This window comes from Halomonas sp. E14, assembly GCF_052568415.1.
In genome coordinates, this window is the sequence record NZ_CP199423.1 from 3,482,663 (window position 1) to 3,595,323 (window position 112,661).

The window sequence follows — 112,661 nt, forward strand, 5'->3', positions numbered from 1 at the left end:
ACTGGCCGGCTCGGCCTTTGCCACTACCGTAGCAGCCAACGAGGTCAACCTCTACTCGGCACGCCACTACGATGTCGACGAGCAGCTCTACCAGGCCTTCACCGAGCGGACCGGAATCAAGATCAACCTGCTGGAAGGCGACTCCGATCAGCTGATCGAGCGCATCCAGCGCGAGGGCGTGGCCAGCCCCGCCGACGTGATGATCACCGTCGACGCTGGCCGCCTGTGGCGCGCCGAGCAGGAAGGCATCTTCCAGGGCGTCGAATCCGAGGTGCTCGCCGAGCGCCTGCCGGAATCCATGCGACACCCGGAAGGCAAGTGGTTCGGCTTCAGCCAGCGCGTGCGGGCGATCTTCTACAACCCGGAGAACGTCGACCCCAGCGAGATCAGCACGTACGAGGATCTGACCGATCCGCGCTGGCAGGGCGAGGTGTGCATTCGCTCGTCGAACAACATCTACAACCAGTCGCTGATGGCCGCCATGATCGAGCACCACGGCGTGGAAGGCGCCGAGGAGTGGGCCAAGGGCATCGTCAACAACCTGGCACGCCAGCCCGAGGGCGGCGACACCGACCAGATTCGCGCCGTCGCCGCCGGCGAGTGCGACCTGGCCGTGGCCAACCACTACTACTACGTACGCCTGATCAATTCCGATAACGAGGCCGACCGCGAGGTCGCGGCCAAGGTCGGCATCCTGTTCCCCAACCAGGATGACCGCGGCATCCACGTCAACGTCGGCGGCGCCGGCGTCGTCGCCACGGCACCGAACCGCGAGAATGCGATCCGCTTCCTCGAGTTCCTGGCCTCCGACGAGGCGCAGGAGATCTTCGCTGCCGGCAACTACGAGTACCCGGTGGTCAGCGGCGTGAACATGGACGAGACGCTCAAGTCCTGGGGCGAACTGAAGATGGACGAGCTCAACATCAGCATCCTGGGCGAGAACAACCCGGAGGCGGTACGCGTCTCCGACCGCGCCGGCTGGCGCTAAGCCTTAGCCGGCAAGCCTGAAACGAAAACGCCACCGCAGCCGCGGTGGCGTTTTTTATTGAACTAGCATGGGGAAGGAGAGAGCAGCGTCACAAGCGGAAGGGCTAGTGGGCTTCGTCCCAGTTCACTCCACTCTCGGCCTCGACGATCAGCGGCACGCTGAGTTCGGCGGCAGCCTGCATGCGCGCCTTCACTTCACCGATAAACTCATCGACCTGCCCCTCCGCCACCTCGAACACCAGCTCGTCGTGGACCTGCATGACCATGCAGGCATCGAAGGCGCTCTCCTGCAGCCAGCCGTCGACCTCGATCATGGCACGCTTGATGATGTCCGCCGCGGTACCCTGCATCGGCGCGTTGATCGCGGTGCGCTCGGCGCCCTGGCGCCGGGCGCGGTTTTGCGAGCGGATCTCCGGCAGGTAGAGACGCCGACCGAACACGGTTTCGACGAAGCCGTCCTCGGCGGCCTGGGCGCGAATGCGGTCCATGTAGCGGGCCACGCCGGGGTAGCGGTCGAAGTAGCGGTCGATATAGGTCTGTGCCTGGTTGCGCTCAATGTGCAGCTGCTTGCCCAGGCCCCAGGCGCTCATGCCGTAGATCAGCCCGAAGTTGATCGCCTTGGCGCTGCGCCGCTGCTCGCCCGAGACCCTCTCCAGCGCCACGCCAAACACTTCTGCGGCGGTGGCGGTGTGGATGTCGCGCCCTTCGGCGAAGGCGGTGAGCAGCCCCGCGTCCTCGGACAGATGCGCCATGATGCGCAGCTCGATCTGCGAGTAGTCGGCGGCGACGATGCGGTAGCCGGGCCGGGCGATGAAGGCCTGGCGAATTCTGCGCCCCTCCTCGGTGCGGATGGGAATATTCTGCAGGTTGGGGTCGCTCGACGACAGTCGCCCGGTGGCGGTGACCGCCTGGTGATAGCTGGTGTGCAGCCGGCCGGTGCGCCTGTTGACCAGCCGCGGCAATTTGTCGGTATAGGTCGACTTGAGCTTGGCCAGGCCGCGATGCGCCATGATCACCTTGGGCAGCGGGTAGTCCAGCGCCAGTTCCTCGAGCACCGCCTCGGCGGTGGAGGGCGCTCCCTTGGGCGTCTTCTTGAGCACCGGGATCTTCTGCTCCTCGAACAGGATCTCGCCGAGCTGCTTGGGTGAGCCGAGGTTGAACTCGCGCCCGGCCAGCTCGAAAGCGCGACTCTCCAGCTCGCGGATACGCTCGGCCAGCTCGCGGCTCTGGGCATGCAGGCGCTCCGGGTCGATCGCCACGCCGGTACGCTCGATGCGCGACAACACCGGGATCAGCGGCCGCTCGAGGGTGTCCAGCACCTCGGCCAGGCGCCCCTCTGCCTCGATGCGCGGGCGCAGCGCACAGTGCAGCCGCAGGGTCACGTCGACGTCCTCGCAGGCGTAGGGCACGGCCTGTTCGAAGGCGATCTGGTTGAAGGTGAGCTGGCCCGCCCCCTTGCCGGCGATCTCCTCGAAGCTCACCGTCTTGTGCCCGAGGTACTTCAGCGCCAGTGAATCCATATCGTGGCGGGTGGCAGTGGAGTTGAGCACGTAGGATTCGAGCATGGTGTCGGTCAGCGGCCCGCGCACCTGGATGTCATAGTTGGCCAGCACCGAGATGTCGTACTTGAGGTTCTGGCCGATCTTGCCGCGGCAGGGGTCCTCCAGCAGCGGCTTTAGGGCGGCGAGCACCGCAGCTCGGTCGAGCTGGTCGGGCACGTCGAGATAGTCGTGGGCCAGCGGCACGTAGGCCGCCTCGCCAGGCGCGAGCGCCAGCCCCACGCCGACGATCTCGGCGTCCATGTAGTTGAGGCTGTTGGTCTCGAGGTCGAAGCAGAAGGCCTCGCATTTACCTAGCCGCGCCAGCCACTCGTCGAGTTCGGCCTGGGTCAGTATCAGGTGGTTGTGGCACAGCGGCACGCCGGCCGGCACATCGTCGCCCGCAGCCTGCGAGACCATCGGCGGGCTATCGGCCGATGCGCCGGGGGCCGTACCGCCGGCCACGTCGTCGACGCCTTCGTCACGCCCTTCGAGCAGCTCCGACAGCCAGGCCTTGAATTCGAGCTCGGCATAGAGCCGCTTGAGCGCCTCGCGGTCGGGGTGGGCAATGTCGAGGTCGTCGAGTCCCACCGGCAGCTCACAGTCGGTCTTGATCGTCGCCAGCTGGTAGGAGAGATAGGCCATCTCGCGATGCTCCTCCAGCTTCTTGGGCAGCGTCTTGGCACCGCGAAAGTCGAGCGTCTTGACTCGCTCCAGGTCGGCGTAGATGGCATCGAGCCCACCGCCGATGCCTTGCAGCAGGCCCAGCGCGGTCTTCTCGCCCACCCCCGGCACCCCGGGGATGTTGTCGACCTTGTCGCCCATCAGCGCCAGGAAGTCGATGATCAGCGCCGGTGGCAGGCCGAACTTCGCCTCGACCCCGGCCACGTCTAGAGTCTCGTCCTTCATGGTGTTGACCAGGGTGATGTGCGCATTCACCAGTTGCGCCATGTCCTTGTCGCCGGTGGAGATCACCGCGTCGCGGCCGGCCTCGGTGGCAAGCCGTGCCAGGGTACCGATCACGTCGTCGGCCTCCACGCCCTCGACGCACAGCAGCGGCAGGCCCAGCGCACGCACGCAGGCGTAAAGCGGCTCCACCTGGCTGCGCAGGTCGTCTGGCATCGGCGGACGCTGCGCCTTGTACTGCTCGAAAAGCTCATCCCGGAAGGTCTTGCCCTTGGCGTCGAAAACCACCGCCATGGGGCTGTCGGGGTAGTCCTTGATCAGCCGCTTGAGCATGTTGAGCACGCCCTTGATCGCACCGGTGGGCTGGCCGCTGGAAGTGGTCAGCGGCGGCAGGGCATGGAAGGCGCGGTAGAGATAGGACGAACCGTCGACGAGAACGATAGGCGTGTCGGCCATGTATCGGGCATCCGTTGGGTCTGTGCAAGAAAATGTGATCCTGATCAGCCATGATACGCATTGCGCATCGCAAATGCCGCCATCGATGGGATCGTGCTGTCCAACGGCATACACTGGGAGGCATTGGCCCGGCGGGCTGATGAAACTCTCGCGGACGAACGCTTCGTGAGGGGATCAGGCCAGCGCCTGCCGGTGTCACGATCGCCGCATGGTCTTCGGAGGCCAACATGAACGCCTATCCTCGCATTCTGGCTGTCACCCTGCTTGCCCTCGGGCTTGGCCTGGCATCGACCGCACCCGCCCTGGCCCAGAGCTCGACCGATATCACGCCCGATATCACCATTCGCCAGGAGCAGGACCGCACCATCCGCGAATACCGGGTCAACGGCCAGCTCTACGCCATCGAGATACGCCCAAGCCAAGGGCCCGGCTATTTCCTCGTCGACCACGACGGTGACGGCAATTTCGTGCGTCAGGAGGGTGATCGAGTGGCGGTGCCGCACTGGGTGCTGATCCGCTGGTGAGCCCCGGCACCGTCTGGCGGTTCCAGGTACGTCGAAACATGTCCACGGGCGTGCATCGATGAGCCAAGTCGCTACAATAGGCGGCTTGGCAACCTGGGCGAGAGACACATGGCCGTATTCACCCCGTTGAGCGACGCACAGGTCGCGGAGTTTCTCAGGCGTTTCGATGTCGGCAGCCTGGTGTCCCTGCAGGGGGTCGCCGGCGGCACCGAGAACAGCACCTTCTTCATCACCACTGACCGGCGCGAGCTGGTGCTGACCCTATTCGAGCAGGGCGAGCACGAGGAGCTGCCGTTCTTCGTCGAACTGCTCGACTATCTCGACGAGCACCGCCTGCCGGTGCCGGGGCCGGTGCATGACCGGGAAGGCGTCGCCCTGCACAGCCTGGCTGGCAAGCCCTCACTGCTGTTCCCGCGCCTGCCCGGCAAGCACCCCATGGCGCCCAGCCTGGCGCAGTGCCGCATCCTGGGAGACACCCTCGGCCGCCTGCACCTGGTCTCGCAGCACTTCCCCGGACATCGCCCCAATCCGCGTGACCTGAACTGGCTGACGGCCATGCATCACAAGGTGCTGGGCTACCTCTCGCCCGAGGACCAGGCCCTGATGAAGGACGAGGTGGAGCTCTACCAGGAGGTGTTCGGCAGCGCCCCCGAGCTGCCCCAGGGCGCGCTACACGGCGACCTGTTCCGCGACAACACCCTGTTCGAGGATGACCGCCTGGGCGGCATCATCGACTTCTATAACGGCTGCACCGGCGACCTGCTGTTCGACCTGGCCATCGTGATCAACGACTGGGCCTCCGGCCCCGACGGCCGCCTCGACCCCGCGCGACACGACACGCTGCTGAGCGCCTACCAGGCACGCCGGCCGCTGACCAGCGCCGAGCGCGAGGCATGGCCGACGATGCTGCGCATGACCGCCCTGCGCTACTGGCTGTCGCGGCTGCTGGTGGTCTACGTGGACCCGCCGGCCCACGACCTGACCCCCCACGACCCGGCGCAGTTCCATACCATCCTCACGGCACGCCTGCACCACGGCGCCCTGCCCCTGCCCGAAGCGAGTCACACATGAGCCTAACCACGGGAACGACCAATGGTCCTGCCCAGCGTGCGCGCCGCACCTGGAACATCGACCAGTGGGGGAGCGGATACTTCGACGTCGATGACAGTGGCCATGCCCTGGTTCGCCCCCTTGGCAGCGAAGCCGAAGGGCCGGCCCTGCCGCTCGCCCCGCTGGTGGACCAGCTGCGCGAAGCCGGCCTGCGCCTGCCGGTACTGGTACGCTTCAGCGACATCCTCCATGACCGCGTCGAGCAGCTGTGCGACGCCTTCGATCTGGCCATGCGCGAAGAAGAGTACGAGGGTGGCTATACCGCCGTGTACCCGATCAAGGTCAACCAGCAGCGCCGCGTGGTCGAGGAGATCCTCGCCACCCGCGAGCGCGGCCACGGCCGGGTCGGCCTCGAAGCCGGCAGCAAACCGGAGCTGCTCGCCGTGCTGGCACTCTCCGGCGACGGCCCCTCGTTGATCGTCTGCAACGGCTACAAGGACCGCGAGTACATCCGCCTGGCGCTGATGGGCGAGAAGCTCGGCCATCGCGTCTACCTGGTGGTGGAAAAGTTCTCTGAGCTGCCGCTGATCCTCGAGGAGGCCGAGAATCTCGGCGTCACCCCGCGTATCGGCCTGCGTGCCCGCCTGGCCTCGGTGGGCATGGGCAAGTGGCAGGACACCGGCGGCGAGAAGTCCAAGTTCGGTCTCACCGCCAGCCAGATGCTCGCCGTGGTGGAGCGCCTGCGCGAGGCCGGTTCGCTGGCCAGCCTGCAGCTGGTGCATTTCCACCTGGGCTCGCAGATCGCCAACATCCGCGACATCCAGTTCGGCCTGCGTGAATGCGCCCGCTTCTACCAGAGCCTGCTGAGCCTGGGCGCGCCCATCGATACCGTTGACGTCGGCGGCGGCCTGGGCATCGACTACGAAGGCACTCGCTCGCGCAGCTTCTGCTCGATCAACTATTCCATGCGCGAGTATGCGCGCAACGTGGTCAGCGCTTTCGCCCAGGCCTGCAGCGAGGCAGAGATCCCCCACCCGCATTTGATCAGCGAGTCAGGGCGAGCCCTGACCGCCCACCATGCGGTGCTGATCGCCAACGTGATCGGCGAGGAGCGGGTCAACGACGAGGCGCCTGCACGCCAGGCCGAGGACGACCCCCAGCTCGACGAGCTATGGCGGGTTCATGACCTGGTGCAGGGAGAAGTGGAGCCGCGCGAGCTGGTCGAGGCCTGGCACGACCTGCTGCAGGCAGTCAGCGAACTGCACGACCGCTTCATCATGGGGCTGGCCGACATCACCGTGCGCGCCGAGGCCGAGGGCGTCTACTTCGCCGCCTGCGCGCGCCTGCGCGAACGGCTCGACAGCCGCAATCGGGCCCACCGGGAGATCATCGACGAGCTGGCGGAAAAGCTCGCCGACAAGCTGTTCGTCAACTTCTCGCTGTTCCAGTCGGTGCCCGATGTCTGGGGCATCGACCAGATATTCCCCGTACTGCCGCTGACGGGCCTGCACCGCGAGCCGACTCGCCGCGGCGTGATCCAGGACATCACCTGCGACAGCGATGGCCGCATCGACGGCTACGTCGACGGCCAGGGCGTGGAGACCACCCTGCCCCTGCCGGAGTGGCACGAGGACGAGGAGCGCCTGCTGGGCTTCTTCCTGGTCGGCGCCTACCAGGAGATACTCGGCGACCTGCACAATCTGTTCGGCGATACCGATTCAGTGGACGCCGCCCTGGGGGAAGACGGCCAGTGGGTGCTGAGCCACGCCCAGCAGGGCGACCGGGTGGCCGACGTGCTGGCCTATGTCAACTTCGACGCCAAGGTACTGCGCGACCGGCTCGCCGGCCAGCTGGCCGACAGCGGCCTGCCGGCCGAAGAGCAGGCGCATTTCCTCGACGACCTTTCGGCCGGGCTGCAGGGCTACACCTACCTGGAATGAGGCGAGCCCCAAGATGAGAAACGCCCCTTCGGCCTGGCCGAAGGGGCGTTTTCTGTCTGGACCAGCCGGCGACTCACCCAAGCCTGAGAGAAACGCGCCTGGGCCTCACTCGCTGACCTGGCCGGTCACTTCCAGCCCGCCGGTCAGGGTCAGGCGCAGCTTGGCGCCACGAGGCAGCTCGCCCACGCCCTGCGGCGTGCCGGTCAGGATCACATCGCCCGGCTCGAGGGTAAAGTGCTGGCTCATCTCCGACACCAGCATGGGAATAGGGAACAGCATGTCGGAACCCTCCCCGTGCTGGCGCAGCTCCCCGTCGATCTCCAGCTCGAAGCTCAGCGCATTCCAGTTGGGGACGCGACTCAGCGGGAGAAAGTCCGATAGCGGGCAGGCCCCGTCGAACGCCTTGGCGATTTCCCAGGGATGCCCTTTCTCCTTCAGGCGGGTCTGCACGTCGCGCAGGGTGAGATCCAGCGCCAGGCCGATGCCGACGATGGCGCGCTCGGCTTCGTCCGTGGTGGCGTGGGTCAGCGTTGCGCCGATCAGCAGCGCCAGCTCCGCCTCGTAATGCACTTCGCCCCGCGAGAAAGGGGCCTCCAGGGGCTCATCGAAGCGCACCGCGCTGGTGGCCGGCTTGATGAACAGCAGCGGCTCGCTGGGCACCGGATTATCCAGCTCCTTGGCATGATCGGCATAGTTGCGGCCAATGCACACGATCTTGCCGAGCGAATGGGGAAACGCCTGGCCATCGGTGAAACGGGGAACAAAGCGCATGGCGGATCTTCTCCTTCTCGTTATGCGTGCCGCTTTCCAACGACAAGCCTCACAGTCTACCGCACCATGCGCCCTGTTCCACCTCTTCCGCCCACCTGCGGCAGCCGACCGCTCGGCAGGCAACGGGCACATGGTGCCGCCTAGGCCAGGCAGCGCTGTAGGCGGCCTTCACGCTCATAACCTGAATGCCCTCTCACTTTGTCGAGGGAGGCGACATAAATTGTATACAATAAAAGTCGATTTCCTGTACATTCTTGCTTTACCCTAGCCCTTAGAGCAAGCCGCCTACGACAACGGCGCTTCGGCTGCCAGCCACACTGGGAGCACGGAGGCACGCAAAGGGCGAGGAAAGAGCACGACAAGACCGATCTAATCGTAAGAGGTAGCAGTACGGACGGAACAAACTAACAACGACATTGAGAACACAAGTAATTCAAAGAACAACTCGAAGGATGCGTCATGCTGCTGGGTCTGACTCTGCTCTACGTGGGAGCCGTGCTTTTTGTGAATGGCATATGGCTTTGCAACAGGATCGCCAACAAGGAAGTCGCCGTGCTGAACTTTCTGGTGGGCTTTCTCAGCTTTTTAATCGCCTGCTACCTCGTCTTCCATGACCCCCAGGATGCTCGCGCCATCAGCACCGGCGCCTTCACCTTCCTGTTTGCCTTCACCTACCTGTGGGTCGGCACCAACCAATTCCTCGACGCCGATGGCAGCGGCCTGGGGTGGTTCTGTCTATTTGTCAGCATCACGGCGCTGGCTGTCGGTCTCTCCACGCTCGATGGCCTGGGGGCGAATTTCGGGTTGTGGAACCTGTTCAACTGGCTCGCCTGGGCGGCGCTCTGGTTTAGCTTTTTTATTCTGCTGGCTCTCAAGAAGGATGTGCAGAAAAGGGTGGGGGGCTATACGCTATTTTGCGCCATCTTCACCGGCTGGATTCCCGGGCTACTGATTCTGAATGGCTATATCGCCATGTAATGATACCCAGAGGCCAGCCTACCAACGTGCCAATTGCCTGGGCTGATACTGCTCATGCACCAATCTTCGCCCACCGCTCCGACGCCAAGCGTCGGAGCCCAGACAACAGAATGGTGACGGTGGGCAACCAGCAAGCACAAAAAAACCGCCTGATAGGCGGTTTCTTGTTCTGCAATTCGGCGCTGATCCCGTTGGTGCCGGCACCAGGAGTCGAACCCGGGACCTACTGATTACAAGTCAGTTGCTCTACCAACTGAGCTATGCCGGCTCGGGACCGATCCAGGGAAACTGCAGATCGGATAGGGTTGGCGTGGCTGGGGTACCAGGATTCGAACCTGGGAATGCCGATACCAAAAACCGGTGCCTTACCACTTGGCGATACCCCAGCAGTGTGGTGGCCAGAGACGGAATCGAACCGCCGACACGGGGATTTTCAATCCCCTGCTCTACCAACTGAGCTATCTGGCCGCTGCCAACGGTGCGTATTTAACTAAATGCGCTCGCTTGCGTCAACCCCTTCTTTTCATGAAGTTGGCGCGCCGCGCTCAAGGTCACGAACCTAGGGGTTCGGCGGTACATAGCCCTGCGCCTGATCGGTTTCCTGGTTATCGAAAAAGCGCTCCATCTGCTCGTTGAGATAGGCCCGCGCCTCGGGCTCGAGCAGATTCAGGTGCTTTTCATTGATCAGGCGCGTCTGCAGCGCCTGCCACTCTTCCCAGGCCTGCTTCGACACGCTGGCCTGGATGTCCTGCCCCTTCTTGCCGGGCAGCGGCGGGAAGGGCAGAGCCTCCAGCTCTTGCTGGTACTTGCGGCAGAACACGGTCTGGCCCATATCGATCTCCTTTATGGTCATTGGTTGGACGTCAGGGCCCCTTCGGCGCCTCCAGGATGAATGGCGTGAGCGAGGCGAGCAGCGACTTTACGGGCGCCGCCAGGCCGATACGCCCCGGGTTGCCTGGATCGTACCAGCAACGCGCCTCCCCCACCGCATCGAGTCTCTCGACGTAGACAGGTTGCGGCGTGATCTCTAGGTGAAAGTGGCTGAAGACATGGCCGAAGGCGGGCCAGGCCGGCGCAAGCCGCGCCCCCGGCGCATGGGCATCGAGCCAATGGCGCAGGGCCTCGAGGTCGTCGAACTGGGGCAGCCCCCATAGCCCGCCCCAAAGCCCATGAGAAGGGCGCCGCTCGAGCAGTACGCGGCCCTGGGCATCCTGCAGCACCAGCATCAGGGTAGTGCGCATCGGCAGCACCCTTTTCGGCTTCGATTCAGGGAAGCGGCGCTCCTCGCCCCGGCCGTGGGCCACGCAGACGCGCTCGAACGGGCAGCGCTCGCATTCGGGCGTGCCGCGCCGACACAGCGTCGCACCGAAGTCCATCATGGCCTGGGTGTAGTCGGCCACGCGACGCTCGGGGGTATAGTGCTCGGCCAGCGCCCACAGTTGGCGCTCTACCGCCGGTCGGCCCGGCCAGCCCGCCACGGCGTGCAGCCGGGCCAGGCTGCGCTTGACGTTGCCATCCAGGATCACGGCTCGCCGCCCGGTACTCTGGGCGATGATCGCCCCGGCGGTGGAGCGTCCGATGCCCGGCAGCTCGGCCAGGGCCTCGACGCTGGCCACCGGCAGCTCGCCATGGTGCTCCTGCTGCACCTGCTGCGCTGCCTTGTGCAGATTGCGGCCACGCGCATAGTAGCCAAGGCCGGTCCAGAGATGCAGCACGTCATCCAGTTCGGCGGCAGCAAGGCTGGCGAGGTCGGGGAAACGCACCATGAAACGTTCGAAATAGGGAATGACGGTGGCCACCTGGGTCTGCTGCAGCATGATTTCCGACACCCACACGCGGTAGGGGGTGCGCTCACGCTGCCACGGCAGGTCGTGGCGGCCGCAGGCATCGAACCAGGCCAGCAGCCGGTGCTGAAACTCATCGGGAGGCAAGACCGGCTCGATGCCGGACTTCACGTTGGCTTGCTTGTTCGACGACATGGCGTACCACCGAAAGGCATGGGCGCGCCGACGCAAGGCGCCGGTGTCCCATCAAAAAAAGCGCCGACTGGAGGAGCCGGCGCAGGGACTGACTTACTAGGTAGTCAATTGAACAGACCGCGCAGGGTGTCGCGAAGTTCCCGGCTCAGGTCCTCGCCCAGGCGTTCCTCGAGACGCTCCAGCGGACGCTCGAGGCGGCGCTCGATCTCGTCACCAGTGCGCTGGGAAACCTCCTCACGCAGCAGCTCGGCCAGCGTGGCCTGGAAGGCTTCGCGATCGAAGCGGCACCATTCGCCGCTGTCGCCGGTGTAGTCGCCGCTACAGCGCATCGGCAGCGGGATGCGTTCGAGCCGTGGATTGACCGGACAGGCCGCATCGGCGCCGTCGACGAAGCGCGCGGCGGCGCGCAGGTCGAAGCGCTCGGTCACCAGGTCGAGTTCACCGGCACCGCGCAGCGCAATGCCGGGAAGGGTGACCAGAATATCCTCGCTGCGCGCCACCCCTTCAGTGATCTGCAGGCTCGCTTCGGCCCGTTCGAAGCGGGTGTCGGCGCTCCACTCACGCGTCGTTTCCTGGCCGTCGAGCAGCGCGGCCAGCGTGCAGAGCTCCTGGGAGAGATTGACCTCAAGGATGGCCCCCTCGTCGATGCGCCCGGCCAGCTGGCCGGCCAGGCTGCGCTTGAGCGCCGGCAAGGTGTTGTGGCGCGCTTCGAGCTGGCCCTCGAGGCTCAGGCGGCCGCGCAGCGGGGCCGGGCCTTCGTCGTCGGCCAGCGCCTGCAGCAGCGGCTCCAGGCGCACCCGCGACAGCCGCGGGGCCAGCTGCCAGTGAATGGGATCGCGCGTCAGGTCGAGCGCGCCGCTCGCGCCCAGCTCACCCCCGTAGAAATTCGCGGTGAAACGCTCCAGGCGTTGGCGGCCGTCGCTACCGGCCAGGGCGATCGCCACCTGGGTGAAGTCGAGTCCGCTCATGCGCAGGCGCTCGACCTCCAGCGCGCCCTCCAGGGCAAGGGCGGTCAGCCACTCTTCCGGCACCAGGGTGGCCTCCTCTTCCGCGTGGGCGATGCCGATACCTAGCCGCTGGCGCGATGCGCTCTGCCCGGCAGAGGTCGGAGGCGGCAGGTAGTCGTCCAGATTGAGCCTGTCGCCATGCAGGTCGAAGCTGAGCGCCTGCCCGCCGAAGCCATAGGCCATGCGACCGGTAAAGGTACTGCCGTCCAACACTAGCGTGAGCCCGGGCAGTTCGGCGCGCGCCAGGTCGCCGCGTACCGGGCTGGTCAGGGCCACATCGGTCAGCGCCCGCGCCGACGCCGTGGGCGGCAAGTTGCCGGTGCGTGTCAGCCAGGCCCGTAGCGAAAAGGGCGCCAGACTCAGCTGCCCCCCGTAGCTCGGCGCTCCGTCAAGCCCCGCCAGGTTGAGATTGCCGCTGAGCCTCAGGTCGTCGGGGCCGGTCAGCTGCAGATCGCGCAACTGGGCAGAGGCCTCGCCAAGGTCGCCTTCAAGCTGGAAGGTCAGCGCCAGCGGCAGCGGCCTCGGGCCCAACGCGGGATGCTGCAGATTGGCCTCCAGGCGCCCTTCCTGCAGCTGCAGGCGCTGCTGTGAGAGGTCAAGCAGCAGCTGCTGGCCGCTCAGGTCGGCCTGCTGCCGACCGTCGATGCCTTCGAGCGTGGTCGCGGTATTGAGCCGCACCCCTTCGATCACGTAGCGGCGCTCGGCCAGCGCCAGACGCACTCGCCCTTCCAGGGCAATCTCACTGGCCAGGCCAGGCGGGCGCTCCAGCTCGCGCCAGTCCAGCGCACCGTAGGAGGAGAGCCGGAAGGCGCTCTTGACCGGGAAGGCGCGCTCGGGATTGACGTTGGTGCCAGAGAGGTTGAGGTTTTCGAGCATCCACTCGCGCTCGGCCTCGTGGTCGCGTAAGCGCACCGCGCCGTTGCGCACCTGCACGCTGGCGATATTGAGCGCCACCACCAGGTTGCTGCCTTCGAGGCTGGGGCCGGCAGTGGCGGGCGCCAGCGCCGATTCCGCGCCCTCGCGCCGCTCGTCGAGGCGCTCCAGCAGCGTCTCCCAGTTGCCTTGGCCGTGCTCATCGCGCACCAGCCGCAGCTGCATGCCATCGAGGGTCAGCCCTTCGATGGCGACCTCCCCCCTCAGTAGCGGGGCAAATGCCAGGCTGACCTCGGCGCGCTCGAAGGCGAGGAAGGGGGGTGAGTCGAGCGCCTGTTCCTGCAGCCGCGCCTCGGCGCGCTCGACGCTCACGCCCAGGCGCGGGTAGAACGACCACGAGAGAGGTCCATCCAGCGTCAGCTCGAGGCCGCTGTGTTCGCGCACTACCTCGATGAGCCGCGGCTTGAAGTCCTCGGGGTCGAGAAAGGTCGTGACATAGACCACCGCGGCCACCACCGCCACGCCGAGAACTCCAATGGCTGCAAGCAGCGTTTGCAACAGTCGCTTCATGTGTACCGCCTCCTTACAGCGGTGGTCTTAGCTCGAAATAGTCGTCGGCGGCATGCAGCCGGTAGCCCAGCCGAGAGAGCAGCAGCTGGTCGGCCAGCGGGAGCTCGGCGACGCTGACGCGCAGCGTGCGCCCCTCTTCACGCGCGGCATCGCCGATCAGGGCCAGCAGCCGTGAGCCAACCCCCCGACGCCGCGTGGCCTTGCGTATGCAGAAGTGCGACAGCCACCAGGCCTGGTCGTCGGTGGCGATGGCCACCGCGCCGATCAGGCGATCGTTGAAGTGGGCGCAGCCGAAGCGGCGGCCGGCCTGGAGCCAGGTTTCGATGAAGGCGCCCGCCGGCAGGGGCAGGCGCTCGGCAGGGGCATCGTCGTAGATGCGCTTGAGGTCATGTTGCACCTGCGATTCGCAGGCCCAGCGGGAATGATCGACGAACTGAAGCGTTACCGGCATGGCGGCCTCCCCGGGCAGCGGCCGGGGCCGCCGTAGACGTGGGCGCATTGTAGCGGATGGGGGGGGCGATTCTCTATAATGGTCGGCCCATGACGGCAGGCCCAGCGCCTAGCCCGCCCGGCAGCTAGCCCGGGGTCATACCCAGCGACGCGCGCACGCGCAGAGAGAGTCCGACATGTCCGAGCGAATCGCCACGGTTACCCGTGATACCCAAGAAACCCGGATCACGGTCACAGTGAACCTCGACGGCGAAGGCCGCCTCAACTGCGAAACCGGCGTTCCCTTTCTCGATCACATGCTCGACCAGGTGGCACGCCACGGCCTGATCGACCTGGACATCAAGGCGGTGGGCGACCTGCACATCGACGATCACCACACGGTGGAAGATCTCGGCATCACCCTCGGCCAGGCCTTCGACCAGGCGATAGGCGACAAGCGCGGCATTCGCCGCTACGGCCACGCCTACGTGCCGCTGGACGAGGCGCTGTCCCGCGTGGTGGTCGACTTCTCCGGCCGCCCGGGCCTGTTCATGGACGCCGACTTCACCCGCGCCACCATCGGCCGCCTCGACACCCAGTTGTTCTGGGAGTTCTTCCAGGGCTTCGTCAACCATGCGCGGGTTACGCTGCACATCGACAACCTGAAGGGCTTCAACGCCCACCATCAGGCCGAGACCATCTTCAAGGCCTTCGGCCGCGCCCTGCGCATGGCCGTGGAGGCCGACCCGCGCATGGCCGGCCAGATGCCATCGACCAAGGGCTGCCTGTAACCGATACCAGAGGAGTTTCCATGACCATCGCCGTCATCGACTATGGAATGGGTAATCTGCACTCGGTTGCCAAGGCCTTGGAGCACGTGACCCACGAGAAGGTGATCATCACCCGCGACGCCCGCTGCATCCTCGGTGCCACTCGCCTGGTGCTGCCCGGCCAGGGCGCCATCCGCGACTGCATGGGCGAACTCGAGCGCACCGAGCTGCGCGGCCTGGTGCAGGAACTGCTGGCCAACCAGAGCAAGCCACTGCTGGGCATCTGCGTGGGGCAGCAGATGCTGCTCGACCACAGCGAAGAGAGCGGCGGCGTGCCCTGCCTTGGCTTCCTGACCGGCACCGTGAAGCGCTTCCCGCTCGACATGGTCGACGAGCAGGGCCAGCGCCTGAAGGTGCCGCACATGGGCTGGAACATCGTTCGCCAGCACCACGACCATCCGCTGTGGGCCGGCATCGACCAGGATGAGCACTTTTACTTCGTGCACAGCTACTACGTGACGGCGGAGAACGATGCCTGCGTTTTCGGCACCACGCGCTATGGCCGCATTGAGGCCCACGTGGCCGTAGGCTACGACGCTACCTTCGCGGTGCAGTTCCACCCCGAGAAGAGCTCCCGCTCCGGCCTCAAGCTGCTGGAAAACTTCGTCGAGTGGGCGCCCTGAACCCTGGCCACGCGTCGCCCGCAGAAGCCAAGATGACAACCCGGTGCCGCAAGTGCACCCGAGAGGACACGACATGCTGGTAATTCCCGCCATCGATCTGAAGGACGGCAAGTGCGTCCGCCTCAAGCAGGGCCGAATGGACGACGCCACCACTTACGGCGACGACCCGGTGGCCATGGCGGCTCGCTGGGTCGAGGCCGGCGCACGCCGGCTGCACCTGGTCGACCTCAACGGCGCCTTCGAAGGCAAGCCGATCAACGGCGAGGCGGTGACCGCCATCGCCCGGCGCTGGCCCGAACTGCCCATCCAGATCGGCGGCGGCATCCGCAGCGCGGAAACCATCGAGCACTACCTGGCCGCCGGGGTCTCCTACGTGATCATCGGTACCAAGGCGGTCAAGGAGCCGGCGTTCGTCGGTGAGATGTGCCGCGCCTTCCCCGGCCACGTGATCGTCGGCCTGGACGCCCGCGACGGCTTTGTCGCCACCGACGGCTGGGCCGAGGTCTCCCAGGTCAAGGCGGTGGATCTGGCCAAGCGCTTCGCCGACGACGGCGTCTCCAGCATCGTGTACACCGATATCGCCCGCGACGGCATGATGAACGGGGTCAACGTCGAGGCCACCGCCGAGCTGGCCCGCGAAGGGGGCCTGCCGGTGATCGCCTCCGGCGGGGTCACCAACCTCGACGACCTGCGCGCGCTGGTGGCCGCAGGCGAGCCCGGCATCCTCGGCGCCATCACCGGGCGCGCCATCTACGAAGGCAGCCTGGACGTCGCCGAAGGGCAGCGGCTGTGCGACGAACTCACCGACAACCGGGCGGGAGGCTGACATGGGCCTGGCCAAACGCATCATTCCCTGTCTCGACGTCGACGCTGGCCGCGTGGTCAAGGGCGTCAACTTCATCGGCATCCGCGACGCCGGCGACCCGGTGGAGATCGCCCAGCGTTACAACCAGCAGGGCGCCGACGAGATCACCTTCCTCGACATCACGGCCAGCCACGAGGACCGTGACACCACGGTAGAGATGGTCGAGCGTATTGCCGGCGAGGTGTTCATTCCGCTGACGGTGGGCGGCGGCATTCGCAGCTGCGACGACATCCGCACCATGCTCAACGCCGGCGCCGACAAGGTCTCGATCAACACCGCGGCGGTGACCAACCCCGAGTTCGTGCGCGAGGCCGCCGAGCGCTTCGGCAGCCAGTGCATCGTGGTGGCCATCGACGCCAAGCGGGTCTCAGCCGAAGGCGAAACGCCGCGCTGGGAGATATTTACCCACGGCGGGCGCCGCCCCACCGGGCTGGATGCCGTGGAGTGGGCGAAGAAAATGGTCGAATACGGCGCCGGCGAGCTGCTGCTGACCAGCATGGACCGCGACGGCACCAAGGCCGGCTTCGACCTCGGTGTGACCCGGGCGATTAGCGATGCGGTGACAGTGCCGGTGATCGCCTCAGGCGGCGTCGGCACCCTCGATCACCTGGTCGACGGTGTGATCAAGGGCGGCGCCGACGCAGTGCTGGCCGCCAGCATCTTCCACTTCGGCGAGTACACCATCCCCGAGGCCAAGCGCTACATGGCCGAGCGCGGCATCGAGATGCGTCTTTGACAACTCCAGCAGGCCGCCAAGTAGCGACAGCAAGGCAGGCGGTCCGCCAGCTCATCCTGGCCTCGCTGTCCGCCACCCTGGCGGTGCCCGCAGCCCAGGCCCAGCCGTCCGGGCAGGCCTCGCCGTCAATCTGGCCACCCGTGCTGGAAGTCGAGCACGTGCTGCTGCAAACCAGCCTCTACACGCGCCACTTCAACCCCCAGCCCGACCACAACAACACCCAGGAGCTGATCAGCCTCGAACTGCACAACCCCCAGCGCTGGCTGGTCGGCGGCGCCCGCTTCCTCAACTCCTTCGACCAGGAAACGGTCTACCTCTACGCCGGGCGCGAGTTTCCCTTCTGGCAGCCTGGTGACAACGTCACCGTGCGCGCCAAGCTCACCGCCGGCCTGCTGCACGGCTACCGCGGCGAGTACCAGGACAATATTCCGTTTAACCGCTACGGCACTGCCCCGGCGGCCTTGCCCAGCGTGGGTGTGCAGTGGGGGCGCTTCGAGACCGACCTAATCGTGTTCGGCACCGCCGGGGCGATGATAATAGGCGGCTTCCGCTTCTAGGCTAGGCTGTACGAAGGAAGCCTGGCGAAACGGGCGTGGGCGCCCGCTTCGCCCCCATCACTCCAGCGCCAGGCCGAGATTGCTCACGCCATCGTTGCGCCCCAGCCGGCGCAGCGCCTTGAGCGAGTCCCGGTCGAGCGGACCTTCCGCCGCTTCCAGCACCGCATCCTGAAAGTCGTTCTCGTCGGCCATGAGTGGGTGCTCACGTACCAGCTTGGCCAGCTTGCCGGCATCCTCCTCGCCTTCGGTCAGCTCGACGAAGGCGCGCACGCCTCCCTTGGAGATGCGGCTGACCTCGAGCACAGCCTCGGGGGACTCACCCCGCAGCGTATCGAACAGCGAGGACATCGCCACGACCACCTCCACCGCGCGCCGGGCACCGAAGCTGTCGTCGTCCTCCGGCGGTTCGAGCTCGGCCAGCTTTTCCGCCTGACGCTCGAAGTCGATACGCGCCTCGCGTACGGCGAGCTGCTCCCACACCAGATCGAGCATCACACGCAGGCCGGCCGGATTGCCGGTCCCCGTCATCTGGGCATAGAGCGAATAGTTGGGCAGCATCCGCTCGCACAGCGCCGCCATGAAGGCCTGTTGCTGACGCGACGAGAGTGCCTGCAGTCGCTCATGGAAGCCCCCTTTTGGCTGGCTCATGGATTCTCCTCGTGTTTCGACGGTCAGAAGAAAGGATCAGGAAGCGGATGGCTCATGGCCACATGGCTTCGGGCGGCACGCGTCCCCGGCTATCAAAGAGCACGCCCTCGGCCTCCAGCCGCTCGCGCTGCTTGATGGCACCGGGATGCTCGGCCACCCGGCGCGATGCGGTAATCACGCGGAACCACGGCAGCCCGTGGTCGTCGGGCAGCTCACGCAGCGCCCGGGCGACGAGCCGCGGCGTGCCGCCCTCGGTCATGGCGGCAATGCGCCCGTAGGTGGTCACCCGCCCTGGCGGTATAGCCGCCATGATGGTCAGTATCTGTTCCCGCAGCGCCGGTTTCATGTACGCTCCGCTCCCCTGCTTCGTGTCACCTTTCAATGGCGAGGATTCCATGCACCTGCATCTGCTTCAACACAGCCCGGACCACGGGCCGGAACGGATTGCCGACTGGCTGTCCAGCATGGGGCACAGCCATACCGTGTTTCATCTCTACGCCGGCGAGGCGCCGCCAAGCCTTGGCGACGGCGATGCGCTGATCGTGCTCGACGGCCCCATGGCACTCGACGACGACGCGCACCACCCCTGGCTCAAGCCTGAGCGCAAGCTGATCGCCAAGGCGCTGGACGGCCGCAAACCGCTGCTCGGGATCGGCCTTGGCGCCCGAATGATCGCCACCGAACTCGGCGCCACGGTGGGTCGCGGCACCTACGCCGAGGTGGGCTGGCATGAGGTGACCCTGGCGCCCGACAGTCCGTTCGACCTGCCCGAGCAGTTCACCGCCTTCATGTGGCACCGCCATGTCTTCGCCCTGCCCGACGATGCCCTACCCCTGGGCGGCAGCCCCGGCAGCCCGGTACAGGGCTTCGCCTGGGACGCCGGCCGGGCGCTGGGGCTGCTGTGCCACCTCGAGGTCACGCGCGCCGGGGTTTCCCGGCTGCTCGAACACCAGGCGCGCCCCGAGGGCAGCGAGGCCAGCCCCCATGCGCAGCCCAACGAGAGCATCCTGGCCGACAGCCGGCGGTTCGACCGCCTGGCCCCGCTGCTCGACCGCCTGCTCAGCCAGTGGATCCGCAGCGCCCCGGCGTAAGGCATCTCACGCCGGCTGCGGCTGCGTATCGAGCTGCCGCGAGCGCTCCTGCGACCAGGCTTTCGCCGCCGCCAGGCAGCTGTCCCAGTCGCCGACGTGCAGGAAGCGCCCCGGATCGCGCCGCTCAAGCTGGTAGCGATACATGGGGTCGTAGTATTCGGTGAGCAACGGGGCCAGCCAGGCCTCGTGCGCCTGCCGATTGCCGCGCTCGTGCTCACGGAAGGCAAGCTGCTGAAGGCGCTGCAGCCTGGCCAGGCGGGCATGGCCCAGGCGTTTCTTCAGCCGTGCCAGCGCGCCCGCAAGCTGCTTGCGCATCAGCGCCCAGCCCAGCCACTCGCCGAACTGCTGGCGATAGATCGCCCACAGATCGTCGATGTAGTCCTTGTGGATCTGGGCCAGGCGCCAGTCGAGCGGCATTTCCACCCGCACCCTGGGCGCCTGCTCCATGCTCCGCCAGAAGGCCAGCGGCACGTTGGCCGTGCCGATATGGCGCGACTCGTCCTCCACCACCAGCGGACCTGACAGTGCCAGCAGACGCAGCCCCATGGAGTGCTCGAAGTCGATCTGACTGGGCGCCGGCAAGGGGTGACGACCGAAGGCCGAACCCTTGTGGCGGGCGCAGCCCTCCAGGTCGAGCCCGTTGGCCAGCTGCTGCACCAGCGCGGTCTTGGCGCAGCCGGTGAGACCACCCACCACCAGCAGGGGCTGCTCGGATGCCGTCTCGATGCGCTGGCATAGCGCATGGCGCATGGCCTTCCAGCCGCCGCGGATGCGTGGCCGCTCCACACCGGTCTCGGCCAGCCACTGCTGGGCGATCTGCGAGCGCAGCCCGCCGCGAAAGCAGTAGAGGATCGCGTCGGGATTCTCCACGACCGCCTGCCGCCAGGCGGCGATGCGCTGCTGGCGAATGCTGCCGCTGACCAGGCGCTGGCCGAGCGCAATGGCGGCCTGCTGACCGTGCTGCTTGTAGGCGGTGCCCACCAGGCGGCGCTCGTCGTCGTCCATCAAGGGTAGGTTGATCGCCCCGGGAAGCCCCCCCTGGGCAAATTCCACCGGGGCCCGCACATCGATCAGCGCGCGCCCCTGCTGCAGCAACGTCAGCTCGGGTTCTACCTGCGGCAATGTCACCCCAGCACCTCGATCAGCGCAGGGCCGCTGGCCTTGACGATCTCGCCGAACGGCACCAGCTCGATGCCATGGGCACGGCCGATGCGCTCGACGTCATCTTCCCATGAGGGGTGCACGGACAGCAGCAGCCCCCCCGAGGTCTGCGGGTCGCACAGCCACTGCCAGTGCGGCTCGTCCATCGGCTTGAGCGCATCGCCGAGGGCCTGGCGGTTGCGCTGCGTTCCGCCGGGCACCGCACCACGGCGCCGATAGGCTTCGGCCTCGGCCAGCCGCGGCAGGCGGCGAAAGTCGATGCGCGCCGCCACGCCGCTGGCCTGGCAAACTTCGGCCAGGTGGCCGGCCAGGCCAAAGCCGGTCACGTCGGTCATGGCATGCACGCCCTCTACCCTGGCCAGCTCCACCCCGATCTGGTTGGAGGCCAGCATGGTCTCGCGGGCCAGGTTCTGGTGACCCGACTCCAGCAGCCCCTGCTTTTCAGCGGTGGTCAGCATGCCCACCCCCAGCGGCTTGGTCAGGAACAGCAGGTCGCCTACCTGGGCGCCCTTGTTGAGCTTGAGGTGCTTGAGGTCGACGAGGCCGTTGACGGCCAGGCCGAAGATAGGCTCCGGCGCGTCGATGGAGTGGCCGCCGGCCAGCGCCAGGCCCAGCTCGCGGCACACCGCCTGGGCGCCGGCCACTACGTCACTGGCGATTTCCGGGCCCAGCTTGTCCAGCGGCCAGCCGAGGATGCCGAGCGCGAGCACCGGCGTTCCGCCCATGGCGTAGATGTCGCTGATGGCGTTGGTGGCGGCGATCCGGCCGAAATCGAAGGGATCGTCGACAATCGGCATGAAGAAATCTGTCGTGGCGATCATGCCGCGACCATCGCCCAGGTCATAGACCGCCGCGTCTTCACGCCCCTCATTGCCGACGATCAGCCGGGCGTGGGTGGCGCCGGGCCCAGCCTTGGCCAGGATGCCATCCAGCACATCGGGAGCGATCTTGCAGCCGCAGCCTGCGCCGTGGCTATATTGGGTCAGGCGGATCGCGCTCATCACAGTCTCCTTGGGTTGCATTTCTTGGCAGTCTAGAACAGCGCGGTTACAGCGACTTACAGCGCCTCGATGGCATCGGCCAGCTTGTCAACTGCGACGACCTCCATGCCGCCGGGGGCATGCTTCGGCGCATTGGCCCGCGGCACGATGGCCCGGGTGAAGCCATGCTTGGCCGCCTCGACGATCCGCTCCTGCCCGCTGGGAACCGGGCGAATCTCGCCGGAAAGGCCCACCTCGCCGAAGGCCACCAGCTCGCGCGGCAAAGGCCGATTCTGCAGGCTCGACACCACCGCCAGCAGCACCGCGAGGTCGGCGCTGGTCTCCAGCACCTTGACGCCGCCCACCACGTTAAGAAAGACGTCCTGATCGCCGGTGAACAGGCCCCCATGGCGGTGCAGCACCGCCAGCAGCATGGCCAAGCGGTTCTGGTCGAGGCCCACGGCGACGCGCCGCGGGTTGCCCAGCGCCGACTCGTCGAGCAGCGCCTGCACCTCCACCAGCAACGGCCGCGTGCCCTCCCACACCACCATCACCAGGCTGCCTGGCGCCTGCTCCTCTCCGCGCGAGAGGAAGATGGCGCTGGGGTTCTTCACCTCCTTCAGGCCGTGCTCGAGCATCGCGAACACGCCCAGCTCATTGACCGCGCCGAAGCGGTTCTTCTGCCCGCGAAGGGTACGGAAGCGGGAATCGGCGCCGCCTTCGAGCAGTAGCGAAGCGTCGATCATGTGCTCCAGCACCTTGGGGCCGGCCAGGGTGCCGTCCTTGGTCACATGGCCGACCAGCAGCAGTACCGTATTGCTCTGCTTGGCAAAGCGGGTCAGGGCCGCCGCGGACTCCCGCACTTGGGCCACGCCGCCGGGCGCCGAGGCGATGTCCTCCAGATGCATGGTCTGGATCGAGTCGATCACCAGGATCTCCGGGCGCTCGCGCTCAGCCACGGCAAGAATCGTCTCGACGCTCGTCTCGGCCAGCATCTTCAGCCCCTGCGCCGGGAGCTGCAGGCGGTGCGCCCGCATCGCCACCTGGGAGAGCGACTCCTCGCCGGTGACGTAGAGCACCTTGCGCGCCTGCGCCAGCTTGCAGGCGGTCTGCAGCAGCAGGGTGGACTTGCCCGCTCCCGGGTGCCCACCCAGCAGCACCGCCGAGCCAGGGACCAGGCCGCCGCCCAGCACTCGGTCGAACTCGCCGAACGTGGATGAGAGGCGCGGCACTTCGGTGAGGTCGATGTTGGCCAGGTCCACCACCTCGCGCGACAGGGCCCCGGCATAGCCCCCACGCGCCACGGACGCCGTGGCGGTGCCGGTACCCGGGCGGGGCGCACTCAGTCGAACCTCGCTCAGCGTGTTCCATTCCAGGCAGCTCGAGCACTGCCCCTGCCACTTGCGATACTCCGCCCCGCACTCAGTGCAGACGAACGCGCTCTTAGCCTTGGCCATGCCGGCCCCTCTCCTGCCGCAGAAGGCTCATTCTATCAGGTCCGTTGACGCCCAGACGCAAGAAGGCGGCCTGCTGGCCGCCTTCTTGCGCACCGCAGCGCCGTTACTGGCGCCGCAGCTGCAGGGACTCGTTGTTCTGGAAGCGACGCCGCTGGGGGTCGATCAGCTCCAGGGTGCGCTCGTCGACGCGCAGGAAGTAGTAGACCTGGCCCTCACCGTCCGGCGTGAGTTCGTACACCGTGGCATCCGGGTCGACCGCGGTACCGCTCAGCACTTCCCAGTTACCGGCGTAGTTCTCGTCGGGCGGATCCTGGGGATGCTCGCGATAGCTGGCACGCAGGGTGAAGGTACGCTCTTCCAGTGCACTCTGCTCCGTACCGAGCATCCGCACATCGAGGTCGATACCGGCACAGTTGCGGCAGGGCAGCGTGCCCTGATAGACCGCTTCGCGATCATCCGCCATCGGGGCGGCGCCGTCATCCATCGGGCCAGCCGCACAACCGGCCAGCAGGGCCAGCATGGCCGAACCCGCCAGCAGTGTCCTCATACGCATTAGCTCACTCCTAACCTTGGGGTTTACGCAGAAATATTTGGCCGCTTGTGTCACAGCATAAACCCTTACGGCTCATGCAGACAGCCTCTGTGCTCCTGAGGTTCCCTCAGTTCAGCCGGCGCCAGGATAGACGTGGAGGAATACCAGAGCCAGCACGATCGGCATCACTACCAGGCTGCCCAGGTTGCCTATCAGCACCAGGGAAGCCACCTTGTGCGGCTCCTGGCGGTACTGCTCCGCCACCAGGTAATTGAGCACCGCCGGCGGCAGCGCGGCAAAGACCCATAGTGCCGCTGCCTGCAGTCCGGTGAGCCCGAGCAGCCAGATCAACGGGGCGGCCAGCAGCAAGCCCGAAAGCGGGCACAGCAGGGCACCGAGCAGGCCGGTCTTCCAGTCGCTGAAGTCGATCTCGAGCATTCGCACGCCGAGGGCAAACAGCAGCAGCGGGATGCAGACCCCGCCGAGCATATGCAACGCTTCCAGCAGCCAGCCGGGCAAGGGCACTCCCGCCAGGTTGACCCCAAGACCCGCCAGGCTCGCCAGTACGATTGGCATGCGCAGCAGCCGCCAAAGTGGCGTTTGCGGGCTCAGCATGTAGAGCCCCACCGAGAAGTGCAGCAGCATTTCGACGATGAACAGCACGATCGCCGCCGGTAGCGCAGCTTCACCGAACGCCAGCAGCAGCAAGGGGATGCCCATGTTGCCAGAGTTGTTGAACATCATGGGCGGCAGGAAGGTCTTCGGCTCCAGTCGCAGCCACTTCACCAGCGGCCACAGCAGTAGCCCTGACCCCAGCACTACCACGCCGCCCGCCGCAGCCAGGCCGACATACTCTTCGAGCGGCGCCTGGCCATCGGCCAGCACGGCAAACACCAGCATCGGCACGAACAGCTCCATGTTGAGCGTGTTGATGCTGCGTATGTCCGGCGTGCGAAAACGGCCATAAAGCGTACCGCAGCCGGCGATGAGAAATACCGGCAGCAGGGTGGCGATGATCTGGGCGGTCATGTCGGGCACCGAGGTCCATGCGAAAGCGCTTAGGCTAGCACGCTATCGGCTTGCGCGGTCAGTCCGCAGCAGTCAACATGGCCTGACGTTCTGCCTTGCGAGAAACGAGACACCATGAGCCAGTTCTGGAGCCCGGCGGTGCGCGGGCTGACCCCTTATGTTCCAGGGGAGCAACCGCGCGAGAAGCTGATCAAGCTGAACACCAACGAGAACCCCTACCCTCCGGCGCCTGGCGTCGAAGCCAGGCTGCGTGAGTTCCCGGCCGATCATCTGCGGCGCTATCCCGACCCGCAGTCGCTCGCCCTGCGCACAGCGCTTGCCCATGAGCATGGCGTGGAGGTGGAGCAGGTCTTCGTTGGCAATGGTTCCGACGAGGTGCTGGCACTGGCGTTCCAGGCCTTCTTCTGCCACGGCCGCCCGCTCGAGATGCCCGAGATCACCTACAGCTTCTATCCGGTCTACTGCCGGCTGTATGGCATCGAACAGCGCAGCCTGGCGCTCGACGCGCAGTGGCGCGTCGATCTCGACGCCTTCAGCAGCGACAGCAGCGGGACGATCTTCGCCAACCCCAACGCCCCGACCGGCCACGGCCATGGGCGCCAGGCCATCGCCACGCTGCTCGATCGCCTCGGCGGGCAGGTAGTGCTGGTCGACGAAGCCTACGTCGACTTCGGTGGCGAGAGCGCCGTGCCCTTGATTGGTCGCTATCCGAACCTGCTGGTCACCGGGACCTTCTCCAAGTCCCGCAGCCTGGCAGGCCTTCGCCTTGGCTATGCGATCGGGTCACGCGAATTGATCGAAGGGCTCGAGCGGGTCAAGGACTCCTTCAATTCCTACCCCATCGACAGCCTGGCCAGCGCCCTGGGCATAGCCGCCCTCGAGGATAAAGCGCACTTCGATGCCTGTCGCGAGCGCGTCATGACCACACGCGAGCGTACCGTCCGCCGCCTCAGCGAGCTCGGCTTCGAGGTGCTGCCCTCCCAGGCCAACTTCGTGCTGGCGCGTCACGCCCAGCACGATGCCGCGCAGCTGTTCGTCGGCCTGCGCGAGCGTGGCATCCTGGTACGCCATTTCAATACGTCGGCACTGCGCGACTTCCTGCGCATCTCGATCGGTACCGACGACGAGATGGACAGCCTCATCGAAGCCTTCGAGCTGCTGTGTCGTTGAACCATTCCGCGGGCGCCGTCGACGCCTGCAGTAAGCGCACAAAAAAAACCCCGAGCACGTTCGTGCTCGGGGTTTTTTTTGTGTCTTGCCCATGGCCGGCCGGCGGCGGGCCCGCCTAGGCCACTTTCGTCGGCGCCCGCCTGGCACGAGCTCGGCGAGCAGTACCTCGGCCCATCCCGCCCCACTCCTGCCGGCTTTCATCGCCTGCCGTTTCCTGCCGCCCAAACGACGAAACCCCGACCAATTGGCCGGGGTTTCTGAAAAGATGCCTGACGATGACCTACTCTCACATGGGGAGACCCCACACTACCATCGGCGCTGAGCGGTTTCACTGCTGAGTTCGGCATGGGATCAGGTGGTTCCCACTCGCTATGGTCGTCAGGCGAAAACGGTTGGAATCATGCTGACGCGATCGTCTCGTCGTATCCGTCAATGTGCGCGATGCGCAGACCCCTTGGGGTTATATGGTCAAGCCTCACGGGCCATTAGTATCGGTTAGCTCAACGCCTTGCAGCGCTTCCACACCCGACCTATCAACCAGCTGGTCTCGCTGGGCCCTTCAGGAGGCTCAAGGCCTCGGGGAGATCTCATCTTGAAGGGGGCTTCCCGCTTAGATGCTTTCAGCGGTTATCCCGTCCGCACGTAGCTACCCGGCAATGCCACTGGCGTGACAACCGGAACACCAGAGGTGCGTCCACTCCGGTCCTCTCGTACTAGGAGCAGCTCTTCTCAAATCTCCAACGCCCACGGCAGATAGGGACCGAACTGTCTCACGACGTTCTAAACCCAGCTCGCGTACCACTTTAAATGGCGAACAGCCATACCCTTGGGACCGACTTCAGCCCCAGGATGTGATGAGCCGACATCGAGGTGCCAAACACCGCCGTCGATGTGAACTCTTGGGCGGTATCAGCCTGTTATCCCCGGAGTACCTTTTATCCGTTGAGCGATGGCCCTTCCATACAGAACCACCGGATCACTAGAACCTACTTTCGTATCTGCTCGACGTGTCTGTCTCGCAGTTAAGCACCCTTATGCTCTTGCACTCAACGCACGATTTCCGACCGTGCTGAGGGTACCTTCGTGCTCCTCCGTTACGCTTTGGGAGGAGACCGCCCCAGTCAAACTACCCACCACACACTGTCCTCGATCCGGATCACGGACCTGAGTTAGAACGCCAATGATGCCAGGCTGGTATTTCAAGGTTGGCTCCACCCGAACTGGCGTCCGGGTTTCCTAGCCTCCCAGCTATCCTACACAAGCAACATCAGCGTCCAGTGTGAAGCTATAGTAAAGGTTCACGGGGTCTTTCCGTCTAGCCGCGGGTACACAGCATCTTCACTGCGATTTCAATTTCACTGAGTCTCGGGTGGAGACAGCGTGGCCATCATTACGCCATTCGTGCAGGTCGGAACTTACCCGACAAGGAATTTCGCTACCTTAGGACCGTTATAGTTACGGCCGCCGTTTACCGGGGCTTCGATCAAGAGCTTCGCCCGAGGGCTAACACCATCACTTAACCTTCCGGCACCGGGCAGGCGTCACACCCTATACGTCCGCTTGCGCGTTTGCAGAGTGCTGTGTTTTTAATAAACAGTTGCAGCCACCTGGTATCTTCGACCGCTTCGTGCTCCGGCCGCGAGGGCCTTCACACTAGTGCGGCGTGCCTTCTCCCGAAGTTACGGCACCATTTTGCCTAGTTCCTTCACCCGAGTTCTCTCAAGCGCCTTGGTATTCTCTACCTGACCACCTGTGTCGGTTTGGGGTACGGTCCCATAGAGTCTGAAGCTTAGAGGCTTTTCCTGGAAGCGTGGCATCGATGACTTCGGCACCGTAGTGCCTTCGTCTCACCTCTCGGCCTTGGGATCCCGGATTTGCCTAAGATCCCAGCCTACTGGCTTTCACCAGGACAACCAACGCCTGGCCCACCTAGCCTTCTTCGTCCCCCCATCGCAACTCTATGAGGTACGGGAATATTAACCCGTTTCCCATCGACTACGCCTTTCGGCCTCGCCTTAGGGGCCGACTCACTCTGCTCCGATTAGCGTCGAACAGAAACCCTTGGTCTTCCGGCGGGGGAGTTTTTCACTCCCCTTGTCGTTACTCATGTCAGCATTCGCACTCGTGATACCTCCAGCAGACTTCTCAATCCACCTTCATCGGCTTACACGACGCTCCTCTACCGCTCATCCAGAGGATGAACCCGTAGCTTCGGTACCTGGTTTAGCCCCGTTACATCTTCCGCGCAGGCCGACTCGACTAGTGAGCTATTACGCTTTCTTTAAAGGATGGCTGCTTCTAAGCCAACCTCCTAGCTGTCTGAGCCTTCCCACATCGTTTCCCACTTAACCAGGATTTCGGGACCTTAGCTGACGGTCTGGGTTGTTTCCCTTTTCACGACGGACGTTAGCACCCGCCGTGTGTCTCCCACGCTGCACTCACCGGTATTCGGAGTTTGCCTCGGGTTGGTAAGTCGGGATGACCCCCTAGCCGAAACAGTGCTCTACCCCCGGCGGTGATACGTGAGGCGCTACCTAAATAGCTTTCGAGGAGAACCAGCTATCTCCGAGCTTGATTAGCCTTTCACTCCGATCCACAAGTCATCCAAATCTTTTTCAACAGATCCTGGTTCGGTCCTCCAGTTGATGTTACTCAACCTTCAACCTGCTCATGGATAGATCGCCCGGTTTCGGGTCTATTTCCAGCGACTGGTCGCCCAGTTAAGACTCGGTTTCCCTACGCCTCCCCTATACGGTTAAGCTCGCCACTGAAAATAAGTCGCTGACCCATTATACAAAAGGTACGCGGTCACATGACTAGCATGCTCCCACTGCTTGTACGCATACGGTTTCAGGATCTATTTCACTCCCCTCTCCGGGGTTCTTTTCGCCTTTCCCTCACGGTACTGGTTCACTATCGGTCAGCCAGGAGTATTTAGCCTTGGAGGATGGTCCCCCCATATTCAGTCAAGGTTTCACGTGCCCCGACCTACTCGATTTCACGACACTCAGATTTCGGCTACGGGACTATCACCCGCTATGGTCAGGCTTCCCAGCCTGTTCGCCTATCAGTTGTGCCGCTTAAGGGCTAGTCCCCGTTCGCTCGCCGCTACTAGGGGAATCTCGGTTGATTTCTTTTCCTCGGGGTACTTAGATGTTTCAGTTCCCCCGGTTCGCCTCCCAACACCTATGGATTCAGTGTGGGATACCCAGCTTGTGCTGGGTGGGTTTCCCCATTCGGAAATGCCCGGGTCACAGGTTGTTTGCCACCTCACCGAGCCTTATCGCAGGCTACCGCGTCCTTCATCGCCTCTGGCTGCCAAGGCATCCACCGTATGCGCTTAATCGCTTGACCATATAACCCGAAGGGGTCTGGTCTGCGATCACGTACGACATTGCCGGATACGCTTGAGACGTATCTTCGTTTCCTTTCCTGTCGGAAAGGAACTGTCAGCATGATTCACATTGTTAAAGAGCAGACTGTCAATCGACAGTCATAAACCGCTCATCGCGTGCTGCGAGGATGGCTTATGACTGCGGATCCGATCAGGTAAGACTGTGGATACGATGGAGCGTAATGGTGGAGCCAAGCGGGATCGAACCGCTGACCTCCTGCGTGCAAGGCAGGCGCTCTCCCAGCTGAGCTATGGCCCCACTGATCACCGCGTTCTCATTGGCGGTGAATTTCGTCGGAGTCAAGGCGCTTTGGGCCGACGCATAGCTCGCTATGCGAGGCTCAAAGCAACGCCGTATCACGCAAATTTGGTGGGTCTGGGCAGATTTGAAACAAACCCGGCGACCTCACCCTTCTCTTTACAGAACTTCCGGGGGTGCGCTCTCACCAACTGTGCGACAGACCCGGCCGAAGCTCGAGAATGGTGGGTCTGGGCAGATTTGAACTGCCGACCTCACCCTTATCAGGGGTGCGCTCTAACCAACTGAGCTACAGACCCGGCTAACCACTGGGTCGGCGACCCAAACAGTCTTTGCTCTGGCCGATCAGGTAATTCATTGTGAGCACTTGCCGCGAGGCGTGATATGTCGTTTAAGGAGGTGATCCAGCCGCAGGTTCCCCTACGGCTACCTTGTTACGACTTCACCCCAGTCATGAACCACACCGTGGTGATCGCCCTCCCGAAGGTTAGGCTAACCACTTCTGGTGCAGTCCACTCCCATGGTGTGACGGGCGGTGTGTACAAGGCCCGGGAACGTATTCACCGTGACATTCTGATTCACGATTACTAGCGATTCCGACTTCACGGAGTCGAGTTGCAGACTCCGATCCGGACTGAGATCAGCTTTCTGGGATTGGCTTGCTCTCGCGAGTTCGCAACCCTTTGTACTGACCATTGTAGCACGTGTGTAGCCCTACCCGTAAGGGCCATGATGACTTGACGTCGTCCCCACCTTCCTCCGGTTTGTCACCGGCAGTCTCCTTAGAGTTCCCGACTTTACTCGCTGGCAAATAAGGACAAGGGTTGCGCTCGTTACGGGACTTAACCCAACATTTCACAACACGAGCTGACGACAGCCATGCAGCACCTGTCTCTGCGTTCCCGAAGGCACCCCTTCGTCTCCGAAGGGTTCGCAGGATGTCAAGGGTAGGTAAGGTTCTTCGCGTTGCATCGAATTAAACCACATGCTCCACCGCTTGTGCGGGCCCCCGTCAATTCATTTGAGTTTTAACCTTGCGGCCGTACTCCCCAGGCGGTCGACTTATCGCGTTAACTGCGCCACAAAGTCCGCGAAGGACCCAACGGCTAGTCGACATCGTTTACGGCGTGGACTACCAGGGTATCTAATCCTGTTTGCTACCCACGCTTTCGCACCTCAGTGTCAGTGTCAGTCCAGAAGGCCGCCTTCGCCACTGGTATTCCTCCCGATCTCTACGCATTTCACCGCTACACCGGGAATTCTACCTTCCTCTCCTGCACTCTAGCCTGACAGTTCCGGATGCCGTTCCCAGGTTGAGCCCGGGGCTTTCACAACCGGCTTATCAAGCCACCTACGCGCGCTTTACGCCCAGTAATTCCGATTAACGCTCGCACCCTCCGTATTACCGCGGCTGCTGGCACGGAGTTAGCCGGTGCTTCTTCTGTGGGTGATGTCCTTCCTCGCGGATATTAGCCGCGAGGCTTTCTTCCCCACTGAAAGTGCTTTACAACCCGAAGGCCTTCTTCACACACGCGGCATGGCTGGATCAGGCTTGCGCCCATTGTCCAATATTCCCCACTGCTGCCTCCCGTAGGAGTTCGGGCCGTGTCTCAGTCCCGATGTGGCTGATCATCCTCTCAGACCAGCTACGGATCGTCGCCTTGGTGAGCCTTTACCTCACCAACTAGCTAATCCGACATAGGCTCATCCGATAGCGCAAGGTCCGAAGAGCCCCTGCTTTCTCCCGTAGGACGTATGCGGTATTAGCCTGGGTTTCCCCAGGTTATCCCCCACTACCGGGCAGATTCCTATGCATTACTCACCCGTCCGCCGCTCGCCACCAGGAAGCAAGCTTCCCGTGCTGCCGCTCGACTTGCATGTGTTAGGCCTGCCGCCAGCGTTCAATCTGAGCCATGATCAAACTCTTCAGTTTAAGATCATATAGTCCTTACCCTTCCAAGGAAGGAGGCGGACCAAACTTGGCTCAAGGTCAAAGCTTCTCAAAAGACCCGAAGGTCTCGACGAGTCGCTTGCCTTGAAATGGTGTGACTTCTCACCACCTCATCGACAAGCGCCCACATGAATTACCTGATCGATTGTTAAAGAGCGGCTCCTTTTCTCTTCAAGCCTCAGCCTGAAGCGCGGAGCGTCTCGCTTGCTGTCGCGGCCGTGGATCGTGTCGATCCCGGACCCCGTCAGCGCCCTGCGAGGAAGGCGTATTCTACTCAATCGGCCCGCGCTGTCAAGCGCTCTTCGATGCCCGCCGCAGCGTCTTTCGCATCGAAGGCCAGCCGGAGCCGGCAACCGCAAGCCCGCTTGCGGACCTGCTGTCGAGTGGGGCGCATTCTACCGAATCCGCCGTGGGCGTCAAGTGAGAATTTTGCGAAGCGAGCCGGAAAATTCAAATCAGGACAACCACTTACCACCCTCTTCACCGCTGATGACGTTGCCCGTCACCGGCAGCGGATGCGTACTTTACGGCTTTCCCCCGACCCCCGCAAGGGGCGGCGGTAAAAATATTTCAGCCGCGTGACCGAGCGGGTGACGATACGCAGCGAACGAGCTATCCACAGCCGCTTGCAGGCGAACGGCTGTGGATGGTTTGCCCCCGGGGCGAAGACGACGACGCCCGCACGAGGCGGGCGTCGGTAGAGCAACTGACTTGACATCGGTTGGTCTGAGAGCCGGTGGAATGACTCAGCGTAGCGTCACCCGGGCATAGCGCTTCTTGCCGGCCTGGATCACGTAGCTCTTGCCGGTATCGAGCATGGCATCCTTGGCGACGACCTCGCCTTCGACCTTGACCCGGCCGTTGCCCAGCATGTCCTTGGCCTGGGCGCTGTTGTTGGCCAGACCCGCCCGGTTGAGCACCGCGGCGATGGGCGCCTGGGCGCTGCCCTCGAAGTCGACCTCCACCTCGGGCAGGTCTTCGGGCAGCTCGCCTTCGGCCAGGCGGTTGCCGGCCGACTTGTGGGCATTGGCCGCAGCCTCTTCGCCGTGGTAGCGGCCGATCAGTTCGCGGGCGAGGATCATCTTGATGTCGCGCGGGTTGGCACCGGCCTCGACGTCGCGCTTGAGCGCTTCGATCTCTTCGTTCGACTTCAACGAGAGCAGCCCGAAGTAGCGCCACATCAGGCTGTCGGGCATGGAGACGAGCTTGTTGAACATCGAGCCCGGCGCCTCGTCGACACCGACGTAGTTGCCCAGCGACTTCGACATCTTCTGCACGCCGTCGAGCCCTTCGAGCAGCGGCATGGTGATGACCACCTGCGGCTCCATGCCGAAGTGCTTCTGAATCTCGCGCCCCATCAGCAGGTTGAACTTCTGGTCGGTGCCGCCCATCTCGACATCGGCTTCGAGCGCCACGGAGTCGTAGCCCTGCACCAGCGGGTAGAGGAACTCATGGATGGAGATCGGCTGACCCGACTTGTAGCGCTTGTCGAAGTCGTCGCGCTCTAGCATGCGCGCCACGGTGCTCTGAGCGGCCAGCTCGATCATCTTGGCCGCGGTGAGCTCGCCGAACCACTCGGAGTTGAAGCGCACCTCGGTCTTGTCGGGATCGAGGATCTTGAACACCTGCTCCTTGTAGGTCTGGGCGTTGGCACGGACCTCTTCCTCGGTGAGCGGCTTGCGGGTGACATTCTTCCCGGTGGGATCGCCGATGCGCCCGGTGAAGTCGCCGATCAGGAAGATGATCTGGTGGCCGAGATCCTGAAACTGGCGCATCTTGGTCAGCAGCACGCTATGGCCGAGGTGCAGGTCGGGAGCGGTGGGATCGAAGCCTGCCTTGATGCGCAGCTTGCGGCCGGACTCGAGCTTCTTGATCAGCTCGTCCTCCAGCAGGATCTCCTGGGTGCCTCGTTTCAGCAGCGCCAGCGCGCTTGCGACCTCGCTCATCTCTCCCACTCCAAAAACGTTGATCGCCCGTGCGGGCAGGGTCCATCGAATGGGGCACGATGGTAGCATGACTTGAGGCCCGCTGGGGCTACCGTACTAAGGAGAGAGTAGATGGCACGGTTCGTGGGATTGATGTCCGGCACCAGCCTGGACGGCATCGATGCCGCCCTGGTCGAGATCGACGCTGCGGGGAGGGCGCGCCTGCTCGCCAGCCACGCCGAGCCGATGCCCGAAGCGCTGCGTGAGCTCCTGCTGAGGCTATGCCAAGCCGAGCGGATCGCCTTCGCCGAGCTGGCCGGCGCCGAGGCGGCGTTCTGCCGGCTCCAGGCCAACGCCGTTCGGCGGCTGCTGGTGGAAAACGACATCACCACCGACCAGATCATCGCCATCGGCAGTCATGGCCAGACCATCGAGCACGCGCCCTGGGGCCACGCCGAAGGGCCGGCCTATACCCTGCAGCTCGACAACCCCAGCCTGCTGGCCGAGCTGACCGGCTGCACGGTGGTGGCGGACTTCCGTCGCCGCGACCTCGCCGCCGGCGGTCAGGCGGCGCCGCTGGCGCCGGCCTTTCACGAGGCGCTGTTCCGGCGTGCGGGGCAGTGGCAGCTGGTGCTCAACCTGGGCGGTTTCGCCAACCTGACCCTGCTGCCACCCGCGGAAAGCGAGGCCGAGGTGATCGGCTTCGATACCGGCCCGGCCAACGCGCTGCTGGATGCCTGGCACGCCCGCCATCGCGGCGGCCGCTACGACCCCGACGGCGCCTGGGCGGCATCGGGGCGCGTGGACGAGATTCTGCTGGAGCGCCTGCTCGCCGAGCCCTTCTTCCATCGCCCGCCGCCGCGCAGCACCGGGCGCGAGGTGTTCCACCTCGACTGGCTTGAAGGCCATCTTACGGGGAAGGAAGAGCCCCAGGACGTGCAGGCGACGCTGGCCGAGCTGACCGCGACCAGCGTAGCCCTGGGCATCGAGATGGCACGCGAGCTGGCCGGCGCGCCTCCGGCCTCAGCGCTGATCCCGTGTGGCGGCGGCGCCCACAACGGTGATCTGCTCGGTCGCCTGGCTCGCCATCTGCCGGAAACCGCGCTGGTTCCCAGCAGCGACTGGGGTTGGCCGGCCGACTGGCTGGAAGCCGGCGCCTTCGCCTGGCTCGCCTGGCGCCGCCTCGAGGGGCTGGCAGGCAACCTGCCCAGCGTCACCGGCGCTCAGGGGCCACGCGTACTTGGCGGTGTCTATGCTCCCTAGCCAGCAACATGGGTAGACGCAATCAGCGGAGTGAGAGCACTTGCTAGAAGTCGTCCTCATCGCGCAGCGTCAGCCGTTGCGCCGAATCCCGAGCCTTGGCCACAACGTCACTCTTTTCATCGCCGTACTTGATCATCATGCGCAGCTCATTGGCCGAATCAGCGTGCACCATGGCAATTTCCTCGCTGATTTTGCCTGCCTTGAAGAGTTCGAACAGCGCCTGGTCGAAGGTCTGCATGCCCAGGTCGCGCGAACGGGCCATGACATTCTTGATTTCACTCACATCGCCCTTACGGATCAGGTCGGCGATCAAGGGGGTTTTCAGCAGAATTTCGATGGCCGGGCAGCGCCCGCCGTCGCGAGTGGGCAGCAGCTGCTGGGCGACGACGGCATGAAGGTTGAGCGACAGGTCCAACCAGATCTGCTCGTGGCGCTCATGGGGGAAGAAGTGAATGATGCGGTCCAGCGCCTGGTTGGCGTTGTTGGCGTGCAGCGTGGCCAAGCACAGGTGGCCCGTTTCGGCGAAGGTCAGGGCATGCTCCATGGTTTCCCGCGTGCGCACCTCACCGATCAGGATGACGTCGGGCGCCTGGCGCAGGGTATTCTTCAGCGCCACTTCGAAGGACTCGGTATCGATGCCGACCTCACGCTGGTTGATGATTGCCTTCTTGTGGGGGTGCACGTACTCGATGGGATCCTCGACGCTGATGATGTGACCGCCCACGGTCTCGTTGCGCTGCTGGATCATCGACGCCAGCGTAGTGGACTTGCCGGTGCCGGTACCGCCCACCACGAAGACCAGGCCTCGCTTGAGGTTGGCCAGCTCACCCAGTTGGGGCGGCAGCGAGAGCTCCTCGAGGTGCGGAATATCGTAGGCGATGCGGCGTATGACCATGGCCCACTGGTTGCGCTGCTGGAAGGCACTGACGCGAAACCGCCCGAGCCCGGTAATGCTGAGCGCAAAATTGGCTTCACGCTCCTGCTCGAAGCGCTCGCGCAGGCCATCCGGAATGGCCCCCTGAACCAGCTCGCGCACCTGCTCCACCGTCAGCCGCTGCTCACCTAGCGCCGTCAGCTTGCCCGCCAGCTTCAGGGTGGGGGGCGCCTGTACCGAAATCAGCAGGTCCGATGCTTCCTGCTGTGCCATGATGGTCAGCAGTTGCTGCAGCCATTCTTGTGCCGTCATATTCGTGTTCCCCGCCTCGCTTGCCTAGCGCCCATCACTGCGTCAGCACACCCTTGGCCCTGGCCTGGGCCTCTTCACGCGTGACGATGTTGTCGGTGATCAACTTGTTCAAGGCCGCATCCAGCGTCTGCATGCCCAAGCTGCCACCGGTCTGGATGGCCGAGTAGATTTGCGCCACCTTGTCCTCGCGAATCAGGTTGCGCACCGCGGCGTTGGCGATGAGGATCTCGTGCGCCGCCACTCGCCCGCCGCTGCGGCGCTTGAGCAGGGTTTGGGAAATGACGCCCTGCAGCGACTCCGACAGCATCGAGCGCACCATGGCTTTTTCCTCGCCGGGGAAGACGTCGATGATACGGTCGATGGTCTTGGCCGCCGAGGTGGTGTGCAGGGTGCCAAGCACCAGGTGGCCGGTCTCCGCCGCGGTGAGCGCCAGCCGAATCGTTTCCAGATCGCGTAGTTCGCCTACCAGGATGACATCGGGGTCTTCACGCAGGGCGCTGCGCAGCGCCTGGGCAAAACCGTGGGTGTCGCGATGCACCTCGCGCTGGTTGACCAGGCTGCGCTTGCTGCGGTGAATGAACTCCACCGGATCCTCGATGGTGAGGATGTGGTCGTAGCGGTGATCGTTGATGTAGTCGATCATCGCGGCCAGGGTGGTGCTCTTGCCCGAGCCGGTCGGCCCGGTGACCAACACCAGGCCTCGCGGCAGCAGCGCCAGGCGACGGAAGACCTCGCCAAGACCGAGATCATCCATGGTCAGCACTTCGCTGGGAATGGTACGGAAGACCGCACCGGCACCGCGTGCCTGGTTGAAGGCGTTGACACGGAAGCGCGCCACGCCCGGCACTTCGAAGGAAAAGTCCGTTTCAAAAAACTCTTCGTAGTCACGCCGCTGACGATCGCCCATGATGTCGTAGATCAGCTTGCGGACTTCCCGATCTTCCATGGCAGGCACGTTGAGCCGCCGGATATCGCCATCCACCCGGATCATGGGCGGCAGGCCGGCCGACAGGTGCAGGTCGGAGGCGTTCTGCTTTGCCGAGAACGCCAGCAGTTCGGTAATATCCATGCAACTCCCTGCTCGCGATGATGGTTTGTTCCAGTATGCCAGAGCTTTTGACATTACGAACTTTATGTAACTGAGATGACGGATACCATGCTTTGCGAGTCACTGGCCAGCGCCCGACAGCGCCTGGCCGATGCCGCCGCCCGCGCCGGCCGGCCCGCCGAATCGGTGCGCCTGCTTGCGGTCAGCAAAACCAAGCCGGCGGAGCGGATTCGCGAGGCCTGGCAGCTAGGGCAGCGGGAGTTCGGCGAAAACTACGTCCAGGAAGCGCTGGACAAGCAGGCGGCGCTGGTCGACCTGCCCGATATCGTCTGGCATTTCATCGGGCCGCTACAATCCAACAAGACCCGCGCGGTCGCCGAGCATTTCGCCTGGGTGCACAGCGTAGATCGCGAGAAGGTGGCGCGCCGGCTGAACGACCAGCGTCCCGCGGGGCTCGGGCCGCTCAACGTCTGCCTGCAGGTCAACGTCAGCGACGAGGCGACCAAGTCCGGGGTTCACCTCGCCGACCTGGCAACGCTGGCACAGGCCGTGCAGGCGCTGCCGCGGCTGCGCCTGCGCGGGCTGATGGCGATTCCCGCACCCGCCGAGGGGCTTGCGGCCCAGCGTGAACCGCTGGCCCGCCTGCGCCAGGCATTCGAGGAGCTGCAAGCCCGCTACCCCAAGGCGCCGCTGGATACGCTGTCAATGGGCATGAGCGACGATCTGGAAGCCGCCGTTCTGGAAGGCGCCACGCTGGTTCGTCTGGGCAGCGCCATCTTTGGCAGCCGAGACACTCCGACCCGATAGACCCTCGCGCACGACGTCAGCCCAGTGTGCCGCACAACACAAAAGGAAAGGATCGCAATGGCCAGCAGAGTCACCTTTATCGGCGCCGGCAACATGGCCAGCGCCATCATCGGCGGGTTGATCGACACCGGCTATCCCGCCACCGCCATTACTGCCACGTCACCCAGTGATGCCTTCTTGGCACCGATCCATGAGCGCTACGGCATTCGCACCAATACCGACAATGCCGCGGCGGTGCGTGGTGCCGACGTGGTCGTGCTGGCCGTGAAGCCGCAGGTGATGCGTGAGGTCTGCGAAGGGCTGCGTGACACCCTGCAGCGGCAGCGGCCGCTGATCATCTCGGTGGCCGCCGGTATCGATGCCGCCACGCTGGAAGCATGGCTGGGCGAAGGGCTACCGCTGGTGCGCTGCATGCCCAACACGCCGTCGCTGGTAGGTGCCGGGGCCGCCGGGCTGTATGCCACCGAAGCCGTCGATGATCATCAGCGCACGCTGGCTGCCACCCTGCTCGAAGCGGTGGGCATCGTCGAGTGGGTTAGCGAAGAGGCCCAGTTGGATGCGGTCACTGCGGTATCCGGCAGCGGCCCGGCCTACTTCTTCCTGATGTTCGAAGCCATGGAAGAGGCGGGCGTGAAGCTCGGGCTGCCCGCCGATACTGCACGCCGCCTGGCGCTGCAGACCGCTCTGGGTGCGGCGCGCATGGCGCAGCAGAGTGAATATCCGCCGGAGCAACTCAAGCGCAACGTGATGTCGCCGGGCGGCACCACCGAACGCGCCATCGAAGCGCTGGAGCAGGCCGGCCTGCGCCGGTCCGTGCTCGACGCCATGGATGCCTGCGCCGCTCGCGCCCGAGAAATGGCCGAGGAGCTCGGCAAGCGTTAGCCTTTCCGGTCGCGCCCATTTGACGCGACCCACTCGACGATTGATAGGAGGAGCCCTCATGGGCCAACTGGGAAATGCCGGCCTGTTGCTGGTCAACACCCTGATCAACATCTACCTGTTTCTGATGATGCTGCGCTTCCTGCTGCAGGCGTCACAGGCCGACTACTACAATCCCATCAGCCAGTCGGTGGTGAAGATCACCCAGCCGGTGGTGCGTCCCTTCCAGGGCTTCCTCGGCCCGGTGCTGGGTCGCTTCGATCTGGCCACCCTGGCCGCCGCCTTTGTGCTCAAGCTGGTCAGCATCGTGGTAATCCTGCAGATCGCCGGCATCGGCATGCCGCCGGTCACGCAGGTGGTGCTCGGCGCCGTGGCGGCCATCGCCAATGCCATCCTCAAGATCTACTTCTTCGCTCTGATCGTGATGATCATTCTCAGCTGGGTAGCCCCCAACGCCAGCCACCCCGGTGCGCTGCTGGTGATGCAGCTGGTGGAACCGATCATGGCGCCGGTTCGTCGCGTCATCCCGCCGCTGGGCATGATCGACCTGTCACCGATCGTGGTGTTCATCGCCATCAGTATGATCGACGGCATCGTGGTAGGCGCGCTGACCCAGGCCGCAGGTATCGCCGGCGCCCTGGTCGGACTCTGAATCGACGCCGCCCAAGGCAGCCTTACAACGACTGGACTCCTGACGACACATGCCCGAGTTTCCCTGCGACTCCGTCGGACTGGTGACGCCGCAAACAGCGCACTTCGACGACCCTCTGGAGCTGGCCTGCGGCAAGACGCTGCCGGCCTACGATCTCGTCTACGAGACCTACGGCACCCTCAATGCCGAGCGCACCAACGCGGTGCTGGTCTGTCATGCCCTGTCCGGCCATCACCACGCCGCGGGCTACCATGACCCGGACGAACGCAAGCCAGGCTGGTGGGACGCCCATATCGGACCGGGCAAGTCGATCGACACCCAGCGCTTCTTCGTGGTGTCGCTGAACAACCTGGGCGGCTGCCACGGCAGCACCGGCCCGACCAGCGAGAACCCGGCCACCGGGCGCCTGTGGGGGCCCGACTTCCCCATGGTCACCGTGAGCGACTGGGTGAACAGCCAGGCCCGCCTGGCCGACCGACTCGGCATCCAGCGCTTCGCCGCGGTGATCGGCGGCAGCCTCGGCGGCATGCAGGTGTTGCAGTGGACCCTCGCCTATCCCGAGCGGGTCGCCAACGCCGCCATTATCGCCGCCACGCCCAAGCTCTCGGCGCAGAACATCGCCTTCAACGAGGTGGCGCGCCAGGCGATACGCTCCGACCCCGATTTCCACGAAGGCTGGTACACCGAGCACGGCACGGCACCGCGCCGCGGTCTGAAGCTGGCCCGCATGGTGGGTCATATCACTTACCTGTCGGAAGACGCCATGGGCAGCAAGTTCGGCCGCGACCTGCGCAGCGAGGAGTTCAACTTCGGCTACGACGTGGAGTTCCAGGTCGAGTCGTATCTGCGCTATCAGGGCGACACCTTCTCCACTGCCTTCGACGCCAACACCTACCTGCTGATGACCAAGGCGCTGGACTACTTCGACCCGGCGGCGGCCCACGGTGGCGAGCTCGCCGCCGCCGTGGGCCCCTCGCAGTGCCCGTTCCTGGTGGTCAGCTTCACCACCGACTGGCGCTTCCCGCCTTCGCGATCGCGGGAGCTGGTGAACGCCCTGATCCGTGCCGGCAAGCCGGTGAGCTACGCCAATATCGATTCGCCCCACGGTCACGATGCCTTCCTGCTGCCTGAGCCACGCTACCAGGCGATATTCTCGGCCTTTATGGCCCGCGCGGCCCGTGAGCTCGGCCTGGAGACCCCCGCATGATGCGCGCCGACCTGAAAGTGATTCATCGCTGGGTACCCGAGGGCGCCCATATCCTCGACCTGGCGTGCGGGGACGGCACGCTGCTGGAGGTGCTGGCACGCGACAAGGGCGTCACCGGCTACGGCCTGGAGATTGACCCGGCAGGCATCACCGCCTGTGTCGCCAAGGGGGTCTGCGTGATCGAGCAGAACCTGGACGAGGGCCTGGTCAACTTCGAGGACGACGCCTACGACCTGGTGATCATGACCCAGGCGCTGCAGGCGCTGCGCCGGCCCGACCGCATGCTTGACGAGATGCTGCGGGTCGCCAAGGAGTGCATCATCACCTTCCCCAACTTCGCCTACTGGCGACATCGGGTGCACCTCGGCATTCGCGGCTACATGCCGGTCTCCAAGTCGCTGCCCCATGCCTGGTACGACACCCCCAACATCCACCTGTCGACCTTCAACGACTTCGAGCACCTGTGCCATGAAAAAGGCCTGGTGATCACCGACCGGGCCGTCGGCGTCGGCGACGCCGCGGGAGGCTGGACCACGCGGCACTGGCCCAACCTGTTCGGCGAAACAGCGATCTTTCGCGTCAGCCGCAAGCCGGGCCAAGACCGCAGCCTGTCACGCTAACCGACGCCAACGGGAGACTTGCCCATGCCACGCCACACTGCAACACGCCGCCTGAAGCACGCCCTTGCCACGCTGAGCCTGGCCCTGCTGGCTGTATCCGGTCCGCTCAAGGCGCAGCAATTCGAACAGATCGGCGACTACCAGATCCACTACAGTGCCGTCAGTACCCAGTTCATCCCCCAGTCGGTGGCCGATGCCCACGGCATCCAGCGCAGCCCGGCCATGGCCCTGGTCAATGTCAGCGTGCTCCAGGCGGAAGCCGACGGCGCCCTGCGCCCCGTCAATGCACCGGTCAGCGGCAGCGTCGGTGTGGTGCGCGGCGGCAGCCAGACCCCGCTGGCATTCCGCACCCTGCGGGATGGCGACACCCAGTCGCAGGTCGCGGTATTCCGCATCCAGGAGGACGAGCCGATGCACTTCGACCTCCAGGTCAGCTACGACCGCAACCGGGAGCCAGCGGACCTGCGCTTCATCCAGCGCTTCTATATCGAGCGCTGAACCGCATGCCGATGCGGATTGCCCGGCTGAGCCAGCTGGAGACCCAGCCGTCGCTGGGCGTGACCCTGCCCGACGGCAGGCGCCTCTTTCTCGTCTCCGTGCACGGCGTAGTCAGCGCCTTCGTCAATCGCTGCCCGCATCAGCAGGTGCCGCTGAACTGGGACGATGCCAGCTTTCTCGAGGCCGGCGGTGAGCTGATCCAGTGCGGCGTGCACGGCGCGCTGTTCCTGCCGGAGACGGGGGAATGCGTGTTCGGCCCCTGCCAGGGGCGCTTTCTCGAGCCGCTGCCGATCTCAGTCGATGCCGAGGGCAACATTCACTTGGCGAGTGAGTGACACCGGAAGTTGACCACCCAGCGCCACCGACACCGGCCGTGAATCGTGCCAGCCGAACTCGCAGCCGTAGGCCAGCACTTCCACTCCCCGCGCTGCCACGGCCTCGAGCGTGGCGGCGTAGGCCGGGTCGAGGTGTGCTGCCGGCGCCACGTCGCGAATGCCGGCGTGGGCGATGCAGAACAGCAGCACCGCACGCTGCCCCTGCTCGGCCAAGGCCGCCAGCGCCAGCAGGTGCTTGCGCCCGCGCTCGCTCACCGCGTCGGGAAAGTAACCGTGCCCATCGCGCTCCTTGAGCGTGACCTGCTTGACCTCGACGAAGGCACAGCCGCGCTCGGGATCGTCGAGGCGAAAGTCGAGCCGCGCCCCCTCTACCTTAGCCTCGCGCCGGAACTGGGCATAACCGGCAAGCGCAGCAATTCGCCCCCCTTCCAGCGCCTCTTCGACGATGCGGTTGGCCCGCCCGGTATGCACCGAGGCCAGCGCCACGCCGCCAGCGGGCTGGGGCAACTCGATCAGCTCCCAGGTCCAGGCCAGCTTGCGCGCCGGATTGTCGCTTGGCGCCAGCCACACCCGACAGCCCGGCACGTTCACCGCGCGCATCGAGCCGGTATTGGGACAGTGCGCTACCACCTCACGGCCGTCGTCGAGGCGAACGTCCGCGAGGAAGCGCTTGTAGCGGCGCAGCAGCACGCCGGGAACGAGAAGGGGATACTCCATGGCGTCGCTACTGCCGCGCCAGGAAGCGCTCGAGCCGGTTCACGGCCTCTTCCAGGCGCACCGTGCCGGTGGTGAATGCAATGCGTACGTGGTACTCGCCGCCGGTGACGGCAAAATCGACCCCGGGCGTGATGGCCACGTTCTCCTCTTCCAGCAGGCGCTGGCAAAAGGCCTGGCTGTCGCGGCTATAGCGGGAGATGTCGAGCCATAGGTAGAAGGCGCCCTGGGGCGGCAGCGACGGCGCCAAGCCCAGCCGGGCCAGACCCGCCAGCAGCGTATCGCGGCGGCGGCCGAGCTCGACGCGGCGACTTTCGAGAATCTCCCGACAGTCGGGTGTGAAGGCAGCCAGGGCCGCATGCTGGGCGGGCGTCGAGGCGGCCAGGAACACGTTCTGGGCCAGGCGGGTCAGCGGCTCCACGGCAGCGGCCGGCGCCAGCAACCAGCCCAGCCGCCATCCAGTCATGCCGAAATACTTCGAGAAGCTATTGACCACGAAGGCGTCCGGCGTCAGCGCGGCCACCGACAGCGGCGCGAGGTCGTAGCAGAGCCCCTGGTAGATCTCGTCCACCAACAGGTGGCCACCACGTACGGCCACGGCGTCGGCCAGCGCGTGCAGCCGCTCGGCGTCGAGCATGTGCCCGGTAGGGTTGGACGGCGTGGCCAGCATTGCCAGGCGCGTCGCCGCCTGCCAATGACGCGCCAGCAGCGGGGCATCGAGCTGCCAGCCGCTGTCGGGCCCCACCGGCACCGTGTCGACCTGCGCCCCCGCCAGCGCCATGAAGTGGCGGTTGCAAGGGTAATTGGGGTCGGCCATCAGCACCCGGTCGCCGGGGCCGACCAGCAGTTGGCTGGCAAGCAGCAGCGCCCCGGAGGCCCCGGGCGTGACCAGGATGCGCGCCGGGTCGACGTCGGCGCCGAAGTGGTCGGCATAATGGCCGGCGATGGCCTCGCGCAGGGCCGGCAGCCCGGCCGCCGGCGTATAGCGGGTCTGCCCCGCTGCCAGGGCGTCTCGCCCGGCGACCGCCACCGGCTCGGGCGTAGGGAAGTCAGGCTCGCCCACTTCCAGGTGGATCACATCATGTCCGGCCGCCTCGCGCGCCTGGGCAATTTCCAGCAAGCTCATCACACGAAAGGGGGCGACGCGCTCGACGCGAGAGTTCCACGACATGTCTGGCTCCTGGACACGATATGAGGAGATGGCAGGGGAAGTTTTTCCCGCCCTTGCGGTCCAACCATGATACTACGCTTTCCCTCGGCGGGCGTTCCGCCCCCAGGCCCGGGGTATTGCAAAGGCGCCGTTTTTTCGATAAACAAGCATGCCTTTGACGTAGGATACTTACACCGCACTGCGGGGTATTGATCAGCAGTCACACTAGCAATGAGGCAGTGCCATGCCAGTAGCAGACCAAAAAACGGAAGCGCCCAAAAAATTCATCCCGTACGAGTCCGCGCCGGGTGAAGAGTACATGAATGAACAGCAGCTTGAGCACTTCCGACAGATCCTGCTGGGCTGGAAACAGGAGCTCATGGAAGAAGTGGATCGCACGGTGCGCCATCTGCAGGAAGAGGCGAACAACTACGCCGACCCCGCCGATCGTGCCACCCAGGAAGAAGGCTTCAGCCTGGAGCTGAGAACCCGCGACCGCGAGCGCAAACTGCTCAAGAAGATCAACGAGACCCTCGAGAAGATCGACGAAGAGGACTACGGCTACTGCGAGGCCTGCGGCGTCGAGATCGGCATTCGCCGCCTGGAAGCGCGCCCCACAGCGACCCTCTGCGTGGACTGCAAGACCCTAGCCGAACTCAAGGAAAAGCAGCTTGGCGGCTGAGCTGGCGTGATGTGGCTCACTCCTCCAGGCGACGGGCACCTCAGGGTGCCCGTTTGCGTGTCGGTGCCCCACGGCACGAGGATCCCATGAGCTACCGCGGCCGCTTCGCCCCTACCCCGTCGGGCGCCCTGCACTTCGGCTCGCTGGTGGCCGCCCTGGCCAGCTTTCTCGATGCCCGCCACGTCGGCGGCGAGTGGCTGCTGCGCATCGAAGATATCGACCCACCGCGCTGTCCGCCCGGGGCGGCCGACACCATCCTTCGCCAGCTTGAGGCCTTCGGCCTGCAATGGGACGGCCCGGTTTACTGGCAGCACGACCGCGGCAACGCCTATGCCGACGCCCTTGCCCGCCTGGAGAGCCTGGGGCTGGCCTACCCCTGCAGCTGCTCACGCAAGCAGTGGCGTGACCACGCCGTCTATCCCGGCTGGTGTCGCGACGGCGTGCGCGAGCCCGGCAGGCCAGTCGCCTGGCGGCTGCGCAGCGACCTCGGTCTGCGCCCGGTCCGCTGGTCCGACCGCCTGTTCGGCATGCAGTGCCTCGACCCCGCCGCGCTCGGCGACGTGGTACTCAAGCGCAAGGACGGCCTCTGGGCCTACCAGCTCGCGGTGGTGGTGGACGACGCCGAACAGGGCATCAGCGACATCGTGCGCGGCGCCGACCTGCTCGACAACACGCCCTGGCAGCGCCAGCTACAGCACGCGCTGGGCCTGCCGACGCCGCGCTACCTGCACCTGCCGCTGGTCCTCGGCCCCGATGGGCAGAAGCTTTCCAAGCAGAACCTGGCGCCGCCGCTGCCGCTCGATGAGCCGGCGGTGCGTGCACTGCTGCATCGTGCTCTACTCACCCTTGGCCAGGCGCCGCCCCCATCGCTCGCCACGGCACCGGTGGCCGAGCAGCTGCGCTGGGCCATCGCCCACTGGCGGGTGGCCGGTATTCCCCACCGGCATGACGTCGCCCCCCTCCGGGAACCCCCTCCCGGCAAGCAATGAGAGGAGCCGGCCGTGTACGTCTACCGCATCATGCTGTTCCTGGTCTTCGGCGGCTATTTGCTCTCGCCGCTGCTGATGAGCGGCTGGTCGAGCCCCGGCGTGGCCTGGTACCGGCCCTTCGTGATCTGGGGCGTGCTGATCGCTCTCACGCTGTGGCTGGAGCAGAAGAGGAAGCTCGATGAACGCTAGCCTGGCCAGCGTATTCGCGCTCGGCGCCAGCTACCTGCTGCTGATGTTCCTCTGCGCCCTGGCGGTGGAGCGCGGCTGGCTGAGCCGACGGGTCACCCGCCATCCCGTGGTCTACACCCTGGCGCTCGGCGTCTATGCCAGCGCCTGGGCGATCTACGGTAGCCTGGAGCTCGCCTCCACCTCGGGCTACGGCTATCTCGCCTACTACCTGGGCGTGGCGGGGGCGTTTCTGCTGGCGCCGGTCCTGCTGGTGCCGATACAGCGCATGACCCGCACCCACCAGCTCGCCTCGCTGGCCGACCTGTTCGCCTTCCGTTTCCGTTCGCGCTGGGTGGGCACGCTGATCACAATGATCAGCCTGCTAGCCGTCATGCCACTGCTGGCGCTGCAGGTCCAGACCCTGGGCGACGCCATCTACCTGATGACCGGCGCCGCCTCACCCGCTCTGCTGGCACTGGCCTTTGCTGCGCTGATCGCGCTGTTCGCCACCATCTTCGGTACCCGCAACCACGCCCCGGCGCGCCACGACACCCTGCTGGCCGTGATCGCCCTCACCTCGGTGGTCAAGCTGGCGGCCATGCTCGCGCTGGGAGCGGTGGCGCTGTTCGTGGTGTTCGACGGCCCGGCCGACCTGCAGCTGTGGCTCGACGGCCCCGGCCAGGCCCACCAGGCCGGCATGATCCAGCCCGACCCGGCACACTGGCGCACCTTGCTGCTGCTGTTCTTCGCCGCCGCGCTGCTGATGCCGCATATCTTCCACATCACCTTTGCCGAGACGCTGTCGCGCCACACTCTGCTGCAGGCGAGCTGGTCGCTGCCGCTGTTTCTGCTGCTCATGGCCCTGCCGGTGCCGCTGATCCTGTGGGCCGGCCAGCGCCTGGGCAGCGATGCCGCCATGGGCTCTGCCTACCTGGCCTTCGGCCTGTCCGAAACCTTCGCCGTCCAGGCACTGGCGCTGATCGCCGGGCTGGCCGCCTCGAGCGGCACCATGGTGATGATCGCCCTGGCCCTGTCAGGCATGATCCTCAACCACGTGCTGCTGATCGCCCACCCACCCGAGGCCCAGCCCAACCTCTACCGCTGGCTGCGCTGGCTGCGCCGCATCCTGATCGTCACGGTGATCCTCGGCGGCTGGCTTTTCTACCGCACCGTGGGCGTTCACCACGACCTGACCACGCTGGGTCTGGCCGCCTTCGTTGGCATGGCCCAGTGCCTGCCCGGGCTGTTGGCCCTGCTCTATTGGCCCGGCGCCAACCGCAAGGGCATGGTCTCGGGGCTGGTGGTGGGCGTGCTGATCTGGCTGGCCGGGCTGTGGCTGCCGCTGCTCACGGGCCTGCCGGCCTGGATATTGATTCCCCCCGGCATGGAGCTGCTGGCCGGCGAGCCGGACTGGTACGTGGTGACGCTGGTCGCGCTGGCCTGCAACACCCTGACCCTGATCGTGGTCTCGCTGGCCACCCATACCTCCGAGGGCGAGCGGGCCGCCGCCGAAGCCTGCTCCGTTGATGCCGTGATTCGTCCCAAGCGCCTGCCGCTGGTGGCGACCACCTGCGAGGAGTTCAAGCAGCCGCTGGCCCGCGCGCTGGGCGACCAGGTCGCCGAGCGCGAGGTGGAGCGCGCGCTGACCGATCTCGGCCTGTCGCCGCTGGACGGACGGCCCTATGCCCTGCGGCGGCTGCGCGACCGCATCCAGGCCAACCTCTCCGGCCTGATGGGCCCTTCGGTGGCCCAGGACATTGTCGACCGCTACTTGCCTTACCGCCACAGCGGCCAGGTGCCCACCGATGATATCCATTTTGTCGAAAGCCGCCTGGAAGCCTATCGCTCCAGGCTCACGGGCCTGGCCCGCGAGCTCGACGGCCTGCGCCGCTACCATCGGCGCATCCTCACGCGGCTGCCGGTCGGGCTATGCGCCTTCGGCGTCGACGACGAGGTGCTGATGTGGAACGACGCCCTGGCGGAACTTTCCGGCATCGAAGGCGCCAGCGTGGTGGGGGCTCGGCGCGACGGCTTGCCCGCCCCCTGGGGCGAGCTGCTCGGGCGGCTGCTCACCGAGCCGTCGGACCACCTCTACAAGCAGGCCGTGGAACTCAAGCGCGGCACCCGCTACCTCACCTTGCACCGCGCCGAGCTCGAGGCCGACGAGGACATCCGCGGCGGCACCGTGATCCTGATCGAGGACCACAGCGAAATGAAATGGCTGGAAGACGAGCTGGTGCATGCCGCCCGCCTCGCCTCCATCGGCCAGCTTGCCGCCGGTGTGGCCCATGAAATCGGCAACCCCGTCACCGGGATCTCGTCGCTGGCCCAGAACCTGCGCTACGACACCGACGACCCCACGCTGCTGGCCACCGCCCAGCAGATCCAGCAGCTCACCGACCGCATCTCGCGCATCGTCGGCTCCCTGGTGGGCTTTGCTCACGGCGGGCGGCACATCGGCGGCACCCAGCTTGCCGCCGTGGCGATCTCGACCATCGTCGACGAGGCGCTGCACTTGATCCGCCTGGTGCGCTCGGGCGAGGATGTCCGCTACCGCAACCTCTGTGCAGCCGAGCTGCAGGTCATCGGCGACGCCCAGCGGCTGCAGCAGGTGATGGTCAACCTGCTGAGCAACGCACGCGACGCCAGCGAGGCCGGCGGAGAGATCATCGTCGACGCCGAGCCGGACGGCACTATGCTCAAGGTAACGGTCACCGACGAGGGACACGGCCTCGACGCCAGGGTCCGCGAGCATCTCTTCGAACCCTTCACGACGACCAAACCCCCGGGCGAAGGCACCGGGCTCGGGTTGCCCCTCGTCTACAGCATCGTGGCGGAACACCACGGCAGGATCGAGATCGAGTCGCCGCCGCAAGGACGTGAACGCGGCACCCGCATCTGCCTGTGGCTGCCAACTGAACCAGAGCAGGGTGAAAAGAGTGATGAGTCGGATCTTGATCGTTGAGGACGAAGCCATTATCCGCACTGCGCTGCGCCGATTGCTGGAGCGTCATGACTACCAAGTCAGCGAAGCCGGGTCGGTCAACGAGGCGTTGGTTCTCGAGCCGCGCGGCTTCGACCTGGTAATCAGCGACTTGCGCCTGCCCGGCGAGCCCGGCACCGACCTGATCGGCCACGCCTCGCCGGCACCCGTGCTGATCATGACCAGCTATGCCAGCATGCGCTCGGCGGTGGATGCCCTGAAGCTCGGGGCGGTGGATTACGTGGCCAAGCCCTTCGACCACGACGAGCTGCTCGAGACCGTCTCCCGGGTGCTCCACCAGCACCGCCAGCACGCGCCCTCGCCGCCGGACATCACCGACGCCGGCGGCTCGCGCCAGCAGATGATCGGCGACTGTCCGGCCATGCAGGTGGTCTATACCCGCATCCGCAAGACCGCGCCAGCCGACGTCACGGTGCTGATCCAAGGCGAGTCCGGCACCGGCAAGGAGCTGGTGGCGCGCGCCATCCATCAGCAGAGCAAGCGGGCCGGCGCACCGCTGATCTGCGTGAACTGTGCGGCGATCCCCGAGACCCTGATCGAATCGGAGCTGTTCGGCCACGAGAAGGGCGCCTTCACCGGCGCCAGCGCCGCGCGCACCGGCCTGGTGGAAGCGGCCGATGGCGGCACCCTGTTCCTCGACGAGATCGGCGAACTGCCGCTGGATGCCCAGGCGCGGCTGCTGCGCGTGCTGCAGGAGGGCGAGATTCGCCGCATCGGCTCAGTGGAGACGCGTCATGTGGACGTGCGCCTGATCGCCGCCACCCACCGCGACCTGCGCGCACTGTCCAAATCAGGCGAGTTCCGCCTCGACCTCTACTATCGCCTCAACGTGATGCAGATCGACCTGCCGCCGCTGCGCGACCGCGAGGACGATATTCTGCTGATCGCCGATGTTCTGCTGGAGAAGGCCTGCCAGCGCCATCAGCGCGAGGGACTGCGGCTCTCGCGCGCTGCACGCCGGGAAATCCGCGACTATCCCTGGCCCGGCAACGTGCGCGAACTGGAGAACGCCCTCGAGCGTGGCGTCATCCTTGCTGAAGGCAACCTGATCCACCCCGACGACCTCGGCCTCCGGCCGGGTATCCCCATGAAGCCGCGCCCCGCCCCCGAACCGGTATCACGGCCCGAGGAGCGGCTCGAGAGCGACGGCGGCGAAGACGAGGACCTGTCGCTCGAAGATTATTTCCAGCACTTCGTGCTCGAGCATCAGGACCAGATGAGCGAGACCGAACTCGCCCAGAAGCTGGGAATCAGCCGCAAGTGTCTGTGGGAACGGCGCCAGCGCCTGGGCATTCCGCGCAAGAAGCAGGCTCGCCGCAGCAGCCTGGGCTAAGTGCACCTCGCCGCCTACGACTAAGGTTACAGACTGCTTCGCCCTCCTTATTTCGGCGCCTCCGGGCTCGCAAACCGGGCAAATTGCACCAGGTGTTACCATCCCACCCAGAAACCGCCCGCAAATGGCGCAGCACGGGTAACACCCCGCCGACCCGCAAACGAAGCCTTCTCTCACACAAGATTCAACTTGCTGATAATTCAGAACAAAACGCAACGCTGGCATGTGCCGTGCAATATATATGGCAAGAAAAACAACATCCGGCTGCCACCCACGTCAACAACAAGAACAAGGCGCAGGCGAGGCAGAGCCCGCACGAACAATAACAACACGGGCTGTGAGTTAGACGCGGTCAGGGGCAACAAGAACAATTCGCCCCCGGAAAGGACCGCCCTTCGACTCGAACCAACAACGACAAGAGACGAGCGAAGCACCGGATCCATCAGGACGCGACGCGCCAACCCCGGCCTCCAACAAGAACAATGGCCGCAAGAGCGCACCTTCGGCAACAACGACAAACCGAAGGCAGGCATACCTCACCGATGCCGTCGTGTTGGATTATTGTTTTGAATACGAGGCGGTCGCGAACCAGGAACGTCAACAAACACAACAACACCGTTTGCCTGTGTACTCTTGGTGACTGTGGTGCGTATTCAAGGCGATGCGCCATCACGAAGAAGAAACAGCCGCATGGACGCAGCACCTCAAATGCCTGTAGAGGAGGACCGAAAGGCCTCCTCTTTTGCTGTCTGCCCGCTCCTGGCGGCGCACGCCGCTTTGCAAGGTGTCGGCGCTCGGCTACACTGTTCAACTTTCGCACACTGCGAGTCGATATCGCCGCATGTTCAAAGGATTTACCCGCTTTCTACAGGGCCCGGGCGAACGCCTCCGGTCACTCTTCGGTCCCGAGGAGGCCTCCGGACCAGCCGCTGGCCCCCGCATCATACCCCGCAGCGAGCATCCCGTTTCCCGGCAGCACTTCAGTGAAGCTGCGCTGAAGGTACTCTATCGCTTGCATAATGCCGGCTACGAGGCCTATCTGGTCGGCGGCTGCATACGCGACTCGCTGCTCGGCAAGATGCCCAAGGACTTCGACGTGGCCACCGACGCCACGCCGGAACAGGTGCGCGAACTGTTTCGCAATTCGCGCATCATCGGCCGCCGCTTTCGCATCGTGCACGTACGCTTCGGCCGCGAGGTGATCGAGGTCACCACCTTCCGCGGCACTCACGGCGACGACCACGGCGACCATATCGCCCAGCAATCGGAGCACGGCCTGCTGCTGCGCGATAACGTCTGGGGCAACATCCAGGAAGACGCCATTCGCCGCGACTTCACCGTCAATGCGATCTACTACAGCATTGCGGACTTCTCCATCCACGACTTCGCCGATGGCATGCGTGACATCGCCTCCCGCACCCTGCGGCTGATCGGTGACCCGGCCCTGCGCTATCGCGAGGATCCGGTGCGCATGCTGCGAGCCGTGCGCTTCGCGGCCAAGCTCGACTTCCATATCGCTCCCGAGACCGAACGGCCTATTGCCGAACTGGCACCGCTGCTGCTGCAGATACCTCCGGCACGACTGTTCGATGAGCTGCTCAAGCTGTTCATGGCCGGGCATGGGGAGAACACCTTCCGACTGCTGCGCCAATACGGCCTGTTCGCCATGCTCTTTCCCGAAACCGATGAGGCCATGGCCGAGCTGGCGTGGATCGAGCCGCTCATCGAGCAGGCCCTGGCCAGCACCGACCAGCGCATCCACGAGGAGCGCCCGGTCACCCCAGCGTTTCTCATTGCCGCCCTGCTGTGGGGTCCGGTGCAGCGTCGCCAGACCGCGCTGGAGGCCAACGGCATGCCGCCCATCCCGGCACTTCAGCTGGCTTCCCAGCAGGTGCTGTCGCGGCAGCTGCAGCATATCTCGATACCCAAGCGCTTCAGCCTGCCGGTACGCGATATCTGGGACCTGCAGCAGCGCCTGCCCCAGCGTCGCGGCAAGCGTGCGCTGCAGACCCGAGAACATCCCCGCTTTCGTGCCGCCTACGACTTCCTGCTGCTGCGCGAAGCGGCCGGCGAGATCGCGCCGGGGCTCGGCGACTGGTGGACGGCCTATCAGGAAGGCGACGAACACGAGCAGCGTCGCCTGCTGGAAAAGGCGGGCACCGATGCCGGCCCCGCCGGGAACAGTGCTCGGCGCCGCCGCCCGCGCAAGCGCCGCCGTCGTAGTTCGCCAGGCCCATCATGATCGCCCCGGTTGAGGCGTTCATCGGGCTTGGCAGCAATCTCGACGACCCGATCCGCCAGGTACGCCGTGCCGCCGAGGCGCTCGGCAAGCTGCCCTTGACCGAGCGCCTCGGCGTGTCGCGGCTCTACGCCAGCCGCCCGGTCGGCCCCCAGGACCAGCCGGACTTCATCAACGCCGTCGCCCTCCTGCGCACGCGCCTTTCGCCGCTGGCCCTCCTCGATCAGCTGCAGGCGCTGGAACAGCGCCATCGTCGCGTTCGCCAGCGCCACTGGGGGCCCCGCACGCTGGACCTCGACCTGCTACTGTACGGAAAACAGCGCATCGACGTGGCGCGCCTGCGCGTGCCACATCCCGAGCTGTGCCGTCGCGCCTTCGTGCTGATTCCCCTGGCCGAGCTGGCCGCCGAGCTGACTCTGCCGGATGGCCAGGCCGTCGCTGCGCTTGCGCGGCATGTCGGTGCGGAAGGTGACGTTAAAGTGTTACCGGACAACTCATGACACGGCATTAGGTGTTACCGGTCGACACGACACTCCTGTTCTGGTAACAATCACGCGCAGCACGGCGTCATCGGCCCCAGGCCTGGCGCCCCGAAACACAGCGAGAGCACGCCATGAAAACCGTCACGCTAAGCACGCTGCAGGCCTTCAAGCGCGCAGGTGAAACCTTCAGCTGCCTGACCGCCTACGACGCCTCCTTTGCCCGCACCGCCACCGAGGCCGGTATCGAGGTGCTGCTGGTCGGCGACTCCCTCGGCATGGTGCTGCAGGGCCATGCCAGCACGCTGCCGGTGACCCTCGACGACATCTGCTACCACACCCGCTGCGTGGCACGCGCCAAGGGTAGCAGCCTGCTGATGGTGGACCTGCCGTTCATGAGCAACGCTACCACTGAACGCATGCTGCAGGACGCCGGCGAGCTGATGCGCGCCGGCGCCGAACTGGTCAAGGTGGAAGGCGAGGCCTGGATGGCCGAAGGCGTCAGGGAGCTGACCCGGCGCGGCGTGCCGGTGTGCGCCCACCTGGGCCTGACCCCACAGACCGTCTACCAGCTCGGCGGCTACAAGGTGCAGGGCCGCGATGCCGATCGCGCCGCCCAGATCCTCGCCGATGCCCGCACCCTGGTCGACGCAGGCGCCTCGGTAATCCTGCTCGAGTGCGTGCCGGCAAGCCTGGGGCGCGAGATCACCGAAGCGCTCGACGTGCCGGTGATTGGCATCGGCGCCGGCCCCAACACCGACGGCCAGATTCTGGTCATGCACGACGTGCTCGGCGTGACCCACGGGCGCACACCGCGCTTCGTCAAGAACTTCATGGCGGAGGCGGGCGACATCGCCGGCGCCTTCCGCCAGTACCACGAAGACGTCAAGGCCCGGCGCTTCCCCGCCGAAGCGCACTGCTTCTGACGCCGGATGCTGCGAGGAACAGCGAGATGCGTACCCTGCGTGACATAGCCGCCCTGCGCGATGCGCTTGGCGAATTCCGCCACCGCGGCCAGCGCATCGGGCTGGTGCCGACCATGGGCAACCTGCACGAAGGCCACCTGGCGCTGGTGGAGACCGCCCGGCAGCACGCCGACGTGGTGGTGGCCACCATCTTCGTCAACCCGCTGCAGTTCGGCGCCGGCGAGGATCTCGACGCCTATCCGCGCACGCTCGCCGAGGACCAGGCGAAACTGGAGGCAAGCGGCTGCGACCTGCTGTTCGCGCCCAGCGTCGCCACCCTCTATCCGCACGGCCTGGAGCAGCTCACCCAGGTTCGCGTGCCCGTCGTCAGCGAAGGCCTGTGCGGCGGCTCGCGGCCAGGCCATTTCGACGGCGTGGCCACGGTGGTAAGCATTCTTTTCCACCTAGTGCAGCCCGACGTGGCCTGCTTCGGCGAGAAGGATTACCAGCAGCTGGCGGTCATTCGCAAGCTGGTGGCCGACCTGCACATTCCCGTCGAGGTCGTCGGCGTGCCGATCGTGCGCGCCAATGACGGCCTGGCGCTGTCATCGCGCAACGGCTATCTCTCCCCCGCCGAGCGCGCCACCGCACCGGAGCTGCACCGCGCGCTGAGCCAGCTGCGCGACGCCTTGCAGGCCGGCCAGCCGGCACCAGCCGCTCTGCACACGGCCCGCACCCACTTGGAAAGCGCCGGGTTCGGGCTCGACTATCTGGAGCTTCGGGCCGCCGACCTGGGCCCGCTTGCCGCCGACACCCGCGACGCCGTGCTGCTGGTCGCCGCCCGCCTGGGCACGACCCGCCTGATCGACAACCTGACCCTGACCCTGCCGCGCTAACGCGCCAGGCCAGCCACCCCGGAGAAACCAGCGCCTCATGTTCACCATCATGCTCAAGGCCAAGCTGCACATGGCCCGTGTCACCCATGCGGTTCTCAACTACGAGGGCTCCTGCGCCATCGACGGCGAACTGCTGGACATGGCCGGCATTCGCGAGAACGAGCAGATTCAGATCTACAACGTGGAAAACGGCCAGCGCTTCACCACCTATGCGATTCGCGGCGAAGAGGGCTCACGGCTCATCTCGATCAACGGCGCCGCCGCCCACCTGGCCGGCCCCGGCGATCGCGTGATCATCTGCAGCTACGCCCACTACAGCGAGGCCGAGTTGGATAACCATCAGCCAAGCCTCGTCTATCTGCAGGAAGGCAACGTCGTCAGCCACACCAGCAACGCCATTCCCGTCCAGTTCGCCTGACCGCCCACTGAGCGGCTGCGACGCCTGGCGCAGCCGCTTCCCCTAAAAGGGCATTGCCGCAGCGCACAAACGTCGCCTATGCTGGATCGGTTAACGTCAGTGAACGATTCAGGAGAATTCCCCATGAAAGAAGTGGTGATCGTTGCGGCTCGCCGTACTGCCATTGGCGCCTTTGGTGGATCGCTTGCCGGCATTCCCGCCAGCGACCTCGGCGCACTGGTGATCAAGGACATCCTGGCTTCCACCGGCGTGCCCGCCGATCAGGTCGACGAAGTGCTGCTCGGCCAGGTGCTGACCGCCGGTGTGGGCCAGAACCCGGCACGCCAGGCCGCCATCAAGGCCGGCCTGCCTCATTCCGTTCCCGCCATGACCATCAACAAGGTCTGCGGCTCCGGCCTCAAGGCGCTACACCTGGCGACCCAGGCGATCCGCTGTGGCGACGCCGAGCTGATCCTTGCCGGCGGGCAGGAAAACATGTCGGCTTCGCCCCACGTGCTACCCAACTCGCGCAACGGTCAGCGCATGGGTGACTGGAAGGCGGTCGATACCATGGTGCATGACGGCCTGTGGGACGCCTTCAACAACTATCACATGGGCATCACCGCCGAGAACTTGGCCGAGAAATACGGCATCACTCGCGAGGCCATGGACGAGTTCGCCGCCGCCTCCCAGCAGAAGGCAGCCGCCGCCATCAAGGAAGGCCGCTTCAAGAGCCAGATCGTCCCGGTGGAAATTCCCCAGCGTAAGGGTGACCCGCTGGTCTTCGATACCGACGAGAACCCTCGCGAAGTCTCCGCCGACAAGCTGGCCGGCATGAAGCCCGCCTTCAAGAAGGATGGCACCATCACCGCCGGCAACGCCTCCTCGATCAATGATGGCGCCGCCGTGGTGATGCTGTGCTCGGCCGACAAGGCCCGTGAACTTGGCCTCGAGCCGCTGGCGCGCATCGCCGCCTACTCCAACGCTGGCGTCGACCCGGCGATCATGGGCATCGGCCCGGCCCCGGCCACCCGCCGCTGCCTGGAGAAGGCCGGCTGGAGCCTGGACGACCTCGATCTGGTCGAAGCCAACGAGGCCTTCGCCGCCCAGGCGCTGTCGGTCAACAAGGAGCTCGGCTGGGATACCTCCAAGGTCAACGTCAACGGCGGCGCCATTGCCCTTGGCCACCCCATCGGTGCCTCCGGCTGCCGCGTGCTGATCACCCTTCTGCACGAGATGATCGCCCGCGACGCCAAGAAGGGCCTGGCCACGCTGTGTATCGGCGGCGGCCAAGGCGTTGCCCTGGCAATCGAGAGGTAACGCCGCGGCGCCAGTGTGACAGCACTAAAAAACCGCCCCCATGGCCTGGCCATGGGGGCGGTTCGCGTTACGGCGTCGAGTGCGGCTTACAGCGCGACTTCGGCCTCGGCGGCTTCGAACGCAGCCTTCTCTTCCGCGGTGATCTCCTTGATGGTGAGCTTCACGCGGTTGCGGTTGTCGATGTCGAGCACCTTGACCACCACCTCGTCACCCTCGTTGAGGAAGTCACGCACGTCGTTGACCCGCTCAGGCACGATCTGCGAGATGTGCACCAGGCCGTCGGTGCCCGGCATGATGTTGACAAAGGCGCCGAAGTCGGCGATCCGCACCACCTTGCCCTTGTAGAGCTTGCCGATCTCAGCTTCGGCGGTGATCGATAGAACGATATCGATGGCCTTCTTGGCCGCCGCCTTGTCCTCGGCGTAGATACGCACGGTGCCGTCGTCGTCGAGATCAATGGAAGCGCCGGTGTCCTCGCAGATCTTGCGGATGGTGGCGCCACCCTTGCCGATGACGTCGCGGATCTTCTCCGGATCGATCTTGATGGTGGCCATGGAGGGTGCGTTCTCGGAGACCTCGGCGCGACTCTGGCCGATCACCGCGTTCATCTGCTCGAGGATGTGCAGGCGGGCCTCGTAGGCCTGCTGCAGGGCGATCTCCATGATCTCCTCGTTGATGCCCTCGATCTTGATGTCCATCTGCAGCGCAGTGACACCGGCGGCGCTGCCGGCCACCTTGAAGTCCATATCTCCCAGGTGGTCCTCGTCGCCAAGGATGTCGGTGAGCACGGCGAAGCCGCTGTCATCCTTCACCAGACCCATGGCAATGCCCGCCACCGGCGCCTTCATCGGCACGCCGGCGTCCATCAGCGCCAGCGACGCGCCGCACACCGAGGCCATGGAGCTGGAGCCGTTGGACTCGGTGATCTCAGAGACCACGCGAATGGTGTAGGGGAAGTCGGCGTCGTCGGGCAGCATCGCCTGCACGCCGCGGCGCGCCAGGCGGCCGTGGCCGATCTCGCGGCGCTTGGGGCCACCCATGAAGCCGGCTTCACCCACGCTGTAGGGGGGGAAGTTGTAATGCAGCAGGAAGCGATCCTTGCGCTCGCCTTCCAGCGACTCGATCAGCTGAGCATCGCGCAGGGTGCCCAGGGTGGCGATGACGATCGCCTGGGTCTCGCCACGGGTGAAGATCGCCGAGCCGTGGGTCTTGGGCAGGCTGCCCACCTCGATGGCCAGCGGCCGCACGGTCTTGTGGTCGCGGCCGTCGATGCGCGGCTCGCCCTTGACCACGCGTGAGCGCACCACGCGCTTCTCGAGACCGGCGAAGGCGCTCTTGACCTCCTCGGCGTCGAACTGGCCCTCCTCTTCGCCGGCGAGCTGTTCCACCGCCTGCTGCTTGAGGGCCGCCAGAGCGTCCTGACGCGCCATCTTGTCGATGATGCGATAGGCTTCGCCGACCTTGGCCTCGAAGGCGCTGGCCACGGCCTGCTTGAGCGCGGTGTTCTCTGCCGGCGGCTGCCAGTCCCACTTGGGCTTGCCGGCCTCGGCGACCAGCTCGTTGATCGCGCGAATGGCCTTCTGCATCTCCTCGTGGCCGAACAGCACCGCGCCGAGCATCTCGTCCTCGAGCAGCTCATCGGCCTCGGACTCGACCATCAGCACGGCCTTCTCGGTACCGGCGACCACCATGTCCAGCTCGGAGCTGGTGAGCTCTTCCACGGTGGGATTGAGGAAGTAGCCCTTCTCCTCGCTGAAGCCGACGCGGGCAGCACCGATCGGGCCGTTGAACGGCACGCCGGAGATGGCCAGCGCCGCGGAGGTGCCAAGCAGCGCCGCGATATCGGGGTCATGGTTGCGGTCGGTGGAGAGCACGGTACAGACGACCTGCACCTCGTTCATGAAACCCTTGGGGAACAGCGGGCGGATCGGACGGTCGATCAGCCGCGAGGTGAGGGTTTCCTTCTCCGTGGGGCGCCCTTCACGCTTGAAGAAGCCGCCGGGAATCTTGCCTACCGCGTAGGTCTTTTCCTGATAGTGGACGGAGAGCGGGAAGAAGTCCTGCCCCGGCTTGGCGTCCTTGCGGGCGACGACGGTGCACAGCACCACGGTCTCGTCCATGGTAACCATGACGGCACCAGTGGCCTGACGAGCGATGCGCCCGGTTTCCAGGGTGACGGTGCTGCGACCGTATTGAAATGTTTTCTTGACCGGATTCACGGCGACTTCCTTCAACTTGTCTCTACTCATGTATGGGTCGTTTTGACTCGGCGATCATTTTAGGGGTTGACGCGCAGGAGAGCCACCGATACCGCGGTTTTCTCCAAAGGCGCCGGCATGGAGCGAGCGCGGTGGAGCATCGGCGCAGACGCACTGAATCGTCTGCCGGGCGCTGTGGGGCGTTGCCGGCACACGGCCTCCCTGCCACCACCTGGCGCGCCGAGCTATGAGTCGCCAAGAACCGTGCAGATAGCAAAACGGGCAGCCCATGGGCTGCCCGTTGCGTTTCCAGCTTCGCGCGTCGATCAGCGGCGCAGGCCGAGACGCTGGATCAGTGCCTGATAGCGTTCGAAGTCCTTGCGCTTCAGGTAGTCGAGCAGCTTGCGGCGCTGGTTGACCATGCGGATCAGGCCACGGCGAGAGTGGTGATCCTGCTTGTTGCTCTTGAAGTGGTCCTGCAGGCCATCAATGTTGGCGCTCAGCAGGGCCACCTGCACTTCGGGGGAACCGGTGTCGTTGTCGCCACGGCCGAATTCCTTGACGATCTCGGCCTTCTTTTCAGCGGTCAGTGCCATCTGTCTCTCCAGTAAGCAATATGCCTGAATGGTGAATGAGTGAGACCACGCATATTTGCAGTCTCGACGTTGCTCCCTAGGAAACCTAACGACGCTTGAGTCGTACGCTTCCTCAAACCGCTGCGCTACTCAGCAGCCGTTTCGGTGCCACTTCCTGTGGCCCGATCACCACGCCAAGGCCCAGGAAGGCCTCGGCGCAGTAGAGTCTTGTCATCTCGCCGACCTCGACGCCCGGGCTTTCGACCTCGGCCGACTGGCCGTGCACGAGGCGCTGCATGGCGACCTCGCTCACATCGAGTCTCGGCAGATGCACCACCAGCACGTCGACCGACAGTAGCGTCGCTTCACGCTCCTCCTGTCCGGCCAAGGCTTCGAGCGCCTCCAGGGGCAGCATGCCCTCGCTGCCGAAGGGGCCGGTGGCCAGCCGCCGCAGGGCGGTAATATGCGCCCCGCAGCCCAGCGTACGACCGATATCCTCGGCGAGGGTACGAATGTATGTGCCCTTGCTGACACGCACCTCGAGGTCAAAGGCATCACCCTCGAAGGCGAGCAGCCGCGCATCATACACCGTCACACGTCGCGCTGCACGCTCCACCGTACGGCCCTCACGGGCCAGTTCGTAGAGCTTGCGCCCTTGGTGCTTGAGCGCCGAGTACATCGGCGGCACCTGCTCGATCTCGCCGCGAAAGCGCTCGAGCACCGCCTCGACATCCGCCGCGGTCAGCGGCGGCACCGCGCAGCGCTCCACCACCTCGCCCTCGGCGTCACCGGTATCGGTCACCGCACCGAGCTGGACCCGGGTGCGGTAGACCTTATCGGCCTCGAGCAGGTGCGCCGAGAACTTGGTCGCCTCGCCCAGGCACACCGGGAGCAACCCGGTCGCCATCGGGTCCAGCGTGCCGGTATGACCCGCCTTCTGCGCCTGCAGCAGACGCCGCACGCGCTGCAGGGCGTGATTGCTCGAAGCCCCCTTGGGCTTGTCAAGCAGCAGCACCCCGTCGACCGGCAGGCCGCGACGACGACGCGCCATCAGCCGCGCTCTCCTTCGTTGCTATCGTCCGTGCCCTGCTCATCGTCGTGACGCGCACGGTCGCTGGAGACGGCTTCGTCGATCAGCGAAGAGAGCCGCTGGCCGCGCACCACGCTCTCGTCGTAGTGGAAGCGCAGCTCCGGCACGTGGCGCAGCTTGATGCGCCGGGCGATCTGGCTACGCAGGAAGCCCGCCGCCTGCTTGAGGACCTTGAGGTTCTCCTTCACGCGCTCTGGGCTGTCCTCGCCCAGCAGGGTCACGTAGACGTCGGCATAGCCGAGGTCACGGCTGACCGTGACCCCGCTGACGGTGACCATGCCCAGGCGCGGGTCCTTGACCTCGCGCTGGATCAGCACGGCCAGCTCCTTCTGCAGCTGGTCGCCGACCCGGTCGGTACGCTTGAACTCTCGCATGCTCCACTCCCGCTGCGATTACAGCGTCCGTTCGACCTTGACCTGGTCGAAGACCTCGATCTTGTCGCCAACTTGGACGTCATTGTAGTTCTTGACGCCGATGCCGCACTCCATGCCGTTGCGCACTTCCTGGACGTCGTCCTTGAAGCGGCGCAGCGATTCGAGCTCGCCTTCGTAGATGACGACGTTGTCGCGCAGCACGCGGATCTTCTTGTTGCGGAAGACCGCCCCCTCGACCACCATGCAGCCGGCCACGGCGCCGATCTTGGGCGCGCGGAAGACGTCGCGAACCTCGGCCACGCCGACGATCTCTTCCTTCCACTCCGGTGCCAGCATGCCGCTCATGGCCTGCTTGACCTCGTCGATCAGCTGGTAGATGACGCTGTAGTAGCGCAGGTCCAGACCTTCACGCTCGATGATCTCGCGAGCAGCGGCATCGGCACGCACGTTGAAGCCGACTACGATGGCCTCGGAGGCCAGCGCCAGGTTGGCGTCGGTACCGGTGATGCCGCCGACGCCGGAGGAAACCACGGCCACCTGGACTTCATCGGTGGAGAGCTCCTCCAGGGCACCCTTGATCGCTTCCAGCGAGCCCTGCACGTCAGCCTTGAGCACGATGTTGACCTTGGCCACCTCGTCCTGGCCCATCTGGCTGAACATGTTCTCCAGCTTGGCCTTCTGCTGACGCGCCAGGCGCACCTCGCGGTACTTGCCCTGACGGAAGTTGGCGACCTCGCGGGCCTTCTTCTCGTCGGCCACGACCATGAAATCGTCGCCGGCGTCCGGGGTACCGTCGAGGCCCTGGATCTCCACCGGCATGGCGGGGCCGGCCGTGTCGACCTGCTGGCCAAGCTCGTTGGTCAGCGCACGCACGCGGCCGTAATGCAGGCCGGCCAGCACGATGTCGCCCTTCTTCAGGGTGCCGTTCTGCACCAGTACAGTGGCCACCGGGCCGCGACCCTTGTCGAGGCGCGACTCGACCACCACGCCCTTGCCCGGCGCCTCCGGCACCGCCTTGAGCTCGAGCACCTCGGAAACCAGCTGGATCGCTTCCAGCAGATCCTCGATGCCTTCGCCGCTCTTGGCCGAGACGTGAACGAACTGCGTGTCGCCGCCCCACTCCTCAGAGATGACGCCGTACTGGGACAGCTCGTTCTTGACCCGATCCGGGTCGGCCGCCGGCTTGTCGATCTTGTTCACCGCCACCACGATGGGCACCTCGGCCGCCTTGGCGTGCTCGATGGCCTCGATGGTCTGGGGCATGACGCCGTCGTCGGCTGCCACCACCAGGATGACCACGTCGGTCGCCTTGGCACCGCGGGCACGCATGGCGGTGAACGCCGCATGGCCGGGGGTGTCGAGGAAGGTCACGCCGCCGTGCTCGTCCTCGACGTGGTAGGCACCGATGTGCTGGGTGATGCCGCCAGCTTCACCGGTGGCCACTTTGGCCTTGCGGATGTAGTCGAGCAGCGAGGTCTTGCCGTGGTCGACGTGGCCCATCACGGTCACGACCGGCGAACGGGTGATCTCCTCGCCCTCGTAGGAGATGCCTTCGAGCATTTCGGTCTCGAGGGCGTCATCCTTGATCAGCTTGGGCTTGTGACCCATTTCCTCGACCACGATGGCCGCAGTGTCCTGATCGATGGTCTGGTTGATGGTCACCGCCGCGCCCATGGTGAACATGGCCTTGATGACCTCGTTCGCCTTGATCGACATCTTGTCGGCCAGCTCGGCGACGCTGATCGATTCAGGGATCGAGACTTCGCGCACGATCGGCTGCGTCGGCTTCTGGAAGCCGTGCTTGCCGCCGCCGCCCTGGCTGGAGCCACGGCGTCCACCGCGACGCTCGGCGCGCTTGACCTTCTTGCCACCACCACGGCGACGCTCCTCGCGGTCGCCACGATCATCGTCATCGCGCTCATGGCGCCCTTTCTTGGCCGACGCCTTCTTGGGCGGCGCGGTACGGCGATCGGTGCGACCTTCCTTCGGCGGCGCCGGCGGCTCGGGCTCGGCCGTCGTTTCTTCAGTTACTTCGACCAGCTCCGGCACAGCCACCACCGGCTCCGCTGCCACCTTCTCGACCTTGGCTGCCTCTTCACGGGCCGCTTCGTCGCGTGCGGCCTGCTCGGCACGCACCTTGGCCTGCTCGGCCTGCTCGGCCTCGCGCCTGGCCTGGGAGTCGGCCATATCGCCCACCAGTTGGCGCGGGCCGGACTCTTCCACTGGCTCGGCCTTGGGCGCTTCTTCCTCACGCTTGACGTAGGTGCGCTTCTTGCGCACCTGCACTTCGATGGTCTTGCCGCGCTCGCCGGTCTTGATCCGGCTCTTGGTCTTGCGCGTCAGGGTGATGCGGTTGCGCGCGCCGGCCCCGCCGCTGCCGTGGCTCTTGGTGAGATAGTCGAGCAGCTTGCGCTTGTCCTCCTCGGACACGGCGTCGGTCTCGGACTTGTGCTCCAGTCCGGCTTCTTTCATCTGTTCCAGCAGGCGAGGCACGTCGCGCCCTACCTTTGCTGCAAAATCCTTAACGGTCATCTCTGACATGTTGACCCTCCTCAGCCGTGACCCGTTTACTGTTCGCTATCGAACCAGGGCGCACGGGCAGTCATGATCAATGCCGCGGCGCGCTCCTCGTCCATGCCCTCGATGTCCATCAGGTCGTCGATGGACTGCTCGGCGAGGTCCTCCATGGTGACGATGCCTCGGCTCGCCAGGATGAAGGCCAGGTGACGCTCCATGCCCTCCATCTCGAGCAGGTCGTCGGCCGGCTGCGCGCCGTCCAGCTCCTCCTCGGAGGCAATGGCCATAGTCAACAGCTCATCCTTGGCGCGAGCCCGCAGCTCTTCCACCAGCTCCTCGTCGAGCTCCTCGATCTCGAGAATTTCCTCGAGGGGCACGTAGGCGATCTCTTCCAGCGTGGTGAAGCCTTCTTCCACCAGCAGCCGGGCGAGGTCGTCCTCGATCTCCAGATGCTGAATGAAGTGCTCGACCAGGCTGTCGATCTCTTTCTCTCGCTTGTCTTCGGCCTCGCTCTCGGTCATGACGTTGATGCGCCAGCCGGTCAGCTCCGAGGCCAGGCGCACGTTCTGGCCACTGCGGCCGATGGCCTGGGCCAGGTTGTCCTCAGCTACCGCCACGTCCATGGCATGCGCGTCTTCGTCGACCAGGATCGAGCCGACATCGGCCGGTGCCATGGCATTGATCACCAGCTGGGCCGGGTTGTCGTCCCACAGAATGATGTCGACCCGCTCGTTCTGCAGCTCGCTCGACACCGCCTGCACGCGCGAGCCGCGCATGCCGACGCAGGCACCCACCGGGTCGATGCGCCGGTCGTTGGTCTTGACCGCGATCTTGGCCCGCGAGCCGGGATCACGCGCCGCGCCCTTGATCTCGATGAGCTGCTCGGCGATTTCCGGCACTTCGATCTTGAACAGTTCGATGATCAGCTCGGGACAGGTACGCGACAGGATCAGCTGGGCGCCACGCGCCTCGGCGTCGACCTTGGTCAGCAGCGCTCGCACCCGATCGTTCATGCGGTAGCGCTCGCCGGGGATCATTTCGCTGCGCGGCAGGAACGCCTCGGCGTTTTCGCCCAGATCGATGATCAGGCCTTCCCTGGTGGTCTTCTTGACAATGCCGGCCACCAGCTCGCCCTGACGCTCGGCATACTGACGAACCACCTCGGCACGCTCGGCCTCACGCACCTTCTGCACGATGACCTGCTTGGCGGTCTGGGCGGCGATGCGGCCGAAGGCGGCATTTTCGATCCGCTCTTCCACCACGTCACCAAGCGCAAGGGGCGGGTCGCGCCGCTCGGCGTAGGAGAGCTTGATCTCGGCGTCGGGGCTCTCGAACTCGTCATCCTCCACCACTTCCCAGCGGCGATAGGTCTCGTAGTCTCCGGTCTGGCGATCGATGTGCACCCGCACGCTGACCTCGCGGCCCTCGAAGCGCTTGCGCGAGGCGCTGGCCAACGCCGCCTCGACAGCCTCGAAAATCACCTGCCGGGGAACGCCCTTTTCGTTTGAGATCGCATCCACGACCATCAATATTTCTTTACTCATGCCTTTGCCTCGCCAGAAAACCTGTCCTTATGCGCCGACCACGCCGGTCAATCTTCGAACCGGGGAACCACCCGCGCCTGGTCGATGCTCTCGATGGGAAAGCAATATTCTTCGCCGTCGAGCTGCAGCAGCACCTCGTCCTGCTCGATGCCAGCCAGCAGCCCCTGAAACTTGCGCCGACCGTCGAAAGGCACACGCAGCTTGAGCGACACCTGGTGCCCCGCGAAACGCGCGAACTGATCAAGGGTATACAGCGGGCGGTCCATGCCGGGGGATGACACCTCCAGGCGATACTCGCCCGGGATGGGATCCTCCACGTCCAGCACGGCACTGACCTGGCGACTCACATCGGCGCAGTGGTCCACGCTTATTCCATCGGCATGGTCAATGTAGATCACCAGGTTCGAGTGTTTTCCCTGGGGGCGATAGTCGATGCCCCAGAGCTCGAAGCCCATGGCGGTGACCACTGGTTCGATCAGCGCATAAAGCGCAGCGTCCTTGAGTGCCACAGAGAAAGCTCCTACAGCCGTTGCATCAGGCACCTGGCCGGGAGAAAGCAGGAAAGCAAGGTGGCTGATTGGCGTTGCCCGGATAGCGCTACCGGCGACGCCGGCAGTATGCTGCTAACAAAAAGCCCCTTCTCAGGAAGGGGCCTTTCACAAGAAACCTGTGTTACCACTTGGACCCGTCGCTTCAACGAAGCGCTTGGTCGAAGATGGTAGCGGGGACCGGATTTGAACCGATGACCTTCGGGTTATGAGCCCGACGAGCTACCAGACTGCTCCACCCCGCAACATTCCAAGTTGGCCATTGTAGGCCGTCCCTATCACCCGGGTCAACACCCAAGATGAGGAAACGCCTACCGTTTCTGCCAATCTTGCGTCTGATGATCTGCGACAGACATTGTCGCAACGTTTCAGATGGTGCCGAAGGCGGGACTTGAACCCGCACGACCGTAAGGTCACTACCCCCTCAAGATAGCGTGTCTACCAATTCCACCACTTCGGCTTGCACTGCATGCTGAAACGCGACTCAGTCGCTGCTTTCTTCCAGCACTGGCGCAGCATTATCCACACCGCGGGCGTCTTCGTCAAGCGTCGGGAGCCCATGCTGCTGCTCGATCAGGCGCGCATCGGGAATGCCCGCTTCCGGCGCCTGGCCGGCTTCGCTGGCGAAGTAGGCCAGGGTCAGCGAGGTGGCGAAGAAAGCCGCCGCCAGAATGGCCGTGGTGCGTGACAGAAAGCCACCGGTACCGCGCGAGCCGAATACGGTCTGGGAGGCGCCACCGCCGAAGGCGGCCCCCGCCTCGGCGCCCTTGCCCTGCTGCAGCAGGACGAGAACCACCAGCGCGATGGCGATCGCCACGTGGATCATGAGAATGGCAACTTGCATGAGTTCAACCTGCTGACTGACAAATGGCTAGGAAATCGCCGACCTTGAGCGAGGCACCGCCCACCAGGCCGCCGTCGATGTCCGGCTGAGCCAGCAGCTCAGCCGCGTTGTTCGCATTCATGCTGCCGCCGTAGAGCAGGCGCATGTCCGCTGCCAGCTCACGGTCGAAGCTGGCCTGGTACTCACGTATCCAGGCCATGACCTGCTGAGCCTGCTCGGGCGTTGCCGTCCGCCCCGTACCGATGGCCCACACCGGTTCATAGGCAATCACCACGCGCGGCCGCTGCTCCGGCTCCAGGCGCGCCATGACATAGCCCACCTGGCGCAACACCACTTCCTTGGTCTTGCCGGCATCCCGCTCTTCCAGGGTTTCGCCCACGCACAGGATCGGCGTGATGTCGGCGCTCAGTGCCGCCAGCAGCCGATCATGCACGGCCGCGTCATCCTCGCGATAGAGCTGGCGCCGCTCGGAATGTCCGACCAGGGCGTACTCGACGCCAAATTCCTTGAGCATGCGACCGCTCACCTCGCCGGTACGCGCCCCCGAGTGCAGCGGATTCAGCGTCTGCGCCCCCAGCCGAAGCGGGGTGTCGGCGAAGGCCCGCCGCGCCGCGTCCAGGTAGGGGAAGGGCGGCAGGATGACGACGTCGAGCGCCTGCGGGAGAGCGGTTTCGGCAAAGCTGCGACCGAAATCCTCGACCAGCGAGGCCGAGCCGTTCATCTTCCAGTTTCCGGCGATCAGCGGCGTTCGCATGCGGGATCCTCTTTCCAAGTGGAGCGAAATGGTATAGGAGGTGCCGTGTCAAGACAACCGTCGGCGCCAGCATCAGGCCAGCTGGCTTTGCACTTCCCCGGCCAGCCTGCGCGCCAGGCCGTCGACATCGAGATGCGCACGCCCTTCTACCATGACCCGAATCAGCGGCTCGGTGCCCGAAGGGCGCAGCAGCACTCGCCCTTCATCGCCAAGCTCGGCCTCAAGGGCGGCTACGGCATCCTTCACCGCTGGACTCGCCATCAGCGCCTTGGCGTCGCTTCCCGGCGTGAGGCGCACGTTGACCAGCGCCTGGGGCACCTTCTCCAGCCCGGACAGCAGCGCCTGCAGCGGCCGGCCTTCGCTGACCATGATGGCCAGCACCTGCAGCGCCGAAACGATGCCGTCGCCGGTGCTCTGCACGTCGGAGCAGACGATATGGCCCGACGACTCGCCGCCGAGCTGCCAGCCGTTGGCCAGCAGGCGCTCCACCACGTAGCGATCGCCCACCTTGGCCCGCTCGAAGGGGATGCCCAGCTGCTGCAGCGCCATGGCCAGGCCGAAATTGGTCATCAGGGTGCCGACCACGCCACCCTGGAGGCGGCCACTCTCGAAGCGATCGCGGGCGATCAGGTACAAGATGTCGTCGCCATCCACCTCGCGCCCATCGGCGTCGACCATCAGCACCCGGTCGCCGTCGCCGTCGAAGGCGACGCCAAGGTCGGCGCCCTGCTGGATCACCGCGGCGCGCAGGCAGGCCGGCGAGGTGGAACCCACGTCACGGTTGATATTGAGGCCGTCGGGGCTCGCCCCCATCAGGCTGACCTCGGCACCCAGCTCGCGGAACACGCTCGGTGCGATGTGGTAGGTGGCGCCATGGGCGCAGTCGACCACCATCTTGATCCCGTGCAGGCTCAGCCGGTTGGGAATGGTCGACTTGCAGAACTCGATATAGCGACCGGCGGCATCGTCGATACGCACCGCCTTGCCGAGGCGGTCGGCCGCCACGGTGGTCAGCGGCTCGTCGAGCATCGTCTCGATGCGCTCCTCGAGCTCGTCGGCCAGCTTGGTGCCCTGGGTGGAGAAGAACTTGATGCCGTTGTCGGCAAAAGGATTGTGCGAAGCCGAGATGACGATACCGGCATCGGCGCGGAAGGTGCGCGTCAGGTAGGCGATCCCCGGGGTGGGCATCGGACCGAGCAGCGCCACGTCGACACCGGCCGCCGACAGTCCGGCTTCCAGAGCCGATTCGAACATGTAACCCGAGATACGCGTGTCCTTGCCGATCAGCACCCGGGCGCGGCCGGACTCGCGCTTCAGCACGTGTCCCATGGCCCAGCCCAGCTTGAGCATAAAGTCCGGCGTGATGGGGTACTCCCCCACCGTTCCGCGAATGCCATCCGTCCCGAAGTATTTTCTAGTCATGCTCACAGCCTTCCTTGAGTACGGCCCAGGTCATGTTCACCGCATCCAGGACCGGGCCAACGTCATGGACACGTAGAATGCGGGCGCCGCGCTCGACCGCCAGTGCCGCCAGCGCCAGCCCACCGGGCAGGCGCTCCTCCACCGGGCGATCCAGCACTTTGCCGATCATGCTCTTGCGCGACATGCCCACCAGCAGCGGCAGCTCGAGCGCGGCTAGCCCTTCCATCCGGTTGAGCAGGCGCAGGTTGTGCTCCACCGTCTTGCCGAAACCGAAGCCCGGGTCGATCAGCAAACGCTCGCGACGCAGCCCGGCCGCCTCGCAGGCCGCCACCCGCGCCAGCAGGTAGTCGCCCACCGCAGTCTCGATGGGCACCTCGTACCGAGGGGCCTGCTGCATGTCCTGCGGCTCGCCCTGCATGTGCATCAGGCACACCGGCAGGCCGGTGCCAACCGCCGCCTCCAGCGCCCCCTCGCGGGTGAGCGCACGCACGTCGTTGAGCATGCCGGCGCCCAGCGCCGCAGTTTCGCGCATCACCGCGGGACAGCTGGTATCGACCGAGACCAGCGCATCGAGATCCCGCACCAGGCGCTCTACCACCGGAGCGACGCGATCCAGCTCCTGCTGGGGAGAGACCGGCCGCGAGCCGGGGCGCGTCGACTCGCCGCCCACATCAATGATCGCCGCACCCTGGGCCAGCATGCGCTCCGCGTGGCGCAGGGCGTCATCGAGCTCCAGGTGGCGGCCGCCATCGGAGAAGGAGTCGGGGGTGACGTTGAGAATCCCCATCACACGGGGAAAGGAGAGATCGAGACGATGCCGCCCACAGGGCAACCAGGTCACTTTGCTGTCTGTCATCCTGTCGATCCAATCGAGGCTATCGAGGAGGAAGGGGCATTTTACGCCAAAAGGCGCTCCCCGAGCGGGGAGCGCCTGCATGGATCACGCTGCGTCAGCTGGCCGGTCCGCCCAGCGGATCGGAAGGACGACGGCGGGGTTCGTCATCCTCGTCCTCATCGCCATGATCTCCACCATCGTGGCTACCGCTATCGGTCGGCGCCGTACTCGGCTCGTCACTGCGCGGGGCTTCGACCTCGTCGACCACCGGCGAACCGGCACCCGAGTCGCCGTCATCCCAGCCCTTGGGCGGACGCGGCGTGCGTCCTTCCATGATGTCCTTGAGCTGGTCAGCATCGATGGTTTCGTACTGCATCAGCGCTTCAGCCATGGCGTCGAGCTTGTCGCGATTCTCTTCGAGAATGTGCTTGGCCCGGGCGTAGCATTCGTCGATGACCTTGCGCACTTCCTTGTCAAGCCGCGAGATGGTCTCGCCGGACTTGAGCTTGCCGCCGCCCTGGCCGGGGCCGCCGAGGAACTGGTGCGACTCGTCCTCGTCGTACATGATCGGGCCCATCTCCTCGGAGAGCCCCCACTTGGCGACCATGTTGTGGGCCAGCTCGGTGGCGCGCTTGATGTCGTTGGATGCCCCGGTGGTGACACCGCTCGGCCCCAGCGTCATCTCCTCGGCGATACGACCGCCAAACAGCGAGCAGATCTGGCTGATGATCTGCTGGCGCGACAGGCTGTAGCGATCCTGCTCGGGCAGGAACATGGTCACGCCCAGGGCGCGGCCACGGGGAATGATGGTGACCTTGTAGACCGGGTCGTGCTCCGGCATCACCAGGCCGATGATGGCGTGGCCCGACTCGTGGTAGGCGGTGTTGAGCTTCTCCTTGTCGGTCATGACCATGGAGCGGCGTTCGGCGCCCATCATGATCTTGTCCTTGGCCAGCTCCAGCTCCTCCATGCCCACCAGGCGCTTGTTGCGCCGCGCGGCAAACAGCGCCGCCTCGTTGACCAGATTGGCCAGGTCGGCGCCGGAGAAGCCCGGCGTGCCGCGAGCGATGAACGAAGGCTTGACGTCGTCGGCCAGTGGGACCTTGCGCAGGTGAACGTTGAGGATATGCTCGCGGCCGCGGATATCGGGCAGCGGTACCACCACCTGGCGGTCGAAGCGGCCCGGGCGCAGCAGCGCCGGGTCGAGCACGTCGGGACGGTTGGTGGCGGCGATGACGATAATGCCCTCGTTGGCCTCGAAGCCGTCCATCTCGACCAGCAGCTGGTTGAGGGTCTGCTCACGCTCATCGTTGCCGCCGCCCATGCCGGCGCCGCGCGAACGACCCACGGCGTCGATCTCGTCGATGAAGATGATGCAGGGGGCCTGCTTCTTGGCCTGCTCGAACATGTCGCGCACGCGCGAGGCACCCACGCCGACGAACATCTCGACGAAGTCGGAGCCGGAGATCGAGAAGAACGGCACCTTGGCCTCGCCGGCGATGGACTTGGCCAGCAGCGTCTTGCCGGTACCCGGCGGGCCCACCATCAGCACACCGCGGGGGATGGTGCCGCCCAGGCGCTGGAACTTGGAGGGATCGCGCAGGAAGTCGACCAGCTCCTCGACCTCCTCCTTGGCCTCGTCGCAGCCGGCGACATCGGCGAAGGTGGTCTTGATCTGGTCTTGGGAGAGCAGCTTGGCCTTGGACTTGCCGAAGCTCATCGGCCCGCCCTTGCCGCCGGCACCGCCCTGCATCTGGCGCATGAAGAACATGAAGATGGCAAGTATCAGCAGGATCGGGAAGCTGGCGATCAGCAGCCGGGTCCACAGGCTCTGCTCCTGCGGCTCCCTGCCGACCACGGTGACGTTGTTGGTGAGCAGATCGTCGATCAGCTTGGGATCTTCCGCCGCCGGACGGATGGTCTGGAACTGGGAGCCGTCGGCACGCTCGCCGGTGATGCGGTAGCCGTCGATGGTCACGCTGCGGATCTGCTGGTTCTGCACCTGCTGGACGAACTGGGAGTAGTTCATCGTCTGCGGCGTCGTGTCGACGGTGAAGTTGTTGAACACCGTCAGCAGCACCGCCGCGATGACCAACCAGAGGATCAAGTTCTTCGCCATATCATTCAAGGGACTACCCTCACTGCAAGCTACTCAGGGCCAACGATGCCTGGGTGTAAGACCATGGGTGGGCAGACCACGTTCCCTTCGGCTCACCACGCCCATGACACCCTACTGTGGCACAGTTGGACGGCCGTGTCTGGCCATCATGCTATTAGTCTTACGCTATCGGTACCTCGGGCGGGCCGGACGCGTCGCGCAAACCGGCTCGCCGTGGACCAAGCCATGTGGCTCAGCCGCGAAATCCTTCCGCCAGCAGGTAGACCTCGCGCGAGCGAGCGCGAGAGGCCTCCGGCTTGCGGGTCACCACCCGGGCGAAGCTGTCCCGCAGCGCCTTGAGGTAGCTATCGAACCCTTCGCCCTGGAACACCTTGGCCAGAAAGCGGCCTTCTGGCCGCAGGGTCTGGCGCGCCAGGTCGAGCGCCAGCTCCACCAGGTACATGGCCTGGGGCTGGTCGATGGCACTCATGCCGCTCATGTTGGGCGCCATGTCGGACATCACCAGGTCCACCGGGCGACCGCCAAGCGCGGCCAGAATCGCCTCGAGCACGGCCTCTTCGGTGAAGTCGCCCTGGATGAAGTCGACGCCGGCCAGGGCGTCCATCTCGAGAATATCGGAGGCGATCACCAGCCCCTCCGACCCCACCCGATCGGCCGCCACCTGGCTCCAGCCGCCGGGGGCCGCCCCCAGGTCGATCACCGCCATGCCCGGACGGAACAGGCGATCCTTCTCGTCGAGCGCCAGCAGCTTGTAGCTGGCACGGCTGCGGTAGCCATCCTGCCAGCTCTGCTGAACGAAGCGATCATCGAAGTGCTCCTTCAGCCAGCCCTTGCTGGTCTTGCTGGCAGCGTGTTTCGCGGCACGCTGCCGATCCGAGGCGCCGGAAGCGCCGCCGCGTGAAGAGGAGGTGGAACGAGCCACGGCATCACCTTGATGACGAACGAAGACAGCTGGCAGGCCTGGGCCTGTAACGGCAAGATGCGGCGAAACACGCGCTTTCGTTGCCGCGCGATTCACCGTACCATGGTGCGCTAAGCGCAACCGAGAAGACGCAACATACCATGAGCTTGTCACAGGCACAAAAGAAAGCATTTCGCAGCATCGGCCACCACCTGAACCCGGTGGTGACGGTGTCGGAGAACGGGATCTCCGAGGGCGTGCTGGCGGAACTCAACCGGGCACTGGCCGATCACGAGCTGATCAAGATCAAGCTGGCCCTGCCCGAGCGCGACGACCGCGCCGCCATGCTCGAAGAACTGCTGGCAGCCAGCGGCGCCGAACGCGTGCAGACCATCGGCAAGATGGCCCTGCTCTACCGCAGGAACCCCCAGGCCAATCCGAAGCTCTCCAACGTCAAGCGCTTCGAGAATCACCACGGCCGGCACTGAACCAGCCCGAACTCTCCATCCGGCCCAGCCAGGCCCTGGAATGCAAAAAGCCCGCGATGCGGGCTTTTTGCTGAGTGTTGCCTGTCGCTCAGTGGTGCTCGACGCTGCCGATCTCGTACTCGACCTCGCCGCCCGGCGTGCTGACCACCACCACGTCGCCCTCCTCCTTGCCGATCAGGGCACGGGCGATGGGCGAGGTGACGGAGATCTTGCCACTCTTGATGTCGGCCTCGTCCTCGCCGACGATCTGGTAGCTGACCTCCTCGTCGTTGCCGAGGTTGATCAGCCCCACGGTGACGCCGAAGATCACCTTACCCGTCTTCGGCAGCTTGGCCACGTCGATCACCTGGGCATTGGAGAGCTTGCTCTCGATCTCCTGGATGCGCCCCTCGATGAAGCCCTGCTGCTCGCGGGCCGCATGGTACTCGGCGTTCTCCTTGAGATCGCCATGCTCACGCGCTTCGGCGATGGCGGCGATCACCCGGGGGCGCGCCTCGCTCTTGAGCTCCTCGAGTTCCTTGCGCAGGCGTGCCTCGCCGGCAACGGTCATCGGGACCTTGTTCATTGCGTTGCTCCTGCATGCAGTTCCTGAAGCCGCCGCACCGTAATCTCGTTGCCATACTCCAGCGCCATGCAAACGGCGCTCGCCCCTGCCAGGGTGGTGGCATAAGGCACCTTGCGGGCCAACGCGGTACGACGGATCACCGAGGAGTCGTTGATCGCCTGGCGACCCTCGGTGGTATTGACGATATAGGCGATGTCGTCGTTCTTGAGCAGATCGACGATATGCGGACGACCTTCGTAGACCTTGTTGACGACCTCCACCTCGAGCCCGGCGGCTTCAAGGGCGGCAGCGGTGCCGCGGGTCGCGCACAGCGTGAACCCCAATCCTAGCAGAGAACGGGCGATCTCGATAACGCCCGCCTTGTCCGGCTCGCGCACCGAGAGAAACGCCTTGCGCTCGCCGGTCAGCGCCGGGATCGCCTCGCCGGCCCCCAGCTGCGCCTTGTAGAACGCCTCGGCGAAGGTCTCGCCGGAGCCCATCACCTCACCGGTGGACTTCATCTCCGGCGACAGGATCGGGTCGACGCCCGGGAACTTGTTGAACGGGAACACCGCTTCCTTGACGCTGTAGAAGTGCGGCACGATCTCGCGAGTGAAGCCCTGCTCGGCCAGGGTCTTGCCGGCCATGCAGCGTGCCGCGACCTGGGCCAGCGAGGTGCCGATGCACTTGGAGACGAAGGGCGCGGTGCGCGAGGCGCGCGGGTTGACCTCGATGACGTAGATCTCGCCGTCCTGCCACGCCAGCTGCACGTTCATCAGGCCTACCACGCCAAGCTCCACGGCCATCTTCTTGACCTGCTCGCGCATCTCGTCCTGCACGTCTGCCGGCAGCGAGTAGGGCGGCAGCGCGCAGGCGGAGTCGCCGGAGTGCACGCCAGCCTGCTCGATATGCTGCATGATGCCGCCGATCACCACTTCGTGGCCGTCGGAGACGGCATCGATGTCGATCTCGATGGCGGCGTTGAGGAAGTGGTCGAGCAGCACCGGCGAGTCGTTGGAGACCTTGACCGCATGGGTCATGTAGTTCTCCAGCTCATCGGCGGAGTAGACGATCTCCATGGCGCGCCCGCCGAGCACGTAGCTCGGCCGCACCACCAGCGGGTAGCCGATCGCCTCAGCTTTGGCGAAGGCCTCGTCGAAGCTGCGCGCGGTGGCGTTGGGCGGCTGCTTGAGGCCCAGCTTGTCGATCATCTGCTGGAAGCGCTCGCGATCCTCGGCGCGGTCGATGGCGTCCGGGGTGGTGCCGATGATCGGCACGCCGGCGGCCTCGAGCTCACGAGCGAGCTTGAGCGGGGTCTGGCCGCCGAACTGCACGATCACGCCGACCGGCTGCTCCTTGTCGGCGATCTCCAGCACGTCCTCCAGGGTCACCGGCTCGAAGTAGAGACGGTCGGAGGTGTCGTAGTCGGTGGAGACGGTTTCCGGGTTGCAGTTGACCATGATGGTTTCAAAGCCGTCATCGCGCATGGCGAAGGCAGCGTGGACGCAGCAGTAGTCAAACTCGATGCCCTGGCCGATGCGGTTGGGCCCGCCGCCCAGCACCATGATCTTCTGCCGATCACTGACCTCGGCCTCGCACTCCTCCTCATAGGTGGAGTACATGTAGGCGGTGTCCGAGGCGAACTCGGCGGCACAGGTGTCGACGCGCTTGTAGACTGGGCGGATGCCGGCATTTTGCCGGGTCTTGCGGAACTCCTTCTCGGAGACGCCGAGCAGCTTGGCCAGGCGCGCATCGGAGAACCCCTTGCGCTTGAGGCGGAACAGCGCCTGCGGCGTCAGCTCGGAGAGCGAGCGCTGGGCCACGTCCTGCTCGATCTGCACCAGCTCCTCGAGCTGGACCAGGAACCAGGGGTCGACCTTGGTCAGGGCGAAGATCTCCTCCACGCTCATGCCGGCGCGCATGGCGTCGGCGATGAAGAAGATGCGCTCGGCGCCGGCCGCCCGCAGCTCGCCCTTGATATGGGCCATGGCGTCGTCGCTGAACTCGCCGGCCTTGAACTCGGGAAACTTGGGGTCGAGGCCGTCGTTGCCGGTCTCGAGCCCGCGCAGCGCCTTCTGCAGCGACTCCTGGAAGGTCCTCCCGATGGCCATCACCTCGCCCACCGACTTCATCTGGGTGGTGAGGCGGTCGTTGGCCTGGGGAAACTTCTCGAAGGTGAAGCGCGGAATCTTGGTGACCACGTAGTCGATCGACGGCTCGAACGAGGCCGGGGTGCGCCCGCCGGTGATGTCGTTGGAGAGCTCGTCCAGGGTGTAGCCCACCGCCAGCTTGGCGGCGATCTTGGCGATCGGGAAGCCGGTGGCCTTGGAGGCCAGCGCCGAGGAGCGCGACACCCGCGGGTTCATCTCGATGACCACCATGCGCCCGGTCTCGGGGTCGACGCCGAACTGCACGTTGGAGCCGCCGGTCTCGACGCCGATCTCGCGCAGCACCGCCAGCGATGCGTCGCGCATGATCTGGTATTCCTTGTCGGTCAGCGTCTGCGCCGGGGCCACGGTGATCGAGTCGCCGGTGTGCACGCCCATGGGGTCGAAGTTCTCGATCGCACAGACGATGATGCAGTTGTCGTTCTTGTCACGAACGACCTCCATCTCGTACTCCTTCCAGCCCAGCAGCGACTCGTCGATGAGCAGCTCCTTGGTGGGCGAGAGGTCGAAGCCGCGATCGCAGATCTCCTCGAACTCCTCCTTGTTGTAGGCCACGCCGCCGCCGGAGCCGCCCATGGTGAAGGAGGGGCGGATGATCACCGGGAAGCCGAGTTCGGCCTGGATCTCCCAGGCCTCTTCCATGGAGTGGGCCACCTTCGCCTTGGGGCACTCCAGGCCGATGTTCTTCATCGCCTTGTCGAAGCGGTCGCGGTCTTCAGCCTTGTCGATGGTGTCGGCGTTGGCGCCGATCATCTCCACGCCGTACTTTTCCAGCACGCCGTGCTTGTCGAGCGCCAGGGCACAGTTGAGCGCGGTCTGGCCGCCCATGGTGGGCAGGATGGCGTCGGGACGCTCGGCCTCGATGATCTTCTCCACCGCCTGCCAGGTGATCGGCTCGATGTAGGTGGCGTCGGCCATGGCCGGGTCGGTCATGATGGTGGCCGGATTGGAGTTGACCAGGATGACCCGGAAGCCCTCCTCGCGCAGTGCCTTGCAGGCCTGGGCGCCGGAGTAGTCGAATTCGCACGCCTGGCCGATGACGATGGGGCCGGCGCCAATGATCAGGATGCTCTGGATGTCGGTACGCTTGGGCATGGTGCTCCCCGCAAAATAAGGTGACGAATGGCGACGTTTTCGGGGCTCGGCCTAGCGGCGGGCCTTCATCATCTCGACAAACCGATCGAACAGCGGCGACACGTCGCGCGGACCGGGACTCGCTTCCGGGTGACCCTGGAAGCTGAAGGCCGGGCGGTCGGTCAACTCGATGCCCTGCAGGGTGCCGTCGAACAGCGACCGGTGGATGGCGCGCACATTGCCGGGCAGGCTCGCCTCGTCGACGGCGAAGCCGTGGTTCTGGCTGGTGATCATCACGCGGCCTGTATCGAGGTCCTGCACCGGATGGTTGGCGCCGTGGTGGCCGTGGTTCATCTTCACCGTGCTGGCGCCGGCGGCCAGCGCCAGCAGCTGGTGGCCCAGGCAGATGCCGAACACCGGGATATTGGTCTCGAGGATTTCCTGAATCGCCGCGATGGCGTAGTCGCAGGGCGCGGGGTCGCCGGGGCCGTTGGCCAGCAGGATGCCGTCCGGGTTGCGCGCCAGCACTTCGCCAGCCGGGGTCTGGGCCGGCACCACGGTGAGGCGACAGCCGCGGGAGGCCAGCATGCGCAGAATGTTGTACTTCACGCCGTAGTCGTAGACCACCACGTGGAAGGGGCGTTCGCTGCCACTGACATCGACATTGCCCTGGCCCAGCGCCCACTCCGCCTCGCTCCACTCATAGGCCTGCTTGCAGCTGACCTCCTTGGCCAGGTCCATGCCCTTGAGGCCGGGGAAGTCGCGGGCCGCCGCCAGCGCACGCTCGACGGCGTCGTCGCCCTCGGCCTCGCTGCCGGCCAGGATGGCACCGTTCTGGGCACCCTTGTCGCGCAGGATGCGGGTCAGGCGCCGGGTGTCGATGTCGGCGATGCCGAGCACGTTGCGGCTCTTGAGGTAGTCGGAGAGCGACTGCTCGGAGCGGAAGTTGCTGGCAATCAGCGGCAGGTCGCGGATCACCAGGCCGGCGGCGGCGATACCGTCGGACTCGACGTCCTCGGCGTTGACGCCAGTGTTACCGATGTGCGGATAGGTCAGGGTCACGATCTGTCGGGTGTAGGAGAGGTCGGTGAGGATCTCCTGATAGCCGGTCATGGCCGTATTGAACACCACCTCGCCGCTGGTCTGGCCATCGGCGCCGATGGCGGTGCCATGAAACACGCTGCCGTCTTCCAAGGCCAATATCGCGGGTCTGCTCAATGCGGGGCTGTTCAAGACAAGGTCCTCCCATGCTGGTGCGAGCCCGAGGGGCGCAGGCTCGGCGGCTATCGTCATAGCGACAGATTCGGCTCGTAAAAAAGCGGGACGAAGCCGATAAAAAACCGGTTTCATCCCGCTTGTTGTCTCTGTTTGCTCGGGGGCTGGCCACGCAACAAGCGCGCAGTAGGACTGCTGTTTTCAGGCGCCCGGCCAAAATTTTAGAGATGTTACAGGATTCTGCCCTTCTCGACCACCCCCTTTAGGGAAGCGCTTCCTTAGTCCAGCCCGAGTACGTCCTGCATGCCGTAGCGTCCATTACTCTGGTCGGCCACCCAGCGCGCCGCCCGCACCGCGCCCTTGGCGAAGGTCATGCGGCTCGAGGCCTTGTGGGTGATCTCGATGCGCTCGCCCTCGGTGGCGAACATCACCGTATGTTCGCCGACGATGTCGCCGGCGCGCACCGTGGCGAAGCCGATCTCCTTGTCGCTGCGCGGCCCGCACTGGCCGACACGCTCGAACACACCGTGCTCCTTGAGCGTGCGCCCCAGCGCCTCGGCCACCACTTCGCCCATCTTCAGCGCGGTGCCGGAGGGCGAGTCGACCTTGTGGCGATGGTGGGCCTCGATCACCTCGATGTCGTAGCCCTCGTCGCCCAGCGCCCTGGCCGCGGTCTCGAGCAGCTTCAGCGTCAAGTTCACGCCCACGCTCATGTTGGGGGCGAAGACGAAGGGCAGCCGCTCGCGGTAGCCGTCGAGCTCGGCCAGCTCGTCGTCGGCCAGGCCGGTGGTGCCGATCACCATGCGTTTGCCGTGCGCCGCGCAGAAGGCCAGGTTGGCCAGCGTGACCCGGGGCGCGGTGAAATCGATGAGCACATCGAAGTCATCGACGATGGCCTCGAGCGAGTCCACCGCGGCGACGCCCAGCTTGCCGAGCCCCGCCAGCTCGCCGATATCGGCCCCGGCCAGCGAACTGCCCGGCTCGACGATACCGCCGGCCAGGGTGGCGCCGGCATCCTCCTGCACGGCGTTGACCAGGGTGCGGCCCATGCGGCCGGCGACACCGACGATGGCGATACGGGTCATGCGGACTCCTGAAGATGAAGACGACAATCACGCGAGTATACCAGAGCGATGGCTCAGCGGGCCTTGCCGTCCTGACGCAGCAGTAGTCCGATGGCAACGAGCACCAGCGCGCTGCCCGGCAGCCAGTGCCAGCCGAGCTGCTCGGGGGCGGTGGCGAACAACACGAGCATGGAGACAAAGGGCACCATGTAGCCGTAGGCGGTCACGGCTCCTGGGGTGAGCACCGCCGTGGCGCGCTGCATCAGCCAGAAGGTGAGCGCGCTGGAGAAGAGCCCGAGATAGACCACCAGGGCCAGATCCTGCCAGCGCATGGCGACGAGGTGGGTAGCCGGCTCGATGGCGAGCCCCAACAGGCCGATGGCGAGCCCGCCCAGCCCCAGGCTCCAGAAGGTGCGTACCGCCGCCGACTCGGGCAGCCACTGTCGCGCCAGCCCCCACTTGCTCAGCACCGGGTAGAGCGCCGACGACACGCAGCCGAAGAAGAACACCGCCTCGCCGATCCCCACCCGCATGCCTTCACCGTGGCTGCGGGCCTCGGCGAAGGCGAGCGCCAATGCTCCGGCGGCGCCCAGCGCGAGGATGGCCGGCAGCTGCCAGCCCAGCCGCTCGACGCGAAACCCCAACCCCAGCAGGTAGGCCAGCAGCGGCACGCTGACGTAGAGGGTGGCCATGGAGAGCGCGGTGGCGTGATGGGCGGCCCAGAACATGGCACCGAAGAAGCCGGCCAGGCACAGCCCCATCAGCGTGTAGAGCGGCAGCAGCCGCCAGGGCGGCCAAAAATCGTCGGCACGCCGCGCCAGCCACCACAGGCCGGCGCAGGCGATGGCGAAGCGCAGCGCGGTGAGCGACAGCGGCGGCAGCTCGCTCATCAGCCCCACAGCGGGAAACGACAGCCCCACCAGCAGCGCCCACAGCAGCATGCCGAGGTGGGCGAGCCGGGGCGCTATGGGTGCACTCAATTTTCCCAGACGATGGCCAGCTCCTCGTCGCCCGCCATGCGCTGCAGGTGGGCGTCGACCACGCCCTCCAGGCGATCCAGGGTCTCCTCATCCAGCGCCTCGACGGCCACCACCAGCTTGCCCGGCTCGACGCGCATCACGCAGGAACCCTCCTCGAACGCCACCCGGCTCTCCTCCTCGCCCTGCGCCACCTCCAGCTTGTGCGCCCAGTGCTTGCACAGCCGGTTCATCACCCTCGCCCCGGACTCGGTGGCAATCTCGGCACGCGACATCGGCATAGCAACGATCTCCATTCGTATCGGAGCTACCAGACTAAGACGGCGGCTGAATCGGCGCCAGCCCCGAGGCGGGCACCGCTCGGAACAATACGTTCGCTTGATCGGATCAAAGGATCGGCCCCGGCACTTGGCGTGACCGGGGCCGAAAAGCGAGAAAGGAAAAGAAGCTTGCCGATATTACGGCTTCATATCCTCAAAGAACTTCTTCACGCCGTCGAAGAAGCTGGTCTTCTTCGGCGAGTGGCTGTGGCTGTTGCTGCCGTCGAGGCTCTCCTGCAGCTGGCGCAGCAGCGCCTTCTGCTCCTCGCTGAGGTTGACCGGGGTTTCCAGCACCACCTTGCACAGCAGGTCGCCGGGGGGGCCGCCGCGGACCGGCTTGACGCCCTTGCCGCGCAGCCGGAACAGCTTGCCGGTCTGGGTTTCCGCCGGGATCTTGAGCTTGACCCGGCCGTCGAGGGTTGGCACCTCGAGCTCGCCGCCCAGCGCGGCATCGATGAAGTTGATCGGCACCTCGCACTGCAGGTGCTTGCCGTCGCGCTGGAAGATATGGTGCGGCTTGATCGCCACCTGCACGTAGAGGTCGCCGGGCGGGCCGCCGTTGACGCCGGACTCGCCCTCGCCATTGAGGCGAATGCGGTCGCCGGTGTCCACCCCAGCCGGGATCTTCACCGAGAGGGTGCGGGTCTCGCGCACGCGCCCTTCGCCATGGCACTTGTGGCACGGCACCTTGATGTGCACGCCGCTGCCGTGGCAGGTCGGACAGGTCTGCTGTACGGCGAAGAAGCCCTGCTGCATGCGTACCTGGCCGTGGCCGTTGCAGGTGGGGCAGGTCTCCTTGGTGGAGCCCGGCTCGGCACCCTGGCCGTCGCAGCGGTCGCACTCCACGTGGCGGGGCACGCGGATATCGACCGTGGTGCCGGAAACCGCGCTCTCCAGGTCGAGCTCGAGGTTGTAGCGCAGGTCGCTGCCACGCTGCGGCGCATGCGGGCTGCGCCGGCCGCCGCCGCCACCGAAGATATCGCCGAACACGTCGCCGAAGATGTCGCTGAAGCCGCCGGCGCCGGGGCCGCCGAAGCCGCCGCCACCGAAGCCGCCGGCCTGGCCGTCGACCCCGGCATGGCCAAACTGGTCGTAGGCGGCACGTTTCTCGCCGTCGGAGAGAACTTCATAGGCCTCGGAGACCTCGCGAAACTTCTCCGCAGCAGTGTCGTCATCCGGATTGCGATCGGGATGGTACTTCTGCGCCAGCCGCCGGTAGGCCTTCTTTATGTCTTTGGTGTCGGCCCCACGCTCGACGCCGAGCACTTCGTAATAATCGCGTTTGGACATGGGTCCATGCGCCTCCTGGTCTAGGCAGTTGTGCCCGATCCGCGGAAACGGCAACGCGGGAGTCGTCCTCCCGCGCTACCGTCGTCCGTGGCATCGCCTTGGCGATTACTGCTTCTTCTGGTCGTCGTTGACTTCTTCGTACTCGGCGTCGACCACGTCGTCGTCCTGCTTGCCTCCGGCATCGGCCTGCTCGCCACCGGCCTGCTGGGCGGCCTCGGCCTGGGCGGCGTACATCTTCTGCGCCAGGTTGCCGGACGCCTCGGTCAGCTTGTCCAACTTGGCCTGGATGGCGTCCTTGTCGTCACCCTTGAGCGCTTCCTCGAGCTCGGCGATGGCGGCCTCGATGGCCTGCTTCTCCTCGTCGCTGGCCTTGTCGCCCGCTTCGGAGAGGGTCTTGCGCGAGGCGTGGATCATGCCATCGGCCTGGTTGCGCAGTGCCACCAGCTCCTCGAACTTCTTGTCCTCGTCGGCGTGGGCCTCGGCGTCGCGCACCATCTGCTCGATCTCTTCATCGGAGAGACCGCTGGAGGCCTTGATGATGATCGACTGCTCCTTGCCGGTGGCCTTGTCCTTGGCCGACACGTTGAGGATGCCGTTGGCGTCGAGGTCGAACGCCACCTCGATCTGCGGCACGCCGCGCGGCGCCGGCGGAATGTCGGCCAGGTCGAAGCGACCCAGCGACTTGTTCTGGCCGGCCTGCTTGCGCTCGCCCTGCAGCACGTGGATGGTCACGGCGGTCTGGTTGTCATCCGCGGTCGAGAAGGTCTGGGTCTTCTTGGTCGGGATGGTGGTGTTCTTCTCGATCAGCGGGGTCATCACACCGCCCAGGGTCTCGATGCCCAGGGTCAGCGGGGTGACGTCGAGCAGCAGCACGTCCTTGACGTCGCCGCCCAGCACGCCGCCCTGGATCGCCGCACCCACGGCCACGGCCTCGTCCGGGTTGACGTCCTTGCGCGCTTCCTTGCCGAAGAAGTCGGCCACCTTCTTCTGCACCAACGGCATACGGGTCTGGCCGCCGACCAGGATCACGTCGTCGATCTCGGAAGCGGACAGGCCGGCATCGGAGAGCGCAGTCTTGCACGGCCCCAGCGAGCGCTGCACCAGGTCCTCCACCAGCGACTCCAGCTTGGCCCGGCTCACCTTCACGTTGAGGTGCTTGGGCCCGGTGTTGTCGGCGGTGATGTAGGGCAGGTTGACGTCGGTCTGCTGGGCGCTGGAGAGCTCGATCTTGGCCTTTTCGGCGGCTTCCTTGAGGCGCTGCATGGCCAGGTTGTCGCCGGACAGGTTGATGCCGCTGTCGGCCTTGAACTGCTCGACCAGGTAGTTGATCAGCGCCATGTCGAAGTCTTCGCCACCCAGGAAGGTGTCGCCGTTGGTGGCCAGCACCTCGAACTGGGTCTCGCCGTCGACATCGGCCACCTCGATGATCGAGATGTCGAAGGTGCCGCCGCCCAGGTCGTACACGGCGATGGTCTTGTCGCCGCGCGACTTATCCATGCCGTAGGCCAGCGCCGCCGCGGTCGGCTCGTTGATGATGCGCTTGACCTCGAGCCCGGCGATGCGCCCGGCGTCCTTGGTGGCCTGGCGCTGGCTGTCGTTGAAGTAGGCCGGCACGGTGATCACTGCTTCGGTGACCGGCTCGCCCAGGTAGTCCTCGGCGGTCTTCTTCATCTTCTTCAGCACTTCGGCGCTGACCTGCGGCGGTGCCAGCTTCTTGCCCTTCACCTCGACCCAGGCGTCGCCGTTGTCGGCTTCGGCGATGGTGTAGGGGACCATCTTGATGTCCTTCTGAACGACATCGTCCTTGAAGCGACGGCCGATCAGGCGCTTGATGGCGTACAGGGTGTTCTGCGGGTTGGTGACCGCCTGGCGCTTGGCCGACTGACCAACCAGCGTCTCGCCATCATCGGTGTAGGCGATGATGGAGGGCGTGGTGCGAGCGCCTTCGGCATTCTCGATCACCTTGGCGCTGTCGCCGTCGAGCACGGCCACGCAAGAGTTGGTGGTCCCCAGGTCAATACCGATGATGCGTCCCATAGGAAATCCTCGAAAAATTCGTTTGCCTTGAAGTCGTGCTGCGGCTACCGCCGCGGTTGACGTCTATCTGGGGGCGGCCGATGACTTTTCAAGCCCCACCCTGCCTTTCATTCTCGCTACCTCAACCGGCGGCCTGGCTGACCACTACCATGGCCGGGCGTACCAGACGGCCATTGAGCAGATAGCCCTTCTGGATCACGTCCATCACGCTGTTGGGCTCGAGTTCGGGGTTGGGTACCATGGCCATCGCCTCGTGGTACTGCGGATCGAAGGGCTCGCCGGCCGGGTCGACCGTCTCGACGCCGAACTTGCCCAGCACGTCGTGTTGCATCTTCAACGTCATGGCCACCCCTTCGCGGTGGGCGTCGCTGGCGCTCTCGCCCATAGCCTCGAGCGCCTTCTCCAGGCTGTCGACCACCGGCAGTAGCTCCTTGACGAAGCGCTCCAGGGCGAACTTGCGCGCCTTTTCGGCCTCCTGCTCGGCGCGGCGGCGCACGTTCTGCGCCTCGGCGGCGGCGCGCAGCGCCTGGTCCTTGGCCTCGGCCAGGCGCTGCTCGAGCTCCTCGACCTGGGCCGCCAGCATGTCGGCTTCGGGGTTGTCGCTGAACTCGACCGATTCGGTCGAATCGGGCGCCTCGTCAAGCTGGCCTTCCAGGGGTGCCGGCTGCGGCTCGGCTTCCTCTTCGCGTCGTACCAGCTCGTCGTCAAGCGGGGTCTGGGATTCTTTAGCCATGCACATCTCCTGAAGCGTGATCCGGCCGTGCGGGCCGTACGGGTGTCGGTTCGGTAACCCTTGGCAGTCTGCGGCCTATATGGGGGCCATCGGACCAAACTCAAGTGTCTTGCACGCCATCGCCGGGTGCGTTGAGCCCACTCATGGACTACTGTATAAAAGCCCAATTACGTGTATGCCCATCCAGCACTCTGCAGAGCCTCGCACCAGGAGGAGCCATGCTGACTCAGCTTGCCATTCGCGATTACGCCATCGTCGACACGCTCGACCTGGAGCTTGCCGGCGGCATGACCGCCATCACCGGCGAGACCGGGGCCGGCAAATCGATCCTGCTGGGCGCCCTGGGGCTGTGCCTGGGCGAGCGCGCCGATGCCGGCAGCGTGCGCCACGGAGCCGAACGCGCCGACCTTTCGGCGCGCTTCGACATTGCCGCCCTGCCGGCAGCCAGGGCATGGCTGGCGGAGCGCGAGCTGCCCGCCGATGACTGCCTGCTGCGCCGCGTGGTGACCGCAGGCGGGCGCTCCAAGGCGTGGATCAACGGCCAGCCGGCCACCGTAGCCGACCTCAAGATGCTGGGCGAGCGCCTGATCGAGATCCATGGCCAGCATGCGCACCAGGCACTGCTGCAGGAGGAGACCCACCTGCGCCTGCTCGACGACTTTGCCGGTCACCGCAGCGCGGTGGCAGAGCTCACCGACACCTTTCGCCGCTGGCAGGCAACCCGCAAACGGCTCAAGCAGCTGACCGAGAACGGTGACGAAGTCCAGGCACGCCGCCAGCTGCTGCGCTATCAGGTCGAGGAGCTGGACCTCCTTGCCCTGGGCGAGGACGAGCTTGCTACCCTGGAGCACGAGCAGGAGCAGCTCGCCCACGCCGAGGAGACGCTGCGCGAGGCGCAGCATGCGGCGGAATGCTGCGACAGCGATGACGGCGGCGTGCTGGCGCTGCTCAGCCAAGCGCTGCAGCGCCTCGACCCGCTGCCGGGGAGTGATCGCGGTGCGCTGGCCGAGGTGATCGGCATGCTCGGCGAGGCACGCATCCAGGTCGAGGAAGCCGTGCGCGAGCTGCACCGCTTCGCCGACGCTACGGAGCTGGACCCGGAGCGCCTGACCTGGGTCGAGTCGCGCCTGGGCGAGGTGCACCGTATCGCCCGCAAGCACCATGTCATGCCCGACGAGCTGCCCGCACTGCACCGCCGGCTTCATCAGGAGCTAGAAGGGCTGGAAGGCGGCGACCACGATCTCGAGGCGCTGCGCAGCGAGGTCGAGAGCCTGCGCGACCGCTGGCGCGAACAGGCACGCGGCGTGGGCGAGACACGCCGTGAGGCGGCGAGCCGGTTTGGCAAGGCGGTGCAGGAGCAGCTCGCCTTCCTGGCCATGGGCAAGGCACGCTTCGAAGTAGAGGTGGCAACGCGCCAGAGCCCCCAGCCAGAAGGCATGGAGGGGGTACGCTTCTTGATCAGCGCCAACCCCGGCCAGCCGCCGCGGCCGCTGAGCAAAGTGGCTTCGGGGGGCGAGCTGTCGCGCATCAGCCTGGCGATCCAGGTGGTCGCCGCACGCCACTCGACCATCCCCAGCCTGGTGTTCGACGAGGTAGACGTCGGCATTTCCGGCGCCACCGCCGAGATCGTCGGCCAGCTGCTGCGCCGACTGGGCGAGAACGGCCAGGTGATGACGGTGACCCATCTGCCCCAGGTGGCGGCGCAGGCCCACCACCACCTGCATATCGAGAAGCAGGCCAGGCGCGACACCACCCTAACCCGCATGGCGCTGCTCGACGAGGCCGGGCGGGTCAGCGAGCTCGCTCGCATGCTCGGCGGGGTGCATCTCTCCGACCGCACCCTGGCCCATGCACGCGAAATGCTGGACGCCAGCCAGCAGGGCGCGGCTCACTGAGCCCGGTGTCTCGGCAGCGAGCCCGGGCACATCTCTTCCAGGCGATAGCCGCAGGCGACTCACAAGCGATACAGCAAAGACACACAAGCGATACAATGCAAAAAGCCCCGCAAACGGGGCTTTTGTTTAACTTGCATGAGGCGGCCCAGCGGGCCGAGGGCTCAGGGTTTGGTTGTGCTGGAACCGCGCGGGCGCACGTACAGCACCAGCGCATGGTCGACGAGCTCGAAGCCGTGCTCCTCGGCGATCTCCTTCTGGCGACGCTCGATGGTGTCGTCGAAGAACTCGATGATCTCACCGGTATCCAGGCATACCATGTGGTCGTGGTGCTCCTCCTGGGAGATCTCGAAGACCGCGTGGCCGCCATCAAAATTATGGCGAATCACCAGGCCTGCCGATTCGAACTGGGTCAGCACGCGGTAGACGGTTGCCAGTCCCACGTCTTCACCGGCTTCGAGCAGCGTCTTGTAGACGTCTTCCGCGCTCAGGTGGTGCTGTCCCGTGGCATTCTCGAGAATCTGGAGGATTTTCACGCGGGGCAGGGTGACCTTCAGGCCCGCCTTGCGCAGTTCATGGTTCTGGTCCGCCATGTTCGCTCTTCGCAGTATCAGGTAGGGTCGGGTATGATCGACCGAATCCACGATAGTGAAGAACGGACACAAATGCAAAAGCTGATCAAAACCGCCACCCTTTTCCTTGCCTTGGCGCTGGCCAGCGGCTGCGTCTACAAGCGCGACCTGCCGCAGGGCAACTACATCACCGAAGGCATGGTCCAGCAGCTGCAGCCCGGCATGAGCCGTGCCCAGGTGGTCGGCGTCATGGGCCGCCCGCTGCTCGAAGCGCCCTTCGATGCCAACCAGTGGGACTACGTGTTCCGCCTCGACGAGGCCCACGGCGGCGTGCAGCAGCGCCGCGTCACGCTGACCTTCGCCGGCGACCAGCTGGTCGACGTGCAGCGCGACGGCAACTTCGATCGCGATATCGAGCTGCGCGTCCCGGACAGCATCGGCCCCACGGTCGAAGGCGCCACCCCGCTGGGCACCCTGCCTGCCAGCCAGCCGGAAGCGGCACCGCAGTCGGCACCGGATGCCGGCGGCACCCTGCCCCAGGGTGGCGAGCCCGCCACCGGCCAGCCGCTGGAGCTGTGAGCGCCGCCTAGCCCTGCCCGGCACGCCGGGCACGGGCCGCCTTGGGGTCGATTAGCAGCGGCCGATAGACCTCCACGCGATCGCCGTCGCGCAGCCTTTGCCCCTCGGGGTCACGCAGCAGCTTGCCGAACAGGCCGAGATCGGCCGAGGCGAAGGTCTCGGCCGGCAGCTCGGAAAATCGGGTCGGCAGCCCCGCGCGGTCTACGGCCTGGCGTGCCGTGGTACCTACCGGCACCTCAAGCATGACGACCTCCTGCCGATCCGGCAGGGCAAAGGCGACCTCGACGCGTACCCTCCCCTCTTCAGCGGCCATAGAGCTGATCGGCACGCTGGGTGAAGGCATCGACCAGTTGACCGGCCACCTGCTGGAACAACTTGCCGAAGGCCATGCCCAGCAGGCGGTTGGCAAATTCGAACTCCAGTTCCAGGCAGACTTTGCAGGCATTGTCGCCCATTGGCAGGAACAGCCAGCGCCCGCGCAGCCGCTTGAAGGGACCGCTGACCAGTGACATCTCGATGCGCTCGGGCTCGATCAGGTCGTTGCGCGTGGTGAAGCTCTGCTCGATGCCCGCGCGTCCCAGCGTCATTTCACCGATCAAGTGCGACTCATCGCGCTCCAGCAGGCGTGCACGTCGACAGCCGGGCAGGAATTCCGGATAGCGCTCGAAGTCATTGACCAGTTTGAACATCTCCTCGGGGGTGTGCCGCACCAGGGCGGACCGGTTTACCGTTGGCATTGAGCTCTCCGCTGACTTCACAGTGCCCAGGGCGTATCATGAGCGGTTATTTCACGCCTTGAATGGTATCACGCTTCCCCCCACATCGAAGGGAAGGCGCCCTAGGCAGAACATGACACGAGGTTCCATGGCCAACAAGAAAGGCAAGGGCAAGGGTCCCGGCAGCAACGTCATCGCCCAAAACAAGAAGGCTCGCTTCGAATATCACATCGACGAAGTCTTCGAGGCCGGCCTGGTGCTGGCCGGCTGGGAGGTCAAGAGCCTGCGCGCCGGCAAGGCCCAGCTCACCGACACCTACATCCTGATCAAGGACGGCGAGGCATGGCTGCTGGGCAGCCATTTCACGCCGCTCAATACCGCCAGCACCCACGAGATCGCCGACCCCTCTCGCACCCGCAAACTGCTGCTGCACCGCAAGGAGATCGCCAAGATCTTCTCGCGCTCCCAGGAGAAGGGCCACACTTGCGTGCCGCTCAAGCTCTATTGGAAGGGCAACAAGGTGAAGTGCGAGCTGGCCCTGGTGACGGGCAAGAAGCTGCACGACAAGCGCGCCACCGAGAAAGATCGCGACTGGCAGCGCCAGAAGGGCCGGATCATGCGCGAACACACCAAGGCCTGAGCGGTCCCAGCGATAACACTGCAGGCTGGCGGCACTCGAATCGCCACCAACGCGAAATACGGGGAACCCGGGCCAACGGCAGGTGTCATAGTCGTACCCATGCTGGTAAGATGGGTCTGCTACGGGGGCGACATGGCTTCGACGCCGGTGACAACCTCCTAGGTGCATGCCGAGAGCGTGATGTATCTCGTAAATCCAACATCACGACTAAATAGTCGCAAACGACGACAACTACGCTCAGGGCGCGCTGGCAGCTTAAACGCTGTTAGCTTCTAGTCCGGCCCCAAAGCGATGTGCCCATTCATCGCGGAGGGGATATGAGCTAAAGATGATGGGATCGCGGTTGACGACGTCCTCTCGTCAATCGCTAAACCTTCGAGGAATCGCGTAGCTGGATCCTGCCCGTTGGAGCCAGATGCGTTAAACCAAAAAACGGACCTAAGCATGTAGAGCCGAAGAGCGAGTACCGGCGGACGCGGGTTCGATCCCCGCCGCCTCCACCAATCAACTATACGAATCAAGCACCTACGGGTGCTTTTTTCGTTCCTACCCGCATCGTTTTGCCCCTTGAGGACGGCCAAAGCCAGGCACCGGCAGCCTAGCTCAGCGCGTGCAAGCGATGATGCAGAAAGCGCTTCTTCAGCCCGAAGACCGCGGCACTCATGACGGTGACGAGCAGGGCATCCACCAGCCAGCGAATGAAGCCCTGGCCGGCCAGCCCAAGGTCGCCAGTCGCCAGCCCCATGCCCACGATGCCCATGCTGGGGATGAGCGCCAGCGTGATCATGACGCCGACGGTCATGACCGAGCGCTGGGCGCTGACGATGACCGGCCCAGCAATGGCGCCAAACGCCGAGATCAGCACGCCGGCGAAGCTCAGCGACGACCAGTACCCCACCCAGCGCTGCTCGGCGAGGGCCGGCTTGGCACCCGGCTCCCATAGATTCAGCACGGTGGTGGCGAACACGGCCCCGAGGGCGAGGGCAAGATAGCCCGTTGTCATGGACACCAGGCCGCTCGGGATCAGTTCCTTGGCACGCGTGATCAAGCCCAGCGGCAGCCGCAACAGCGGTTCGAAGGCCGGCGCAATGATCATCGAGCCAATGATCAGATGCAGCGTGTCGGACCACAGCCCCGCCGCCGTGATGGCACCCGCCAACGCCATCAGCATGAGATAGTTGAACGACACATTGGTGTCCCTGCGCAGCAGGAAGGCCATGTCGTCCCAGATCGTCTCATTCGACTCCTTGTCGATGAGCTTCTGGTACTCGACCGAAAGCAGGCTGGTCGGCTCGCTCAGGCTGACAGTCCCTTTCCTCGGCACGTCGAGGTCCGTCAGGATGCCAAGCATCGCCCGGGTGGCATCATCGGTGGCATGCACGGTGAGCACGTCGCCCGGCGGCGTCAGCGATGCCCCCTTCTGGCGCGAAAGGCTGACCACACCGCTCACCCCTCCCGCCTGCTCGACAATGCGATCGATGACGTCCGCTGCGGCGCTGATCTCGATGGAACGTGGCATCCTGCCTCCGTCGCTGTGCGTGTCGCTAGAGTATGGCGGCTGAGCGCAGCACCGCCAGGCATGCCGCCTCTTGCTTGCACATGTCGGGTATCGCTTAAAGCTCCAAAAAGGCAGAAGGAGTGACTTCTTCAAGATAGGTGTGATTGAACTCTGCCAGATCGGCCAGGGCCTGGCGATCCGGGAGCCAGACCTGGTGTCGATCACGCAGTACCAGCCCCTCTTCGCGCAGCATGGCGAAGGTGCGGCTCACGTGCACCGCACTCAGCCCCAGCGCATCGCCGAGCTGCTCCTGGGACAGCGGCATGAAGAAGCTGTCGTCCTCCACGCAGCCGATCCGTTCGAGGCGCAGGTAGAGTTCGTAGAGGAAATGCGCCAATCGCTGCTGCGCCGTGTGTCGGCCAAGGTAGACCAGGCGCTCGGTGAGCATGGCCTGCTGGCGCACGGCAATGGTGACGAGACTGGCCGACAGCGCCGCGGAATGGCCGAGCAGCTCGAACAACTGGTGGTGGGAAAAGGGGCAGACGACGCCGTCATTGATCATTGCAACGCCCGCCAGGCGCTTGGAGAAGCCGAAGTCGCGCATGCCGATGATATCGCCAGGCAGGTAGAGCTTGAGGATCTGCATCGAACCATTGCCGAGATGGCGGAATGAATAGGCCCAGCCCTCCCTCAGCACGCCGAACGTGTCGACGTCCGATCGCTCCAGCCAGAGCACTTCGCCAGCCGAGATCTTGCGTGGATGCAGTTCCAGGCCCAGCAACAGGGACTGAGCTTGCTCCGACAAGGCACCGCGCCCGATCAAATCCTTGATCGGTGTACTGTTGAGAAGCATCACCCCGTTACCCCGCCCGATATTTTTAGTCGACCATACTACACCATTGCCTGATATAACTTTTCATAACGCAGGTTATGCTTAGCCTGCTTTATTTTTTATTCACCACTCCCATAACAGTCGCTCAGCGCGGTCGTTTTCCTCATGCTTTGGTAGCATGTCACTCACGAAAATCACTTGATACCGGGGGCTCGGGGCGCCATCATCAGCGCGCAGCGCAAGACCGGGTGCATCGGGCGCGGGCATGACGAGATGGCCGAAAATCCGATAAGCCCCTACCCTTTCATTGACATTCCCGATCTGGATTCGAGAGGCCCATGAGCAAAGTCCTGATTATCGGCGCCGGTGGCGTCGGAGGCGTCGTCACTCACAAGTGTGCCCAGCACCCGGAAGTCTTCAGCGAGATCTGCCTGGCCAGCCGCAATGAAGAAAAATGCAAGGCCATCGCGGCCCAACTAGACCGCCCGATCCAGACGGCCCAGGTCGACGCAGACAGCGTTGAAGCCCTGGTGGCGTTGATCGAGTCGTTCAAGCCGGACGTGCTGATCCACGTGGCGCTACCCTATCAGGACCTGACCATCATGGAGGCGTGCCTGCAGACCGGCGTGCCTTACCTCGACACGGCCAACTACGAACACCCGGACGAGGCCAAGTTCGAGTACAAGGAGCAGTGGGCCTTCCACGACCGCTACGTCAAGGCAGGCAACATGGCCACCCTGGGCTGCGGCTTCGACCCGGGCATGACCAACATCTACTGCGCCTATGCGCAGAAGAACCTGTTCGACGAGATCCACCGCATCGACATCCTCGATGCCAACGGCGGCGACCACGGCTACCCCTTTGCCACCAACTTCAACCCGGAGATCAACATTCGCGAGATTACCGCGAATGGTCGTTACTGGGAGAAGGGCGAGTGGGTCGAAACTCCGCCGCTGGCCGAGAAGCGCAAGTTCGACTTCGACGGCATCGGCGAGAAGGACATCTACCTGCTGTACCACGAGGAGCTCGAGTCGCTCAGCCAGAACATTAAGGGCCTGGAGCGCATTCGCTTCTGGATGACCTTCTCCGAGAAGTACATCACCCACCTTAAGGTGCTCGAGAACGTCGGCATGACCCGCATCGAGCCGATCGAGTTCGAGGGCAAGCAGATCGCTCCACTGCAGTTCCTCAAGGCGGTGCTGCCCGACCCGGCCTCACTGGGGCCGCGCACCAAGGGCAAGACCAACATCGGCATCATTGCCGACGGCATCAAGGACGGCAAGCGGCGCAAGGTGTACATCTACAACATCTGCGATCACGAGGCGTGCTACCGCGAGGTGCAGTCCCAGGCGATCTCCTATACCACCGGCGTGCCGGCGGTCACCGGCGCCATGCTGATGCTGGAAGGCATCTGGAAGGGCGCCGGCGTGTTCAACGTCGAACAGCTCGACCCTGACCCCTTCATGGCGCGGATCGGCGACATGGGCCTGCCGTGGCAGATGGTCGAACTCGACCCCGACCATGACCCGTTGGCCTGAGCCAAGATGACGGCTCACGACATGCAACAAGCGGTCTATCCATTCGATATCCATGCCTGCCCATCGCCGGCCTACGTGGTCGACGACGCCCTGCTGCGCCGTAACCTGGAGCTGCTAAGGCAGGTCCAGGAGCAGAGCGGCGCGCGCATCCTGCTGGCGCTGAAGGGCTTCGCCATGTGGGACAGCTTCCCGCTGGTCAGTCAGTACCTGGTCGGCACCACCGCCAGCGGGCAGGACGAGGCACGCCTCGGCGCCGAGACCTTCGGCGGCGAGGTACACGTCTACTCGCCGGCCTTCACCCCCGAGGAGATGGCGGTGGTGCTGCAGTACGCCGACCACATCAGCTTCAACTCCCCGGGGCAGTGGCGCCGCTTCCGCGACACCGTCGCGGCGGCGCCGCGCCAGGTCTCCTGCGGGCTGCGCGTCAACCCTGAGCACTCCACCGGGGCGGTGCCGCTCTACGACCCCTGTGCGCCGGGCTCGCGGCTCGGCACGCGGGTGTCGGACCTCGCCGAGGGCGACCTGGAAGGACTCGAGGGGCTGCACTTCCACACCCTGTGCGAGCAGAACAGCGACGCCCTGGAGGAGACCCTGGCGGCGTTCGAGACGAAGTTCGGCCAATTCCTCGCCGGGCTGCGCTGGGTCAACTTCGGCGGCGGGCACCACATCACGCGAGCCGACTACGACATCGAGCGGCTGGTACGGGTGATTCGCAGCTTCCGCGAGCGCCACCCGCACCTCACCGTGTACCTGGAGCCGGGCGAGGCGATCGCGCTGAATACCGGCTACCTGGTGTGCTCGGTGCTGGATATCGTCGAGAACGATGGTCTCAATGCGATTCTCGACACCTCGGCCACCGCACACATGCCCGATGTGCTGGAGATGCCCTACCGGCCGCAGATTATTGGCGCCGACGAGCCGGGCGAGAAGGCTCACACCTACCGGCTGGGCGGCACGACGTGCCTGGCCGGCGACGTGATCGGCAGCTACTCGTTCGACGCGCCGCTGGCCATCGGCGACCGGCTGGTGTTCACCGACATGGCCCACTACACCATGGTCAAGACCACCACCTTCAACGGCATTCGCCTGCCGGCGATCTGCCGGGTCGACGAGGCGAGCCGCGAGGTGCGCACGGTGAAGACCTTCGGCTACGAGGCCTACAAGGAGCGCCTCAGCTGAGGCGCTGCCGCACGAGAAGCCCCTGCGGGGGCTTTTTTCGTTTCTGCACCGCAACTTCTCTCGTCACCCGGCCCACACTTTTCCTGCGGACGATTTTGACCCATGGTGAAGGGCACCCAACGTTTGCCAGGGAGCCGAGAATGACGACTGTGTTCAAGTTCGGCGGCGCCTCGATCAAGGACGCCGACGCCATACGCCACCTGACCCCGCTGATCGAGCAGCACGGCGACCGCCCGCTGGTCGTGGTGGTCTCCGCCATGGGCAAGACCACCAACAAGCTGGAAGCGCTGCTGGCCGCCGCCCGCAGTGAGGGTGGAACGCAGGGAGACGAGTACCGCCAGTGCTTCAAGGCCCTGCAAGCCGATCACCACGAGGTGCTCGAGGCGCTGTTGGGTGGTTCGCCGGATGCACCGAGCGAGCGCATCGATGTCCTGTTCGAGGAGCTCGATGCCCAGCATCGCAAGCACCGCGATGGCCCTCATGCCAAGCACTACGACCAGACCGTGTGCTATGGCGAGCTGCTTTCCACCACCATTGTGGCGGCCTGGCTCAACCACCATGGCATCGCCACCGAGTGGCACGACGCTCGCAAGCTGGTGCGCACCGACGCCTGCCACCAGGCCGCCAACCTGGACTGGCCGGCTACCCTCGACAACATCCGCGAACGCCTCTCGCACAGCGATCGCGTGGCGCTCACGCAAGGCTTCATCGGCGGCACCGAGCAGGGCGAGGCCACCACCCTGGGCCGTGAAGGCTCGGACTTCAGCGCGGCGATCTTCGCCCACTGCCTCGAGGCCCGCGAGGTAGTCATCTGGAAGGACGTCACCGGCCTGTTCAACGCCGACCCCCGGCGCTTCGACAATGCCGTACAGCTCGAGCGCATTTCCTATGCCGAAGCCACCGAGCTGGCCTGGCACGGCGCCAAGGTGATCCACCCCAAGACCCTGGGGCCGCTGCAGGAGAAGTCGATTCCGCTGACGGTACGCTCCTTCGAGACGCCTGACGCCGAGCCCACCGTCATCGACGCCGAGCGGCGCTTCGATGCCGAGGTGCCCTCCTGCATTCTGCGCGAGGACCAAGTATGGCTGGAGGTCAGGCCGCGCGACTTCGCTTTTATGGACGAGCCGCGCCAGCACGACATCCTCGGCCGACTGGTGGAGGCCGGCCTGCACGCCAACCTGGTCGACAGCGGCGCCATGCGCTTTGCCCTGTGCCTCGACAACAAGCCCGAACGGCTCGACCCCTTAGTCGAATCGCTGCAGGCCGACTATGAGGTGAGCCGCGAGGACGACCTGACGCTGCTTACCGTGCGCCACCCCCGGCAAGGCATGATGGATACCCTTGGCGAAGGCCGCGAGGCACTGGCCGAACGGCGCAACGCTACCACGTCCCAGCGCCTGTTCCACAGCCGCGATTGCCCCACCACCTGGCGGATTCCGGGCCTGCAAGCCGAGTAGCCGCCGGCCACACAGGCCACAAGAAAGCCGCGCCCGCCTGTCGGCGAGCGCGGCACGTGCACTTGCAGGAAATGCCGTCAGTTGCTGAGGTCGATATCGTCCTCGTCGGTCGCAGCCCCGGTGACCGCACCTGCCCCGGCGCCAATTGCCGCACCGGTGACCGGGCTGCCGCCCGTGGCCGCACCCGCTGCCGCCCCGGTCGCCGCACCTACGCCAGCACCAGAAGCGGCGCGCTCGCCGGTACCGGTACCGCAACCCGCCAAGGCCAGCATCAGCGATGCAGCAAAGGCCATCAGGGCGCTACGCAGTCCATAACGTTTCATGAGATACCTCCCGATCCGTGGATGTACCCCTAACCCTAGTCAAGGAAGGCCGACTAGGGCAACGCCAAGCACCTTTCCGGCGCTGGAACAGTCTTCGCCGTCAGGCCGCCTGGCGCTTGGCATCGCCGGCGGCATGCATGGTCAGCGCCGTATCGAGCATGCGGTTGGAGAAGCCCCACTCGTTGTCGTACCAGGCCATCACCTTGACCAGGCGACCGCTGACACGGGTGTGGTTGGCATCGAAGGTAGAGGAATGGGGGTCGTGGTTGAAGTCGATGGACACTAGCGGCTGGGCATTGACCGCAAGCACCGACGAGGCTTCGGCGGCCTTGGCCACGATAGCGTTGATCTCTTCCCTGGTCGTGTCGCGCCCGGCAGTGAAGACGAGATCCACCAGCGAGACGTTGATCACCGGCACCCGCACCGCCAGGCCGTCGAACTTGCCGGCCAGTTCCGGCAGCACCAGGCCCACCGCGGCGGCAGCACCGGTCTTGGTCGGAATCATCGAGTGAGTGGCGCTACGCGCCCGGTAGGGGTCGCTGTGGTAGACGTCGGAGAGGTTCTGGTCGTTGGTGTAGGCGTGCACCGTGGTCATCAGGCCGTTCTCGATGCCTACCGCATCGTTGAGCACCTTGGCCACCGGCGCCAGGCAGTTGGTGGTGCAGGAAGCGTTCGAGACCACCTTGTGCTCGGGCTTCAGCACGTGCTCGTTGACCCCGAACACGACGGTGGCATCGGCGTCCGGGCTGGGCGCCGAGATGAGCACGCGCCCGGCCCCCGCCTCGAGATGCTTGGCAGCGGCAACGCGCCGGGTGAACAGCCCCGTGCACTCCATCACCAGGTCGACGCCCAGCGTCTTCCACGGCAATGCGGCCGGATCGCGCTGGGAGAAGATGGCGATACGCTCCCCATCGACGCTGAGGCTCGCCTCGTCGTGCTCGACCTGGCAGGGGAAGTGGCCATGCACGGTATCGTGGCGCAGCAGGTGGGCATTCAGCGCCGGATCGCCCAGGTCGTTGATGGCCACCACCTGGACCTGGCGGCGGTAGCCGTTCTCGTACAGGGCCCGCAGCACATTGCGGCCGATACGACCGAAGCCGTTGATGGCGATCTTGAGCGTCATGGTCCTTCCTCCTAGCGGGTGCAAGCGAGTGGGTATGAAGCGAGCCGCTCGGCGGAGATGGCGCGTGCATGCGCTGGGCCAGGGCTCATGGCGATAAACAAAATGTGACGCAGGCCGTCGGTGGACACAAGCATTTTTTAGTAATTTTACAACATAACGCAATGCCTCTCTTATAGGCATCCCTGCTCAACCGCCCTGTTTCCGCACTCAACCAACGCTAATATGACTTTCAGCCTTTGAAATACCCGGCCGCTCCACTCAAGCAGAACCTTTTCTTGCGGCCATAATGTAGTAATATTACCCCAAAATTGCTTCCAAACAGGCCACCCCTTCGGAGGATCGCCATGCCGACCCACAGCCCCATCCGCCGCACCAAGCTCGTCGCCACCCTGGGTCCGGCCAGCGACCGCGAGGGCGTGCTGGAGGCGATGCTTCGCACCGGCGTCGACGTGGTGCGCCTCAACTTCTCCCACGGCTCGGCCGACGACCACCGCCGCCGCCTGAGCGCCGTGCGCGAGATCGCCGAGCGCCTGGGCAAGAGCGTGGCCGCCCTCGGCGACTTGCAGGGGCCCAAGATCCGCATCGCCCGCTTCAAGGACGGCCCTGTGGTGCTCGCCCCGGGCCAGCCCTTCGTGCTCGACATGGCGCTCGACGGCAACGCCGGCGACGCCAGCCGCGTCGGCTGCGACTACAAGCAGCTGATCGACGACGTCGCCCCCGGCGACCGCCTGCTGCTCGACGACGGCCGCCTGGTGCTCGACGTCGAGCGCATCGAGGGGCAGCAGGTGCACACCGTGGTGGTCACCGGCGGCAAGCTCTCCAACAACAAGGGCATCAACAAGCAGGGCGGCGGGCTCTCGGCCCCGGCGCTGACCGACAAGGACAAGGCCGACCTCAAGACCGCCATCGAGATCGGCGTCGACTACCTCGCCGTCTCCTTCCCACGCTCGGCCGAGGACATGCGCGAAGCACGTCGCCTGCTCGGCGAAGCGGGCCAGGAGATCGGCCTGGTCGCCAAGCTCGAGCGCGCCGAGGCGGTGGCCGACGAGGCCACCCTCGACGGCATCATCGAGGCCAGCGAGGCGGTGATGGTGGCCCGCGGCGATCTCGGCGTGGAGATCGGCGACGAAAAGCTGATCGGCATGCAGAAGCGCATCATCAAGCGCGCCCGCACGCTCAACCGCGCGGTGATCACCGCCACCCAGATGATGGAGTCGATGATCACCTCGCCGCTGCCCACCCGCGCCGAGGTGTTCGACGTCGCCAATGCGGTGCTCGACGGCACCGACGCGGTGATGCTCTCGGCCGAGACCGCCGCCGGCGACTACCCGGTGGAGACCCTGGAGGCGATCCGCCGGGTGTGCCTGGGCGCCGAGCGCGAGCGTGTGGCTCAGGCGTCGGGGCACCGCATCCACGAAGGCTTCTCACGCATCGACGAGACCATCGCGCTCTCCGCCATGTACGCCGCCAACCATCTCAGCGGGGTGGCCGCCATCGCCTGCATGACCTCGACCGGCTACACGCCGCTGATCGCCTCGCGCATCCGCTCGGGGCTGCCCATCGTCGGGCTGGCCCACAGCCCGGTGGCCCAGCGGCGCATGGCGCTGTATCGCGGGGTGGTCTCGCTGCCGTTCGACACCAGCGACATGGCGGCCACGGAGCTCAACGACCGGGCGCTGGCGCTGCTGGTGGAGAAGGGGATTGCCGAACCGGGGGATCATGTCATCCTGACCCGGGGCGATCACATGAACGCCCACGGCGGCACCAATACCCTGAAGATCCTCGAGGTAGGTCAACCATGAACGACAGTCGTCCCCGGCGCAGCGTGCGCCGCACCCTGCCGGCACGCAAACGCATCGCCCTGATCGCCCACGACGGCAAGAAGGCAGAGTTGCTCGAATGGGCCACCCAGTGGCGCGACACCCTGGCCGCCCACGAACTGGTGGGTACCGGCACCACCGCCGGCCGCCTTTCGGTCCGCCTGGGGCTCGCGGTCGAAGGCCTGATGAGCGGCCCGCTGGGCGGCGACCAGCAGATCGGCGCACGCATCACCGAGCAGCGCCTGGACCTGCTGATCTTCTTCTGGGACCCGTTCGCCCCCCAGCCCCACGACCCCGACGTCAAGGCGCTGCTGCGCCTGGCGGCACTGTGGAACGTGCCAGTGGCATGTAACGCCGCCAGCGCCGATTTCCTGGTCAGCTCGCCCTGGCTCGGCCAGCCTTACGAGATGGCCATCCCCGATGCCGACGCCTGGGTGGCCTCGCGCAGCGGCTGAGACAGCCTGACCGCCGCTCGGATACTGCCCCACAAGACAAGCCACACAGATAAGCCACACAAGACCAGTAGCACGGACATAACAACACGAAACGGGTAGACCGCCCGCGCGCCGAGGCCACCATGTTCCAGCTCACTCGCAGCGTCACCTGGCAAGCCCTGAAACAGCTTCAGCAAGAAACGGCAAACGACCGCATCAAGGAGTACTTCGCCGCCGACCCGGCGCGCTTCGACGCGATGAGCCTGCGCGTCGGCGGCCTGTTCCTCGACTATTCCAAGCAGCCGGTCTCGCCGACCGTGCTGGCCAAGCTGATCGAGCTGGCCGACCACTCGGCGCTGGTGCAGCGTCGCGCCCAGATGTTCTCCGGCGACATCATCAACGTCACCGAGGACCGCCCGGTGCTGCACACGGCGCTGCGCAACCTGGGCAACAGCCCGGTGATCGTCGACGGCAAGGACGTGATGCCCGAGATCCGCCGCACCCGCGAACAGATCCAGCATTTCTCCGAGGCCGTGCGCAGCGGCGCCTGGAAGGGCTACAGCGGCAAGCGCATCCGCGACGTAGTCAATATCGGCATCGGCGGCTCCGACCTCGGCCCCAACATGGCCTGCCGGGCGCTGCTCAAGTATCGCCACCCTGCGCTCAACTTCCACTTCGTCTCCAACGTCGACGGCAACCACATCCAGAAGGTGCTTACGCGCCTCGACCCGGCCACCACGCTGTTCATCGTCTCGACCAAGACCTTCTCCACCCAGGAGACGCTGCTGAACGCCAAGTCGGCGCGCCGCTGGTTTCTGGAGACTGCCGGAGCGGAGGCCGACGTGGGCGCCCACTTCGTGGCCGCCTCCACCAACAAGAAGGCCGCCATGGCCTTCGGCATCCGCGAGGAGAACGTCTTCGAGTTCTGGGCCTGGGTCGGCGGACGCTACTCGATGTGGTCCTCCATCGGGCTGCCTATCGCCCTCTCCATCGGCTTCGACGGCTTCATGGCCATGCTCGAAGGCGCCTACGAGATGGACCAGCACTTCATCCAGGCCCCTTTCCGCGAGAACATGCCGGTCTTGATGGCGCTGATCGGCATCTGGCATATCAACTTCCAGGGCGCAGAGACCCAGGCCATCGTGCCCTACGACCAGGCGCTGCATCAGCTGCCCGCCTTCCTGCAGCAGCTCGACATGGAATCCAACGGCAAGTCGGTGGACATCTTCGGCCACCCGGTGGACTACAAGACCGGCCCGATCGTCTGGGGCCAGACCGGCTCCAACGGGCAGCACGCCTTCTTCCAGCTGTTGCACCAGGGCACACGCTACGTGCCGATCGACTTCATCGCCTCGCTCAAGCCCGAGCCAGGCTTCGAAGAGCACCACTTCGCCCTGCTCACCAACATGCTGGCCCAGGCCAACGCCTTCATGGAAGGCAGCCTCAAGGGCGACGACGGCAGTCGGCTCGATCCCTACAGCTGCCCCGGCAATCGCCCCTCCAGCGTGCTGCTGCTCGACGAGCTCACGCCGAAGAACCTCGGCGCACTGATTGCGCTCTACGAGCACAAGGTGTTCGTCCAGGGCGTGATCTGGAACATCAACTCGTTCGACCAGTGGGGCGTTCAGCTGGGCAAGCGCATCGCCGGCGAGATCAGCAGCCGGATCGACGAGCACAGCCAGGACTTCGACGCCTCGACGCAAGGGCTGTTGGCACTGGTGCGGGCGCATTTCCCGCGCGCCCCCGGCCCGGCGACAGCGCCAGGCCAGCCGAAGGCGCACCGCCGCGGCAAGAGAGCCGACTAAGCCGGCACAATCAGCCCTGGCGGACCCGCACCAGGCGGTCGCCCAGCCAGGCGGCGGACAGCCACAGCGGCACGTTGAGCAGCATGTAAAGCAGCGCCAGGCCGGGGCGGCCGAGCTCGATCAGCTGCAGCGTCTCCAGCCCGAACAGCGAGAAGGTGGTGAAGCCGCCGCAGAAGCCGGCCACTAGGAAGGGCTGCCAGCCGGCCAGCCGGCCCTGGCCTGCCACATAGGCGGCGAAGAAGGCGATCAGCCAGGAGCCCAGCACGTTGACCGCCAGCGTTCCCCAAGGCAGGCCGGGGCCGAACAGCACCAGCGCCGCCAGCGAGACCAGGTAGCGAAGCAGGCTGCCAAGCGCACTGCCCAGGCCCACGGCCGCATAGGCACGCCAGCCGCTCATACCGCGACTCCGCCCAGCCACCAGCCCAGCGCGGCCAGGGTCAGTCCGGCGCCCAGGGTCGCCCCCAGGTTGGCCAGCGCGGCGTGCGTGCGGCCGCTCTGCCACAGCGCCAGGGTCTGCAGGCTCAGCGATGACACGGTGGTATAGCCGCCCAGGCCGCCCACCACCAGGCCCAGCCAAGCGGGAGCAGGTGACAGCTCGCCGTGCGGCATGCCGAGCAGGCCCGCCAGGACACCGGCCGCAAAGGCGCCGCTGAGATTGACCGCCAGGGTGCCCCAGGGAAACCCGGTCCCGACGCGTCGTGCCGTCAGCTCCGACACGGCGAGACGCGCCATGCCACCCAGCGCGCCGCCTGCCGCCACCAGCCACCAAGTTCCCATCGCCTGCCCCCTCCGGTTCATGGCCGATACTAGCCAAGCCGGTCGGCGAAACAAAGAAAAGCCACCCGGGGAGGGTGGCAAAGGGGGATATCGGACTTCGTTCAGGGTGTGCCTAGGGGATAGGCACAAATAAAATATGGCACAACTTGGCTTTAATGTACAATAGTTGCATAGAATTTTTCTCGCTCGATTCGTGCCGAATCGCCAAAGGCCGTTATCATGATCGACGTACCATCGTTTCTTGACGACACGCCGAGATGGAGGACACGCGTGATAGCCAAACGAATGCTTTACCTGCTGCTGGGCTGGCTGGCCCTGAGCCTGCTCGCAGCGGCCCCGGCGCTGGCCCAGCCTGCCGACGCCCCTCCTGCCCCCGCGGCGCTGGCCGACATGCTGGAAAACGACGAAGCGCGCCAGCAGCTGATCGACCATCTGCGCCGGCAGGCCGCCGAGGAGCAAGCGCTGGGCCAGGCCGAACCCACCGCCCTGACGATATCGTTTCCCAGGCAACTGGCCGAACTGACCAGCCGCGTGGCCAGCGATATCGGCGGTGAGGTACGCAACCTGGGCGGCATCCTGTCGAGCCTGTTCAGCGCAGGCACCGATGCCACCGCCTTCGACATGGCCGCCTTCACCACCGCGGCCATCAACCTGGGCCTGGTCATCATCGCCACTTTCGTCCTGTTCATGCTGTTCCGCCACCTGTCACGGCCGCTGTTTGGCCGCCTCAGTCTCTGGTCGCGCAAGGACAGCGAGCTGAACCCGACCCTGCGGCTGGTGCTGTGCGTGGCGCTCGCGGCCGTGGTCGATCTGTTGGTGGTGGCACTGGCCTATGTCGCCGGCAACCTGATTGCCACCTTCGCCATCGGCGAAACCGGCGAACTCTCCACGCGCGCCTCGCTGTTCCTCAACGCCTTTCTGATCATCGAGCTGATCAAGGCCGCCCTGCGCATGCTGTTCTCGTCCCGCTACGAGGGGCTACGCCTGCTGCCGATCTCGGCCGGCGAGGCCTCCTACTGGAACCGTTGGCTTGCGCGCCTGGTCGGCCTGGTCGGCTACGGTCTGATGGTGGTGGTCCCGCTGACCAGCGTCTACCTGGCCCCGTCGCTGGGCCAGGGGGTTGGGGCGCTGATCATGTTCGGCGCCTTCCTCTACGCCGTCACGGTGGTCCTCAAGAACCGCAAGCGGATTCGCGTGGAACTCGACCTGCTGGCGACACGCTCGGATTTGACCGCCACGCGCGTGTCGCTGCACCTGTTCGCCCGCACCTGGCACCTGTTTGCCCTGGCCTATTTCTTGATGGTGCTGATCGTGATGCTGACGCGCCCGGCCGATGCCCTGCCCTACGTGTTGGTCGCCACGCTGCAGACCATCGCCGCCGTGGTAGTAGGCATGCTGCTGTCGAGCCTGCTGTCGCAGACCATCGGCCGACGCATCCGTCTCTCCGATGACCTGCGCCGCAAGCTGCCGCTGCTCGAGCCACGCCTGAACAGCTATGTGCCCAACGCTTTGCGGGTACTGCGCACGCTGATTCTGATCACCGTGGTGCTGGTGGTGCTCGACGCCTGGGGCGCCTTCGACCTGACGGCCTGGTACGCCTCCGACGCAGGCCGTGGACTGGTCGGCATGCTGGTCAGCGTGGCCATGATCCTGCTGCTGGCGATCGGCGTATGGCTGGGCCTGGCTAGCCTGATCGAACACAAGCTCAACCCCGAGACCGGCACGGGCGAGCCCGACGCCCGCGCCAAGACCCTGCTCTCGCTGTTCCGCAACGCCCTGGCCATCGCCCTGGTCACCATGACCGGCATGATCATCCTGTCTGAAATCGGCATCAATATCGGCCCGCTGATCGCCGGTGCCGGTGTGCTCGGCCTGGCGATCGGCTTCGGCGCGCAGAAACTTGTTCAGGACATCATCACCGGGATCTTCATCCAGGTGGAGAACGCCATGAACACCGGCGATGTAGTCTCGGTGGGTGGCATCACCGGCACCGCCGAGCGGCTCAGCATACGCTCGGTAGGTATTCGCGATCTTTTCGGTACCTACCACATCGTGCCCTTCTCCAGCGTCGACACGGTATCCAACTTCATGCGTGAATTTGGCTATCACGTGGGCGAGTACGGCATCGCCTACCGCGAGAGCATCGACGAGGCGATCATCGCGCTGCGTGAAGCCTTCGACGAGCTGGCCGCGGACGAGACCCACAAGATGAGCATCGTGGCGCCGCTGGAGGTAGCCGGCGTGACCGGGCTCGGCGACAGTTCGGTCAACATCCGCGTGCGCATCAAGACCACGCCGGGCACCCAGTGGGGCGTGGGCCGCGCCTACAACCGCCTGGTGAAGCTGCACTTCGACGCCAAGGGCATCGAGATTCCCTTCCCGCACACCACGCTCTACTTCGGCGTGGGCAAGGAGGGCGAAGCACCGCCGGCCAACGTGCGTCTCATGCAGCAGAACTTCGACATCGACGGCCGCCCCGGCGGGCAACCCCGCTCAGCCCAGAGCAGCCGCGAGGGTGAACACGACCCGCGTGCCAAGCCCAACCCGACTCTCGGCGAAGACTACGAGGAGAAGGACTAGCCCCCTGGCGTCGCGGCGAGGCTCCGGCCCGCTGCGACAGTCGTCATCCACCTACGCGAGCCGGCGCGACACGCCGGCTCTCTGCGTTTCCGGGCCCAGGATGGTGGCGTAGCATCAACAGGAGCGGGTTGCCGGTCGCCAGGCACGGCAAGCCGCCACGACCGCTCAAATACAACACCCAGGTACAACCGCCCAGGCACGACCAGCCAGGTAGGCCCCATCCACGTACGAAAAGAGGGCGCCGAAGCGCCCTCTTAAGGGTCGAGCCAATGCAGATCGACCCTGGCCGTCGGCCTGGTCTTACTTGTCGCGCGCCGGCTCCTCCACCACCGCCGTCGGCTCGGCGGGCTGGGGCAGCGACGGCAGCGACTTGTCGAGCAGCTCGACGCTCTGGCGGTAGTAGAGCTGGCTCTTGTTGTGCTCGCCGAGGTTGGCGAACAGCCTGGCCAGCTCGGCGCACACCACCCCGCTCGGACGCTGGCGCTGGCTCGCCTCGAAGTACTCCTGCGCCTTGCCCCAGTAGGCGTTGCGCAGCGCCAGGCGGCCCAGGGAGAGCAGCAGGTCCGGGTCGTTGGGACGCTCCTGCAGCCACTTCTCGGCATGCACCAGCTGGCGGGCCGGGTCGACGTCGAGCAAGCCGTAGCGCAGCACCAGGCGGCTGTCCCAATGCTCCTTGAGCGAGTGGCGCAGCAGCCGCTCGGCGATGCCTTCCTCGTTGCCGCGCACCAGCGCCTCGGTGTAGAGCACCACCAGCTCGACGTTGGTACGCAGCGCGTCGGGCATGTCGGCCCACAGGCTGCGAATCCGCTCGATGTTGCCCGGGTCGCGCGCCTCGTGCACCAGCAGCTCCTTGTAGGCGCGCAGCTCCAGCTGGCTGCGCTCCTGCGGCGAGATCAGCTGGCGTGCCGCCAGTCGCGGCATCAGGCGACGCAGGCCTTCCCAATCGCTGACGCTGAGATAGGCCTGCTTGAGCTGCTTGAGCACCTGCGGGTGGTTGGGCATCTGGCGGTCGAGCCGGGTGAGGATCGCCAGCGCCTCTTCATACTGCTGGCGATCCAGCATCAGCTGGACCTGCATCAGCCCCACCGCCGAGTCGGCCCCCTCGGTGGAGAGGTGGGCACGCTTGAGCAGGGTGTCGGCCTGGTCGTAGCGGCCCTGGTAGTGGGCGGCCAGCGCGGCCGAGAGATAGTTGACCAGCGGGGTGCTGGAGTCGTCGGCGGCCTTGACCAGCGACTTCTCCGCCGTCTTCCAGCGGCCTTCGGCCAGCGCCACCAGGCCGCGCACGGTGCGCTTCATGGCGTTGCGATGCCGGGTGCGCCGGTTCCACACCTTGAGCCGGCTGACCGGGTAGCTCATGCGCATCAGCACGCGCAGGGCGAAGTGCAGAACGAGGAAGGCCGCCAGCAGCAGCACCAGCCCGAACCAGAACGAGGTCTGCACTGAGGTATCGCCAACCCGCACCAGCCAGTAGCCGGGAATCGAGACCATCAGCTGGCCGAACAAAGCCCCGAGGGCAAGGCCCAGCAGGACGATAAGCAGCAGCTTTCTCATGCGTCATCTCCCCGGCCGCCGCGCGAACCGAAACGCCGCTCGATGAATTCGGCCAGGGCCTGCTGCGAGCCGCTGATATCGGGCAGCTCGGGCTGGATGTTCTCGCGCTTGAGTTCCTCGAGGCGCTCGATCGCGGCCTGCACTTCGCTGCGCTCGGTGTCGTAGTAGTGGCGAATCAGCGTTAGCGCCTTGTCGAGGCTCGCCTCGTACAGGGCCTGCTCTTCCTGCAGCAGGGCCAGCTGGGCCTGCTCGAGCACCAGGCGCGCGCTCTGGCGCAGGTAGGCTTCCTGCTCGGGCGTCACCAGGGTTTCCAGGGTTTCGTCGTGCTGGCGGATCACCACCAGATCCTTCAGCTCCTGGCCGAAGCGGCTGAGCTGCTGCTGCCAGGCACCGGTGGGCGCCTCCTGCAGGCCAGAGCGGGCCGGGATCTCTTCGAGCTCACGCGACAGCGGCATGCCACCCAGGCGCTCCTGCTGGGCATGCAGGGCAAGGTAGAGGCCGGTGCGGTCGACGCGCGGCACCCCGTCAAGCACCGACAGCTCCGCGGCGATGGCGCGGCGCACGGAGGTCAGGGCCGGGTTCTGCGCCTCCTCGAGGCGGGCATCGGCGGTGCGCAGCAGTGCCGCCGCGCCCTCCACGTCACGCTCCAGCTGCAGGCGCTGGTTGGCCAGGCGCAGCAGGTAGGCGGCCTCGGCGTGCAGCCATTCGCGCTCGTCGGTGTCCTGCTCGCGGGAGAGCTCGTCGAGCACCTGATCCAGGGTGCCGTCGACTTCGCTGCGATAGCTGGCGAACTCGCTGCGAATCGCCTCGACCGCCTGGGTCATCTCGGTGTTGCGCTCACGCTCGCCGCTCTGGAGCTGCTCGCGCAGGCCGGTCAGGTCGTCGGCCGAGGCCGCCTCACCGGCACGCTGCTCGAGCTCGGCCAGGCGCTGCTGCTGTTCGTCGAGACGCTCCCAGGCATTCCAGGCGAACAGGCCCGCCCCGATGCCGAGGAACAGCACCAGGATCAGGGCCAGCACGCCAGCGGCGCGCCCGGCCCCCTTGCGCTCGCCGGCGCTGGGTGGTGGCGGAGGCGGGGTGCCACCGCCAGCGGGTTTAGAAGGCTCGCTCGCCTTGGCTGCGGCAGGCGTGGCGCCGGGAGTACTCTTGCCGGGGGCACCGGAAGCGGGCGTGGGGCCGGCAGCGGGCTTGTCTACGGCAGGCTTGGCCGCCGCCGGCGTGCCGGTACCGGCGGGCTTGTCCTCGGCGGCCAGCGTGTCGGTGCCGCCGGGCTTGGCCTCCGGCTGCGTGTCGCCGGGCTGGCCCTTGTTTGCCACAGGCGGGCTGGCATCCGCCGGCTTGTCGGACCGGCCGGCCTGGGTCGACTTGCCGCCACCCTGCGGGCGTCCCTGGTTCGAACCACCGCTATTGCCCTTGCTGTCGGCTGCGCGTCGCTTGTCGCCTCGCGCGTCACCGGAAGGCGATTTTTGTTCGTCCTGCTCGTTAGTCTGCTTGCTCATCAGTCGCTAGCCCTTTTCGAGATCGTCTTGATCGACATCGGCACCCCCCAGGTCGCGAAGCCCTGCCACAGCGCTGGCCAGAGCCGCCGGTGTAGCACCCATAGCCACCACGCAAGTGCGAAAGCCCAAATCCTCGGCCAGTGTAGCCAAACGCCGACTGGACACGATTAGCGGTTGGTTCAAGGTGGCCCTGGTGCACCATCTTGCCAGATGTTCGAGTAATTCTCCGCTGCTGACCACCAGGGCATGAAAATCGCCGCAGGCGAGCCGCGCCTGCAGCGTGGCGGGCGGCGGCTGCAGGCAGCGGCGGTAGAGCGCGAGCCGCGTGACACGGCCGCCCCGAGAGGCCAGAGTTTCCGCCAGCACGGGCCGCCCGCCCTCGCCGGCCACCAGCAGGATCCGCTCGCCGTCGAGCCGGCGCAGTGATGCCAGCTGTAGCAGGGCTTCGCTGGTGTCCTCCCCGGCGTCATGCGGCGGCATGTGCACGCGCACCCCGAGTCGCTGGTGCAAGGCCTGCGCCGTGGCCGCCCCCACCGCGTACCAGGCGGTGCCGAGCGGCAGCTGCGGCCAGTAGCGATCCAGGGCCTCATGCAGGCATTCGGCGGCGAAGGGGCTGACCACCACCACCTTGTGGAAATGGTCGAAGTCGAGCCAGGCCTGGCGCATGTCCGCCGTCTCTGGCAGCGCCTCCAGCGCCATGGCATCGAGGTTGGCCACCGGGAAGCCGGTGGCTTCGATGGCTTCCGCCAGCGCCGTCGCCCGCTCGCCCGGACGGCAGATCAATACCGGCCGCACGACGGGCATCAGCCGCCGTAGACCTCGGCCAGGATCTCGCCGGCGCCCTGGTCGAGCAGGTCCTCGGCCACGCGGATGCCGAGGGCCTCCGGTTCGTGAATGGAGCCCCGGCCCTCGGCGCGCAGCACCTCGGTGCCTTCGGGGTTGCCGACCAGGGCGCGCAGCCACAGGGTCTGGCCGTCGTTCTCGAAGGTGGCGTAGCCGCCGATCGGCACCTGGCAGCCGCCTTCCAGGCGGGTGTTCATGGCCCGTTCGGCGCGCACGCGGGTCGCGGTGGCCGGGTCGTCCAGCGGCGCCAGCAGTGCGATCAGGTCGGGGTCGTTGATGCGACACTCGATGCCGAGCGCACCCTGGCCGCAGGCCGGCAGGCACACCTCGGGCGGCAGCTCCTGGGCAATGCGATCGCCAAGCCCCAGCCGCCGGAGCCCGGAGGTAGCCAGCAAGATGGCGTCGAACTCGCCGGCATCGAGCTTGGCCAGGCGGGTCTGGACGTTGCCGCGCAGCGAGACGATCTCCACGTCGGGGCGCGCCTCGCGCATCTGCAGGCCGCGGCGCAGGCTCGAGGTGCCGATCCGCGCGCCTTCCGGCAGCTCGTCGAGGGTGCCGTAGTGATTGGACACCAGGGCATCGGTCGGCTCGGCCCCGGCGAAGATCACCGACAGGCCAAGCCCCTCGGGGAAGTGCATCGGCACGTCCTTCATGGAGTGCACGGCGATGTCGGCGCGGCCGTCGAGGATGGCCTCTTCGAGCTCCTTAACGAACAGCCCCTTGCCGCCGATCTTGGCCAGCGGCGTATCGAGGATCTTGTCGCCGCGGGTGGAGAGCGCCACCAGCTCCACCGTGAGATCGGGATGGTGAGCCATCAGCAGGTCACGGACATGTTCGGCCTGCCACAGGGCCAGTTGGCTCTTGCGGGTGGCAATGCGCAGCGTAGAGATGGATCGCACGTGGTTCTCCCATGCAGCGGACCCGAGCGGGCCCTGCTCAGCAGTATGATTTGCCGCAGACCGTCCCGATCGCGGCCGAGGATGGTCGTTGCCTCCATGATAAAGCACCTGGCGAGGCAGGAAAAATCGCAGCCTCCCACTCTGCCCCACCGGCTCGGGCCTCGCCACTCCCGTCGACTCTGGTACACTGCGAAACCATGATCTGGAGCCATTGACAGATGGTTCCCCCACGAACGTCACGCATGTACCAGCAGGATGCCCACGCCGATGAGCTCTCGTTCCACACCCCCCGGCACCAATCAGTCCTGGGGCGGCCGCTTCAGCGAACCCACCGACGCCTTCGTCGAGCGCTTCACCGCCTCGGTCGGCTTCGACCAGCGCCTTGCCCTGCAGGACATCCAGGGCTCCATCGCCCATGCCACCATGCTGGCGCGGGTGGGCGTACTGACCGACGATGAACGCGACGCCATCATCAACGGCCTCGGCGAGATTCGCGGCGAGATCGAGCGCGGCGAGTTCCAGTGGTCGGTGAAGCTCGAAGACGTGCACATGAACATCGAGGCGCGCCTGACCGACCGGATCGGCATCACCGGCAAGAAGCTGCACACCGGCCGCTCGCGCAACGACCAGGTGGCCACCGATATCCGCCTGTTCCTGCGCGACGAGATCGACGTGGTCGAGGCCGAGCTGATCCGCCTGCGCCAGGGCCTGATCGCGCTCGCCGAGCGCGAGGCCGACACCATCATGCCCGGCTTCACCCATCTGCAGACCGCCCAGCCGGTGACCTTTGGCCACCACCTGCTGGCCTGGCAGGAGATGCTCGCCCGCGACCACGAGCGCCTGCTCGATTGCCGCAAGCGCGTCAACGTGATGCCGCTGGGCGCCGCCGCGCTGGCCGGCACCACCTATCCCATCGACCGTCACGTCACCTCCGAGCTGCTGGGCTTCGAGCGCCCGGCCGAGAACTCGCTCGACGCGGTGAGCGACCGCGACTTCGCCATCGAATTCGCCAGCGTCGCCAGCATCCTGCTGATGCACCTGTCGCGCATGAGCGAGGAGCTGGTGCTGTGGACCAGCGCCCAGTTCCAGTTCATCGACCTGCCCGACCGCTTCTGCACCGGCAGCTCGATCATGCCGCAGAAGAAGAACCCCGACGTGCCCGAGCTGGTGCGCGGCAAGACCGGCCGCGTCTACGGCCACCTGATGGGCCTGCTGACGCTGATGAAGTCGCAGCCGCTGGCCTACAACAAGGACAACCAGGAGGACAAGGAGCCGCTGTTCGACACCCTCGACACGGTGCGCGACTGTCTCAAGGCGTTCGCTGACATGGTACCGGCCATCGAGTCGCGCAAAGCGAGCATGTACGAGGCGGCCCGGCGCGGCTTCTCCACCGCCACCGACCTCGCCGACTACCTGGTACGCCGCGGCGTGGCATTCCGCGACGCCCACGAGATCGTCGGCCAGTCGGTGGCCTTCGGCCTGCGCGAAGGCAAGGATCTCTCCGAGATGAGCCTCGACGAGCTGCGCCAGTTCTCCGACGTCATCGAGCAGGACGTGTTCGAGGTGCTGACCCTGGAAGGCTCGGTGGCGGCACGCAACCACATCGGCGGCACCGCCCCCGACCAGGTGCGCGCCGCGGCCAGCCGCGCCCGCCAGGCCCTTGCCGCCCTGGAGCGCCGCGCATGAGGGCCGCCCTGGCACTCGCCGCCCTGCTGATATTGGCCGGCTGCGGGCAGAAGGGGCCGCTCTATCTGCCCGGCGACGAGGCCGCCGCCGAGCGCTACGGCACGGGCGCTGCCGCCCCCAACGACGACGAGAGTTAACAGAGCCCACATGGATCACTTCGAATATCGCGACGGCGTGCTCTACGGCGAGGAAGTCCCGCTGGCCCAGGTGGCCGACGCGGTCGGCACGCCCTGCTACGTCTACTCCCGGGCCACCCTGACGCGTCACTTCCGCGCCTACACCGAAGCCCTGGGCGGCCACCCCCACCTGATCTGCTACGCGGTGAAGGCCAACTCCAACCTGGCGGTGCTGAACCTCTTGGCGCGCCTGGGCGCCGGCTTCGACATCGTCTCACTGGGCGAGCTCGAACGCGTGCTGGCCGCCGGCGGCGACCCGGCCAAGGTGGTGTTCTCCGGCGTGGCCAAGCAGGAGAGCGAGATGGCCCGTGCCCTCGAGGTCGGCATCAAGTGCTTCAACGTCGAGTCGCGCCCCGAGCTCCAGCGCCTCTCCGCCGTGGCCGAGCGGCTGGGCCGGGTGGCGCCGGTGTCGCTGCGGGTCAATCCCGACGTCGACGCCGGCACCCACCCCTACATCTCCACCGGGCTCAAGGACAACAAGTTCGGCATCCCGGTGGACGAGGCGGTCGACGTCTATGAGCTGGCCGCCACCCTGCCGGGGATCGAGATCGTCGGCCTGGACTGCCACATCGGCTCGCAGCTCACCGAGATCGCCCCCTTCCTCGACGCCCTGGATCGCCTGCTGGTACTGCTCGAGCGCCTGCGCGAGCGCGGTATCACCGTGAAGCACCTCGACCTCGGCGGCGGGCTCGGCGTGCCCTACCGCGGCGAGCGCCCGCCCCAGCCGTTCGACTACGCCGCCTCGCTGCTCGAACGGCTAGCCCAGTGGAAGCACGGCGAGGGTCTGACCCTGCTGTTCGAGCCGGGCCGCTCGATCGCCGCCAATGCCGGCCTGCTGCTGACCCGGGTCGAGTTCCTCAAGCCCGGCGAAACCAAGAACTTCGCCATCGTCGATGCCGGCATGAACGACCTGATCCGCCCGGCGCTCTACCAGGCGTGGCAGGCGATCATCCCGGTCGATACCCGCCTCGAGCGCGAGCGCGCCACCTACGACGTGGTCGGCCCGGTGTGTGAGACCGGCGACTTCCTCGGCAAGGAGCGCGAGCTGGCCATCGCGCCGGGCGACCTGCTGGCGGTGCGCTCCGCCGGCGCCTACGGCTTCGTCATGGCCTCGAACTACAACAGCCGGCCGCGGCCCGCCGAAGTGATGGTCGACGGCGACGCCTTCCATGTGGTGCGCCAGCGCGAGAGCATGGCATCGCTGTGGGCCGGCGAGTCGCTGCTACCCACCGCAGCAGCGACGGACGGAGAGGCGCGCTGATGCTGCTGCACTTCACCAAGATGCATGGCCTCGGCAACGACTTCATGGTGATCGACCTGGTCACCCAGCGCGCCCGCCTGCGCGAGGACCAGGTTCGTCGCCTGGCCGACCGCCGCTTCGGGGTGGGCTTCGACCAGCTGCTGATCGTCGAGCCGCCGCGCTGCCCCGACATGGACTTCCGCTACCGGATTTTCAACGCCGACGGCAGCGAGGTGGAGAACTGCGGTAACGGCGCGCGCTGCTTCGCCCGCTTCGTGCGCGACCAGCGCCTGACCCACAAGAACGAGATCCGCGTGGAGACCGCCGGCGGCCCGCTGACCCTGGTGATCGACGACCAGGGCATGGTCACGGTTGACATGGGCGCCCCGCGCTTCGCCCCCGCCGCCCTGCCCTTCGATGCCACCGAGGACCGTCCGCTGCACGCGCTCGAGGTCGACGGCGAGACGTACGAGATCGGCGTCGTCTCGATGGGCAACCCTCACGCGGTGCTGCGCGTCGACAGCGTGGAGACGGCCCCGGTCGAGCGCCTCGGCCCGCTGATCGAACGCCACCCGCGCTTTCCGCGGCGGGTCAACGTCGGCTTCATGCAGGTGGTGACGCGCCACGAGATCCGCCTGCGGGTCTTCGAGCGCGGCAGCGGCGAGACCCTGGCCTGCGGCACCGGCGCCTGCGCGGCGGTGGCCAGCGGCATTCGCCAGGGCCTGCTGGAAAGCCCGGTGACCGTGCACCTGCCGGGGGGCGACCTGCGCATCGACTGGCCCGGTGGCGACGCCCCACTGCACATGACCGGCCCTGCCGAACGTGTCTTCGAGGGGCGCATCGCCCTGACCTGACCCCCGGGCCCACCGACAAACGAAGGAGCCTTGCATGACCCGAGCCGCCCCCGAACCGCGCAAGACCCTGGACCCGGACCGGGTCGCCGAATGGCTGGCCCGCCACCCTGACTTCTTCGTCGGCCGCGAGGGGCTGCTGCAGCAGCTCAAGGTGCCCCACCCCGAGGCGCAGGGCACCACCTCCCTGCTCGAACGCCTGGTCCACGACCTGCGCCGGCGCGCTGAGCAGGCCGAGTGGCGCCTGGAGCAACTGCTCGAATCGGCGCGCCACAACGAGGCGCAGTTCCGTCGCACCCGCGAGCTGGTGCTGGCGCTGCTGGAGGCCGAGGACGCCGATGCCCTGGGCCAGGCGCTGGCCACGCAGATGGCCGAACGCTTCCAGGTTCCCGCGCTGGCGCTGTGGTGCCCAGCCTCTCTCACCGACCAAGAGCCGTTGCCGCCCCAGCCCCCGCGGCACGTGCTCGATGACCATGCCGGCGTGCGCCTGGCCGCGCTGCTCGACGGCCGCTCCAGCCGCTGCACCCGCCTCA

At 65.8% G+C, this 112,661-nt stretch carries 100 protein-coding genes, 7 tRNA genes, 3 rRNA genes and 1 other RNA gene (2 of these 111 running past the window's edge); 48 read left to right on the plus strand and 63 right to left on the minus strand.

What is annotated here, in order from left to right:
• Positions 1–988, plus strand: partial view of a Fe(3+) ABC transporter substrate-binding protein gene (locus ACT7B3_RS16365; protein WP_445158673.1) — the 3' portion only. Its footprint begins 38 nt before the window's first position; only the last 988 of its 1,026 coding nucleotides appear in the window; its start codon lies beyond the left edge, outside the window; the stop codon is at positions 986–988.
• Between the two features lie 103 nt (positions 989–1,091).
• On the opposite strand, the gene polA is transcribed toward ACT7B3_RS16365, so the two are convergent.
• A complete protein-coding gene (gene polA, locus ACT7B3_RS16370; protein WP_445158674.1) occupies positions 1,092–3,887 on the minus strand; it encodes a DNA polymerase I in 2,796 nt (931 codons plus the stop codon).
• 227 nt (positions 3,888–4,114) lie between these two features.
• On the opposite strand from polA, the gene ACT7B3_RS16375 reads away from it, so the two are divergent.
• The 3 genes from ACT7B3_RS16375 (at position 4,115) to speA (ending at position 7,401) form a co-directional block, all read left to right on the plus strand.
• Positions 4,115–4,411, plus strand: a complete 297-nt coding sequence (locus tag ACT7B3_RS16375) for a DUF2782 domain-containing protein (RefSeq protein WP_445158675.1) — start codon at positions 4,115–4,117, stop codon at positions 4,409–4,411.
• Between the two features lie 108 nt (positions 4,412–4,519).
• On the plus strand, positions 4,520–5,482 hold the full coding sequence (locus ACT7B3_RS16380; RefSeq protein ID WP_445158676.1) for a homoserine kinase: 963 nt from the start codon (positions 4,520–4,522) through the stop codon (positions 5,480–5,482).
• Positions 5,479–7,401, plus strand: coding sequence for a biosynthetic arginine decarboxylase (speA, locus tag ACT7B3_RS16385; RefSeq protein WP_445158677.1), 1,923 nt, complete (start codon positions 5,479–5,481; stop codon positions 7,399–7,401). The genes ACT7B3_RS16380 and speA overlap by 4 nt, the downstream gene beginning before the upstream one ends.
• 105 nt (positions 7,402–7,506) lie before the next feature.
• On the opposite strand, the gene ACT7B3_RS16390 is transcribed toward speA, so the two are convergent.
• Entirely contained in the window at positions 7,507–8,172 is a 666-nt protein-coding gene (locus ACT7B3_RS16390) for a fumarylacetoacetate hydrolase family protein (RefSeq protein WP_445158678.1), read from the minus strand.
• Positions 8,173–8,631: 459 nt separating this feature from the next.
• On the opposite strand from ACT7B3_RS16390, the gene ACT7B3_RS16395 reads away from it, so the two are divergent.
• Positions 8,632–9,150 (plus strand): AmiS/UreI family transporter, encoded by a 519-nt coding sequence (locus ACT7B3_RS16395; RefSeq protein WP_445158679.1) that lies wholly within the window; start codon positions 8,632–8,634, stop codon positions 9,148–9,150.
• A gap of 192 nt (positions 9,151–9,342) precedes the next feature.
• On the opposite strand, the gene ACT7B3_RS16400 is transcribed toward ACT7B3_RS16395, so the two are convergent.
• The 7 genes from ACT7B3_RS16400 to ACT7B3_RS16430 all read right to left on the minus strand — a co-directional run bounded on the left by ACT7B3_RS16400 (position 9,343) and on the right by ACT7B3_RS16430 (position 14,030).
• Positions 9,343–9,418 (minus strand) — tRNA-Thr (locus ACT7B3_RS16400).
• A 43-nt stretch (positions 9,419–9,461) separates the two neighbouring features.
• Positions 9,462–9,536 (minus strand) — tRNA-Gln (locus ACT7B3_RS16405).
• Between the two features lie 6 nt (positions 9,537–9,542).
• A tRNA-Phe gene (locus ACT7B3_RS16410) sits at positions 9,543–9,618 on the minus strand.
• A 91-nt stretch (positions 9,619–9,709) separates the two neighbouring features.
• Positions 9,710–9,982: an oxidative damage protection protein gene (locus ACT7B3_RS16415; protein ID WP_444679430.1), complete on the minus strand. Its 273-nt coding sequence runs from the start codon at positions 9,980–9,982 to the stop codon at positions 9,710–9,712.
• Positions 9,983–10,013: 31 nt separating this feature from the next.
• Positions 10,014–11,129, minus strand: coding sequence for an A/G-specific adenine glycosylase (mutY, locus tag ACT7B3_RS16420; protein WP_445158680.1), 1,116 nt, complete (start codon positions 11,127–11,129; stop codon positions 10,014–10,016).
• A 104-nt stretch (positions 11,130–11,233) separates the two neighbouring features.
• Positions 11,234–13,579, minus strand: a complete 2,346-nt coding sequence (locus ACT7B3_RS16425) for an AsmA family protein (RefSeq protein WP_445158681.1) — start codon at positions 13,577–13,579, stop codon at positions 11,234–11,236.
• A 13-nt stretch (positions 13,580–13,592) separates the two neighbouring features.
• Positions 13,593–14,030 carry an acetyl-CoA sensor PanZ family protein gene (locus ACT7B3_RS16430; RefSeq protein ID WP_445158682.1) on the minus strand — a complete coding sequence of 146 codons (438 nt, stop codon included), beginning with the start codon at positions 14,028–14,030 and terminating at the stop codon, positions 13,593–13,595.
• A 175-nt stretch (positions 14,031–14,205) separates the two neighbouring features.
• Here ACT7B3_RS16430 and hisB point away from each other — a divergent pair, with 175 nt between their 5' ends.
• The 5 genes from hisB to ACT7B3_RS16455 all read left to right on the plus strand — a co-directional run bounded on the left by hisB (position 14,206) and on the right by ACT7B3_RS16455 (position 17,619).
• A complete protein-coding gene (gene hisB, locus ACT7B3_RS16435) occupies positions 14,206–14,799 on the plus strand; it encodes an imidazoleglycerol-phosphate dehydratase HisB (protein ID WP_445158683.1) in 594 nt (197 codons plus the stop codon).
• 20 nt (positions 14,800–14,819) lie between these two features.
• The gene (hisH, locus tag ACT7B3_RS16440) at positions 14,820–15,461 is read left to right on the plus strand and encodes an imidazole glycerol phosphate synthase subunit HisH (protein WP_445158684.1); all 642 of its coding nucleotides are present in this window, start codon (positions 14,820–14,822) and stop codon (positions 15,459–15,461) included.
• A 73-nt stretch (positions 15,462–15,534) separates the two neighbouring features.
• The gene (hisA, locus tag ACT7B3_RS16445; protein ID WP_445158685.1) at positions 15,535–16,287 is read left to right on the plus strand and encodes a 1-(5-phosphoribosyl)-5-[(5-phosphoribosylamino)methylideneamino]imidazole-4-carboxamide isomerase; all 753 of its coding nucleotides are present in this window, start codon (positions 15,535–15,537) and stop codon (positions 16,285–16,287) included.
• Between the two features lies 1 nt (position 16,288).
• Entirely contained in the window at positions 16,289–17,062 is a 774-nt protein-coding gene (gene hisF, locus ACT7B3_RS16450) for an imidazole glycerol phosphate synthase subunit HisF (RefSeq protein WP_445158686.1), read from the plus strand.
• Positions 17,063–17,139: 77 nt separating this feature from the next.
• Complete coding sequence (locus ACT7B3_RS16455) at positions 17,140–17,619, plus strand: hypothetical protein (RefSeq protein WP_445158892.1); 480 nt, start codon at positions 17,140–17,142, stop codon at positions 17,617–17,619.
• Positions 17,620–17,676: 57 nt separating this feature from the next.
• Here the strand turns inward: ACT7B3_RS16455 and ACT7B3_RS16460 are convergent, their stop codons facing one another.
• Both ACT7B3_RS16460 and ACT7B3_RS16465 read right to left on the minus strand, forming a co-directional pair.
• A complete protein-coding gene (locus tag ACT7B3_RS16460; RefSeq protein ID WP_444679048.1) occupies positions 17,677–18,267 on the minus strand; it encodes a YjaG family protein in 591 nt (196 codons plus the stop codon).
• A 52-nt stretch (positions 18,268–18,319) separates the two neighbouring features.
• Positions 18,320–18,613 carry an MGMT family protein gene (locus tag ACT7B3_RS16465; RefSeq protein WP_444679047.1) on the minus strand — a complete coding sequence of 98 codons (294 nt, stop codon included), beginning with the start codon at positions 18,611–18,613 and terminating at the stop codon, positions 18,320–18,322.
• Positions 18,614–18,662: 49 nt separating this feature from the next.
• Between ACT7B3_RS16465 and ACT7B3_RS16470 the strand changes: the two genes are divergently transcribed.
• Complete coding sequence (locus ACT7B3_RS16470) at positions 18,663–19,358, plus strand: type 1 glutamine amidotransferase (RefSeq protein WP_445158687.1); 696 nt, start codon at positions 18,663–18,665, stop codon at positions 19,356–19,358.
• Between the two features lie 6 nt (positions 19,359–19,364).
• Here ACT7B3_RS16470 and mnmH read toward each other — a convergent pair whose 3' ends face one another.
• The 5 genes from mnmH to ACT7B3_RS16495 form a co-directional block, all read right to left on the minus strand.
• A complete protein-coding gene (gene mnmH, locus ACT7B3_RS16475) occupies positions 19,365–20,486 on the minus strand; it encodes a tRNA 2-selenouridine(34) synthase MnmH (protein WP_445158688.1) in 1,122 nt (373 codons plus the stop codon).
• Positions 20,483–21,520 (minus strand): selenide, water dikinase SelD, encoded by a 1,038-nt coding sequence (gene selD, locus ACT7B3_RS16480; RefSeq protein WP_445158689.1) that lies wholly within the window; start codon positions 21,518–21,520, stop codon positions 20,483–20,485. Before selD ends, mnmH begins: the two co-directional genes overlap by 4 nt.
• A 56-nt stretch (positions 21,521–21,576) precedes the next feature.
• Positions 21,577–22,956 carry a DNA repair protein RadA gene (radA, locus tag ACT7B3_RS16485; protein ID WP_444679045.1) on the minus strand — a complete coding sequence of 460 codons (1,380 nt, stop codon included), beginning with the start codon at positions 22,954–22,956 and terminating at the stop codon, positions 21,577–21,579.
• A gap of 103 nt (positions 22,957–23,059) precedes the next feature.
• On the minus strand, positions 23,060–23,509 hold the full coding sequence (locus tag ACT7B3_RS16490) for a copper resistance protein NlpE N-terminal domain-containing protein (protein WP_444679044.1): 450 nt from the start codon (positions 23,507–23,509) through the stop codon (positions 23,060–23,062).
• Positions 23,510–23,620: 111 nt separating this feature from the next.
• The gene (locus tag ACT7B3_RS16495; protein WP_444679429.1) at positions 23,621–24,517 is read right to left on the minus strand and encodes an AEC family transporter; all 897 of its coding nucleotides are present in this window, start codon (positions 24,515–24,517) and stop codon (positions 23,621–23,623) included.
• A 114-nt stretch (positions 24,518–24,631) separates the two neighbouring features.
• Between ACT7B3_RS16495 and hisC the strand changes: the two genes are divergently transcribed.
• On the plus strand, positions 24,632–25,687 hold the full coding sequence (hisC, locus tag ACT7B3_RS16500; protein ID WP_445158690.1) for a histidinol-phosphate transaminase: 1,056 nt from the start codon (positions 24,632–24,634) through the stop codon (positions 25,685–25,687).
• Between the two features lie 267 nt (positions 25,688–25,954).
• On the opposite strand, the gene rrf is transcribed toward hisC, so the two are convergent.
• The 6 genes from rrf to tyrS all read right to left on the minus strand — a co-directional run bounded on the left by rrf (position 25,955) and on the right by tyrS (position 33,237).
• A 5S ribosomal RNA gene (gene rrf / locus ACT7B3_RS16505) occupies positions 25,955–26,070 on the minus strand.
• An 81-nt stretch (positions 26,071–26,151) separates the two neighbouring features.
• A 23S ribosomal RNA gene (locus ACT7B3_RS16510) occupies positions 26,152–29,041 on the minus strand.
• A gap of 223 nt (positions 29,042–29,264) precedes the next feature.
• Positions 29,265–29,340, minus strand: a tRNA-Ala gene (locus ACT7B3_RS16515).
• A gap of 222 nt (positions 29,341–29,562) precedes the next feature.
• A tRNA-Ile gene (locus tag ACT7B3_RS16520) sits at positions 29,563–29,639 on the minus strand.
• Between the two features lie 93 nt (positions 29,640–29,732).
• A 16S ribosomal RNA gene (locus tag ACT7B3_RS16525) occupies positions 29,733–31,273 on the minus strand.
• Together the 16S, 23S and 5S rRNA genes with 2 tRNA genes alongside form the textbook arrangement of a ribosomal RNA operon.
• 764 nt (positions 31,274–32,037) lie before the next feature.
• A complete protein-coding gene (tyrS, locus tag ACT7B3_RS16530) occupies positions 32,038–33,237 on the minus strand; it encodes a tyrosine--tRNA ligase (protein WP_445158691.1) in 1,200 nt (399 codons plus the stop codon).
• Between the two features lie 111 nt (positions 33,238–33,348).
• Here tyrS and ACT7B3_RS16535 point away from each other — a divergent pair, with 111 nt between their 5' ends.
• Positions 33,349–34,479, plus strand: coding sequence for an anhydro-N-acetylmuramic acid kinase (locus ACT7B3_RS16535; protein WP_445158692.1), 1,131 nt, complete (start codon positions 33,349–33,351; stop codon positions 34,477–34,479).
• 43 nt (positions 34,480–34,522) lie between these two features.
• Here the strand turns inward: ACT7B3_RS16535 and ACT7B3_RS16540 are convergent, their stop codons facing one another.
• A complete protein-coding gene (locus tag ACT7B3_RS16540; RefSeq protein ID WP_445158693.1) occupies positions 34,523–35,665 on the minus strand; it encodes a PilT/PilU family type 4a pilus ATPase in 1,143 nt (380 codons plus the stop codon).
• 34 nt (positions 35,666–35,699) lie between these two features.
• A complete protein-coding gene (locus ACT7B3_RS16545) occupies positions 35,700–36,734 on the minus strand; it encodes a type IV pilus twitching motility protein PilT (RefSeq protein ID WP_445158694.1) in 1,035 nt (344 codons plus the stop codon).
• 75 nt (positions 36,735–36,809) lie between these two features.
• On the opposite strand from ACT7B3_RS16545, the gene ACT7B3_RS16550 reads away from it, so the two are divergent.
• The 7 genes from ACT7B3_RS16550 to ACT7B3_RS16580 are packed head-to-tail and all read left to right on the plus strand — an operon-like array spanning position 36,810 to position 41,711.
• Positions 36,810–37,520, plus strand: a complete 711-nt coding sequence (locus ACT7B3_RS16550) for a YggS family pyridoxal phosphate-dependent enzyme (protein WP_445158695.1) — start codon at positions 36,810–36,812, stop codon at positions 37,518–37,520.
• Between the two features lie 57 nt (positions 37,521–37,577).
• Complete coding sequence (gene proC, locus ACT7B3_RS16555) at positions 37,578–38,402, plus strand: pyrroline-5-carboxylate reductase (RefSeq protein WP_445158696.1); 825 nt, start codon at positions 37,578–37,580, stop codon at positions 38,400–38,402.
• A 58-nt stretch (positions 38,403–38,460) separates the two neighbouring features.
• Positions 38,461–39,051: a YggT family protein gene (locus tag ACT7B3_RS16560; protein WP_444679040.1), complete on the plus strand. Its 591-nt coding sequence runs from the start codon at positions 38,461–38,463 to the stop codon at positions 39,049–39,051.
• Between the two features lie 49 nt (positions 39,052–39,100).
• On the plus strand, positions 39,101–40,258 hold the full coding sequence (gene metX / locus ACT7B3_RS16565; protein WP_445158697.1) for a homoserine O-succinyltransferase MetX: 1,158 nt from the start codon (positions 39,101–39,103) through the stop codon (positions 40,256–40,258).
• Positions 40,258–40,878 (plus strand): methionine biosynthesis protein MetW, encoded by a 621-nt coding sequence (gene metW, locus ACT7B3_RS16570; RefSeq protein WP_445158893.1) that lies wholly within the window; start codon positions 40,258–40,260, stop codon positions 40,876–40,878. The genes metX and metW overlap by 1 nt, the downstream gene beginning before the upstream one ends.
• 24 nt (positions 40,879–40,902) lie before the next feature.
• Positions 40,903–41,376, plus strand: a complete 474-nt coding sequence (locus ACT7B3_RS16575; RefSeq protein WP_444679038.1) for a DUF4426 domain-containing protein — start codon at positions 40,903–40,905, stop codon at positions 41,374–41,376.
• A gap of 5 nt (positions 41,377–41,381) precedes the next feature.
• On the plus strand, positions 41,382–41,711 hold the full coding sequence (locus tag ACT7B3_RS16580) for a Rieske (2Fe-2S) protein (protein WP_445158698.1): 330 nt from the start codon (positions 41,382–41,384) through the stop codon (positions 41,709–41,711).
• On the opposite strand, the gene sfsA is transcribed toward ACT7B3_RS16580, so the two are convergent.
• Positions 41,670–42,428 (minus strand): DNA/RNA nuclease SfsA, encoded by a 759-nt coding sequence (gene sfsA / locus ACT7B3_RS16585; protein WP_445158699.1) that lies wholly within the window; start codon positions 42,426–42,428, stop codon positions 41,670–41,672. The genes ACT7B3_RS16580 and sfsA overlap by 42 nt on opposite strands.
• 7 nt (positions 42,429–42,435) lie before the next feature.
• On the minus strand, positions 42,436–43,596 hold the full coding sequence (locus ACT7B3_RS16590) for an aminotransferase class I/II-fold pyridoxal phosphate-dependent enzyme (protein WP_445158700.1): 1,161 nt from the start codon (positions 43,594–43,596) through the stop codon (positions 42,436–42,438).
• A 223-nt stretch (positions 43,597–43,819) separates the two neighbouring features.
• On the opposite strand from ACT7B3_RS16590, the gene dksA reads away from it, so the two are divergent.
• The 11 genes from dksA (at position 43,820) to ACT7B3_RS16645 (ending at position 55,987) form a co-directional block, all read left to right on the plus strand.
• Positions 43,820–44,257, plus strand: a complete 438-nt coding sequence (gene dksA, locus ACT7B3_RS16595; RefSeq protein WP_445158701.1) for an RNA polymerase-binding protein DksA — start codon at positions 43,820–43,822, stop codon at positions 44,255–44,257.
• A gap of 86 nt (positions 44,258–44,343) precedes the next feature.
• Complete coding sequence (gene gluQRS / locus ACT7B3_RS16600) at positions 44,344–45,246, plus strand: tRNA glutamyl-Q(34) synthetase GluQRS (protein ID WP_445158702.1); 903 nt, start codon at positions 44,344–44,346, stop codon at positions 45,244–45,246.
• Between the two features lie 12 nt (positions 45,247–45,258).
• Positions 45,259–45,435 carry a hypothetical protein gene (locus tag ACT7B3_RS16605; protein WP_167119311.1) on the plus strand — a complete coding sequence of 59 codons (177 nt, stop codon included), beginning with the start codon at positions 45,259–45,261 and terminating at the stop codon, positions 45,433–45,435.
• Positions 45,425–48,379, plus strand: coding sequence for an ATP-binding protein (locus ACT7B3_RS16610; protein WP_445158703.1), 2,955 nt, complete (start codon positions 45,425–45,427; stop codon positions 48,377–48,379). The genes ACT7B3_RS16605 and ACT7B3_RS16610 overlap by 11 nt, the downstream gene beginning before the upstream one ends.
• Positions 48,357–49,751, plus strand: coding sequence for a sigma-54-dependent transcriptional regulator (locus ACT7B3_RS16615; RefSeq protein ID WP_444679035.1), 1,395 nt, complete (start codon positions 48,357–48,359; stop codon positions 49,749–49,751). The genes ACT7B3_RS16610 and ACT7B3_RS16615 overlap by 23 nt, the downstream gene beginning before the upstream one ends.
• Before the next feature lie 841 nt (positions 49,752–50,592).
• Entirely contained in the window at positions 50,593–51,993 is a 1,401-nt protein-coding gene (pcnB, locus tag ACT7B3_RS16620; protein WP_445158704.1) for a polynucleotide adenylyltransferase PcnB, read from the plus strand.
• Complete coding sequence (gene folK, locus ACT7B3_RS16625) at positions 51,990–52,490, plus strand: 2-amino-4-hydroxy-6-hydroxymethyldihydropteridine diphosphokinase (RefSeq protein WP_445158705.1); 501 nt, start codon at positions 51,990–51,992, stop codon at positions 52,488–52,490. The genes pcnB and folK overlap by 4 nt, the downstream gene beginning before the upstream one ends.
• A gap of 113 nt (positions 52,491–52,603) precedes the next feature.
• Entirely contained in the window at positions 52,604–53,395 is a 792-nt protein-coding gene (panB, locus tag ACT7B3_RS16630; protein WP_444679032.1) for a 3-methyl-2-oxobutanoate hydroxymethyltransferase, read from the plus strand.
• Between the two features lie 26 nt (positions 53,396–53,421).
• Positions 53,422–54,270, plus strand: a complete 849-nt coding sequence (gene panC, locus ACT7B3_RS16635; protein ID WP_445158706.1) for a pantoate--beta-alanine ligase — start codon at positions 53,422–53,424, stop codon at positions 54,268–54,270.
• Between the two features lie 37 nt (positions 54,271–54,307).
• Positions 54,308–54,688, plus strand: a complete 381-nt coding sequence (gene panD, locus ACT7B3_RS16640) for an aspartate 1-decarboxylase (protein ID WP_445158707.1) — start codon at positions 54,308–54,310, stop codon at positions 54,686–54,688.
• 123 nt (positions 54,689–54,811) lie between these two features.
• Entirely contained in the window at positions 54,812–55,987 is a 1,176-nt protein-coding gene (locus tag ACT7B3_RS16645; RefSeq protein WP_444679030.1) for an acetyl-CoA C-acetyltransferase, read from the plus strand.
• An 86-nt stretch (positions 55,988–56,073) separates the two neighbouring features.
• On the opposite strand, the gene pnp is transcribed toward ACT7B3_RS16645, so the two are convergent.
• From pnp to rlmE, 15 genes are all read right to left on the minus strand, one after another.
• The gene (gene pnp, locus ACT7B3_RS16650; protein WP_445158894.1) at positions 56,074–58,206 is read right to left on the minus strand and encodes a polyribonucleotide nucleotidyltransferase; all 2,133 of its coding nucleotides are present in this window, start codon (positions 58,204–58,206) and stop codon (positions 56,074–56,076) included.
• Positions 58,207–58,511: 305 nt separating this feature from the next.
• On the minus strand, positions 58,512–58,781 hold the full coding sequence (rpsO, locus tag ACT7B3_RS16655; RefSeq protein ID WP_444679029.1) for a 30S ribosomal protein S15: 270 nt from the start codon (positions 58,779–58,781) through the stop codon (positions 58,512–58,514).
• Between the two features lie 112 nt (positions 58,782–58,893).
• Complete coding sequence (gene truB, locus ACT7B3_RS16660) at positions 58,894–59,811, minus strand: tRNA pseudouridine(55) synthase TruB (protein WP_445158708.1); 918 nt, start codon at positions 59,809–59,811, stop codon at positions 58,894–58,896.
• Entirely contained in the window at positions 59,811–60,224 is a 414-nt protein-coding gene (gene rbfA, locus ACT7B3_RS16665; RefSeq protein WP_444679027.1) for a 30S ribosome-binding factor RbfA, read from the minus strand. Before rbfA ends, truB begins: the two co-directional genes overlap by 1 nt.
• An 18-nt stretch (positions 60,225–60,242) precedes the next feature.
• On the minus strand, positions 60,243–62,765 hold the full coding sequence (infB, locus tag ACT7B3_RS16670; protein WP_444679026.1) for a translation initiation factor IF-2: 2,523 nt from the start codon (positions 62,763–62,765) through the stop codon (positions 60,243–60,245).
• Positions 62,766–62,791: 26 nt separating this feature from the next.
• Complete coding sequence (nusA, locus tag ACT7B3_RS16675) at positions 62,792–64,285, minus strand: transcription termination factor NusA (protein WP_444679025.1); 1,494 nt, start codon at positions 64,283–64,285, stop codon at positions 62,792–62,794.
• A gap of 47 nt (positions 64,286–64,332) precedes the next feature.
• On the minus strand, positions 64,333–64,794 hold the full coding sequence (gene rimP, locus ACT7B3_RS16680) for a ribosome maturation factor RimP (RefSeq protein ID WP_444679024.1): 462 nt from the start codon (positions 64,792–64,794) through the stop codon (positions 64,333–64,335).
• Between the two features lie 207 nt (positions 64,795–65,001).
• Positions 65,002–65,078, minus strand: a tRNA-Met gene (locus ACT7B3_RS16685).
• 128 nt (positions 65,079–65,206) lie between these two features.
• A tRNA-Leu gene (locus tag ACT7B3_RS16690) sits at positions 65,207–65,293 on the minus strand.
• A gap of 24 nt (positions 65,294–65,317) precedes the next feature.
• On the minus strand, positions 65,318–65,677 hold the full coding sequence (secG, locus tag ACT7B3_RS16695; protein ID WP_444679023.1) for a preprotein translocase subunit SecG: 360 nt from the start codon (positions 65,675–65,677) through the stop codon (positions 65,318–65,320).
• 4 nt (positions 65,678–65,681) lie between these two features.
• The gene (tpiA, locus tag ACT7B3_RS16700; protein ID WP_445158709.1) at positions 65,682–66,431 is read right to left on the minus strand and encodes a triose-phosphate isomerase; all 750 of its coding nucleotides are present in this window, start codon (positions 66,429–66,431) and stop codon (positions 65,682–65,684) included.
• 72 nt (positions 66,432–66,503) lie between these two features.
• Positions 66,504–67,853, minus strand: a complete 1,350-nt coding sequence (gene glmM, locus ACT7B3_RS16705) for a phosphoglucosamine mutase (protein WP_445158710.1) — start codon at positions 67,851–67,853, stop codon at positions 66,504–66,506.
• On the minus strand, positions 67,846–68,709 hold the full coding sequence (gene folP, locus ACT7B3_RS16710; protein WP_445158711.1) for a dihydropteroate synthase: 864 nt from the start codon (positions 68,707–68,709) through the stop codon (positions 67,846–67,848). The genes glmM and folP overlap by 8 nt, the downstream gene beginning before the upstream one ends.
• 94 nt (positions 68,710–68,803) lie before the next feature.
• Positions 68,804–70,816 (minus strand): ATP-dependent zinc metalloprotease FtsH, encoded by a 2,013-nt coding sequence (gene ftsH, locus ACT7B3_RS16715; RefSeq protein ID WP_445158712.1) that lies wholly within the window; start codon positions 70,814–70,816, stop codon positions 68,804–68,806.
• 223 nt (positions 70,817–71,039) lie between these two features.
• Positions 71,040–71,729 (minus strand): 23S rRNA (uridine(2552)-2'-O)-methyltransferase RlmE, encoded by a 690-nt coding sequence (rlmE, locus tag ACT7B3_RS16720; protein WP_444679021.1) that lies wholly within the window; start codon positions 71,727–71,729, stop codon positions 71,040–71,042.
• 140 nt (positions 71,730–71,869) lie between these two features.
• On the opposite strand from rlmE, the gene yhbY reads away from it, so the two are divergent.
• Positions 71,870–72,196 (plus strand): ribosome assembly RNA-binding protein YhbY, encoded by a 327-nt coding sequence (gene yhbY / locus ACT7B3_RS16725; protein ID WP_444679020.1) that lies wholly within the window; start codon positions 71,870–71,872, stop codon positions 72,194–72,196.
• An 88-nt stretch (positions 72,197–72,284) separates the two neighbouring features.
• Here the strand turns inward: yhbY and greA are convergent, their stop codons facing one another.
• The 9 genes from greA to grpE all read right to left on the minus strand — a co-directional run bounded on the left by greA (position 72,285) and on the right by grpE (position 83,618).
• Positions 72,285–72,761, minus strand: a complete 477-nt coding sequence (greA, locus tag ACT7B3_RS16730; RefSeq protein WP_445158713.1) for a transcription elongation factor GreA — start codon at positions 72,759–72,761, stop codon at positions 72,285–72,287.
• Positions 72,758–76,003, minus strand: a complete 3,246-nt coding sequence (gene carB / locus ACT7B3_RS16735) for a carbamoyl-phosphate synthase large subunit (protein WP_445158714.1) — start codon at positions 76,001–76,003, stop codon at positions 72,758–72,760. The genes greA and carB overlap by 4 nt, the downstream gene beginning before the upstream one ends.
• Before the next feature lie 51 nt (positions 76,004–76,054).
• The gene (gene carA / locus ACT7B3_RS16740; RefSeq protein WP_445158895.1) at positions 76,055–77,200 is read right to left on the minus strand and encodes a glutamine-hydrolyzing carbamoyl-phosphate synthase small subunit; all 1,146 of its coding nucleotides are present in this window, start codon (positions 77,198–77,200) and stop codon (positions 76,055–76,057) included.
• Positions 77,201–77,475: 275 nt separating this feature from the next.
• Positions 77,476–78,282: a 4-hydroxy-tetrahydrodipicolinate reductase gene (dapB, locus tag ACT7B3_RS16745; protein ID WP_445158715.1), complete on the minus strand. Its 807-nt coding sequence runs from the start codon at positions 78,280–78,282 to the stop codon at positions 77,476–77,478.
• A gap of 53 nt (positions 78,283–78,335) precedes the next feature.
• Positions 78,336–79,241, minus strand: a complete 906-nt coding sequence (locus ACT7B3_RS16750) for a DMT family transporter (protein WP_445158716.1) — start codon at positions 79,239–79,241, stop codon at positions 78,336–78,338.
• Positions 79,238–79,519: a DUF2218 domain-containing protein gene (locus tag ACT7B3_RS16755; RefSeq protein ID WP_445158717.1), complete on the minus strand. Its 282-nt coding sequence runs from the start codon at positions 79,517–79,519 to the stop codon at positions 79,238–79,240. The genes ACT7B3_RS16750 and ACT7B3_RS16755 overlap by 4 nt, the downstream gene beginning before the upstream one ends.
• A gap of 177 nt (positions 79,520–79,696) precedes the next feature.
• Positions 79,697–80,848 carry a molecular chaperone DnaJ gene (gene dnaJ, locus ACT7B3_RS16760; RefSeq protein ID WP_445158718.1) on the minus strand — a complete coding sequence of 384 codons (1,152 nt, stop codon included), beginning with the start codon at positions 80,846–80,848 and terminating at the stop codon, positions 79,697–79,699.
• A gap of 105 nt (positions 80,849–80,953) precedes the next feature.
• Positions 80,954–82,885: a molecular chaperone DnaK gene (dnaK, locus tag ACT7B3_RS16765; protein WP_444679008.1), complete on the minus strand. Its 1,932-nt coding sequence runs from the start codon at positions 82,883–82,885 to the stop codon at positions 80,954–80,956.
• 121 nt (positions 82,886–83,006) lie between these two features.
• Complete coding sequence (gene grpE / locus ACT7B3_RS16770; protein ID WP_444679007.1) at positions 83,007–83,618, minus strand: nucleotide exchange factor GrpE; 612 nt, start codon at positions 83,616–83,618, stop codon at positions 83,007–83,009.
• A gap of 218 nt (positions 83,619–83,836) precedes the next feature.
• Between grpE and recN the strand changes: the two genes are divergently transcribed.
• Positions 83,837–85,513 carry a DNA repair protein RecN gene (recN, locus tag ACT7B3_RS16775; RefSeq protein WP_445158719.1) on the plus strand — a complete coding sequence of 559 codons (1,677 nt, stop codon included), beginning with the start codon at positions 83,837–83,839 and terminating at the stop codon, positions 85,511–85,513.
• Positions 85,514–85,674: 161 nt separating this feature from the next.
• Here recN and fur read toward each other — a convergent pair whose 3' ends face one another.
• Positions 85,675–86,103, minus strand: coding sequence for a ferric iron uptake transcriptional regulator (fur, locus tag ACT7B3_RS16780; protein ID WP_444679006.1), 429 nt, complete (start codon positions 86,101–86,103; stop codon positions 85,675–85,677).
• A 72-nt stretch (positions 86,104–86,175) separates the two neighbouring features.
• Here fur and ACT7B3_RS16785 point away from each other — a divergent pair, with 72 nt between their 5' ends.
• Positions 86,176–86,661, plus strand: coding sequence for an outer membrane protein assembly factor BamE (locus ACT7B3_RS16785; RefSeq protein WP_444679005.1), 486 nt, complete (start codon positions 86,176–86,178; stop codon positions 86,659–86,661).
• Between the two features lie 7 nt (positions 86,662–86,668).
• On the opposite strand, the gene ACT7B3_RS16790 is transcribed toward ACT7B3_RS16785, so the two are convergent.
• Positions 86,669–86,974 (minus strand): RnfH family protein, encoded by a 306-nt coding sequence (locus tag ACT7B3_RS16790; protein ID WP_445158720.1) that lies wholly within the window; start codon positions 86,972–86,974, stop codon positions 86,669–86,671.
• Positions 86,964–87,398 (minus strand): type II toxin-antitoxin system RatA family toxin, encoded by a 435-nt coding sequence (locus tag ACT7B3_RS16795; RefSeq protein ID WP_444679004.1) that lies wholly within the window; start codon positions 87,396–87,398, stop codon positions 86,964–86,966. The genes ACT7B3_RS16790 and ACT7B3_RS16795 overlap by 11 nt, the downstream gene beginning before the upstream one ends.
• 127 nt (positions 87,399–87,525) lie before the next feature.
• Here ACT7B3_RS16795 and smpB point away from each other — a divergent pair, with 127 nt between their 5' ends.
• Both smpB and ssrA read left to right on the plus strand, forming a co-directional pair.
• A complete protein-coding gene (gene smpB / locus ACT7B3_RS16800) occupies positions 87,526–88,017 on the plus strand; it encodes an SsrA-binding protein SmpB (RefSeq protein ID WP_444679003.1) in 492 nt (163 codons plus the stop codon).
• A gap of 123 nt (positions 88,018–88,140) precedes the next feature.
• Positions 88,141–88,520, plus strand: a transfer-messenger RNA (tmRNA) gene (ssrA, locus tag ACT7B3_RS16805).
• A gap of 95 nt (positions 88,521–88,615) precedes the next feature.
• Here the strand turns inward: ssrA and ACT7B3_RS16810 are convergent.
• Entirely contained in the window at positions 88,616–89,536 is a 921-nt protein-coding gene (locus ACT7B3_RS16810) for a DUF389 domain-containing protein (protein WP_445158721.1), read from the minus strand.
• A 94-nt stretch (positions 89,537–89,630) separates the two neighbouring features.
• The gene (locus ACT7B3_RS16815; RefSeq protein WP_445158722.1) at positions 89,631–90,368 is read right to left on the minus strand and encodes a Crp/Fnr family transcriptional regulator; all 738 of its coding nucleotides are present in this window, start codon (positions 90,366–90,368) and stop codon (positions 89,631–89,633) included.
• Between the two features lie 317 nt (positions 90,369–90,685).
• Here ACT7B3_RS16815 and ACT7B3_RS16820 point away from each other — a divergent pair, with 317 nt between their 5' ends.
• The 3 genes from ACT7B3_RS16820 to ACT7B3_RS16830 all read left to right on the plus strand — a co-directional run bounded on the left by ACT7B3_RS16820 (position 90,686) and on the right by ACT7B3_RS16830 (position 94,521).
• Positions 90,686–91,885 carry a saccharopine dehydrogenase family protein gene (locus ACT7B3_RS16820; protein ID WP_445158723.1) on the plus strand — a complete coding sequence of 400 codons (1,200 nt, stop codon included), beginning with the start codon at positions 90,686–90,688 and terminating at the stop codon, positions 91,883–91,885.
• A 6-nt stretch (positions 91,886–91,891) separates the two neighbouring features.
• The gene (gene nspC, locus ACT7B3_RS16825; RefSeq protein WP_445158724.1) at positions 91,892–93,064 is read left to right on the plus strand and encodes a carboxynorspermidine decarboxylase; all 1,173 of its coding nucleotides are present in this window, start codon (positions 91,892–91,894) and stop codon (positions 93,062–93,064) included.
• A 140-nt stretch (positions 93,065–93,204) separates the two neighbouring features.
• Positions 93,205–94,521, plus strand: a complete 1,317-nt coding sequence (locus tag ACT7B3_RS16830; RefSeq protein WP_445158725.1) for an aspartate kinase — start codon at positions 93,205–93,207, stop codon at positions 94,519–94,521.
• A 77-nt stretch (positions 94,522–94,598) separates the two neighbouring features.
• Here ACT7B3_RS16830 and ACT7B3_RS16835 read toward each other — a convergent pair whose 3' ends face one another.
• Complete coding sequence (locus tag ACT7B3_RS16835; RefSeq protein ID WP_444678997.1) at positions 94,599–94,844, minus strand: YMGG-like glycine zipper-containing protein; 246 nt, start codon at positions 94,842–94,844, stop codon at positions 94,599–94,601.
• A gap of 100 nt (positions 94,845–94,944) precedes the next feature.
• On the minus strand, positions 94,945–95,967 hold the full coding sequence (gap, locus tag ACT7B3_RS16840; RefSeq protein ID WP_445158726.1) for a type I glyceraldehyde-3-phosphate dehydrogenase: 1,023 nt from the start codon (positions 95,965–95,967) through the stop codon (positions 94,945–94,947).
• Positions 95,968–96,311: 344 nt separating this feature from the next.
• Here gap and pyk point away from each other — a divergent pair, with 344 nt between their 5' ends.
• The 3 genes from pyk (at position 96,312) to pgi (ending at position 100,026) form a co-directional block, all read left to right on the plus strand.
• On the plus strand, positions 96,312–97,769 hold the full coding sequence (gene pyk, locus ACT7B3_RS16845) for a pyruvate kinase (protein ID WP_445158727.1): 1,458 nt from the start codon (positions 96,312–96,314) through the stop codon (positions 97,767–97,769).
• Positions 97,766–98,242, plus strand: coding sequence for a methylglyoxal synthase (locus ACT7B3_RS16850; protein ID WP_445158728.1), 477 nt, complete (start codon positions 97,766–97,768; stop codon positions 98,240–98,242). The genes pyk and ACT7B3_RS16850 overlap by 4 nt, the downstream gene beginning before the upstream one ends.
• Before the next feature lie 122 nt (positions 98,243–98,364).
• A complete protein-coding gene (pgi, locus tag ACT7B3_RS16855; protein ID WP_445158729.1) occupies positions 98,365–100,026 on the plus strand; it encodes a glucose-6-phosphate isomerase in 1,662 nt (553 codons plus the stop codon).
• Positions 100,027–100,036: 10 nt separating this feature from the next.
• On the opposite strand, the gene crcB is transcribed toward pgi, so the two are convergent.
• Complete coding sequence (gene crcB, locus ACT7B3_RS16860) at positions 100,037–100,423, minus strand: fluoride efflux transporter CrcB (protein WP_445158730.1); 387 nt, start codon at positions 100,421–100,423, stop codon at positions 100,037–100,039.
• Positions 100,420–100,803 carry a CrcB family protein gene (locus ACT7B3_RS16865; RefSeq protein WP_445158731.1) on the minus strand — a complete coding sequence of 128 codons (384 nt, stop codon included), beginning with the start codon at positions 100,801–100,803 and terminating at the stop codon, positions 100,420–100,422. The genes crcB and ACT7B3_RS16865 overlap by 4 nt, the downstream gene beginning before the upstream one ends.
• 285 nt (positions 100,804–101,088) lie before the next feature.
• Between ACT7B3_RS16865 and ybiO the strand changes: the two genes are divergently transcribed.
• Complete coding sequence (gene ybiO / locus ACT7B3_RS16870) at positions 101,089–103,383, plus strand: mechanosensitive channel protein (RefSeq protein WP_445158896.1); 2,295 nt, start codon at positions 101,089–101,091, stop codon at positions 103,381–103,383.
• A gap of 300 nt (positions 103,384–103,683) precedes the next feature.
• On the opposite strand, the gene ACT7B3_RS16875 is transcribed toward ybiO, so the two are convergent.
• From ACT7B3_RS16875 to hemC, 4 genes are read right to left on the minus strand one after another with little or no spacing between them, the layout of a single operon-like run.
• Positions 103,684–104,934 (minus strand): heme biosynthesis HemY N-terminal domain-containing protein, encoded by a 1,251-nt coding sequence (locus ACT7B3_RS16875; protein ID WP_445158732.1) that lies wholly within the window; start codon positions 104,932–104,934, stop codon positions 103,684–103,686.
• Positions 104,931–106,433 carry a uroporphyrinogen-III C-methyltransferase gene (locus ACT7B3_RS16880; protein WP_445158733.1) on the minus strand — a complete coding sequence of 501 codons (1,503 nt, stop codon included), beginning with the start codon at positions 106,431–106,433 and terminating at the stop codon, positions 104,931–104,933. Before ACT7B3_RS16880 ends, ACT7B3_RS16875 begins: the two co-directional genes overlap by 4 nt.
• 6 nt (positions 106,434–106,439) lie before the next feature.
• Positions 106,440–107,237 carry a uroporphyrinogen-III synthase gene (locus ACT7B3_RS16885; RefSeq protein ID WP_445158734.1) on the minus strand — a complete coding sequence of 266 codons (798 nt, stop codon included), beginning with the start codon at positions 107,235–107,237 and terminating at the stop codon, positions 106,440–106,442.
• On the minus strand, positions 107,237–108,175 hold the full coding sequence (gene hemC, locus ACT7B3_RS16890) for a hydroxymethylbilane synthase (RefSeq protein WP_444678989.1): 939 nt from the start codon (positions 108,173–108,175) through the stop codon (positions 107,237–107,239). Before hemC ends, ACT7B3_RS16885 begins: the two co-directional genes overlap by 1 nt.
• A gap of 267 nt (positions 108,176–108,442) precedes the next feature.
• On the opposite strand from hemC, the gene argH reads away from it, so the two are divergent.
• The 5 genes in view from argH to ACT7B3_RS16915 are tightly spaced (at most 34 nt apart) and all read left to right on the plus strand, a layout consistent with a single transcriptional unit that may run on beyond the window.
• Positions 108,443–109,861 (plus strand): argininosuccinate lyase, encoded by a 1,419-nt coding sequence (gene argH, locus ACT7B3_RS16895; protein WP_445158735.1) that lies wholly within the window; start codon positions 108,443–108,445, stop codon positions 109,859–109,861.
• Positions 109,858–109,998 carry an LPS translocon maturation chaperone LptM gene (gene lptM, locus ACT7B3_RS16900; RefSeq protein ID WP_444678987.1) on the plus strand — a complete coding sequence of 47 codons (141 nt, stop codon included), beginning with the start codon at positions 109,858–109,860 and terminating at the stop codon, positions 109,996–109,998. Before argH ends, lptM begins: the two co-directional genes overlap by 4 nt.
• A 10-nt stretch (positions 109,999–110,008) precedes the next feature.
• Complete coding sequence (gene lysA, locus ACT7B3_RS16905; protein ID WP_444678986.1) at positions 110,009–111,298, plus strand: diaminopimelate decarboxylase; 1,290 nt, start codon at positions 110,009–110,011, stop codon at positions 111,296–111,298.
• Positions 111,298–112,131, plus strand: a complete 834-nt coding sequence (gene dapF / locus ACT7B3_RS16910; protein WP_445158736.1) for a diaminopimelate epimerase — start codon at positions 111,298–111,300, stop codon at positions 112,129–112,131. Before lysA ends, dapF begins: the two co-directional genes overlap by 1 nt.
• Before the next feature lie 34 nt (positions 112,132–112,165).
• On the plus strand, positions 112,166–112,661 hold the 5' portion of the coding sequence (locus tag ACT7B3_RS16915) for a DUF484 family protein (RefSeq protein ID WP_445158737.1). It continues 224 nt past the right edge of the window; the window shows 496 of its 720 coding nt (coding positions 1–496); it begins with the start codon at positions 112,166–112,168; its stop codon lies beyond the right edge, outside the window.

What these genes read in the sequence shown, in the direction of transcription:
- ACT7B3_RS16790 (WP_445158720.1), bottom strand. Translation starts at nt 86,974, where the DNA reads ATGGCCGCTGAAGAGGGGAGGGTACGCGTCGAGGTCGCCTTTGCCCTG.
- pgi (WP_445158729.1), top strand. Translation starts at nt 98,365, where the DNA reads ATGTTCCAGCTCACTCGCAGCGTCACCTGGCAAGCCCTGAAACAGCTT.
- proC (WP_445158696.1), top strand. Translation starts at nt 37,578, where the DNA reads ATGGCCAGCAGAGTCACCTTTATCGGCGCCGGCAACATGGCCAGCGCC.
- ACT7B3_RS16380 (WP_445158676.1), top strand. Translation starts at nt 4,520, where the DNA reads ATGGCCGTATTCACCCCGTTGAGCGACGCACAGGTCGCGGAGTTTCTC.
- ACT7B3_RS16465 (WP_444679047.1), bottom strand. Translation starts at nt 18,613, where the DNA reads ATGAAACCGGCGCTGCGGGAACAGATACTGACCATCATGGCGGCTATA.
- ACT7B3_RS16645 (WP_444679030.1), top strand. Translation starts at nt 54,812, where the DNA reads ATGAAAGAAGTGGTGATCGTTGCGGCTCGCCGTACTGCCATTGGCGCC.
- tpiA (WP_445158709.1), bottom strand. Translation starts at nt 66,431, where the DNA reads ATGCGAACGCCGCTGATCGCCGGAAACTGGAAGATGAACGGCTCGGCC.
- rpsO (WP_444679029.1), bottom strand. Translation starts at nt 58,781, where the DNA reads ATGGCACTGACCGCTGAAAAGAAGGCCGAGATCGTCAAGGAATTCGGC.
- ACT7B3_RS16540 (WP_445158693.1), bottom strand. Translation starts at nt 35,665, where the DNA reads ATGACGGCACAAGAATGGCTGCAGCAACTGCTGACCATCATGGCACAG.
- pyk (WP_445158727.1), top strand. Translation starts at nt 96,312, where the DNA reads ATGCCGACCCACAGCCCCATCCGCCGCACCAAGCTCGTCGCCACCCTG.
- panD (WP_445158707.1), top strand. Translation starts at nt 54,308, where the DNA reads ATGTTCACCATCATGCTCAAGGCCAAGCTGCACATGGCCCGTGTCACC.
- infB (WP_444679026.1), bottom strand. Translation starts at nt 62,765, where the DNA reads ATGTCAGAGATGACCGTTAAGGATTTTGCAGCAAAGGTAGGGCGCGAC.
- ACT7B3_RS16550 (WP_445158695.1), top strand. Translation starts at nt 36,810, where the DNA reads ATGACGGATACCATGCTTTGCGAGTCACTGGCCAGCGCCCGACAGCGC.
- dksA (WP_445158701.1), top strand. Translation starts at nt 43,820, where the DNA reads ATGCCAGTAGCAGACCAAAAAACGGAAGCGCCCAAAAAATTCATCCCG.
- ACT7B3_RS16470 (WP_445158687.1), top strand. Translation starts at nt 18,663, where the DNA reads ATGCACCTGCATCTGCTTCAACACAGCCCGGACCACGGGCCGGAACGG.
- dapF (WP_445158736.1), top strand. Translation starts at nt 111,298, where the DNA reads ATGCTGCTGCACTTCACCAAGATGCATGGCCTCGGCAACGACTTCATG.
- ACT7B3_RS16430 (WP_445158682.1), bottom strand. Translation starts at nt 14,030, where the DNA reads ATGCCGGTAACGCTTCAGTTCGTCGATCATTCCCGCTGGGCCTGCGAA.
- ACT7B3_RS16560 (WP_444679040.1), top strand. Translation starts at nt 38,461, where the DNA reads ATGGGCCAACTGGGAAATGCCGGCCTGTTGCTGGTCAACACCCTGATC.
- pcnB (WP_445158704.1), top strand. Translation starts at nt 50,593, where the DNA reads ATGTTCAAAGGATTTACCCGCTTTCTACAGGGCCCGGGCGAACGCCTC.
- hisA (WP_445158685.1), top strand. Translation starts at nt 15,535, where the DNA reads ATGCTGGTAATTCCCGCCATCGATCTGAAGGACGGCAAGTGCGTCCGC.
- ACT7B3_RS16490 (WP_444679044.1), bottom strand. Translation starts at nt 23,509, where the DNA reads ATGCGTATGAGGACACTGCTGGCGGGTTCGGCCATGCTGGCCCTGCTG.
- ACT7B3_RS16610 (WP_445158703.1), top strand. Translation starts at nt 45,425, where the DNA reads ATGAACGCTAGCCTGGCCAGCGTATTCGCGCTCGGCGCCAGCTACCTG.
- ACT7B3_RS16785 (WP_444679005.1), top strand. Translation starts at nt 86,176, where the DNA reads ATGCAAAAGCTGATCAAAACCGCCACCCTTTTCCTTGCCTTGGCGCTG.
- hisH (WP_445158684.1), top strand. Translation starts at nt 14,820, where the DNA reads ATGACCATCGCCGTCATCGACTATGGAATGGGTAATCTGCACTCGGTT.
- dapB (WP_445158715.1), bottom strand. Translation starts at nt 78,282, where the DNA reads ATGACCCGTATCGCCATCGTCGGTGTCGCCGGCCGCATGGGCCGCACC.
- nspC (WP_445158724.1), top strand. Translation starts at nt 91,892, where the DNA reads ATGACGGCTCACGACATGCAACAAGCGGTCTATCCATTCGATATCCAT.
- tyrS (WP_445158691.1), bottom strand. Translation starts at nt 33,237, where the DNA reads ATGAGCGAGGTCGCAAGCGCGCTGGCGCTGCTGAAACGAGGCACCCAG.
- ACT7B3_RS16415 (WP_444679430.1), bottom strand. Translation starts at nt 9,982, where the DNA reads ATGGGCCAGACCGTGTTCTGCCGCAAGTACCAGCAAGAGCTGGAGGCT.
- gluQRS (WP_445158702.1), top strand. Translation starts at nt 44,344, where the DNA reads ATGAGCTACCGCGGCCGCTTCGCCCCTACCCCGTCGGGCGCCCTGCAC.
- ACT7B3_RS16390 (WP_445158678.1), bottom strand. Translation starts at nt 8,172, where the DNA reads ATGCGCTTTGTTCCCCGTTTCACCGATGGCCAGGCGTTTCCCCATTCG.
- ACT7B3_RS16835 (WP_444678997.1), bottom strand. Translation starts at nt 94,844, where the DNA reads ATGAAACGTTATGGACTGCGTAGCGCCCTGATGGCCTTTGCTGCATCG.
- dnaK (WP_444679008.1), bottom strand. Translation starts at nt 82,885, where the DNA reads ATGGGACGCATCATCGGTATTGACCTGGGGACCACCAACTCTTGCGTG.
- ACT7B3_RS16535 (WP_445158692.1), top strand. Translation starts at nt 33,349, where the DNA reads ATGGCACGGTTCGTGGGATTGATGTCCGGCACCAGCCTGGACGGCATC.
- ACT7B3_RS16755 (WP_445158717.1), bottom strand. Translation starts at nt 79,519, where the DNA reads ATGCCGATGTCGCGTGCCGAGATTGCCACCGAGTCCGGGGCGAGGGTG.
- ACT7B3_RS16580 (WP_445158698.1), top strand. Translation starts at nt 41,382, where the DNA reads ATGCCGATGCGGATTGCCCGGCTGAGCCAGCTGGAGACCCAGCCGTCG.
- lptM (WP_444678987.1), top strand. Translation starts at nt 109,858, where the DNA reads ATGAGGGCCGCCCTGGCACTCGCCGCCCTGCTGATATTGGCCGGCTGC.
- truB (WP_445158708.1), bottom strand. Translation starts at nt 59,811, where the DNA reads ATGGCGCGTCGTCGTCGCGGCCTGCCGGTCGACGGGGTGCTGCTGCTT.
- ACT7B3_RS16395 (WP_445158679.1), top strand. Translation starts at nt 8,632, where the DNA reads ATGCTGCTGGGTCTGACTCTGCTCTACGTGGGAGCCGTGCTTTTTGTG.
- panC (WP_445158706.1), top strand. Translation starts at nt 53,422, where the DNA reads ATGCGTACCCTGCGTGACATAGCCGCCCTGCGCGATGCGCTTGGCGAA.
- ACT7B3_RS16830 (WP_445158725.1), top strand. Translation starts at nt 93,205, where the DNA reads ATGACGACTGTGTTCAAGTTCGGCGGCGCCTCGATCAAGGACGCCGAC.
- ACT7B3_RS16795 (WP_444679004.1), bottom strand. Translation starts at nt 87,398, where the DNA reads ATGCCAACGGTAAACCGGTCCGCCCTGGTGCGGCACACCCCCGAGGAG.
- metX (WP_445158697.1), top strand. Translation starts at nt 39,101, where the DNA reads ATGCCCGAGTTTCCCTGCGACTCCGTCGGACTGGTGACGCCGCAAACA.
- ACT7B3_RS16875 (WP_445158732.1), bottom strand. Translation starts at nt 104,934, where the DNA reads ATGAGAAAGCTGCTGCTTATCGTCCTGCTGGGCCTTGCCCTCGGGGCT.
- ACT7B3_RS16885 (WP_445158734.1), bottom strand. Translation starts at nt 107,237, where the DNA reads ATGCCCGTCGTGCGGCCGGTATTGATCTGCCGTCCGGGCGAGCGGGCG.
- lysA (WP_444678986.1), top strand. Translation starts at nt 110,009, where the DNA reads ATGGATCACTTCGAATATCGCGACGGCGTGCTCTACGGCGAGGAAGTC.
- greA (WP_445158713.1), bottom strand. Translation starts at nt 72,761, where the DNA reads ATGAACAAGGTCCCGATGACCGTTGCCGGCGAGGCACGCCTGCGCAAG.
- argH (WP_445158735.1), top strand. Translation starts at nt 108,443, where the DNA reads ATGAGCTCTCGTTCCACACCCCCCGGCACCAATCAGTCCTGGGGCGGC.
- carB (WP_445158714.1), bottom strand. Translation starts at nt 76,003, where the DNA reads ATGCCCAAGCGTACCGACATCCAGAGCATCCTGATCATTGGCGCCGGC.
- hisB (WP_445158683.1), top strand. Translation starts at nt 14,206, where the DNA reads ATGTCCGAGCGAATCGCCACGGTTACCCGTGATACCCAAGAAACCCGG.
- metW (WP_445158893.1), top strand. Translation starts at nt 40,258, where the DNA reads ATGCGCGCCGACCTGAAAGTGATTCATCGCTGGGTACCCGAGGGCGCC.
- folK (WP_445158705.1), top strand. Translation starts at nt 51,990, where the DNA reads ATGATCGCCCCGGTTGAGGCGTTCATCGGGCTTGGCAGCAATCTCGAC.
- ACT7B3_RS16375 (WP_445158675.1), top strand. Translation starts at nt 4,115, where the DNA reads ATGAACGCCTATCCTCGCATTCTGGCTGTCACCCTGCTTGCCCTCGGG.
- ACT7B3_RS16590 (WP_445158700.1), bottom strand. Translation starts at nt 43,596, where the DNA reads ATGTCGTGGAACTCTCGCGTCGAGCGCGTCGCCCCCTTTCGTGTGATG.
- ACT7B3_RS16575 (WP_444679038.1), top strand. Translation starts at nt 40,903, where the DNA reads ATGCCACGCCACACTGCAACACGCCGCCTGAAGCACGCCCTTGCCACG.
- ACT7B3_RS16810 (WP_445158721.1), bottom strand. Translation starts at nt 89,536, where the DNA reads ATGCCACGTTCCATCGAGATCAGCGCCGCAGCGGACGTCATCGATCGC.
- yhbY (WP_444679020.1), top strand. Translation starts at nt 71,870, where the DNA reads ATGAGCTTGTCACAGGCACAAAAGAAAGCATTTCGCAGCATCGGCCAC.
- ACT7B3_RS16495 (WP_444679429.1), bottom strand. Translation starts at nt 24,517, where the DNA reads ATGACCGCCCAGATCATCGCCACCCTGCTGCCGGTATTTCTCATCGCC.
- secG (WP_444679023.1), bottom strand. Translation starts at nt 65,677, where the DNA reads ATGCAAGTTGCCATTCTCATGATCCACGTGGCGATCGCCATCGCGCTG.
- nusA (WP_444679025.1), bottom strand. Translation starts at nt 64,285, where the DNA reads ATGAGTAAAGAAATATTGATGGTCGTGGATGCGATCTCAAACGAAAAG.
- grpE (WP_444679007.1), bottom strand. Translation starts at nt 83,618, where the DNA reads ATGGCTAAAGAATCCCAGACCCCGCTTGACGACGAGCTGGTACGACGC.
- smpB (WP_444679003.1), top strand. Translation starts at nt 87,526, where the DNA reads ATGGCCAACAAGAAAGGCAAGGGCAAGGGTCCCGGCAGCAACGTCATC.
- ACT7B3_RS16815 (WP_445158722.1), bottom strand. Translation starts at nt 90,368, where the DNA reads ATGCTTCTCAACAGTACACCGATCAAGGATTTGATCGGGCGCGGTGCC.
- selD (WP_445158689.1), bottom strand. Translation starts at nt 21,520, where the DNA reads ATGAGCGCGATCCGCCTGACCCAATATAGCCACGGCGCAGGCTGCGGC.
- sfsA (WP_445158699.1), bottom strand. Translation starts at nt 42,428, where the DNA reads ATGGAGTATCCCCTTCTCGTTCCCGGCGTGCTGCTGCGCCGCTACAAG.
- ybiO (WP_445158896.1), top strand. Translation starts at nt 101,089, where the DNA reads ATGCTTTACCTGCTGCTGGGCTGGCTGGCCCTGAGCCTGCTCGCAGCG.
- ACT7B3_RS16880 (WP_445158733.1), bottom strand. Translation starts at nt 106,433, where the DNA reads ATGAGCAAGCAGACTAACGAGCAGGACGAACAAAAATCGCCTTCCGGT.
- ACT7B3_RS16820 (WP_445158723.1), top strand. Translation starts at nt 90,686, where the DNA reads ATGAGCAAAGTCCTGATTATCGGCGCCGGTGGCGTCGGAGGCGTCGTC.
- dnaJ (WP_445158718.1), bottom strand. Translation starts at nt 80,848, where the DNA reads ATGTCCAAACGCGATTATTACGAAGTGCTCGGCGTCGAGCGTGGGGCC.
- ACT7B3_RS16425 (WP_445158681.1), bottom strand. Translation starts at nt 13,579, where the DNA reads ATGAAGCGACTGTTGCAAACGCTGCTTGCAGCCATTGGAGTTCTCGGC.
- crcB (WP_445158730.1), bottom strand. Translation starts at nt 100,423, where the DNA reads ATGAGCGGCTGGCGTGCCTATGCGGCCGTGGGCCTGGGCAGTGCGCTT.
- polA (WP_445158674.1), bottom strand. Translation starts at nt 3,887, where the DNA reads ATGGCCGACACGCCTATCGTTCTCGTCGACGGTTCGTCCTATCTCTAC.
- gap (WP_445158726.1), bottom strand. Translation starts at nt 95,967, where the DNA reads ATGACGCTCAAGATCGCCATCAACGGCTTCGGTCGTATCGGCCGCAAT.
- ACT7B3_RS16615 (WP_444679035.1), top strand. Translation starts at nt 48,357, where the DNA reads ATGAGTCGGATCTTGATCGTTGAGGACGAAGCCATTATCCGCACTGCG.
- hisF (WP_445158686.1), top strand. Translation starts at nt 16,289, where the DNA reads ATGGGCCTGGCCAAACGCATCATTCCCTGTCTCGACGTCGACGCTGGC.
- panB (WP_444679032.1), top strand. Translation starts at nt 52,604, where the DNA reads ATGAAAACCGTCACGCTAAGCACGCTGCAGGCCTTCAAGCGCGCAGGT.
- rbfA (WP_444679027.1), bottom strand. Translation starts at nt 60,224, where the DNA reads ATGCGAGAGTTCAAGCGTACCGACCGGGTCGGCGACCAGCTGCAGAAG.
- glmM (WP_445158710.1), bottom strand. Translation starts at nt 67,853, where the DNA reads ATGACTAGAAAATACTTCGGGACGGATGGCATTCGCGGAACGGTGGGG.
- speA (WP_445158677.1), top strand. Translation starts at nt 5,479, where the DNA reads ATGAGCCTAACCACGGGAACGACCAATGGTCCTGCCCAGCGTGCGCGC.
- folP (WP_445158711.1), bottom strand. Translation starts at nt 68,709, where the DNA reads ATGACAGACAGCAAAGTGACCTGGTTGCCCTGTGGGCGGCATCGTCTC.
- ACT7B3_RS16850 (WP_445158728.1), top strand. Translation starts at nt 97,766, where the DNA reads ATGAACGACAGTCGTCCCCGGCGCAGCGTGCGCCGCACCCTGCCGGCA.
- ACT7B3_RS16460 (WP_444679048.1), bottom strand. Translation starts at nt 18,267, where the DNA reads ATGAGCCAGCCAAAAGGGGGCTTCCATGAGCGACTGCAGGCACTCTCG.
- hisC (WP_445158690.1), top strand. Translation starts at nt 24,632, where the DNA reads ATGAGCCAGTTCTGGAGCCCGGCGGTGCGCGGGCTGACCCCTTATGTT.
- ACT7B3_RS16865 (WP_445158731.1), bottom strand. Translation starts at nt 100,803, where the DNA reads ATGGGAACTTGGTGGCTGGTGGCGGCAGGCGGCGCGCTGGGTGGCATG.
- mutY (WP_445158680.1), bottom strand. Translation starts at nt 11,129, where the DNA reads ATGTCGTCGAACAAGCAAGCCAACGTGAAGTCCGGCATCGAGCCGGTC.
- recN (WP_445158719.1), top strand. Translation starts at nt 83,837, where the DNA reads ATGCTGACTCAGCTTGCCATTCGCGATTACGCCATCGTCGACACGCTC.
- radA (WP_444679045.1), bottom strand. Translation starts at nt 22,956, where the DNA reads ATGGCCAAGGCTAAGAGCGCGTTCGTCTGCACTGAGTGCGGGGCGGAG.
- fur (WP_444679006.1), bottom strand. Translation starts at nt 86,103, where the DNA reads ATGGCGGACCAGAACCATGAACTGCGCAAGGCGGGCCTGAAGGTCACC.
- ACT7B3_RS16545 (WP_445158694.1), bottom strand. Translation starts at nt 36,734, where the DNA reads ATGGATATTACCGAACTGCTGGCGTTCTCGGCAAAGCAGAACGCCTCC.